A 115343-nucleotide genomic window follows, 5' to 3' on the forward strand; every position below is an offset into this window, starting at 1 on the left:
GGGGGGGGGGGGGGGGGGGGGGGGGGGGGGGGGGGGGGGGGGGGGGGGGTGAACAGCTGGGCGGTGCGCGCACTGCAAGGGTGCAGGGGCGGGGTTGCCGAGGCCCTGGTGCCGGGACCTCTGCCCCGGTGCCGGGACCTCTGCCCCGGTGCGGGGCGCCGAGCCCGTCAGCGGAACACGCTTGCCGCCAGCTGTGCCGCCCGGTGCGCGCGGGAGCCCTTCGCGGCTGACAGGCGGCGGGCCACCGGGCGGAGTACGTGAGCCGTCGCGCCCACCGGCGTCCAGGTGAGCTGGAGGCGGCCCGCGCCCCGCCCCTCCGGCTCCGCCGTCACCACGTGCGGGGTCGTGCCCGAGCGGTAGGGGACGCGGGCCGTCAGGCGGGGGAAGGCCAGCGGGGCCAGGAGCAGGCCGCTGTTGCGGAGGCGGCCGTCGGTGAGCTGGATCAGGGGGTGGCGCGTGCCGGAGAAGCCGCCCAGGGGGACGCGGGCCGCCGCCAGGTCGAGGACGACCTCGCCCTCGTACACGCCGGGCCGGACCGGGTCCAGACGGAACGGGACCGTCAGCCGCTTCCGCCCGGGGGCCACCACGAGCCGCGCCACCTGAGGGCCCACCGGCAGCCGCAGCCCCGGGTCGTACGTGCGGACGCTCAGGTGCAGGGCCGCGCCCCCGGCCCGTTCGATCCGCGTGATCTCGTGGCGGAACTGGGCGCCCGGGAACGGCCGCGAATCCAGGCCCAGTTCGGTGAGGTCGAGTTCGCGGCGGGCGCCGGGGGAGTCGGGGACGGTCCCGCCCCAGTACAGGCGCCCCTCCCCGTCCAGTGACGTCTCCCGCGGGCCGACCCCATGTCCGAGCCCCCGGGCCGCGACCTGCGCCTCCGCCAGCCTCCCGTCCCGTACGAGCTGGAGGACGACCCGCTCCGCACGCGGGAGGCGTGCGTACGCGCCCGGGGCGAGCCCCGCCAGGTAAGGGTTCACGATGTCCGCGAAGCCCCGCAGCCACTCCTCGTCCCGGAACGGCAGGTCGCCCGCGTACATCCGGAAGTCGTGCTTGAGGAACTTGTAGTCCTTGGCCTCGCGGACCCCCGCGTGCCCGCTCTCCTCCAGGAACGCGTCGATCAGGCCCTGCACGTACACCCGGTCCCGCACATTGCTCAGCTTGTGGCGCTGGTTGGAGATCGACGCCGCCTCCGCCGCGCCGTACGGCTCTATGTACCAGCGGTACACCGGCTCCGGGATCACCGTGAACGCCTTCGCCAGGCAGTACGCCTGCGCCGAGAAGAGCTGGTCCTCGTAGTGGATGCCCTCGGGGAAGCGGAGGCCGTTCCGGTCCAGGAAGGACTTGCGGTACATCTTGCTCGTCGACAAGTGCTCGAAGAACAGGGCGGGTTCGGCCTCGATGCCCGCCACCGTGCGGCGCTCCGCGACGAGGTGCGGCATCCACGTCGACGTACGGCCGGTGTCCACCCGGACCCGCTCCACGGCGCCCATCACGAAGTCGACCTCGGACTCGGCGTGCGCGGCGAGGAGCGACTCCACCGCCCGCTCGGGGAGTTCGTCGTCGCTGTCCAGGAACATCAGGAACGGGGCGCGCGCGATGTCGATCGCCCGATTGCGGGGCGCGCTGCAGCCGCCGCTGTTCTCGGGGAGGCGCAGGTACGTGACACGGGCGTCCCGGGCCGCCAACTCCCGTGCCACGCGCGGCGTCTCGTCCGTCGAGTGGTCGTCGCTGATGACGATCTCGATGTTCGGGTGCGTCTGGGCGAGGAGCGAGGCCACCGCGCGCGGGAGGCGTTCGGCGTCGTTGTAGACGATGACGGTGACGGTCACGTCGGGGGCATCAGGCGCATAGGTGGTCACTGGATCGCCTCCTCCGGGGTCGGTGCCGGGGTCCGTTCGTCCAGGGGTGCGATCGGCGGCAGTGACGTTTCGCTCTCGCCCAGGAACACCCTCCGTACGACCCGCTCCGCCGCCCGCCCGTCGTCGAACTCGCAGAACCTCCGCCGGAACGCGGCCCGTGCCTTCGCCGCCGTCTCGTCCCGCCAGGCGTCGGACGTGAGGATCCGCGTCAAGTCCTCCTGGGTGCGCGCCACCTGGCCCGGCGGCTCCGCGAGCAGGTCGAAGTACACGCCGCGCGTCTTGGCGTACGTCTCCCAGTCGTCGGCGTAGACGACGATCGGGCGGTCCAGATTGGCGTAGTCGAACATGATCGAGGAGTAGTCCGTGATCAGCGCGTCGGCGGCGAGCGCCAGGTCCTCGACGGGGTCGTACGCCGACACGTCGATGACCCGCCCGGCCCGGCGCAGACCGGCCAGCGGGGACGCCGTCCCGCCGTAGAAGTAGTGGCCGCGCACGAGGAGCACGGTGTCGTCGCCGAGGCGCTCGGAGAGGGCCGCGAGGTCGAGGCGCGGGGTCCAGGTGGCCTCGTAGTCGCGGTGCGTGGGGGCGTAGAGGAGGGCCCGCGCGCCGGGCGCGATGCCGAGGCGCTCGCGGACCGCCCGCACGTCGGCGGCCGTCGCCGAGTAGTACACGTCGTTGCGCGGATAGCCGTAGTCCAGCTCCACGTACCGCGACTGGTAGGCGCGCTGCCACATCTGCGTGGAGTGGCTGTTGGACGAGACGCTGTAGTCCCAGCGGTCCACGCGCGCGAGCAGGTCGTGGAAGTTCAGGCCCTTGGCCGCCGCCGGATAGTCGAGCTGGTCGAGGCCCATGCGCTTGAGGGGGGTGCCGTGGTGGGTCTGGACGTGCACGGCGTCGGGCCGCTTCACGACCGCGTTGGGGAAGTTGGCGTTGTTCACCAGGTACTTCGCCGTCGCCAGGACGCGGGAGTGGCGGCGGGTGCCGGGGACGACGTGGTCCGTGCCGGGCGGAAGCAGCGGTACGTTCTCGGCGGCGACCACCCACACCGCGTGGACGTGCGGGGCGAGTTCGGCGAGCTTCGCGGCGATCGCGGCCGGGTTGCAGGCGACGCCCCGGTCCCAGTACGCCGAGAACACGGCCAGGTCCGGGTCGACCGGCCGCCGCAGGTCCTGGTGGTAGCGCGCGTCCCGGACCTTCCTGCCGACCGCCGCGCGCCCCGCCCCGACGGCCGAACGCACCTTGCGGCGCTGCTGGTTGGCCGCCTGGAACGCCCGATACTTCGCGTACGCGTCCTCCTCCAGGAGACGGCGGCGCACCCCCTCCAGGCCGCCGGGCCGCCGGTACCCGGCCGGACGGTGGGCGACCGCCGCGCGCGAGGCCCGGCGGAAGAACTCCCGCGCGGCCGGTTCGGGCAGCCTGTCCCGGGCGACGATCCGCAGGCTCGCGGTGACCATCGCCGCGTACAGCACGGCACTCGGGCCGCCCCCCGCCTCCCGCTCGGCCGCCAGGTCGAGCAGCCGCTCGTACGTCTCCAGGAGCGCGAAGCGGTCGTCCGCCGTGACCGGCGGCAGGCTCTCCGCCCGCACCTGCCGGTCCTCCAGGGCGACTTGGTCGTACGTCGCCAGACGCCCGGCCGCCAGCGCCACCGCGTACGCCACGAACAGCTCGTCGTCCGTGCCGAACAGCTCCGCGTGCGCCCGCCAGAAGCCGGCCCGCACGACCCTCGTCCCAAGCAGCGGCGTGACCTTCAACAGGTCCGGGCAGTCCGCGAGCAGCACGTCCCGGCGCCCCGGCTTCGCCAGGAACCGGCCGTCGGGGCTCGGCATCCGGGCGTGCCGCCAGGTGGAGCGCACGTGGTCGGTGAGCAGGACGTCCACGGTGTCGTCCAGCGCCGCCGCCCGCTCGGCGACCGCGCGGGCCGCGAGCGCCGTCACGCCGTCCTTGCTGCGCACGAACTGCAGCCACCGGCCGCTCGCCCGCGCCGCCCCCGCCGCACGGGCCGCGCTGTCCGGCGTGCCTTCGGGCAGCGGGACGACCGTCACGGAGGGGTGGTGGACGGCGGCGTCCTGGGCGGAGGGTCCGACGGCGGCGACGACCACCTCGACGGCGGGGGGTCCGGGGGCCGGGTCGGCCGCGCCCACCGGGCCCGTCCCGTCGAGCCCCGTCCCGGTCAGCTCCGCCAGGGCGTCGGGCAGATGCCCCTGCGCGTTGCGGCCGTACACGACGACGCTCAGTTCCGGCACCACGCTTCCCGCCTCTCCTCTATGGCTAAACGCTCCCATAGTGTAAGGATCTGCGTATTGATGCGACAAAAGGGGCAGGTCGGGTCGACCTGTCGCCGAGGTCGCGGGCATCCCGGCAGGAGCAATCCGGCCGCGCCGTCGCTGCGAATCCCTGTTGTCCGACAACCTCACGGCAGCGGGGAGTTAGCAATGCAGCGCAAGACAACCACCACCATCACGCCGGGCCGCAGGTGGGCCCGGCGGCTCGCCGTCACTGTCGCCGCCACCGGCGCCCTGGCGGTCGGCGGGGTCCTCTCCGGGGGCTCGGCCAGCGCCGCGACATTCTGCGGGAACACACCGGCCGGCGGATACGCGTGCATCATCGGGCAGCCGGACGGGTCGTTCACCTACTACGGCAGCAACGGGGAGATCATCTACAACTGGTGAGCCGAGCCCCTGGTGAGCCGAACCCCTGGTGGGGCGGACTCTCGGGTCAGAGGGTTCGCCCCGTCGGGGGCTTCGCGCGGCCGGGGGCGTCAGGCCTTGCCGCCCGTGAAGCGCTCGTACTCCCGCATGACCTCCGCCGTCGGACCGTCCATCCGCAGCTCGCCGTGCTCCAGCCACAGGACGCGGTCGCAGGTGTCGCGGATCGACTTGTTGTTGTGGCTGACCAGGAAGACCGTGCCCGCGCGCTCGCGCAGTTCGCGGATGCGGGACTCCGAGCGCTTCTGGAAGGAGCGGTCGCCGGTGGCGAGGGCCTCGTCGATGAGGAGGACGTCGTGGTCCTTGGCGGAGCCGATGGAGAAGCGGAGGCGGGCCGCCATGCCGGAGGAGTAGGTGCGCATCGGCAGGGAGATGAAATCACCCTTGTCGTCGACCCCGGAGAAGTCGACGATCTGTTGGTAGCGCTCGCGGATCTGCGCGCGGGACATGCCCATCGCCAGGCCGCCGAGGTGGACGTTGCGCTCGCCGGTGAGGTCGTTCATCAGGGCCGCGTTGACGCCGAGCAGGGACGGCTGGCCGTCGGTGTAGAGGTGGCCGCGCTCGACGGGGAGGAGTCCGGCGACTGCCTTGAGGAGCGTGGACTTCCCCGAGCCGTTGGTGCCGATCAGGCCGATCGCTTCGCCCCGGCGGGCCGTGAAGGAGACGTTCCGTACGGCGTGGACCGTGCGCACGCCGCGCTCCTCGCCGCCCCTGCCGCGGCGGCGCACGATGCGGCCGAGGGCGGCGGTGGCGGCGCCTCGGCCGGAGGCGGCCGTGCCGTGGACGCGGTAGACGACGTCGACCGCGTCGGCGATCACGGTGGGGGCGGGCTGCTCGGGCGCGGCGGCCGTGCGGTCCTCGGTGGGGCGGGCTGCTGTGGTCGCGCGGGGGCCCGGCGCCTCCGGTGTCGTCTTCGTCAGGGTGTCAGCCACGTCCGTACGTCTCCTCTGCCTTCCAGAAGTAGATGAACCCGCCGACCCCGGCGAGCAGCGCCCAGCCCACCGCCCAGGCCCACACGTGGTCCGGGAGGCGGCCCGCGTGGAAGCTGTCGATGAGGGCGAAGCGCATCAGGTCGATGTAGACGGCGGCCGGGTTGGCCTCCAGGAGCACGGTCACCGCGTGCGGCAGATGGCGGTCCTTCAGGACGGTGTCGATGCTCCACATCACGCCGGACGCGTACATCCACGTCCGCAGCACGAACGGCATCAACTGCGCGATGTCCGGGGTCTTCGCGCCGAGCCGCGCCATCACGAGGGCGAGCCCGGCGTTGAACGTGAACTGGAGCGCGAGCGCGGGGATCGCGAGCAGCCAGGACGGGGCGGGCGGCACGCCGAAGGCGAGGAGGATCGCCACCAGGGCGCACAGCGAGAACAGCAGCTGCTGGAGCTGTTGCAGGCAGTACGACAGGGGGAGCGAGGCGCGCGGGAAGTGCAGGGCGCGCACCAGGCCGAGGCTGCCGGAGATCGCCCGCGTGCCCGCCATCACCGACTGCTGCGTGAACGTGAACACGAAGACGCCCGTGACCAGGAACGGGACGTAGTCCGGCACCCCGTGCCTGGTGTTCATCAGGACGCCGAAGATGAAGTAGTACACGGCCGCGTTCAGGAGCGGCGTCATGATCTGCCACAGCTGGCCCAGCTTCGCCTGGCTGTACTGCGCGGTCAGCTTGGCGGTGGCGAACGCCGTGATGAAGTGCCGCCGGTGCCACAACTGGCGTACGTAGGCGGGCAGGGACGGGCGGGCGCCGCTCACGGTCAGGCCGTGGCGGGCGGCCAGGTCGGCGGGGGACAGGGCGGGGGCCGCGTCGGAGGGCGGGTCGGCGGGGCCGGAGAGGCCGGAAGGGGCGGCCGTCGCGGTGGGCGGCTTGTCGAGGAGCTGGCTCACGTCCGCTGCTTTCGCTCGGGGGGGCGCGGAATGTCGCTCGGGGGCGCGGGGGATCCGGGGGGGCGAGGGCGACAGCGACCCGTACGTCGGGACGGGTCCGTATCGTCGTAACGCCGACAGTAGGACGCCATGACGTCGGGACGCAACCGTTTCGTCGTCACGCCCTATGCTGTCCGTATGACGACGAGCGACGGGGACACGGGCCGCAGCGCCCGCCAGCAGGGCAAAAGGGCGCCGGCCGGGGCCGCCGTGCTCCGTGAGGATGTGACCGAGGCCATCCGGGCCGCCGTCTTCGAGGAGCTCGCGGCCGTCGGCTACGCCCGCATGTCGATCGAGGGCATCGCGCGCCGCGCGGGCGTCGGCAAGACCGCCGTCTACCGGCGCTGGCGCTCCAAGCTGCACCTGGTCCTCGACCTGGTGTCGGCCCTCGCCGTCCAGGGCCTGCCCACCCCGGACACCGGCTCCCTGGAGGGCGACCTGCGGCTCCTGTACGAGGTGACGTCCCGGGCCCTGCGCCACCCCGTCGCCTCCCAGGTCATCCCCGACCTCCAGGCCGAGGCGGCCCGCAACCCCGAGATGGCGGCGGCCCTGCAGAAGGCGCTCCGCGAGGGCCAGCACGGCGTCGCGAGCGGCATCGTCGCGCAGGCGGTGGCGCGCGGCGAGCTGAGGCAGGGTCTTGCCGAGGGGGACGAGGAGCTGGCCCTCGACCTGATGTCGGGGCCGCTGTACTGGCGGGCGGTCGTGGTGCGGGGCGAGCTGCCCAAGGGCTACCTGGGCGCGCTGGCCACGGCGACGACGGCGGCGCTCAAGGCGCTGTGAGCGGGCGGGGAGTTACGGGGACTTACTGGGGCTTGCGGGGACTTGCGGGGCGGAGGTCAGGAGTGCTTCTCGCGGGTCAGCACCAGCGCTGTGATCGAGCCGATGACGGCGACACCCGTGGTGACGCTCACGGCGATCTCCGTCGCCCCGCTGAACGCGACACTGCTGAACGCGTTGACGATGACTCCGACGGCGAGCACGAGCCAGAGGACGGCCTTCATGGCGGGACCTTTCGGGGTGGTGGCGGAAGTCCGGTGCGAGATCGACTCTGCCGTGTCGTCCACCGTACGGCGAGGGTGTGTTCTCCCGAACCGGGGGTGCAGCCCGCTACACCCCCGGGCGGGGGTGCGCCCGCCTCTCGCCGGACGGCGGTTCGCCTAGCCTGAGGGGCATGGCTCGGACGGAACTGCGGGACGCGCTGGCGCGGGCCGACCGCGCGTCCATGCAGTTGCTCATGGGCGCGGGCATGGCCCTCCTCTCGTACGTCTTCGTCGCCGTCCTGCTCTTCACCGTCGTCGCGTCGCTCATCGTGATCGGCCTGGGCGTGCTGCCCGAGACGGTCCTGCTCCTTCGCCGGATGGCCGGGGCCAAGCGGCGGCAGGTCGGCCGGTGGTCGGGCGCGGAGATCCGCGAGGCGTACACGCCCCTGACCGGCACGCTCGTCGAGCGGGTGCGCAAGGCGGTCAAGGACCCCGGCACGTACCGCGATCTGCGGTGGCTGGTCGTCCACTTCGTCTACGGCCTGCTCCTGCTGTACGCCGCGCTGCTGCTGTGGGTGATCGGCGCGCTGGTCGACGGGGTGTGGTGTGCTCTGCTCGGCCGCAGGGCCGTCGTGCTCCCGCTGATCGTGCGCCTCGCCGACCTGGACACGCGCTGGTCGACGGCGTTGCTCAAGCCGTCGCCGGAGGCGGAGCGGAACGCCGAACTGGCCGAGCGCGTCGAGGAGCTGACCGTCACCCGGGCGGGCGCGGTGGCGGCGCACGGCGCCGAGCTGCGCCGGATCGAACGGGATCTGCACGACGGCACCCAGGCCCGCCTCGTCTCCCTCTCGATGCGGGTCGGCCTGGCCCGGCGGGCGTACGACAAGCAGATCGCCGCCGGTCCGGGCGAGGCCCCGCCGGACCCCGACGTCGTCCGCAAGCTCCTCGCCGACGCGCAGGACCAGGCCGAGGAGGCCCTGACCGAGCTGCGCCACGTCGTGCGCGGCATCCACCCGCCCATCCTCACCGACCGCGGGCTCGTCGGCGCCGTCCGGGCCCTCGCCGCCGGCAGCGGCCTGGACGTGACCGTGCGCGACGACGGCGTGGAGGACGGGCCGCGCGCCCCCGCCGCCGTGGAGGCCGCCGCGTACTTCGTGGTCGCGGAGGCCCTGACGAACGCCGCCAAGCACAGCGGGGCGCGGCGGGCGGCCGTGGAACTCGCGCGCGGGGCGGCGGGGTTGCGCCTCCACGTGAGCGACGAGGGGAGCGGCGGCGCCGACGAGTCCGGCGGCACCGGGCTGCTCGGCATGCGGCGCCGGGTCGCCGCGCTCGACGGGACCATGGAGGTGGTCAGCCCCGCCGGGGGGCCGACCCGGATCGGAGTGGAGCTGCCGTGCGTGTGGTGATCGCGGAGGACAACGCCCTGCTGCGGGAGGGGCTCGTGCTGCTCCTCACGTCCGTGGGCCACGAGGTGGCCGCCGTCGCGGCCACCGGGCCCGAGGTGCTGCCCGCGCTCCTCGAACACCGCCCCGACGTCGCCGTCCTCGACGTCCGGATGCCGCCCGGCTTCCGCGACGAGGGCCTGCGCGCCGCCCTCGCGGCCCGCGAGCGACTGCCGGAGCTGCCGGTCCTCGTCCTCTCCCAGTACGTCGAGGAGACGTACGCGGCCGAGCTCCTCGGCGCCGGAGCGAGCGGCGTCGGCTATCTCCTCAAGGACCGCGTCGGCCGCGTCGACGAGTTCCTCGACGCCCTCGAACGCGTCGCCGCGGGCGGCACCGCCCTCGACCCCGAGGTCGTCACGGAACTCCTCACCCGCCGCGGCACCGACCCGCTCGACTCCCTCACGCCCCGCGAACGCGAGGCCCTGCACCTCATGGCCGAGGGCCGCGACAACGCGACCATCGGCGCCCTCATGTCCATCTCCGACCGGGCGGTCAGCAAGCACATCGGCAACGTCTTCCTGAAGCTGGGGCTGCCGCCGAGCGACAGCGGGCACCGGCGGGTGCTCGCTGTGCTGGCGTACTTGAACAAGGCGTAGGGCGCGCCTGCTCGGGCGAGGCGCCCTCACCCCGTCGGATACCGCCCCCGCAGCACCCGCCGCACCGGCGGCAGCGTCCCCGCAAGGGCCGTCGCCCCCACCACGCCCACGATCAGGGCCAGTTGGACCGGTGGCAGGTAGGGCAGCGTGCCCGCGAAGGACAGGCTGAAGGCGAGGAGGGGGACCAGGGCCACCGCGAGGCCCACGGCCAGGCCGGTCAGGGCGATCGCCGCGGCCTCCGCGTGGAGCATGCGGCGCAGCTGGGCGCGGGCCGCGCCCGCCCGGCGCAGCAGGGTCAGTTCGGGGCGGCGGCCGATCGAGATCAGGGTGAGGGTGCTGAGGACGGCGACGACCGTGAAGGCCCCGATCGCCCCGACCGCCGTCACGCCGACCACCTCGCCCAGGGCCTGGTCCTCCGGCTCGACGCGGGCGGCGGCGCGGACGGCCTCGGCGCCCCGGTCCACCCGCGCCCCCGGCACGGCCCCGCCGACCGCGCGTACCGTGTCGGCCCCGCCGTCCGTCGCGACGAGCACCCGGGCCGCCCCGGCACCGGCGGTGTGCCGCAGCACCTCGTCCCGGGAGAGCAGGAAGTCCCCGACGCCGAGGCCCCGTTCGTACACCGCGACCACCCGCAGCCGCCCCGCGCCCCCGTCGTCGAAGCGGAGCGTCACCGTCGACCCCGGCTTCGCGTCGAGGGTGCGCGCCCGGTCCGAGGACACGGCGACCGTGCCGGGACGCAGGCCGCCCAGGCCGCCCTCGCGGACGCCGGGGTCCAGGGTGCGGGTCAGGCGCTCCGGCGTGACCCCGAGCACCGGTACGCGTTCGAGGAGCGGCGAACCCGCCTCCTTGCGGGCGATGACGACCGTGCTGTGGACCACCTCGGTCGCCGCGGCCACCCCGGGCGCGGAGCGGATCCGGTCGAGGGCGCCGGACGGCAGGCCGCCGTCCGCCCGCACCACCAGGTCCGCGCGGGCCGCCTCCCGCGCCTGCGCCCGCGCCTCGTGCGTGAGCGTCGCGCCCGCCGCGAGCTGGACCACGGAGAACGCGGTGACCAGCACGATCGGGGTGATCGCCGCGCCGATCCTGGTCGCCGCGGCCGTGCAGTCGGCGGCGGCGAGCCTGCCGCCGGGGCCGAGGCGGCGCATGGGGGCGCCGAGCACCCGCATCGCGCCCGTCGCGATCCACGGGCCGAGCACCGCGCACGCGATCACCAACGACACCGCCGCCGCGCTCGCCGCCGCTGCGGCGGCCTGGCCGTGCTGCGCCGCCGCCGTCCCCGCGGCGGTGACGCCGACGCCGAGCAGGACCAGGCCGGTGACGCGGCGGGGCGTGCCGGGCGGCGACTCGCGCAGCGCCTCCGCCGGACGCACCTTCGCCGCGCGCGACACGGCGAACAGGGCGGAGACGCGGGCGACGAGGACCGTCACGGCGGCGGTCACGAGGGGAACCGTCAACAGCCAGGGCGGCAGCGGCAGTCGCAGTCCTTCTGGCAGCGCGCCGCGCGCGTCCAGGAGCGCCCGCAGGCCGAGGTACGCCGGTACGGCGAGCACCGCGCCCAGCGCCGCAGCGGCCACCGCGACCCGGCCCACCTCGCGGCCCACCGCGCCCCGCAGCTGCCGGGGCGTCGCGCCCACCGCCCGCAACAGGCCCAGCTCGTGGCCGCGTTGCCGCAGCGCCTGCGCGATCGTCGACGACACCACGAGGACGGCGATCATGACCACGGTCCCGGCGATCGCGCCGAGCGCCCCCAGCAGGGTCGCGCGGGCGGGCGCCGCCGCCAGGTGTTCCGCGGCGCCCCTGCCGTCCCCGGTGAGCACCCGCAGCCTGGCCGAGTCCCCCTCCGCCCGTTCCCCGGCGGCGCGCAGCTTCGCCTTGTCCACCGCGTCCCGCACCCGCCCGTACAGCTCGCCCGCGCTCACGCCGGGCGCGGCCACGACACCGATCGCGTCGACCGTGCCCGCGCGCCCGGCCAGGTCACGGGCCCGTCCCGCGGTGAAGTACACGGCGGCGCGCGGCCCGTCCGCGACGCCCACCACGCGGTACGAGGCGTCCGCCCCGCCGACCCGGAGCGCCACCCGGTCCCCGGTGCGGGCCCGGCCCGCGCCCACGACGACCTCGCCCGCCCCCTGCGGCGCCCGGCCGTCCCGCAGCGCGAACGGCGCGAGCCGGGCCGCGTCCCAGGGCCGCCCGACGACCGACTCGCCCCCGAGCCCCACCGGGAAGATCCGGTCGGCGACGGCCCTCTCGACCCCGTCCACCGCGCGAACCACGCCGAGCGCCTCCTCGGGCACCCGCACCCGCTCGGTCAGCCCCGCGCTCACCGTCTCCGGCTCGGACCCCCACGGCTTCGCGGTGTACCGCGTGTTCTGATCCCCGGCGACCACGAGATCGGCCGCCGCATACCGCTCCACGGGCGCCCGCCCGAGCGCCGCCGACGTCACGGCCAACGCGAAGGCACCGAGCAGCACGGAGGTCAACACGAGCGCGGCGAACACGGCGGCCCAGGCCTTGCGGTGGGCACGGGCGGCGCGGGTGGCGAGGAGGGCGGTGACTTTGGGGGTGGGCTTGGGCTTCGCTGTCGGCGTCGGCCGTGACCCGGCCCAGTGCCTGGGCTTCCTCACGCCGCCACCGCCCCGCGCCCGAGGCGTCGCATCACCGCGTGCACCCGTTCCGCGTCCGGGCGGTGCAGGGTCGCCACCACGCGGCCCTCCGCGAGGAACACCGCCTCGTCGCACCACGCCGCCGCGGCCGGGTCGTGGGTGACCATGACGACCGTGTGGCCGTCGTGGTCCACGGCCTGGCGGAGCAGGGCGAGGACGTCGTGGGCGGTCGACGGGTCCAAAGCGCCGGTCGGCTCGTCGGCGAAGACCACGGCCGGGTCGGTCACCAGGGCGCGGGCGATCGCCACGCGCTGCTGCTGGCCGCCGGAGAGTTCGGTGGGGCGGTCGTCGGCCCGGTCGCCGAGGCCGACGGAGGCCAGGGCCACGGCCGCGCGCCGGGTCGTCGCCTCGTCGGCGCCGCCCAGCATCAGGGGCAGCGCCACGTTCTCCGCGACGCTCAGCGACGGCACGAGATTGTGCGCCTGGAAGACGAAGCCGATGCGCTCCCGGCGCAGCCGCGTCAGCGCGGCCTCCTTCAGCGAGCCGAGCTCGACGCCCTCCACCCGCACCCGCCCCGACGTCGGCCGGTCGAGCCCGGCCGCGCACTGGAGCAGCGTCGACTTGCCGGACCCCGATGGCCCCATGACGGCGACGAACCGGCCGCGCTCCACGGCCAGATCGGTCGGGTGCAGGGCGACCACGGCGCCGCCGCGATACGTACGACAGACCCCGTCGAGGGCGAGCGCGCCACCGCCGGGCGACAGCGCACCCCCGTTCCCGCTCCCCGCCCGCCCCGCCTTCGCCGACCGCATCGGACCGCGCCGCCTGAACATCCCGTACGCCCTCTCGGTGACTGTCGCGGCACCCGCCGCCCGCCATCGAGAACGCTAGGAATCCGGGGCACTTGGTCACGAGAGGGCGAGCCCCCGAGGTGGGGGTGCAGCAGGCTGCACCCCCACCGGCCCGCGAGCCCCGGGCACGGGCGTCACGCGGGCTTGCGCAGGACCTCCACGAGGGCCGCGATGCTCTGTTCGGCGCGGCCCTCGGCCACCGCCCGCTCCAGAAGTGCGTGCATCGGCTCCAGCCAGCGGCCGTCGAGCCCCGCCTCGGCCGCGACCTCGGCCTCGTCGGCGATGCCCGCGTGGAAGATGCCGATGGAGGACTGGGGGTCGTCGTAGGAGCCGCGGTCGATCTCGGCCGCGAGGTGCGGAAGGACGGAGCTGATCATCTCCAGCCACTTCGCGGTGTACGGCACCAGCGTGCTCGCCTCCAGGCCCCGCGCCGTGACCAGGGCGGCACCCTGGAAGAAGCCGAGCAGCGCGGGAAGGAGCGTGCCGCCGACCGCCGACTCGTACAGCGCCGCCAGGTCCGGCTCGGTGCCCAGGTGCACGGTGTCGCCGCCGATGACCCGCAGCGTGGCCTCGTGCTCGTCGAAGAGGGCGCGGTCGCCGCTGTAGTAGTGCAGGGTGTCGGCCCGGCCCACGGCCGCGGGGACGTTCTTGATCGCACCGTCCAGGAAGCGCGCGCCGTGCCCGGCGGCCCAGTCGGCCATCGCGCGGGCGCCGGAGGGGACACCCGAGTTGACGGTGACGAGGGTGCGTCCGGCGAGCGCGGCGGTGGCCGGTTCGAGGGCGGCGAAGGTGGCTTCGTAGGTCGTGAGGCAGGCGATCGTCAGAGGGCTCGCGGCGATCGCGGCGGCGATGTCGGGGGCGTGCGCGGCGCCCTGCTCGACGAGGGGCGCGGCCTTCTCGGGGCTGCGGTTCCAGACCGTCGTCGGGTGCCCGGCCGCGACGTACGCCGAGGCGAGCGCCGCTCCCATGGCACCGAGTCCGACGATCGTCACGGGCGTACGGGCATGCTCGGGCATGGATGCTCCAATGCTGGGGTGGGGTGGGTGAGTCGGCCTCGCACCCCAGCCTGGATTCCGCCGTACGGATCCTCAAGTACCTACTATTTGGTGCGGTACTTACCGTTCGGTGCGTGCCTCGGGGTGCAGCCGCACCCACCCCGCCCACGCCGACTCCACCATCTCGCGCACGTCCCGCTTGGCCGACCAGCCCAGCTCCGCGGTGACGCGGTCGGCGGCGGCGACCACCCGCGCCGGGTCGCCCGCGCGCCGCCCGGCGACCGTCGCCGGGATGTCGTACCCGGTGACGTCCGCGATCAGGTCGACCATCTCGCGCACCGAAACCCCCTCGCCCCGGCCGACGTTGAGCGTCAGGTCGGTGGACTCGGGCGCGCCCGCGAGGCGCCGCGCGGCGGCCACATGGGCCTCGGCGAGGTCCGAGACGTGGATGTAGTCGCGCACGCAGGTGCCGTCCGGCGTGGGGTAGTCGGCGCCGAAGATCCGCGGGGCCGCGCCCTCGGTGAGCTTCTCGAAGACCATCGGGACGAGGTTGAACACACCGGTGTCGGCGAGGTCCGGGCTCGCCGCGCCCGCCACGTTGAAGTACCGCAGGCAGGCCGTGCGCAGGCCCGTCGCACGGCCCGTCGCGCGGGTCAGCCACTCGCCCGCGAGCTTCGTCTCGCCGTACGGGCTCATCGGCACGCAGGGCGTGTCCTCGGTGACCAGGTTTACGTCGGGCATGCCGTACACGGCGGCCGACGAGGAGAAGACGAAGGACGGCACCCCGGCGTCCGCGACCGCCTCCAGGAGGACCCTGAGCCCTTCCACGTTCTCCCGGTAGTAGCGCAGCGGCTGTTCGACCGACTCGCCGACCTGCTTCTTCGCCGCCAGGTGTACGACACCCGTGACCGCGTGGTCCCGCAGGGCGCCCGCGACCCGGTCCGCGTCGAGGGTGGAGCCGACGACGAGCGGCACCCCCTCGGGCACGCGCTCGGCGAGGCCCGACGACAGGTCGTCGTAGACCACCGTCCGCTCGCCCGCCTCCGTCATGGCGCGCACGACGTGCCCACCGATGTATCCGGCGCCGCCGGTGATCAGCCAGGTCATGGTCAGCTCGTCCCGTCGTGTCGTACTGGTCCGGGATGTGCCCCGGACATCCCGGACGTGCAGTGTCGCAGAGCCCGGGTACGGCTCACGTCAGACCCCGTCCGCCCGGCGGCCCCGCCCCGTCTCAGGCCCCGTTCGCGCGCCCGCCCGGCATCCGCCGCACGAACCGCGCGAGCCGCCGCCGCGCCACCGCCACCACCCCGCGAAGACCCGGCGCCAGCCGCACCGACAGGTTCCCGGCCTGCGTGGCGTACGGCTGGACGAGGAGCACGCCGTGCCGCCCGCCCGGCACCGCCGTGCGGCGCAGCAGGCCGGGCCCGGCCACCGCCCGCGCCGTGGTCTCGCGCGCCGTGCCGTCGCCGAAAAGGAGCCGCACCCGCAGGTCCCACACGTCGCCGTCGAGCGCCGCGAGGTCCACCCGCACGTCGGCCACCCACGTCCGCCCCGGCTCCTCCGCCGTGAACGCCGCCGAACGGCGCACCCCGGGCCGCCCGTCGCCCCGGCGCGTCAGCTCCACGTCGACCACCCCCGGGCCCGCCGCCGCGACCCGCCCGTACAGCTCGTGCAGGCGCAGCCGCAGCACGCTCGCGCCCCGGCGCGGACGCAGCTCGGCGTCCACCGCGAGCGGCAGCAGGCGCAGCGGCCGGGCGAGCAGGTGCTCCAGGGTGACCTGGGGCAGGTCCGCCGACCAGACGGGCGTGTCGTCGGCGGCGCGGGCGTAGGGCGGGGCGAGCCGGGCCGGGCGGGCCGCGACCTGCTTGAGGCGGTCCAGGTCGCGCGGCTCGGCGGCGGCGAGGACGACCCGGGCGATGACGCGGCCGGGGGCGGGGGCGGCCGCGAGGTCGGCCTCGTCGAACTCGGTGAGGTAGGCGCGGGTGAGGGCCCACCACGCGCGCTGGTACTCGGGGCCGCGCTGGGGCAGCTCCTTGGTGTACATGCGCAGGCCGTGGTCGAGGAACTGGGCGCGGGCGGCCCGCGCGAGGACCTTGTCGCCGTCGGCGGCGCCGCGCAGGATGTCGACGGCCTGGCGGTGCGCCGTGATCCGGGCCCGCCAGTTCTCGATGCCCGCGCGGTCGAGGGAGATCGACAGCTTGGCGGCGGTGCGCCGCACGTGCCACACGTACACGGTGTCGGGGACGAGGGCGATGCGCGGAGCCCCGGCGAGGACCCTGGCGCCGAAGACGAAGTCCTCGTAGAGGAAGCGGCCTTCGGGGAAGCGGACGGCGTGCTCGCGCAGGAAGTCCGTGCGGTAGAGCTTGTTGACGCACAGCGTGTCGTGGACGAGGCGCGGGCGCAGCTCCGGGCGGGCCACGAGCGCGGCCTTGCGGTACAGCTCCGGCTGCCAGGGCACCTCGCGCCCCGACGGCAGCTCGCGCCGCACGCACAGGCCCGACGCGACATCGGCGCCGTGCCGCAGCGCCGCGGCGAGGAGCGCCCGCGCGCCGCCGGGGGCCAGCACGTCGTCGCTGTCCAGGAACATCAGGTACGGCAGGGTCGCCGCGTCGACGCCGTCGTTGCGCGGGGCGCCGCAGCCGCCGCTGTTGACGGCGCGCCGCACGACCCGCACCCGCCGGTCGGCGGCGGCCAGTTCCGCGAGGACGGCGGGGGTGTCGTCCGTCGAGCAGTCGTCGACCGCGATCACCTCGCCCACCACGGGGCCCTGGGCGAGCGCGGAACGCACCGCGTCGGCGATGTGGGGGGCGTCGTCGTAGCCGATCACGACGACGGTGATCTGGGGCTCTTGAGGCGAGATGGGGTCCACAGGGGGAATTTTAGGGGTTAGTGGAAATTATCCGATTAGGGGGCTTCGTCGCGGAGTGCCGGACGGGGGCCCGGACGGGGTCCTGGGCCGGGCCCGGTGCCGCTCACCCGCGCGCCGAACCGCCCCCCACCCGCGCCAGGATCTCCCCGGTCCGCGCGCTCCACGACACCACCACCGCCTCCGGCGGCAGCGGCTGCTGCGGGGCCACCAGGAGCCAGCGCACGTGGTACCGCCTGACGACGGCGGCGCGTTCGGTGGCCGGCGTGGCCGGGTCGAGGTACGCGCGCACCTCGCTCAGGCGCTTGTTGCGTGCGGACTCCGCGAGCGACGCGTCCGGCCAGGCGGGCGCGACCAGGTTGACGCCGAACGCGGGCATCGAGCGCATCGGGCGGTAGCCGTCGGTGAGGACCACGTCGCCGCGCTTCATGTGGGCCGCCGCCCAGGCGTAGCTCGGCCAGCGCGGGGGCTGGTCGAAGCCGATCGGGTCGAGGGTGCGGGGCACGACGGCGCCGGCCTGGATCTGGACGAAGCCGACGAGCGCGCCGAGCGCGGTGGCTCCCGCCAGGGCGGCGCGCCGGTTGCCCCAGGTGCGGGGGGCCGTCAGCTCGATGGCCAGGGCGAACTGGAGCGGCACGAGGGTGAGCCCGAGGATCCTGCCGTACGTGTAGTGGCCGCTGAGCCAGCCGTAGCCGACGACCGCGCAGTCCAGGGCGAACATCAGGACCAGGGGGTCCGCGCGGTTCCGCCGCCAGCGCAGGAACAGCGCGGGCAGGCCGAGGGCGGCCAGCCAGAAGCGCTGCGGCATGTCGGTGTAGAGCTGGCGATGGATCCAGTCGACGGACTGGTCTCCGACCAGGGTGAGGGGGTTGAAGTACGGCCAGGTGGTGGCTACCGCCAGGGCGGTGAGTGCGGTGAGCGCCCACATCACGAGTGCCCGGCGCCGGGGTGCCGCGCCCACCCGTGCCGCCCTGCGGCACGATGGCCCGCGGCGGTCGATGCAACCAGGCAGCGCGAAGGCCGCGACGCCGATCACCGCCGCCACCGAAGTGATCGGGTGGATCAGCAGGATCAGGCCGCACAGCGCGCCCAGGCCCGCGTACGGCCACCAGCTCCGCGGCGCCCCCGCCAGCGAACCCGCCCACGCCCAGGCCCAGAACATCAGCGCGATGCCGAACGTCGACGGATAGCCGAGGTTGCCCGTCATCGACATCAGGCCCAGATAGCCGCTCCACCACGCCATCCGTGTGCCCCACAGCAGGACCATCGCGAACAGGGCGAGGACGGGCGCCCAGGGCCGGGGCGTGAGGACGCGCACGAAGCGGGCGATGCCGGTGAGCAGGACCAGGAGGTTCAGCGGGCCGGAGAGTTTGACGACCTGCCAGCCCGCGAGCCCGGTGGCCTTGGCGAAAAGCGCCTGGGCGACGGCGTACGGCGAGTAGTAGGCGCTGCCGTCGCCCGGCAGGTCGGCCATCGGGTGCCGGGGGTGCAGCAGGTCGTCCTTGAGGCGTTCGACGACGGCCGCGTGCTGGCCGAAGTCGCAGCAGATCGGCACCCGCCAGTACGCGAGCGACATCACCAGCCAGAAGAGGCCGCCGAGGACGAGGTAGGGGCTCGGGCGCCAGCGGATGCCGAACCCGGTGGCGGTCGCGCCGAGCCGGGCGCGGTGCCGCTGCCACGTGGTGACGGGAGCGGCTTCGGTGGCCCCCGGCCCGGTCGCCGTCGTCGTACCCGAAGCGCTCGAAGCGGTCGTCGTCGTCCCCGACGTGCCCGCCGTCATCGCATCAGCCTGTCCGCGACGCGCTCCGCCGCCCTGCCGTCGTCGAGGTCGCAGTAGGCCTCGCGGAACGCCGCGTACGCCTTGCGGTGCCGTGCGGAGACGGAGGCGAGGTCGCGCAGGGCGTCGACGACCTCGCCGGTGGAGGCGAGCAGCGGGCCCGGCGCGCGGGACTCGAAGTCGAGGTAGAAGCCGCGCACGGTGTCGCGGTAGTGCTCCAGGTCGTAGGCGTGGAAGAGCATCGGGCGGCCGGTGTGCGCGAAGTCGAACATCAGGGACGAGTAGTCGGTGATCAACACGTCGGCGACCAGGAGGAGTTCGGCGGTGCGGGGGTGCCCGGTGACGTCGCGGACGAAGGGGGCGCGGGCGCCGGGGAGCCGCCCGGAGGTCAGCGGGTGCTTGCGCACGAGCAGCACGTGGTCCTCGCCGAGGACGTCCTCGGCGGCGCGCAGGTCGAGGGCGGGGTCGTAGCGGAAGCGGCCGGGGCCGAAGCCGAGGTGGTCGCGGTAGGTCGGGGCGTACAGGACGATCCGCTTGTCGGGCGTGAGGCCCAGTTCGCGGCGGACGCGTTCGGTGACCTTGTGGCGGTCGTCGGCGAACAGGACGTCGTTGCGCGGCGATCCGGCTTCCAGGACCTCGCCGTCGTAGGTGAGGGCGCGGCCCAGGTGCGGGGTGGCGAAGCCGCTGGGGGAGACCAGGACGTTCCACTGCGCGGCGAGGCGGGGCAGGCGGTCGAGGTGGCCGTGGTCGGCGTACAGGGTGTCCGTGAGGTCGGTGCCGATGCGCTTGAGGGGCGTGCCGTGCCAGGTCTGGACGACGGTCTGGCCCTCGCGGCGCTCGAAGAAGTCCGGCAGGTGGCCCGCGGCGACGATGCGGCGGCAGCGGGCGAGCGCCCCGTACCACTCGGCGCTGTGCTCCTCCACGCCGCGCGCGCCCGCCGGGACCCGCGTCTGCTGGTCCTGCGTCACCCACAGGTGCTCGACGTCGGCGCCGCGCCGCACCAGCTCCTCGTGGACGGCGCGCGGCGAGTCGCCGTCGAAGTACAGGACGGCGTCGCGCAGGCTCTTGACCCGCTCCCTCGGGTAGTGCTCGGTGCGCAGCCGGTGGCGCCGGTACGCGCCGCGCTCGGTGGGCGCGAGCACCGACCCGGCCTCGATCAGGAGCCGGTCGCCGAAGCGCCGGTCGGCCGTGAACTCCCGCCCCTGGACCACCCGGTGGTCCGGCATCCCCGCGCCCACCGACGTGAGCACCCGCACCGGCACGCCCGCCCCGCCGTGCCCCACCTCCCGCAGGAACGCGTACCACCGCCCCTCCCGCAGCACCCCGCCCCCGGGCGCGACGCGGGCCCGGAACCGCCCGTCGGCCAGCTCCACCGGCACGGTCACCTCGTCGTCGCGGCCGCTGTGCCGCAGCACGAGCTCGGCCGAGGGCCAGCTCGCCGCCGCGGCCGTGCCCTCGACGGTGAGGGTGCCGTCGTCGGACCATTCGACGCGGTCGGCGACGGGGCGCCGGGTGAGTTCGACGACGAGGCCGCCGCGGTCGTCGGCGGTGGCGCACAGCTCCCGTCCCGGGCGCGTGGCGTAGCGGCCCGGGGGCAGGTCGAGGGCGGCCGCGAGGGGGACCGTGGTGCCGTCGGCCCGTTCGAGGACGGCCCCCCAGCGGTCGCCGTGCGGCGGCTCGACCTGGGCGGGCGCGCGGTGCGGCGCGGGCGGCACGTCCTCCAGGTCGGCGAGGCGCACGCGGGCCTCGAAGCGGTCGTCGACGAGGGCGACGGGGCAGCTGACGGCGGCGCCCGTGTCCGGGCGGGTCAGGCGCAGCGCCGTGGGCCGGGCCCCGGTGCCCGCGGGAGTGGCGGTGAGGGTGCCGGTGAGGATCACGTCGTCGCCGTCCGCGCGATGGCCGTCCACCCGCGCCGCGTACTCCTGGACGCGCAGCACGAGCCGCCCCTTGCTGAAGCCGAGGACCAGGCGCAGGCCGTCGCCGAGGTCGCGGGTCAGGGACTGGGTGCGGGGGCCGTCCGCCGCGCGCACGGCGGCCCGGCGCACGGTGCCGTGGCCCGCGACGACCACGCCGAGCAGCCAGTTCCCGGGCCGCCACCGGCCGCCCGCCTTGAGCTGCTCGGGGTCGATCGTCATCTCGAAGCCGGACAGGTCGTAGCAGTGCAGCCGCTGCCCGGAGCGCTCGGTGGCCGCGGGCGCGGGCACGGTCCGCGTCGGCACGCGCTTGAACCGGCCCCTGCTGTGCGCCGACTTGAGCAGTCCCGCCTTCACCGACTGCCCGGGCCGCGCCGCCTCCAGGTTGCGCACATACGCGTGGCCGCGGATCCGCAGCCGCCCCTGCTCGTCCCAGGCGGCCTCGTCGAGCCGGGCCACGGCGGGCAGTTCGCTCTGGTCGAGCCGGGTGAGGTCGCGGGGGAGCCGGTCGACGCCCGGGTAGGCCGCGTACCGGCGCAGCGAGCCGCGCACCGCGAACGCCCCCTTGCCGCCCAGCCGTTCGCGGTCGAGCAGCTCGATCAGCTCACCCGTGCGCCGCTCCCGCACCAGGTGCCACTTCACCCGCAGGTCCACCGGGAGCCGCCGCAGGATCGCCGGGTCGGCGGTGCGCAGGAACTCGGCGGTGTCCGCGAGGAACGCCGCACGGTACTCGGGACCGCCCATCGGCAGGCCCTCCAGGAAGTACACGAAGTCGTCGCGCAGGCAGGAGGCGTCGTACGTGGACTTCAGCTCCGGCGCGTGCTCGCCGAGGAAGGCGCTGACGTGCGCGCAGGCCGCGACGCGGTCGCGCACGCCCTTGACGTCGGTGCGCCGCCGCGTGATCGAGCCCTCGCGCACCCGCCAGTAGTAGACGTGGTCCTTGAGCACGTCCACGGACTTGGCGAGGAAGTGCGCCGGGATCATCACCGGCGTGTCCTCGTACAGCCTGCCCTCGGGGAAGAGGAAGCCGTGCCGGTCCCAGAAGGAGCGCCGGAAGACCTTGTTCCAGGCGACCCGGTCGGCGAGCAGCGCCAGGTCGCGGGAGATGTGGGTGGCCGTGCGCGGCGCGGTGAGCCACTGGTACTGCCAGGCCTGGGAGCGGCCGCGCTCGGTCAGGCGCCACACGTTGCCGCTGGCGAAGTCGGAGCCGCTGGCGTCCAGGCTCGCGATCATGCGGGCGTACGCGTCGTGCGGCACGATGTCGTCGCTGTCCACGAACGTCAGGTACTCGGCGGCCGGACTCGCGTGCCGCACACCGGTGTTGCGGGCGGCGCTCAGGCCCGCGTTCGGCTGCCGCACGTACACGAAGCGCGGGTCGCGGACGGCGAAGTCGCGGGCGATGCGGGGGCTGGCGTCGGTGGAGCCGTCGTCGACGAGGACGACTTCGAGCCCGCCGGCACCGCCGCCGGTATCCCCTGTGCCTCCTCCGTCAAGCGTCTGCCGGGCGATCGACTCCAGGCACTCCTCAAGGAACTCCTCGACGTTGTAGATGGGCACGACGACGCTGAGTCGGGGCTGCACGGCGAGCGGCCTTTCGTTGGAGTCGGCTGGCGATACGACCCATTACGGGCGTATTCACACCTTTTGCCCGCCGCGATCAACTTCTTTGCCGCCGCTCACCCCAACGGGGATCGCGATCACCCCATCGAGTGAGGCGCGGTCTTCGACAGAGCGTGTGCGCGTGACTACCGTCGGTGTCCATGCCGCGCTTCTCAGTCGTCGTGCCCGCCCACCGAGTCCAGGGCTACCTGCGGGAATGCCTGGAGTCCGTCCTCGACCAGTCCTGCGAAGACCTCGAACTCCTCGTCGTCGACGACGCGTCGCCGGACGCCTGCGCCGCGATCGCGGCGGAGTATGCGCAGCGCGATCCGCGCGTGCAACTCGTCCGGCTCACCCGACGGCAGGGCACGGGCCCCGCCCGCGACGCCGGTGCGGCCCGCGCCACCGGCGACTGGCTGCTGTTCCTCGACGGGGACGACGTGCTGCTCCCCGGCGCCCTCGCGGCGATCGACCGCGAGATCACGCGGTCCGAAGAAGGGGGCGCGGAGGGGGCCGGGGGCCTGGACGTGCTGCTCTTCGGGCACGACCGCACCGACTGGTGGGAGACCGTGCGCAGACCGGCGGGCGAGGACGTCACGGGCGACCCCCTCGCCGTCACCGTCGCCGCCTGGAACCGCGTCTTCCGGCGGTCCTTCTGGTCCGCGCGAGGCCTCGCCTTCTCCCGGGGCGCCTACGAGGACGTGGTGCCCGTGCACCGGGCGACGCTGGCCGCGGGCGACCGCGTCGGCGCGCTCGACCGGGTGTGCGTGCGCTGGCGCGAGCGGCGCGGCGGCAGCTTCGCGAAGTCGCCGGGGCGGGAGCACTTCGCGGTGATCGGGCGGTACGAGGAGCTGTTCACGGACGGCGCCGGGGCCACCGACCGCCTCTACCTGCGCGCCGTCGACCACCTCCTGGCCGTCCTCGACGACCCGGGCCGGATCGCGCCGGGCGACCGCTCCGCGTACTTCCGGGCCGCCGCGGGCATGCTGCGCGCCCACCGCCCCGCCGTCCGCCCGGCCATGACGGAACGTCAGCAGGCGCTGGTCCTCGGCTCGTACGCGTCCTACCGCGCCCTGTCCCGCGCGGGCGGCCGCATGAAGTCCGTCCGTACGGCGCTCGCCCGCCGCAAGAAGTCCGTCCGCGCCCGCGCCATGCGCGTCAGCTACCACGCCGACCTGCGCCGCTCCCTCGACCCGAACCTGGCCGTCTACGGCGCCTACTGGAACCGCGGCGTCAGCTGCAACCCGGCCGCGATCCACGCCAAGGCCCGCGAACTCGCCCCCCACATCCGGGGCGTGTGGGTGGTGTCGAGCCGCCACAGGCACCGCGTGCCGCCCGGCGTCGAGTACGTCATCGAGGGCTCCCGGCGCTACTGGCGCGCGATGGCCCGCGCCACCTACCTGATCAACAACTCCTCCTTCCCCGGCGGCTTCACCAAACGCCCCGGCCAGGTCTACCTCCAGACCCACCACGGCACCCCCTTGAAGAAGATGGGCCTGGACCAGCGCCGCTACCCCGCGGGCACGCACGGCATCAGCTTCCAGAAGGTCCTCGACCACACCGACCAGTGGGACTACAGCCTGTCCGCCAACCCGCACTCCACGGAGGTGTGGGAGCGCGTCTACCCGGCCGCGTACGAGGCCCTGGAGGCGGGCTACCCGCGCAACGACGTGTACTTCACGACCGGCCCCGACGACATCGCCCGCATCCGCGCCGACCTGGGCGTGCGCCCCGGCCAGCGGGCCCTCCTCTACGCCCCCACGCACCGCGACTACCAGAAGGGCTTCCTGCCCCGCCTCGACCTGGAGCGGTTCGCGACCGCGCTCGGCGACTCCTGGGTCGTCCTCGTCCGCGCGCACTACTTCTACGGCGCCGACGCGGGCCTCGCCGACCACCCCGGCCTGCTCGACGTCACCGGCCACGCGCGCGTGGAGGACCTGTGCCTGGCCGCCGACGCCCTGGTCACGGACTACTCGTCGCTGATGTTCGACTACGCCTGCCTGGACCGCCCGATCGTCAGCTACGCCCCCGACTGGCAGGCCTACCGCCTCGCCCGCGGCACCTACTTCGACCTCCTTTCGGGCCGCCCGGGCGAGACCCCCGGCGCCCTCGCCACCACCGAGGACGAGCTGACCGCGCTGTTCCGGGACGGCGGCTGGGACACGGCCGCGACGACGGGACTGCGCAAGGCGTTCCGGGAGCGGTTCTGCCCCTACGACGACGGGGGCGCGGCCGAGCGGGTGGTGCGGCGGGTATTCCTCGCGGATCAGCCGGACACCGGCCGCTCGTAGGGCGAGCGCACCGGGAAGTACGCCGTCAGGAACGACCGCACGGCCAGCGCCGTCTCCTCGTCGGACATGCCGCTGTCGGGCGACTCGCCGATGCAGAACGCCGTCTTGTTCCGCGACTGCAGGAGCTGCCCGAGCCGGGCGTGGTCGGCGCGGCTGCCGATGTCCACGAAGTCGTACGACACGGAGCCCGGCACCGCGCGGCCCGTCAGGTACGCGTAGTGCTGGTGCAGGGACGAGACCAGGGAGTGGTCGGTGGCGCCGCGGAAGCGGGCGCGGGACGTGGCGGCCAGCTCGTCCGCGTACCGCTCGCCGAGCTCTTCGAGGATGCTGCGGCGCAGCGCGTACGGCACGTGCAGGAAGCAGTGCGTGGCCGTGCGGCCGAAGTCGCGGCGCAGCAGCTCGCGGTTGTTCTTCGCCGCCGCCAGGTAGCCCTCGTCCGCCGCGTCCACCGGCAGCGCGGGCACGGACGCCGACGACCAGAAGAACTTGGGCAGGCCGGAGCCGAGGAAGAAGGTGCCGGGGGTCGTCGGGCGGCCGAGGAACATGTCGTCGTTGAAGTAGAGGAAGTGCTCCGCGAGGCCCTTGATGCGGTGGAGCTGGGTCTCGATGGCATGGGAGTTGAAGGTCGGCAGGGCGGAGGGGTCGGCGAAGAGGTCGCGGTGGTCGACCACGGTGAGGCCCGGGTGGTCGCGGTCTAGCCAGTCGGGGACCTGGCCGGCGGTGACGAGGTACACGTGCCGCACCCACGGGGCGTACATCGCGAGCGAGCGCAGGGAGTAGCGCAGCTCGTCGCGGTTGCGGAAGCGGACCGTGCCGCTGTCCGCCGAGGAGTCGGCGTCGTCCGTGCTGCCGCCGAGCGCGGCGGCGCGGGCGGCGCGCCAGTCGGGGTCGGAGTCGTCGACCCAGGTGTAGACGGCGTCGACGGGGAAGTCGGCGTCGTTCATGAGGCGCTCGGTGAAGACCTCGAGGGTCGGGTAGTCGCGCTCGCCGACGCGCAGCCGTGCGGTGGGGGCGAGGGAGGGCAGCTCGGCCCCGGCGAGGGTGCTGCCGAAGGGGGCGCGACGCCAGGACGGGTCGGGCCCGGGGGCTGCGGCGGGGGGAGCGGGGTCGGCATCGGGGCCGGCCTCGGCGTCGGGGGAGTCCGGCGCGCCGGTGGCCCCGGGGTCCTCGACGCGCGGCCAGAACGCCACCGTGCAGGCCTGCTGCACCCCGTGGCGCAGTGACAGCGTCGTCGTGGTCACCGGCCTGAACACCTTCACGCCCGCCAACTCGCCGATCCCGTCGAGCCGTTCGGCGAGGACCGCGCCGGGCGCCGCGTCGCGCGGGTTGACCAACTCGGCGTAGACCGGCTCGCCGTGCAGCGCCTCCGCGAGGGCCTTCAGGGCGCGGTCGCGGTCGTCCTCGTCCACGGCGAGGGTGTGGGCCGTGCCGTCGGTGCGCACCAGGACGTAGGGGACCTGCCGCGATGCGAGCGCGGTCGCGGTGACGTCGAGGTTCCACTCGGCCATGCGCGGCGCGAGCACGTCGTCCCTGCACTCCGCGAGGCGGCCCACCGAACGGATCACGCGGCCCGCGGGGGCGGCCGCGATGATCTCGCCCTCGCGGGCCCGCTCGTCGGCGCCCGCGTCGGCGTTGAAGGTGTGCGGCGCCGTCGGCCGGAACCCGCAGCCGCCCGATGCCACGCCGAGCGCCACCCGGTCCGCGCGCCCCGAGAGCCGCTCGGGCCTCTCCCGCCCCGCCACGAGCCGCGTGTACAGCTCCTCCCACAGCGCCGTCACCCCGGCCGAGGAGAACCGCGCGTACACACCCTCCCTCGCCGCCCGCGCACAGCCGCGCCGCAGCTCGTCGTCGGACATCAACTCGTCCATCGCGGCAGCGAGTTCACCGATCTCGCCGGGCGGCACAAGGAGTCCGTCCACCCGATGCCGGACGATCTCCGCCGGTCCCGTGAGCACGTCGTACGTCACCACCGGCACCCCGGCCGCGAGCGCTTCGAGGAGCACCAGCGGGAACGCCTCGTTGTGGCCCGCCGTCATCAGGGACAGGCCCGCCTTCGCCCACTCGGACGCCATGTCCTGGCAGGGGCCGAGGAGTTCCACCCGGTCCTGGAGCCCGAAGGCGTCCACCAGACGGCGCAGGCTCTGCTCGCGGTGCCCGCCGCCGAAGATCCGCAAGGACCACTCCGGGTGCGCGTCCGCGACCCGTGCGAACGCCCGCACGGCGTGGTCGACGCGCTTCTCGCCGGTCAGCCGCGCCGCCATCACGATGACCTTGCTCTCGCCGTCGGCGCGCGGCCGGAAGCCGTCCGGCACGGCGTTGGGGATCACGGCGAGCTCCGGCGCGGTCGCGCCCAGGGACTCCGCGATCCAGTCCCGGGTCCGCCCGGTCAGCGTCACCAGGGCGTCCAGGCGCGGCGCGTGCAGGAGCAGCGGCTCGCCGGAGGGGCCCCGGCGCTGGGTGGGGCGGTGCTCCTGGTGGACGGTCACCACGCGCGGCGGTACGAGGCCGACGGCGGCGGCGAGCAGCGCGGGCGTCGTCGTCACCAGGACGTCCGTGTCGAGGGTGCTGAGGGCCGCCGTCAGCTCCACGTCCGACAGGCGGTCGAACGCCGACTCCCAGGCGGGCCTGATGAGTTCGCTCGGCAGCGCGGCGAGGGTCCGGCACGCCGCCTCGTCGAGCCGCGAGTCCCGCGCCGGCCGCTCCGGCGTCACCGTGCGGTCCACCAGATACCGCACGGGCAGCTGCCGCGCCTCGGGGAAGAACGGCTCGGCGCGGGTGCGGAAGACCGAGACGACCTCGACGTCGTGCCGCTCGGCGAGGTGCAGCGCCTGGGTGTACGTGGCCAGCTCGGTGCCGCCCATCTCGTCGCCCCAGCCGAGCAGATAGGTGATTTTCAAGGTGTCTCCTCAGCAGGTCTCACGCGGTTTCGGCGGTACGGGCGCCGCCCGGGGCCTGGGTGCCTCACGAGGTCGCCTCCGTGATGTCCAGGCAGGTCACGGCGAAGGCGCCGGACGCGGTCAGATGCGGGTGCGCGCGCACCAGGCGGCCACCGGGCAGCGCGACCAGACGGAACGGCGTGGGGAACGCCGACGGCAGATCGGTCACGTCGGTCAGGCGCCGCCCGAGGCCGAGCTCGCCGACCCGGAAGTCCCACACCCACTGGCCCGGGTCGGCGCCCGCCATCGCGCCGAGCGGCAGCGCGAAGCTGAACCGGTCCCCGTCCCAGGCGAGTTCGACGGGCGCGACCAGGCCGTCACGGCGCCGCACGGCCCGTGCCGCCCACCGCGTCAGGGCCCGCCCCCGGGGCCCGGCGACCACCCGCCCGTACACCGTGATGCCGTCCCCGCGCGGCACGAACCGCACCAGCTCCGCCCGCGGCCGCGACCGCGTGACCTGCACCGCGGCCCGCCCGCCGCGACAGCGCACGACCCGGATCAGGGTGCCCGTGCGGGGGTTGGGCGCGTGCGGCGCGGTGGGGCCCGGCGGCGGGGCGCCGACGTCGGCGAGGGCCAGCCCGCGACGGCGTACGCGGCCGTCGGCGCCGCTCGTCGCGACGGCGAGCCGCCAGACGCCCTCGCTCAGGAGGGGGGTGGCGGTGCCCTGGACGCGGGCCGCGCCAGTGACCTCGTCCAGCGCGTCGCGCAGGGTCACCGTCGCCGTCAGGAGCGGGCCGCCGTCGGTGTCCCGCTCGACGGCGAGCGGGACGCGGAAGCGACGGCGGCCGCGGCTGATCAGGAGCTCGGCGGCCCGCAGGCCGGGCTCGGGCGCGGCCAGCGCGAGGTTGAGGGTGCGGCTGTCCCGCAGCGACAGGTGCGCGGGCGGGGGCAGCAGCGCGTCCGGCCCGGTGCCCCGCCCGGCGGTGGCCCGCTCCAGGCGGAAGCGCGCGGTGCGGGTGAGGGCGGCGAGGCGGCGGGGACGGAGGGCGCGTGCGGGTCGGTGTTGCATTGCCCCACTTTGCCGCTATTCACCCAGAATTCATCGGTACGGCACGCGCCTGGTGCCTGACCGGGGCGCCGGGGTGAGCTCCGGGCGACCGGCACCCGTGGGGGTGAACGGCCGGTGCCGGGCGCTCACCCCGACGGGTGGGCTGGGGGCCAGTGGGGGCCAGGGGCCGGGGCTCAGGTCCGGAGGGCCGGGGCCGGTGGCCCAGGTATGGCGGCTGGGTCCGGTGGCCCAGCTATGGCGGTCGGCTCTGGTGGTCAGGTTCCGGTGGCCAGGTCTGGTGGGCCGGTCCGGTGGCCCAGGTATGGCGGCTGGGTCCGGTGGCCCAGGACTGGCGGTCGGCTCTGGCGGTCAGGTCCCGGTGGCCAGGAGCGGCGGGCAGGTCTGGCGGCTCAGGTCCGGCGTTTCAGGTCCGGTCGCTGGGCCCGGTGGACCGGGACCGGTGGTCATGGCCGGTGGCCCGGGACCGGCGGTCGGCTCCGGCGGCGACCCGAGGCTAGGAGCGGCGGCTCAGGAACGAGACGAGGCCCCGCCCCTTGGGGCGCCGGTTGTCGCCGGTCCGCCGGGCCGGCTTGCCCGGCGGCTGCTGGACGGCCGTGGCCTGCGCCGCGCCCTTGCCCCGCTCCGCACCGGCGGTCCCTGCCGTCCCCTCCGCGCCCGCCGCCTGCCCCGGCACCGCCGAGGCGTGCCGCGACACCGGATGCGCGGGCATCCGCGCCTTCCCGCCGCTGATGCGGATCATCGGCTGCCCCGCGACCTCCTCCGCCCCGTGCCACATGTCGTCCCGGCCCTCCAGGAACGCCTTCAGCTCCCCGTGCACCGCGTCGTACGCGCCCCACGTCCCGTAGAACTTGGTCGCCGTGATGCACAGCGGCTTCAGGCCGGTCGTGGCGACCGCGCCCCAGGTGGCGGCCGCGACGCCGGGGCAGTGCTCGGCGCGGAAGTCGTCCAGGACGACGATCCCGTCCCGGCGGAGCAGGCGCCGGGCGGCGGCGATGTCGGCGTGGACGTGCTCGTAGAGGTGCGAGGCGTCGATGTGGACGAAGCGGCAGCTGTCCGCGCGGACGTGCGCGGTGATGCCGGACGAGGGTGCCTGCACGACGGCGGGCAGCTCGTCGTGGAAGGAGCGGTAGTTGGCCTCGAAGGCGCGCCGGGTGAGGGTCGCGTACGAGCGGTTCATCTCCTTGGAGTTGGCGTCGTCGGGCGCGGGCGAGTCGAAGAGGTCGCAGACCGTGAAGGTCTCGCCGGGGCGCAGGAAATCGCCCATGAAGATCGCGCTCTTGCCGAGGTAGACGCCGAGTTCGAGCAGGTCGCCGGGTTCCTCCAGGTCCCGCTGGCGGTTCAGGAACCAGTCGAAGAGCACCTGGTCGGCGGGGTGGAACCAGCCCTTCACGGAGGAGAGGTCGGTCGGGAGCGGCAGGTCGTCCAATTCCTGGGCGGACGTCGGTACGGAAGCGGAGGCTTCGGGCATGTCAGGTCCTGGAGTCGGGGGCAGTGCGCCGCGATCGACCGTAGTGGCCATGATCCGGCGGACACCACAACCGGCACGACACGCCGCCGAAGCGGCACGACACGCCCCCGACTCCTTGGACCCCCTTTCCCCCGGACGTCACCCGCCCGTCACTTCACCGACCTCACGCGCCCGTCATGTGTCGCCCTCCCCGCCCGTCACTTGACGGCGCCCGCCATGACACCGGACACGAACTGGCGCTGGAAGGCGAAGAACACCGCCAGCGGGATGACCATGGAGATGAACGCGCCCGGCGCCAGGATCTGCACGTTGTCGCCGAAGAACCGCACCTGCTGCTGGAGCGCCACCGTGATCGGCGGGCTGCCCGCGTCGGCGAAGATCAACGCGATCAGCATGTCGTTCCACACCCACAGGAACTGGAAGATGCCGAGCGAGGCGATCGCGGGCGCGCCGAGCGGCATCACCACGCGCAGGAAGAGACGCAGCTCCCCGGCCCCGTCGAGCCGGGCCGCCTCCAGGAGCTCACGCGGGATCTCCGCGAAGAAGTTCCGCAGCAGGAAGATCGCGAACGGAAGGCCGAAGGCGGTGTGGAACAGCACCACGCCCGTCGTCGACTCGAAGATCCCGATCTCGCCGAACAGCTTCGCCACCGGAAGCAGCGCCACCTGCACCGGCACCACGAGCAGCCCGACCACACCGAGGAACCACCAGTCGCGGCCCGGGAACTCCATCCACGCGAAGGCGTACCCCGCGAGCGAGCCGATCACCACGACGAGCAGCGTCGCGGGCACGGTGATCGACACGCTCGTCAGGATCGAGTCGGTGATCGTCTCGTCCTTGAGGAGGTTCTCGTAGTTCTCGAAGGTCAGCTGCGAGGGCTTGCCGAAGACCTTCCACCAGCCGCTCTCACTCATGTCCTGCGTCGTGCGCAGCGAGCCGAGCATCAGGCCGAGCGTCGGCACCAGCCAGAACAGGCCGACCACGACCAGGAAGACCCGGAGCACGCTGCCGCTGACGACCGCGGCGATGCGGCTGCCGAGGGACTGCTTGGCCTTCACGACCGTGACCTGCCGCGCGGGCGGCTTCCTGGCCGTCTCACCCTGGGCGCTCATCGCCTGGCCTCCCGCCGCATACGCCGCATGTTGAACAGCATCACCGGAATCACCAGGAGGAAGAGGAGCACCGCGATGGCGCTCGCCACGCCCGCGTCCCGGTCGCCGAACGCCGAGTTGTACAGCTGCACCGCGAGCACGTTCGCCTCGTCCTTCGACGAGCCCGGCGGGATCACGAAGACCAGGTCGAAGATCTTCATCACGTTGATCATCAGCGTGACCACGACGACCGCGAGGACCGGCGCGAGCAGCGGCACCGTCACACGACGGAACACCTGCCACTCGTTGGCCCCGTCCACGCGCGCTGCCTCCAGGAGTTCACGCGGCACGCTCGCGAGCCCGGCCGCGATCAGGACCATCGCGAACCCGGCCCACATCCAGATGTAGCTGCCGATGATGGCGGGCGTGATGAGCGAGGGGCCGAGCCAGTCCACACCGTTGTACGGCTCGCGGAAGTTCGACGCGGGATAGCGCAGTTGGGCGCCGTCGGCCTCCTTCGGCAGGCTGAACGTCCCGTCGGCCGCGGCCTTCGTCGAGGCCACCACCTCGCCGCCCTTGACCGCCTCGATCTTGATGCCGGGGTAGCCGAACTCGACGGCGTCCGGCGCGTTCAGCTTCCCCCGGCCCTTGCCGCGCGTGAAGTCCTGCCAGGCCGTGCCGGTGACCTTGCCCGGGTCGGCCGCCGCGGGCTTCGCGGACTTGGCGTCGTCGGGCATCTGGTCCGGCGGCACGCCGGTGAGCGGCAGTACCACCGGTTCGCCCGCCCGCACCGGCTCCTTGGTGACGAAGGCGCCGCCGCCCGCCGACTCCAGGGGGGAGCGGGCGCCGGGGTGGCCCCGAGGGAAGTTCGAGGACTCGGCAAACGTGTCGTGCACGCCCACCCACAGGGCGTTGGCGACGCCGCGGTCGGGGTCGGACTCGTACACGAGCCGGAAGATGATGCCCGCCGCCAGCATCGAGATCACCATCGGCATGAAGATGATGAGCTTGAACGCCGTGCCCCAGCGGACCCGTTCGGTGAGGACCGCGAAGATCAGGCCGAGCGCCGTGGTCAGCGCCGGTGCGGCCACCAGCCAGATCGCGTTGTTCTTGACGGCGGTACGGATGCCGTCGTCGGAGAACATCGTCTCGTAGTTGTCGAGACCGGCGAAGTCGCCGGCCTTGTCGAAGAAGCTGCGGCCGACCGAGTAGCCGATCGGATAGAGCACGAGCGCGCCGAGCAGGACGAGGGCGGGCAGCAGGAACAGCACCGCGACCGCTCTGCGGGTCCCGGTGACGCTCCTGCGGGGACCGGCCCCGCGCGGGCCGGTCTTGGAGGTGTGCGGCGTCGACTCGGCCGGGGGCACCGCCGCGGTGCCCCCGGCATCCGGGGTCGTCATCGCCCCGTCAGCTCTTCTTGTACGCCTTGGCCGCCGCGTCCTCCAGCGTCTGCTGGGTGCCCGCGACGTTCTTCGGGTTCTTCAGGAAGTCCTGCAGCGCCTTCCACTCGCCCTTGCCCGGCGTGCCGCCGAAGGACTGCGGGGCTTGGTCCGACATGTCGAAGCGGATGTCGTCGCCCGCCTTGATCAGCGCATCGGCGATGCCGCGCTGCACGTCGTTCGGGTACGCCTTCAGGTCCAGGGCCTTGTTCGGCGACACGAAACCGCCCGCCTCCGCCCAGATCTTCGCGGCGTCCGGGGTGGCGAGGAACGTGAGCAGGGCCTGCGCGCCCTTGCTGTTCTTCAGCGCCACGGCCGCGTCACCGCCGACGACGGCCGGCGACTCGTCCCCGACCGCGGGGAACGGGAACACCTTCGCGTCCTTGCCCACCTCGGCCTTGGTCTCCGCGATCGACAGGGACACCATGTCGCCCTCGAAGACCATGCCCGCCTTCGGCTGGTCGCCGCCGGTGAACGTCTGCTTCACGGACGCGGGGAACTCCGTCTGCAGGGCGCCGTCGGCACCCCCGGCGATGAACCCCTTCTTCCCGAAGAGCTCCCCGAGCGTCGTCAGGGCGTCCTTGACGGACGGGTCCGTCCACTTGATCTTGTGCTGGGCGAGCTGGTCGTACTTCTCCGGACCCGCCTGCGAGAGGTAGATGTTCTCGAACCAGTCCGTGAGGGTCCACGCCTCCGCGCCGCCCACCGACATCGGCGTGACACCCGAGTCGTACACCGTCTGCGCGGTCTTCATGAACTCCTTCCAGGTCTTCGGCTCCTTGACGCCCGCGTTCGTGAAGACCTCGGTGTTGTACCAGATCAGCGACTTGTTGGCGGCCTTGAAGTAGACGCCGTACTGCTTGCCGTCCACCGCCCCGAGGTCCTGCCAGCCCTGCGCGTAGTTCTTTGTGAGCTGCTTCTGTGCCTCGGGCCCGACCGGCTTGGCCCACTTGTTCTGCACCGCCTGCTCGATCGCGCCGACCTGCGGCAGCATCGCCACGTCCGGCGGCTGGCCGCCCGCCGCCTTCGACTCCAGGAAGCTGATGATCGGGTCCTGGGCCGGTACGAACGACACCTCGGCGCCCGTACGCTTCTCGAACTCGTCCAGGACCTTCAGGAACACCTTCCGCTCGGCGCCGCCCCAGACGGCGGCCACCGACACCTTCTCGCCGTCCAGCTTGGGCAGTTGCACGGTGGCCGCGCTCTCCTTGCCGCCACCGCCTGCCTTGTCGTCATCCTTGTCCTTGTCGTCGCCCCCGCAGGCGCTGAGCCCCAGCGCGAGGGCGCCGACGGCGGCGGAGGCGACGATCTTGGCGGCCGCCCCGCGCGTGCGACGAGCGCGACGTGTGTTCGGTGTGCGTGTACGAAGAGTGCTGCGCATCACTGCCCCGTTCTCTTCCCCGACAGGTCCCGTTGCGTCTGTCTACGCCCGCGTGGTCAGGGGCGGCAAGATGGTCTACGGCGCCAAGTCGGTGATCGTGATGGCGTTGTGACGTGCCGTCATCTGGCGTGGGCGCCCTTTTGGACGAGGTCCGCCGGGGCTTGCGCCCGCCTTTGCCCCCAGCTGTTCCTGGCCGGGGGGCGCGCCTTCCGTCCCACCGCTTCGCGGTGGGTTTCCCCCACCCGCCCGCCCGTGACTGTGGGACGCGGCTTGCCGTCGCGGGGTGGCGGGGTGCCTGCGGCCGCATCGCTTGTGCGGCTTGCGTTCCGACGCCTTCCGTCCCGCCGCTGCGCGGCGGCTCTCCCACCCGCCCGCCCGTGATCGTGGGGCGCGGCTTGCCGTCGCGGGTGGCGGGGTGCTTGCGGTCGCGTGGCTGGTGCGGCTCGTGCTCCGGTGCCTTCCGTCCCGCCGCTTCGCGGTGGGTTTCTCCCCGGCCGCCCGTCCGTGGCTGTGGGGCGTGGCTTGTCCTGGTGGGGTGGCGGGGTGCCTGTGGCTGCATCGCTTGTGCGGCTTGTGTTCGGGCGCCTTCTGTCCTGCCGCTGTGCGGCGGCTCTCCCGCCCGCCCGTGGTCGTGGGGCGCGGCTTGTCCTGGCGGCGTGGCGGGGTGCTTGCGGTCGCGTGGCTGGTGCGGCTTGTGTTCCGGCGTCTTCCGTCCCGCCGCTTCGCGGTGGGTTTCCCCCACCCGCCCACCCGTCCGTGGCTGTGGGGCGTGGCTTGCCCTGGCGGGTGGTGGGGTGGTTGTGGTCGCATGGTTTGTGCGGCTTGTGTTCCGGCGTCTTCCGTCCTGCCGCTGCGCTGCGGCTCTCCTGCCCGTCTGGCCGGGATCGCGGGGCGCAGCCTGCCCCTGCGGGGCATCTGCTCCGTGGCGGGGGCTTTGGTGCCGTCCCGCCCTGTGGGGGCGCCGCCCGAGGAGGCCTCCGTCCGACGGCGTCGGTCCCGTGGGCGGCGGGTGTCCCGGGCGCGGGCCGGGGTCACAGCAGGGAAGGCACCCGTTCCGCCGACACCGACCGCGCCGCGCGCTCCAGTGCGCTGGCGAGGAGGGCCAGGTCCGTCGGGCCGTTTCCGAGTTCCCGGACGGGCCTTCGGGTCGGTGGGTCTCCCATCCGCTCCCACTCGAGGGGCACCACCGTGGGCCGGAGCGTCGCGGTGCGTGGGATCCGGCCGGTGACGCGCCCGGACTGGAAGGCGACCCCCCGGCCGTCCAGGCCGCGCAGCGCACCCCGCCCGGGAGCGGGATCGTCCGCCCCGGTGCCGACGGCGTCCAGCGTGACCAGGAGCCCGGCCCGCCGCCCCACCTCCGAGGCCCCGACCCGCTCACCCCGCGCCGCCGCGACCAGGTGCACGCCGAGCCGCTCCCCGTCCCGGGCCACCGCCTCCAGGGCCCGCACCACGGACCCGGCGGCGGGCCGCCCGGGCGACCCGAGCGCGGGCGCGAGCAACGCGTCGAAGTCGTCCACGAGCACGACGAGCCGCGCCAGCGGCGGCCCGGGCTCGGCCCGCCCCGCCGTGATGGGCCGCAGCCGCATGGTGGCGCGCGTCGGGGAGTCGAGGTCCCCGCTGTCGGGGGTGCTCGTGCCGTGGGGGTCGTCAGGGACGCCGGGTCCGTGGGGGGCGTTGGGGCCACCGGATCCGCCGGGGCCGCTGGACCCACGGGACCCGCCGGGGCCACTGGACCCGCCGGAGCCACCGCCGCCACGAGATCCGCCGGGCGCGGCAGCGCCACCCGCCCCGTCGGCTCCCTCGGCCCCACCCGTTCCACCCGCACGCCCGGCCCCGAGCGACCCCGCGGCCTCCGCCCCGGACGACCGCTGCGCGACCATCCGCCCCGACACTTCCTGCTGCGTGTGCCACTCGGCGAACCCCACCCGCCCCAGCAACTCCGCCCGCCGCTTCAGCTCGGCCGTCAGGGACTGCGCGAACTCCCGCATCCGGACGGGGTCGTTGGCGGCGAGGTGCGTGGTGACGTGGGGCAGCTCCGTACAGGCCCGCAGGCCGTCACCCGGCCGCTCCCCGCCCCCGACCCCGCTTCCGCCGCCCGTCCCGGACCCGCCGCCCGGTCCGCCGTCGCGGCCGTCGATGAGGACGATCCCGAGCCGGTCGGGCCGTTCGGCGGCCGCGAGGGACGCCGCCACGGACCGCAGCAGCTCCGTGCGTCCGCTGCCCGTGGGACCCTCGATCAGCAGATGCGGGCCGTCCGCGACGAGGTCCGCGACCACAGGGCCGCGCGCCCCCGCCCCGAGCACCGCCCAGGCCCGCCCGCCCAGCGCCCGCGCGTCGTCCGCGGCGGCCGCCCACCGCGCCATCAGCGAGGCGGGCGTGGCCCGGGCGAGCCCCAACTCGTCCAGGAGCCGCGCCGACTGGGGCAGCGGCACGGCCACCCGCGCCTGCCCGGCCCCCGTCCCCGCCCCGTCCGGCCGCAGCGGCGCCAGCGCCCGGGCGAACCGCTGCGCCCACGCCGCCGACACCGCGTCCACCACGGCGACCGTGCCGTTCCCCGCGGGCCGCCCCTCCGCCGTGCGCAGCACCCGCAGCGCCGTCGCCACGTCCCCGCTGAGCAACGCCGCCGCCCCGCACGCGCGGAACGCGGGCGATACCTCGCACGCCGCCTCGTACGTGTCCGTCACCGGCGACGTGGGCGACGCGGCCGTCGTCTCGGCCAGGCACACCACATGGATCCCGGCCCCGGCCCCTTCACGCGCGAGCCGCACGGCGGCCTCCCGCAGCCCGGCCGACCCCGGATCCCCGTCCACGACCACCACCGTGCGCGGCCCGGGCGGAAGCATGCTCTCGGCGTGCCCGCCCAACGAGCCCCCGGAGGGACCCGGTTGGCCGGACGCCGCCCCGAACCCCGCCTCCCCACCGGCCGGTTCAGCGGGTTCGTCGAGGCGCCGCAGCAGCTCGCCCGTCCGGGCCGCCGCCTGCTCCCTGTCGTACGCCAGCAGCAACCGGCAGTCCTGCCCGTGGCCGGGCCTCACATGCGGCAGCCAGCCGAGCCAAGCCCACTCGTCGGCCCGCTGCCTCGGTGTACGCGTACGGTCCGTGCTGATCAGGACGATCTCCAGCGCGCCCGGCGAGTGCAGCGCCGCCAACTGCGCGAGCACCGACCTCGCCAGGCCCGCGAGCCGTTCGCGCGGCCCCGCGAGCCCCAGCGCCCCCGCCTCCCGCAGGCTCACCGTCACCGGCACCGCGGGCACAAGCCCGTCCGCGCCCGGGGCGGCCCGATCGACCGTGCCGAGCCGCACGGTCAGCGCCTCCGGGTGCCCGGGGCCGCGCTCCCAGAGCCGCGCCCCCGGCCCGAGCGCCGTCAGGAGCAGCGCCGCCGCGTCGGGCCACGCCTCGGGCACCCGCGCGCCCGCGTCGGCCGTCCCTCCGGCGCCCACCTCCTCCGGCCCGCCCGGCCACCCGTCCTCGTACGCCGCCGCGTTCCGGGGCCCGTCATACGTCTCGTCGTACGCGGAGTGCTCCCGCTCCGCCTCCTCGCTCCGCCCACCGGCCAGCCGCCGCGCCCACGCGGACAGCCCCCCGCGCTTGCGCACCCCGCGCGGCACGGTCGTCCCGCGCGGCGGCGTACCGGCCCGGTGCCGCTCCATCTCCGGCACCCCGCCCTGCTGCGGCACCACGGGTGTCTCGGGAGGGGTGGGGGAGGCGGCGGTGCCAGGAGAGGTGGGGGAGGCCGGGGGCATCCCAGAAGCGGCCGGGGGCATCCCCGAGGCGACGGGGGGCGCGGGAGCCGCAGGGTGTCCGGGGTGCCCGGGCGCTGCCGGGTGAGCAGGGTGTGCGGGTGGCGCGGTGGACGCAGGAGTTCCTTGGGCCCCGGGCATCCCGGGGGCAGCAGGGCCCCCCGGGGCAGCAGGGTCCCCCGGGGCAGCAGGGTCCCCTGGGACAACAGGGCCCCCCGGGACAGCAGGAGCCCCCGGGGTTCCGGGCACGCCCGGCATCGCAGAGGTTCCGTGCGCTCCAGGCATCCCTGGTGTCACGGATGCTCTGCGGGATCCAGGCATGCCTCCGGTTGCAGAGGTCCCTTGAGTGCCCGGCGCACCCGGCGCCGCAGAGGTCCCCGAAGTGCCCGGCGCACCGTGCGTCGTGGAGGCCCCCGGAGCACCAGGCGCCCCCGACGCCGCAGAAGCCCCCCGAGCGTCAGACGCCCCGCGTGCTCCGGACCGCCCCGCGGACGCAGACGTCCCCCTGGGCCCAGGCACCCCGTGAGCCGCCGACGCCCCCGCGGCCCCAGGCATCCCGGGCGCCCCAGAAGCCCCAGCGGCCCCGGCCCCCTCCGACGTACCTAGACGTCCGCCCTCACTCCCGGGCCCACCCCCATGCCCGCCCGCACTGCCCTCGGCAGCCCCCCAGTCCGCCGACCCATACGCATGCTGCGTCGAGCCGCCACCCGGCCGTACATCCCCATGCCGGGCGCCTTCCGGCCGTACATCCCCATGCCGGGCGCCTTCCGGCCGTACATCCCCATGCCGGGCGCCTTCCGGCCGCACATCCCCATGCCGGGCGCCTTCCGGCCGCACATCCCCGCGCCGGGCGCCTTCCGGCCGTACATCCCCGCGCCGACCGCCCTCCGGCCGCACGTCCCCGCCCCCGGGCCCCGGCTGCCACCCGTCCCCGGCCGCTGCGGCCCCAGCCCCGCCCGGGACCCCGTGCCCAGGGCCCACCGGCGCGCTGACGCCGTGTCCCGGACCCACCGGCGCCCCATGTCCAAGACCCGCTGCTCCGCGCCCCGAAGGGACGCTCGCTCCCTGCACCGGGACCCCTGTCCCCTCCAGCCCCTCCAGGGCGGCGATCCGCACCCGCACATGCCCCTCGCCGTCCGAGGCCGTCGGCAGCGGGTCGTCCACGGCGTCGCCCGCGGTGAGGCGGAGCACGGACTCGCCGACGCGCAGGAGGGAGCCGGAGGGGAGGCGGACCGGGCGGTCGGAGATGGCGCGGCCGTCGACCGTCGTGCCGTTCGTCGAGCCGAGGTCGGTGACCGTGACGCGGCCGTCCGGGTCCAGGGTGACCGCGCAGTGCAGCCGGGAGACGTCCGGGTCGTCGAGGGGGACGTCGGCCTGCGCGGAGCGGCCGACGCGGATCTGGCCGCCGTGCAGCAGGTGCACGCCGCCCGCGTCGGGGCCCGCGACCACGTGCAGCCGGGCAGTGGCCTCGGCCAGGTCGGGGCCCGGCTCGGCGGGGGTGCCGACGGAGAGGACGGCGCCGTCGACCAGGGGCGGCTCGCCGAGCGTGCAGCGCTGGAGGTCGAGGCGGTCCGACTGGGCGTAGAGGACGGTGGGGCCCTCGCCCGAGGTCACGGCCGCGGCCAGGCCGGAGGCGACCGCGGCGAGGGCGGTCCCGGCGGGGGCGGTGACGAGCACGTCGCAGGCCGCCGCGGGGCGTCCCCCCGGCTCGGTCTGGCCGCCACGCGGCCCGAGGACGGTCAGCCGGATCTGCATCGCCGTCAGCGGTCCCTTCCTGCGCTGGGCGCCCGGCACGGGGACTCGCGCTGTGATTCCCCCCACCGCACACGGGCACGTCGGCCAGTACGGACAGCATCCTCGCACCTGCCACTGACAACACGCCCGCCCCCCACCCGCATTTGATCTTGATTGGTCGGCTCTGCTCGGAAACGTGCCCGCAAAGTGCCTGCTCGGACCGATGTGGGCGGTGATGGCCACCTGACCGCGGTGACCCCCGGGACCACAGCCGGACCACAGCCGGGGACCGCGGCCGGGACCAAAGTCCGTTTCCGCCGCTCTCGGCGGCTCACCGGGCCCCATCGGCAACCAACCGCGCTGGTGGAGCGTCTTCCCTCCGAACAAAGGTCCGCCGTGGGTCCGATTCCGGCCGCCGGGAGGCGCAAGATCGTCGGACGGTGCCCCGTTCGGCGGCACTACAGTGGGTCGGAACGCTGTACCGGACGACGGGCGGCGAGCAGCACACCAGCACCGCAAGGACAGCGGGACGGCGCCACCGCGCAGCGGGGCGGCGCGAACGCACCGCAGGACCACAGACCAGCCAGATCAGCAGGGAGCGCATGACGTGCGGCCGGTAGGCAGCAAGTACCTGCTCGAGGAGCCGCTCGGGCGCGGCGCCACGGGCACCGTCTGGCGAGCCCGCCAGCGGGAGACCGCGGGCGCCGAGGCGGCCGTTCCCGGCCAGCCCGGCGAGACCGTCGCGATCAAGGTCCTCAAGGAGGAGCTGGCCAACGACCCGGACGTGGTGATGCGCTTCCTGAGGGAGCGCTCCGTCCTGCTCAGGCTGACGCACCCGAACATCGTGCGCACCCGCGACCTGGTCGTCGAGGGCGACCTGCTCGCGCTGGTCATGGACCTCGTCGAGGGCCCCGACCTGCACAAGTACCTGCGCGAGAACGGCCCGTTCACGCCGGCCGCGGCGGCTCTGCTCACCGCCCAGATCGCCGACGCGCTGGCCGCGAGCCACGCCGACGGCGTCGTGCACCGCGACCTCAAGCCCGCGAACGTCCTGGTCAAGCAGGACGCGAGCGGAATGCACCCGATGCTCACGGACTTCGGCATCGCCCGCCTCGCCGACTCCCCGGGCCTGACCCGCACCCAGGAGTTCGTCGGCACGCCCGCGTACGTCGCGCCGGAGTCCGCCGAGGGCCGCCCGCAGACGAGCGCCGTCGACATCTACGGCGCGGGCATCCTGCTGTACGAGCTGGTCACGGGCCGGCCGCCGTTCGCGGGCGGCTCCGCACTCGAAGTGCTTCACCAGCACCTGAGCGCCGAGCCGCGCCGCCCCTCCACCGTGCCCGACCCGCTGTGGACGGTCATCGAGCGCTGCCTCAGCAAGGACCCCGACCGCCGCCCCAGCGCCGAGAACCTGGCGCGCGGCCTGCGCGCCGTCGCCGACGGCATCGGGGTGCACGCGAGCGCCGCACAGATCGCCGCCGCGGAGGGCGTGGCCGCGCTGCTCGCCCCGGACCCGGCGCCCGCCCCGGTGCCGGACACACCGGGCGCGGCCGACCCCACCCAGGTCCTTCCGAACACCAACGCGGGCGGGTACGACCCGGCCGCCGCCACCAGCGTGATGCCGCACACCGGCGGCCCCCAGGGCCCGAACGCGGACCCCACGGCCGTCATGCCGCCGGTGGGCCCCGGCCAGCCGGGCGGCAACCCCGACGACCCGCACCCCTGGCAGAACCAGATGCGTGCGGCCCGCGACCGCAACGACCAGACGCAGGTGCAGTACCTGGACCCGAGCCAGGACCCGCTGCGCCGCCGTCCGCAGCGCCAGGTGGCCCGCCCGCAGCAGCCCCAGCAGCCGCAGCCGTACGCCCCGCAGCACCAGCCGCAGCCGTACCAGCCGCCGCAGCAGCCCCGCCAGATGCAGCCGCAGCCTCAGCCGTACGCGCCGCAGCCGCAGCCGTACCAGCCGCCGCCCCAGCAGCCCGCCCCGCCGCAGCCCGCGCCCCCGGAGCCGCGCCGCCAGCGGCAGCCGAACCCGAACCGGACCCGGATCCCCGGCCTCGGCTGCCTCAAGGGCTGCCTGGTCGTGCTCGTGATCCTGTTCGTCGCGAGCTGGCTGGTCTGGGAGCTGAGCCCGCTCCAGGATTGGATCGGCACGACGAAGAGCTACTGGGACCAGATCAAGGACGTCTACAACACGGTGTCCGACTGGTCGAGCAAGATCAACGGGAACTGAGCGGGACCGAGCAGGGACTGAGCGGGACCGTGCGGGAACGGAGAGCAGGCCGGGTTCGGGAGCCGAACCCGGCCGACTCTGTTGATTTGTCGACTCCTGCGGGGTGATTTCCCGTGCGGATGTGATGGTTGGTGCCCTGGCCGCGTAGTTTTGGGGCCAACACACATCCGTAGGAGCAGTCTTGGGACGGAAGATCGGCAGCCGGTACACGGCCCACCAGATTCTGGGACGGGGCAGCGCCGGCACGGTGTGGCTCGGCGAAGGCCCCGAAGGCCCTGTCGCCATCAAGCTGCTGCGCGAGGACCTGGCGTCCGACCAGGAACTCGTCGGCCGCTTCGTCCAGGAGCGCACGGCGCTGCTCAGCCTCGACCACGCGCGCGTGGTGGGCGTCCACGACCTGGTGGTCGACGGCAACGACCTCGCCCTGGTGATGGACCTCGTACGGGGCACGGATCTGCGCACCCGCCTGGAGCGCGAGCGCAGGCTCGCCCCCGAGGCCGCCGTCGCGATCGTCGCGGACGTCGCCGACGCGCTCGCCGCGGCGCACGCGGCGGGGATCGTGCACCGGGACGTGAAGCCCGAGAACGTCCTCCTCGACATGCAGGGCCCCCTCGGCCCCGGCGGCTCGCACCCGGCCCTGCTCACCGACTTCGGCGTCGCCAAGCTCATCGACTCGCCGCGCCGCACCCGCGCCACGAAGATCATCGGCACGCCGGACTATCTGGCCCCCGAGATCATCGAGGGCCTGCCCCCGCGCGCGGCCGTCGACATCTACGCCCTCGCCACCGTCCTGTACGAGCTGCTCGCGGGCTTCACGCCGTTCGGCGGCGGCCACCCCGGGGCGGTCCTGCGCCGCCACGTCACCGAGACCGTGGTCCCGCTGCCCGGCATCCCCGACGAGCTCTGGCAACTCATGGTCCAGTGCCTGGCCAAGGCCCCGGCCTCCCGCCTGCGCGCCTCCGAGCTGGGCGACCGGCTGCGCGAGCAGCTGCCCCAGCTCGCGGGCATGCCGCCCCTGGACGTCGACGAGCCCGAGGCGGAGCCCGCCGACGAGCCGTACGAGGAGACGTCCCCGGAGCCGCACGAGAGGCCCCCACGGCGCGGAGCCGTGCCCCTCGTCCCCGGCGCGGCGCCCGCGGACGCCAACCGCGACACCCACACCTCCATGCGCGTCCCCGCCCCCGACGAGCTGGCGGGCGGCGCCCGCGGCACGGCCCGCGCCCCCCGCGCCACGGGCACGGTCCGCCCCGGCTCGGCCCGCCACCGCGCCTCGGCCAGACGCCGCAGGATCACACTCGGCGTGGCGGGCGTAGTCCTCGCCGCGGCGGTGGGCGCGGGAGCCTGGTACGCGACGTCCGGCGACGACGCCGACCCGAACAAGCCGGACACGGGCACGTCAGCCCCTCCGGTGCCGTAATCAGCCCGTCGTGGGGGTCCCCCCTGCTCTTTAAGAGCTTGGGGGAGTTTGAGGACGAGGCGCGAAGCGCCAAAAAAGGGGGAGAGGGGCGCAGCCCCATGGGCCCGGGGCGAGACGGACCCACGCCCACCGGGGGAATACCACTTGCCGCAGCCGTTAGGCTGGTGATGTGGCAGTCGTCGACGTATCCGAAGAGCTCAAGTCCCTCTCCTCGACCATGGAGTCGATCGAGGCCGTCCTGGACCTCGACAAGCTGAGGGCAGACATCGCCGTGCTCGAGGAGCAGGCGGCCGCGCCGTCCCTCTGGGACGACCCGGACGAGGCGCAGAAGATCACCAGCAAGCTGAGCCACCTCCAGGCGGAGGTGCGCAAGGCCGAGACGCTGCGCGGGCGTATCGACGATCTGGGCGTGCTCTTCGAGATGGCCGAGGAGGAGGACGACCCGGACACGCGCGCGGAGGCCGAGTCGGAGCTCACGGCGGTCAAGAAGGCGCTGGACGAGATGGAGGTCCGCACCCTCCTGTCCGGGGAGTACGACGCCCGTGAGGCGGTCGTCACCATCCGCGCGGAGGCCGGCGGCGTCGACGCCTCCGACTTCGCCGAGAAGCTCCAGCGGATGTACCTGCGCTGGGCGGAGCGCCACGGCTACAAGACCGAGCTGTACGAGACGTCGTACGCGGAAGAGGCCGGCATCAAGTCGACCACCTTCGCCGTGCAGGCTCCGTACGCCTACGGCACGCTCTCCGTCGAGCAGGGCACACACCGCCTGGTGCGCATCTCGCCGTTCGACAACCAGGGCCGTCGCCAGACGTCCTTCGCGGGTGTCGAGATCCTCCCCGTGGTCGAGCAGACGGACCACATCGAGATCGACGAGAGCGAGCTGCGCGTCGACGTGTACCGCTCCTCGGGCCCCGGCGGCCAGGGCGTCAACACGACCGACTCCGCGGTCCGCCTGACCCACCTGCCCACCGGCATCGTCGTCTCCTGCCAGAACGAGCGCTCGCAGATCCAGAACAAGGCGACCGCGATGAACGTCCTCCAGGCGAAGCTCCTCGAGCGCCGCCGCCAGGAGGAGCAGGCCAAGATGAACGCCCTCAAGGGCGACGGCGGCAACTCCTGGGGCAACCAGATGCGTTCGTACGTCCTGCACCCGTACCAAATGGTGAAGGACCTGCGCACGGAGTTCGAAGTCGGCAACCCCGAGGCCGTGTTCAACGGCGAGATCGACGGCTTCCTGGAGGCCGGAATTCGCTGGCGCAAGCAGCAGGAGAAGTAAACTCGGCGCTTTGTCGACAAAGCTGAACGAGGCAACTGTCGCCCCCCGGGCGGCAGTTGCCTTTGTTTATGGGCCTTCCGGAGCCGCCTGTGGGCTTCTTGCGCCTTTTGCGTCACAGTCACATGTCCGTACGCCGGTCAACTGTCCCCATAACGGGCATCGCGCCCGCAACGACCTTGACGGTGCTTCGAAAACTGGAAAGGCTAGCGAGCGGCATGCGTATCTCCGGTGCGCGTGTGATCCGGGGGGCCGAAGACGAGTCACCCCGTGACCGCGATCCGGGACGCTGCCTCACTGACGATTCAGCTACTGGGGGTAGCAGCCAGATGACGAAGAAGACGCGGATCCGTGTCGCGCGGATAGCCGCCGGCGCAGTGATCGCCGCGGGCGCCTCGCTGACCGCCGCCGGCGCCGCCTCGGCCCTGGATGTCGGCGTCGAGCTCGGCGGGACGGGCGCGAGCGCCTCCGCCGACGAGAACGGCATCGGCGTCGACGTCGACCTGCCGGGCGACGACGAGGACCCGGACGAGCCCACCAACCCGCCGGAGCCGACCGGCGAGCCGACCGAGCCGACGGACCCGCCCGAGCCCACGGACCCGCCCACGGAGCCCACGGACCCGCCGACCGAGCCGACGGACCCGCCGACGGAGCCGACGGACCCGCCCACCGAGCCCTCGGACCCGCCCACCCAGCCCACCGACCCGGGTGACAACGGCACGGGCGGCGGCACCGGTGGCAACGGCGGCAACGACACCGACCCCGACGGCGGCGGCTCCAACCCCGCCGAGCAGGGCGGCAAGGACAGCCTGACCGACACCGGCTCCAAGCCGGTCGAGCGAGTCTCCGACACCGGCAGCGGCAAGAACGACGGCGAGCTCGCCGAGACGGGCGCCACCGAGACCACCTTCCTGATCATCGGTGCCGCCACCATGATCGCCGGTGGCGTCGGCTTCCGCTTCCTGCCGCGCCTGGCCGGCAACCGCGGCGCCGCCGCCTGATCTGGCGGGACGCCTCGAGGGACGCGCGTGACGCGGTGCGTACGGAGTCGTACGCACCGTAGCGCGGCCTCAGGGGTCGCACGGACATGACGGAAGGGCCCGGAGCCACCTCGGCTCCGGGCCCTTCCGTGCATCTGCGTGTCCGTGTGCCCGCGCAGCGCTCCGTCGTGCTCCGCGGCGTGTCCCGTCGACTACGCGGTCTGGTGCGCCAGCAGGGCCATCGCCGTGATCAGCACCACGAGCAGCCCTATCAGGGCCGCTGGGCTGAGGCCGCCGAAGGGGCCCTCGTGCTGCATCCGCTCCCGGTTCGCCCGGCACACGGGGCAGCGGCCCTCGCTCACAGGCGCCGCGCAGTTCGCGCACACCAACCTGTCATAGGTCATGCGCTTCTCCTCCCGCACAGTCTCAGCCTGCCCAACGCTCGGGGAACCTCAACCGTTCCCCCTACCACTGTGCCAGCTTCCGCGGAATTCGGCGCGGCCCGCTGTCCGGCCCCGGTTGACGCCCGCCCCGCCCTGGCCGTCGAGAGCCGTCACCGCGCCCCCGGGCGCCCCATTTGTTCCAGGTCGGATCCGCAACAAACCGCGCAACTCAGGACGCCGACTGCGCGGCCCCTTCCGCTTCGCGTATGGTCACGCTCACCTACCCCCGGCTACCCGTGGTGCATCCGTGATCCGATTCGACAATGTGTCCAAGGCCTATCCGAAGCAGAACCGCCCGGCACTCCGCGATGTGTCGCTGGAGATCGAGAAGGGCGAGTTCGTCTTCCTGGTGGGGTCATCCGGCTCCGGAAAGTCGACCTTCCTGCGGCTGATCCTGCGCGAGGAGCGCACCAGCCACGGCCAGGTGCACGTCCTGGGCAAGGACCTGGCCCGGCTCTCCAACTGGAAGGTGCCGCACATGCGCCGCCAGCTGGGCACCGTCTTCCAGGACTTCCGGCTCCTGCCGAACAAGACCGTCGCCGAGAACGTGGCCTTCGCCCAGGAGGTCATCGGCAAGTCGCGCGGCGAGATCCGCAAGTCCGTGCCCCAGGTCCTCGACCTCGTCGGCCTCGGCGGCAAGGAGGACCGGATGCCCGGCGAGCTCTCCGGCGGTGAGCAGCAGCGCGTGGCCATCGCGCGGGCCTTCGTCAACCGGCCGAAGCTGCTGATCGCCGACGAGCCCACGGGCAACCTCGACCCGCAGACCTCGGTCGGCATCATGAAGCTCCTGGACCGCATCAACCGGACCGGCACCACCGTCGTGATGGCCACCCACGACCAGCAGATCGTGGACCAGATGCGCAAGCGCGTCATCGAGCTGGAGAAGGGCCGCCTGGTCCGCGACCAGTCCCGCGGCGTCTACGGCTACCAGCACTGACCCGGCCGATCCCCCTGATTCATTGAAAGGCCGCCATGCGCGCCCAGTTCGTCCTGTCGGAGATCGGCGTCGGTCTCCGCCGGAATCTCACGATGACCTTCGCGGTCGTCGTCTCCGTAGCGCTCTCGCTCGCCCTCTTCGGTGGCTCGCTGCTCATGCGCGACCAGGTGAGCACGATGAAGGGCTACTGGTACGACAAGGTCAACGTCTCGATCTTCCTGTGCAACAAGGCGGACGCCGAGCAGGACCCCAAGTGCGCCAAGGGCGCCGTCACGAACGAGCAGAAGGACCGGATCCTCACGGATCTGAAGAAGATGCCGGTCGTCGACACGGTCCAGCACGAGACGGCGGACCAGGCGTACAAGCACTACAAGGAGCAGTTCGGCGACTCCCCGCTGTCCAGCTCGCTGACGCCGGACCAGATGCAGGAGTCGTACCGCATCAAGCTGAAGGACCCGGAGAAGTACCAGGTGGTCGCGACCGCCTTCTCCGGAAGGGACGGCGTGCAGTCCGTGGAGGACCAGAAGGGCGTGCTCGACAACCTCTTCGAGCTGCTCAACGGCATGAACTGGGCGGCGCTCGCGGTGATGGCGCTGATGCTCGTCGTCGCGCTGATGCTGATCGTCAACACGGTGCGCGTATCGGCGTTCAGCCGTCGCCGTGAAACCGGGATCATGCGGCTCGTCGGCGCGTCCAGCTTCTACATCCAGATGCCGTTCATCCTGGAGGCGGCGGTCGCGGGCCTGATCGGTGGCGGGCTCGCGTGCGGATTCCTGCTCCTCGGCCGGTACTTCATCATCGACCACGGCCTGGAGCTGTCGGAGAAGCTCAACCTGATCAACTTCATCGGCTGGGACGCGGTGCTCGCCAAGCTGCCGCTGGTGCTCGCCATCGGTCTGCTGATGCCCGCACTGGCCGCGTTCTTCGCCCTGCGCAAGTACCTGAAGGTGTGAGACGGCAGGCATCTCCCGCTCCTTGGGGTGTGAGGAGTGCCTCGGGCGCCGTGCGGTCAACCGGCCGTGCGGCGCCCCCCGTTGTCCTAGACTCACCGACATGTCAGGCCCTGATTGGCACGCCGAGCCCCGCCGCATCCGCCGCGGGGCGGCCCTGACGTTGGTCTTCGCGAGCGTCCTCGCCACCGGCGCGGCCACCGGATCCTGGTCCGAGGACGCCGAGGAAGGCCGGAACAAGGCAGCCCCCTCGACCCGCTCGGTCTCCGCCACCCGCGACGCGCGAAGCCCCCGCGACACCCACCGGGACCCCGCGGACGAGGCCGCCGACGCCGCCGCCGAGGCGATGGCCGACGGCAAGTCGGGCAAGAAGGCCGCCGAGGACGTGGTCAGCCGCAGCGGCGACCGCTGGTCGTCGGTCTACTCCCAGGGGGAGTACCGCGAGTTCGAGCAGTCCCTCGACGGTGCCTACACCGGCGTCGGCCTGTGGGCCCGGCGGGAGGCCGACGGCAGGATCGAGGTGTCCCGGGTGCAGCGCGGCGGGCCCGCCGACCGGGCCGGCATCCACGAGGGCGACAAGCTCACCGCCATCGACGGCAAGGACGTCACCGGCCGCCCCGTCACCGACGTCGTGTCCCTGCTGCGCGGCACCCGCGCGAACACCCCGGTCACCCTCGGCCTGAAGCGCGGCACGCGCGCGTGGACGGAGACCCTGCGCCGCGCCCGCCTCTCGACGGACTCCGTGACCGTGACCCGGCTCCGCGGCGGCGCCGTGATGATCAAGGTCGCGGCGTTCACGAAGGGCTCCGGCGAGGCCGTGCGCAGGGCGGTGCGCCGGGCCCCCGCGGGCGCCGGGATCCTGCTCGACCTGCGCGGCAACTCCGGCGGCCTGGTCTCCGAGGCCACCACGGCCTCCTCCGCGGTCCTCGACGGCGGCCTCGTCGCCACGTACGACGTCCGGGGCAGGCAGCGCGCGCTGCACGCCAAGCAGGGCGGCGACACCGAGAGACCCGTGGTCGCGCTCGTCGACGGCGGCACGATGAGCGCGGCCGAGCTGCTCACCGGGGCCCTCCAGGACCGCGGCCGCGCGGTCGTCGTGGGCTCAAGGACGTTCGGCAAGGGCTCGGTGCAGATGCCGAGCAAGCTGCCCGACGGCTCCGTCGCGGAGCTGACGGTCGGGCACTACCGCACCCCTTCGGGGAAGGCGGTCGACGGCCGGGGCATCACCCCGGACCTGGAGGTCGAGGACGGTGCCCAGGAGCGGGCCGAGACAGTATTGAGTGGCCTCGGACCCCCCTCGTAGTGCGAAAATGGCCGCACTATGGCGAAGGAAAAGGTAAAGCGCAAGGCCGCCAAGGCCAACGAGAAGGCACCCGCCCGGAAGATGGTCGCGCAGAACAAGAAGGCGCGGCACGACTACCACATCCTGGACACCTACGAGTGCGGCCTGGTCCTGATGGGCACCGAGGTCAAGTCGCTGCGGATGGGCCGGGCGTCCCTGGTGGACGGCTTCGTGCACATCGACCACGGCGAGGCGTGGCTGCACAACATCCACGTCCCCGAGTACGTCCAGGGCACCTGGACCAACCACTCCGCCACGCGCAAGCGCAAGCTGCTGCTGCACCGGGCCGAGATCGACAAGCTGGAGTCGAAGTCCCAGGAGACGGGCCACACGATCGTGCCCCTCGCCCTGTACTTCAAGGACAGCCGCGTCAAGGTCGAGATCGCGCTCGCCAAGGGCAAGAAGGAGTACGACAAGCGGCAGACGCTGCGCGAGAAGCAGGACACCCGCGAGACGAACCGGGCGATCTCGGCGGCCAGGCGGCGGCAGGGGATCGGCTAGCCGCCGGTTCGGCGGGCCGCCGGGAATTCGCTGGCACCGTCGTGCGTTGGTCACGTACGATGGTTCATGCCCCGCAGGTGACGGGGCAGCCCCCTCCTCGGAGGGTTTGAAAAATCAACATGGGGATGATCGGTTTCGACAGCGGATGTCGAAGCAGGGGAAGCGTGTCGAGGAAGCGGCAATGATCTCGTTAACCATATGTCGCAACCAATAATCGCCAACACCAAGCGCGATTCCTTCGCCCTCGCTGCCTAAGTAGCGACTTGCGAAGTGTCAGCCCGGGGCTGTTCCCGACCCGGATCCTGGCATCAGCTAGGGAACTAAACTTCTAGACCCGGTCACGGGGTCTGGGAGGAAATCAAACAGTGACTGAGCCCGTCGGAGACTTGTCCACGAGATCTCCGGGGCTGAGAAAATCGCAGTGGACTGCACACGGAGAAGCCCTGGTTCCGCACCGTTGGACGCGGGTTCGATTCCCGCCATCTCCACGAAGTCGACAGGCGACGTGTGCCCGCGGACAGCGCGGGCCACGTCGCCTTCGTCGTTTCTGCGCGGCTGCGCCGCGCGTTGCGGGGGCTCCGCCACCCGCACCCCCCGACGTGGGCTCGGCTGGGCCAACGCGACATACGTGACCGGTGTGGGGTCTGTCGCCGCGCGGTGGCTTCCGGGATGCTCCAGGGTCATGAGAAGACCCGTGAGACGCGTCCATCACCGTATGCGCCACTGGATCTGGCCCGCCGTGCTCGGCCTCGCCGTGGCCTCGCTCTCGGTCAGTGCCCCGGCCGGGGCGGACTCCGACCGGAGCGGGCTGCCCGAAGCCATCGACACCATCCTCGGGGACCCCCGCATGGAGGGCGGCGCGGCCAGCGTCGTGGTCGCCGACGCCGAGACCGGCAAGACCCTCTACCAGCATCTGTCCAGCGGGCGCCTGATGCCCGCGTCCAACACCAAGATGCTGACCTCCGCCGCCGCCCTGGAACTGCTCGGCCCCGACCACCGCTTCCGCACCGACGTGCTCGCCGCCGGCGACCGGCACGGGCCCGTCCTCAAGGGCGACCTGTACCTGCGCGGCACCGGCGACCCGACGACGCTCGCCAAGGACTACGACAAGCTGGCCGCCGACATCGCGGCCAAGGGCATCAAACGCGTCTCGGGGCGGCTCGTCGCCGACGACACCCGCTTCGACGACCGCCGCCAGGGCGACACCTGGGGCGCCGACGACGAGTCCTCGTACTACGCCGCGCAGATCTCCGCGCTGAGCGTCGCCCCCGACACCGACTACGACACGGGCACCGTCATCGTCGAGGTGGCGCCGGGCGCCGCAGCCGGGGACAAGCCGCGCGTCACCGTGACCCCGAAGACCGACTACGTAGACATCGATCTGCGCGCGAAGACGGTCGCCGCGGGCGGCGGCGACACCGTCGCCGTCGAGCGGCAGCACGGCAAGAACACGATCACCGTCACCGGCGACGTGCCCGTCGGCGGCTCCACCACCAAGGAGTGGATCACCGTCTGGGAGCCGACCCGGTACGCCGCCGCGATCTTCCGGGACGCGCTCGCCGCCCACGGCGTGAAGGTCAGCGGACCGACCCGGGCCGGGATCGCGACCCCCAAGGGGGCGCGCGAGCTGGCCGCGCACGACTCCATGGAACTCAGGGACCTGCTGATCCCGTTCATGAAGCTGTCCAACAACATGCACGCCGAGTCCCTGACGAAGGCCATGGGGCACAAGGCGACCGGGCGGCCCGGCAACTGGAGTGACGGCATCGCGGCCATCAGCGGCTATCTGAAGACCGCCGGGGTCGACCCGGGCAAGCTGCGCCAGGTCGACGGCTCCGGACTCTCCCGCAAGAACAACGTCGCCGCCGACCAGTTCATCAAGCTGCTCCGCTCGGCCAAGGGCGAGCCGTGGTTCGCCGACTGGTACCGGTCGCTGCCGGTGGCGTGCGACCCGGACAAGTTCGACGGCGGTACGTTGCGCACGCGCATGTGCGGGACACCGGCGGCGCTCAACGTGCACGCGAAGACCGGATCGCTGACCGGCGCGTCCGCCCTCTCCGGGTACGTGACCGACGCGGGTGGCCGTGAGCTGGTCTTCAGCATCGTCCTCAACAACTACCTGCCCTCCTCGGTGAAGGCCCTGGAGGACGCCATCGTCGTCACCCTCGCCAAGTCCGACGAGGACAGGGCCGTCCTGGTCAGGCCTCGGACGGAGCGCGGGTCCGGGCAGAGCGGCGACGTCGAGTGCTCGTGGCGCAAGCCCGCACGCTGCTGAGCAGCAGCGCGCACAGCGCGGCGGCGACCGGCACGGCGTAGGCGGCGGCGGGGCTCACATGCTCCGCCGTCCAGCCGCCGCCCGCCGCGCCGCACGCGATGCCCCCGAGGAGGCCGGTCACGGCGAGGGTCATGGCCTCGTTCAACTGCCCCTCGGGGGCGTACCGCTGCACCAGTGTCATGCCCGTCACCATCGTCGGGGCGGTCGCCATCCCGGCCACCAGGAGCGCCCCCGCGAGCACGACGAGCGAGCCGGTCGCCGCCACGGCGAGGAGCGGCAGCGTCATCAGGACCGCCATCGCGAGGCCGCACAGGACGTGCCGCCGGTCCGGGGAACCGCTCGGCCGCAGCGCTCCGTAGACGAGCCCCGCCCCGCACGAGCCCGCGGCCTGTAGGGCGAGGACGACACCCGCGGCCGCCTTGTGGCCCCGCTCGTCCGCGTACGCGATGGTGGCGACCTCCATGGCGCCGAAGACGGCCCCGGTCGCGAGGAACACCACGAGCAGAGAGGGCATCCCGCGGGTGCGCAGCGGCGACTTCGGCCTCGGCGCCTTGTCCGTACGCTCCCGGACCGGGGGTTCCGTGGTGCGCTGCGCGGCGAAGAGCAGCACACCGGTCAGCAGCAGGACGGCACCCACGAGGGTGCCCGCCTGCGGGAAGAGCGCCCCGCACAGGAACGCCGCGAGCACCGGGCCGAGCATGAAGCACAGCTCGTCCGCCGCCTGCTCGAAGGAGTTGGCGGTGTGCAGCGCGTCCGGCTCGCCCTTGAGCAGATGCGACCAGCGCGCCCGCGACATGCCCCCGGTGTTCGGGGTCGTGGCCGTCGCCGCGTACGAGGCGAACAGCGTCCAGTCCGGCGCCCCGAAGCGCACGCACAGGAGCAGCGACAGCGAGCCCAGCACGGCGAGGACCGTGGCGGGCACGGCGACGCGCGCCTGCCCGTACCGGTCGACCATGCGGGCCGTCCAGGGCCCCACGACGGCGGTCGCGGCGAGCCCGGTGGCGGTGACGGCGCCCGCGAGGGCGTAGGAGTCACGGGCCCCCGCGATCATGATCACGGCGCTCACGCTGAACATGCCCATGGGCAGCCGGGCGATGAGGTTGCCGACCGTGAAGGCGGTGGCGCCGGGTATCGCGAAGAGGCGGGCGTAGGGGTTGCGGGGGCGGCGGGTACGGGTGCGGGGGGCCTGTTGCGGTGCGGGGGTGGGCGATGTGGTGGGCGAGGGGGGCTCCGGGGTGGTGGGTGCGGTGGGTGTGGCGGATGCGATGGGTGCTGGGGATGTGGTGGATGCGACAGACGTGGCGGACGCGACAGACGCGGTGGATGCGACAGACTTTGCGGACGCGGTGGGTGCGGTGTGGGAGTCGGCAGGGGCCTCGGGCATGGCTTCAGCCTCGCCGCCGCGCGCGGGCGGGGTCCAACACCTTCTGGAGGCCGATTCACGCGCCTGGGTTGTAAGTTCGCGGGATGACAGAACCGCCGCCCGGGGAGCCGTCCGTGCCCGCGACCAGGCCTACGTCCGCCTCCGACCCGCCGCCCGCCTCTCCCTCGTCCGGGGGGCCGCCGCCCGCTTCCCCGCCGCCCGCCGTCCCCCGTGACGTGGACCCCCGCCTCCTGCGTGCCTTCCTCGCCGTCGCCGAGGAGCTGCACTTCACCCGGGCCGCCGCCCGCCTGTACGTGGCCCAGCAGGCACTGAGCCGGGACGTTCGACGGCTCGAACGGGAGCTCGCGGTGGACCTGTTCGCGCGGTCGACGCGGCAGGTGACGCTGACCGCCGACGGCGAGCGGCTGCTGCCGTACGCGCGGCGGGTCCTCGCGGCGCACGACGAGCTGTCGGCCGCCTTCGCGCGCGGGAGCGCGGCCGCGGCGCTCCGGCCGCTGCTCGTCGACCTCAACAGCCCCGGTCTGGTCTTCGGCCGGATCCTGGACCGGGCCCGTGAATTGGCGCCGCAGTGCGAGCTGATGGCCCGCTTCGAGAGCGGTCTGACCGGCGCCGCCGCCGAGATCGTGGCGGGGCGTCTGGACGTGTCGTTCGGCCGGTTCGCCGGACTGCCCGAGTCCGTACGCGCGGGACTCGGCCACCAGCCCGTGCGGTACGAGCCGATGGCGGTGCTGCTCCCCGTCGACCACCCGCTCGCGGGGCTCGACACGGTGCCGCTCGACCGGCTCGCGGGCGAGCGCGTCTACGCGGGCGCGGGCAACGAACGCACCCTGGAGTGGACCGATTTGGCGCGCCGCCTCTTCGACGGCCGCGGCATCGAGGTCGCGCCGCCCGCCCCGCTCGCCGTCGGCCCCGAGGAGTTCGCGCGGATCATGGCGAAGCACCGCAACCCCGTGCTCGCCGTCGTCGGCTTCCCCGAGCTGCCCGGCTGTGTGCTGCGGCCGCTCGTCGACCCCGTACCGCTGTCGCCGGTGTCGCTCGTGTGGCGCCGCGGTCTGCGGCACCCCGGCCTCGACGCGCTGCGCCGCGCGGCGGCCGAACTCGCGGCGGAGGAAGACTGGCTGAACCGACCGGCGGACGGATGGATTCCGGCCACCGATGCACTCATCATGATGATTCAGGACTGACGTAAAACCACGGTTGTCACCGGCGTGCGCTACATTCGGCTTCCGGGTGCGGTGTGATAAGGGGGGCGCCTGGATCGGGTGGGGGCCCGATCCGGACGACGAGTGCCCGGTACGTCGTACGCGCCCGCATCACGAAACCCGTGGGGGGTGTGCGTACGCATGGAGAGCCGACGAGAAAACGGGTCATCGAGGCCCACAGAAGGTCATTTCGGGCCCGATGGCGACCGGCCGGAGTGGTCGGGCGGACTGCCCGCGCCGACGCACGACCCGAACGAGGTCACCGTCCAGATCGACGGCGTCGGCCGGTGCCTGGCGGGGGAGTCCGGCGGCTCGACGGCCGGTGGTACACGCGTCATGCAGGGGTTTTCGGACACCCGGAGCGTGGCTGATACACCGGTGTTCGTCGACGAGACCGGCCGCAGGAGCAGACGGTATCGCCGGATCGGCGCGGCCGTGGGCCTTCTCTGCGCGGGATACGCCGTCGTCATGGCCGCCACGCTCGTCTCGGGGAACTCCAGCGCGCCCTGGCTGCCGGTGCCCGACCCCAAGGACGAGCAGCCCGCGAGCCAGGTCGACACCCCTGAGCTGCCGACCGAGCCGGCCGCCGGGCCGACGGCACCCGCCACCGGCGGCGCCGCGCCCAAGTCGCCTTCCGCTTCTGCCTCCACGCCCCCGTCCACGTCCACGGACGCACGGTCCGGTGACGGCGGGGCGCCGGGGGCGGGCGGTGAGCCCGGGCGTTCCATACCGTCGGCGCGGGGCGGTGACGCGGCGGGTGGGTTCGAGGGCTCCTCGGGGTCGCGTCCCGCGCGCGAAGGCGCTGGGCCCGGCGGTAAGTCCGGCTCGCGTCCGGGTGGGGGCGGCAGCGCCACGGGGGCGCCCGCGCCCGGCGGTGACGCCACGGCTCCCGGGGCGGATCCGGACGGCCGGGGCCCCGCGCCCACGGAGGAGAGCGGTCCGCCTGTGGCTCCGCCCACGGGAACGCCGGACGGTGGTGGCGGTGGTGGCGGTGGTGCCGAGGGTGGCGGTGGTGCCGGGGCGGATGCGGGTGGTGAGGCGGGGGCCGGGGTGCGAGCCGTGGCCGACGGGCGGGTCCAGGGGGACGGGGTCGCGGAAGGCGTACGCGCATGAACTTCCGTTCCGGTGGGCGCGGGTCGGTCGAGGGGGCGTCCACTTCGGCTTCCGTTTTCGCGCAGGTGTCTGCTCCTGGTCCTGCTCCTGGTCCTGAGCCTGCACCTGGTCCTGCACCTGGTCCTGGTCCTGGTCCTGCGCCAGCTCCTGCCCCGGCCCCCGCTCCCGGCGAAGGCCGAAGCCCAGCGCGCCCCCACCGCAGGCGCGGACACAAGACCACGCGCCCCCGCCCTCGTCCCCGCTCCCGTGTGCGTTTCCGCCCCCGCCCCCGCCTCCCGATGCGCTACCTCCTGCCCGCACTCCTCCTCGTGGCCCTGATCGCCATGCTGATGCTGCGCGGCTACGTACACAGCGAGATCCAGGCCGACCACCGGGTGCGGCCGCCCGCGGCCACGGACCAGGTGCCGAAGAAGATCCTCCAGGGCGGCCCGGTCATCGACACGCGCGACGGCCGGACGCAGTCCCTGCGCGTCCCCGACCACCGCCTGGTGCTGACCTTCGACGACGGCCCCGACCCGGAGTGGACCCCCAAGGTCCTCGACGTGCTCGCCGAACACGACGCGCACGCCGTCTTCTTCGTCACCGGCACGATGGCCTCGCGCCACCCCGGCCTGGTGCGCCGCATGGTCGACGAGGGCCACGAGGTGGGCCTGCACACCTTCAACCACCCGGACCTGTCCTACCAGTCGAAGGACCGCGTCGACCGGGAGCTGTCCCAGAGCCAGCTGGCGCTCGCGGGCGCGGCGGGCATCCGTACGTCCCTGTTCCGGCCGCCGTACTCGTCGTTCGCCGACGCCCTGGACAACAAGTCCTGGCCGGTCACCCGGCACGTCGGCAGCCGCGGTTACCTCACGGTGGTCACCGACACCGACAGCGAGGACTGGAAGCGCCCCGGCGCCGACGAGATCGTCCGCCGCGCCACGCCCGCCGACGGCAAGGGCGCGGTCGTCCTGATGCACGACTCGGGCGGCGACCGCTCCCAGACCGTCGCCGCGCTCGACCGCCTCATCCCCCGACTCGCGGGGCAGGGCTACGAGTTCACCAACCTCACCGAGGCCCTGGGTGCGGGCACGACCGGCGCGCACGCGCGCGTGGAGGGCCTCGAGCTGTGGCGCGGCAAAGCCTGGGTGCTCCTGGTCGGCGCCGCGGAACACACCACGGACGCCCTGGTGATCGGCCTGGCCGTGGTCGGCGTGCTGGTCATCGCCCGTTTCGGCCTGATGCTGCTGCTGTCGGCGGCGCATGCCCGGCGGGTGCGGGGGCGGGACTTCAGCTGGGGCGGCTCCCGCAGGGGCGGCTCCCGCAGGGGCGGTTCCCGCCGGGGCGGCTCCGGCACGGACGGGGCGGCGGTGACGGAACCGGTGTCGGTCCTGGTGCCCGCCTACAACGAGGCGAAGTGCATAGAGAACACCGTCCGTTCCCTCACCACGAGCGACCACCCCATCGAGGTCATCGTCATCGACGACGGCTCCACGGACGGCACGGCCCGCACGGTCGAAGGCCTCGGCCTGCCGAACGTACGCGTCGTACGGCAGCACAACGCGGGCAAGCCCGCCGCCCTCAACCGGGGTCTGGCCAACGCCCGGCACGACCTGATCGTCATGATGGACGGCGACACGGTCTTCGAGGCGGCCACCGTGCGCGAACTGGTCCAGCCGTTCGCCGACCCGCGCGTGGGCGCCGTCGCGGGCAACGCGAAGGTGGGCAACAGAAACTCCCTCATCGGGGCCTGGCAGCACATCGAGTACGTGATGGGCTTCAACCTCGACCGCCGCATGTACGACGTACTGCGCTGCATGCCGACCATCCCCGGCGCGGTGGGCGCCTTCCGGCGCACGGCCCTGGAGCGCGTCGGCGGCATGAGCGACGACACGCTCGCCGAGGACACCGACGTCACGATGGCGCTGCACCGCGACGGCTGGCGGGTCGTGTACGCGGAGCGGGCGCGCGCGTGGACCGAGGCGCCGGAGACCGTGCGGCAGCTGTGGTCCCAGCGCTACCGCTGGTCGTACGGCACGATGCAGGCGATCTGGAAGCACCGCCGCGCGCTCGTCGATTCGGGTCCGTCCGGCCGCTTCGGCCGCGTCGGCCTGCCCCTCGTCTCCCTCTTCATGATCGTCGCGCCTCTCCTCGCCCCCCTGATCGACGTCTTCCTCCTCTACGGCCTGGTCTTCGGCCCCACCGGTCAGACCGTCCTCGCCTGGCTCGGCGTCCTCACCCTCCAGGCGGTCTGCGCGGCCTACGCCTTCCGTCTCGACCGCGAACCCCTGACCCACCTCATATCCCTCCCCCTCCAACAACTGCTCTACCGCCAACTCATGTACGTCGTCCTCCTCCAGTCCTGGATCACCGCCCTCACCGGCGGCCGCCTCCGCTGGCAGAAACTGCGCCGCACCGGGGCGGTCGGGGCGCCGCCCGGTACGCAGCCCCGTACGCACTGGGCGTGACTGGCAAGGCCCCCGACCGACACAGGCCGGTAATCATCGCTCGGCGTTGTGCGACTGTTAGGCAACAACGTCCCGCACAAGGCTTCGATATGCCCACATCTGTCCCTGTGCTGGGTAAACCTCACTCTCGCTTCGCGCAGTGCCCGTGGATAGCGTGGGGTTCACTCAAGTGAACCCATTGACCCCACTGAACCCACGTCCCACCGGGAGCTGACTGTGAACCGCCGACCTGCCTTGCTCGCGGTGGCCGCGCTGACGACTGCCGCGGCTCTGTCGCTCTCCGCCTGCGGTGGCGGAGACGGCGACTCCAAGAGCGACGACAAGATCGAGGGTGCCGGATCGACGGCGAGCGAGAAGCCGTCGCCGTCAGCGTCAGAGGCGGCCGATCGATCCGACCGGCCGAAGGTCGACATGCCCAAGGGCGTGAGCAATGTCTTCGAGGGTGGGTCGACCGGAGATGCGAAAAAGGACGCCGTCCTTGAGGACAACGCACGGAACCTTGACGCCATCGACGTCGCGATCACTGTGGGTGGGAAGTCTTCCCAGAAGGCGCTCAAGTTCTACAACAGCGGCAAGGCTCTCATCGCCACGGCCTCGTACATCCAGGGCTACTACGACGACGGAAAGAGCTACATCGGCGCCACGCGCTACTACGACCGGCAGGTCACGTTCCACGGTGCGAGTGAAGCGACCGTGACGTATTGCGCCGACGCGACGAAGACGTATCCCAAGGATCGCAAGACCGGCAAAGTCGACAGGTCCATCCCTGCCTCTGCCAACGACTACACCTTCTTCAACGAGCGCCTGAAGAAGAACGCCAAGGGCGTTTGGCAGTCGGTCGATGTCCTGTCCGAGACAGGAGCGAAGAAGTGCATGTGATGCGTCCGAGGGGGACCACCAAGCTGGCCGCGATTGCGTTGGCTGCGGTGGTTACGGCTGCGCCCGCCACTGCTTACGCGGCTGGTGGCGAGGGAGGCCCCAAGAATCAGCGTGACAGCTCCAGTTCACGGGGCGGTCTGCAGAACGGCAAGATCAACGTCGAGACGAGGGTCCAGACGAAGGTCAACGGCAGTTCTGGCCCTGCCAAGGCCGGGAAGCTTTCGTCTGTCGACGGCGACTGGACCCCGCCCGCATGCTGGTACGAGCCTGCCTTCTCACCCAAGGAGATCGAAGCCAGAGTCAAGGCGTGGCGGAAGGTGAAGTTCTTCGGCATCGGGGACTTTGTGGGCGACGTCTTCGACGCGTACTACAAGGACGGCGATCCCTACAAGGACTACAACCTGGACAAGCAGGGTGAAGGGATGTTCTGGGCTGCGGCCATCAACCCCAACCGCAAGGATGACCCTGAGGCCAACTCCTGCGACAAACTGCCGTTCTGGGTGCCCGAAACCGAAACCCCCAAGGAACCTCAAGCCGTAACTCCCAAGATCCTCGCCGAATACGCCTACGATGAACTCCCGCTTCCGGAAACCGAGATCACGATGGCGCCCGAGGGCGAGACGAAGGTCAACCTTCCTACCTGGATCTGGCTCGACAAGGCCAAGTTCAGGAAGGTGTCGGTGACGGCCAGCCTTCCTGACACCAACATCTCGGCCACGACAACCGCCGAGCCGGTCTCGCTGAAGATCAACCCAGGTACCAAGGACGCTACGACCTACCCGGCCTCTGGTGAATGTCCCATCGTGGACGGCCGGATCGGTGAGCCGTGGGCGAAGGGCAAGTCCAAGAAGACGCCGCCGTGCGGAGTGAAGTACCTGCGGTCGTCGGGCGACGGGTCCTACAAGCTCAACGCGACCGTCACTTGGAAGATCACCTGGACGAGCACGACGGAGCCCGGTGGCCGGCTGCCCGACGGCGAGTTCGGCGCTGACCAGAACGTCGTCGTCAAGGAGATCCAGTCCGTCAATCGCTGAGGCGTGAATTCCTAAGCGCACGGCCGCCCCGGCCACATGAGCCGGGGCGGCCGTCTTGTGTGGCTGAGATTTGCCGAAGTGTGCCAGTACTGAAGTCGCAATCGGGACTTCAAGCAGCCTGGAATGGGCTTCAACCGGGCTCGTGTGCATATGGCCTATGATCGAATTTCGGCCTTGTTCGGCTGGAAGTTCAAGCCTGTAGCGCATCAATTCAGGCTTGATCCACCACGGTAGAGACAGACGGCTACGGTGGTGCAGTCGGTGATGCGCGACGGAGAGGAGTGAGCGTGGCGTTCGGAAGGCGTGGGGCGCGGGAGGGCGGGGGCGGGGTTGGAGAGGAAGCGCCTGTACCCGCGGTCGACTGGGCTCACGTGCGAGAGTTCACCATCGGAACCGTCGAGCGTCCGGTCACGAAGAAGCGCGCTCGTCCTGTGCGCGGTCCGTGGGCCATCCGCGTCCCCAAGGGCGGGGGTGAATCCAGGGTGTTGGCGCCGTGCGCCTATGCCGCCAAGGTCGCGCCTCCCGCACCGCCTTCTGCCATGGAGACCTGTCTGTATGAGGATCCCGAATCGCAGCGGCTACTTTGCTATCTGGTGGAGGAGGAGCGCGAGGGTGGCGAGCGCTGCTACCGGGTGTACGACGCGGCTGGTGAGGCGATCGGTGCTGTTCGGCGCATTCCCCCGTTCCGCAAGCCTTTGAAGCACACTTGGCGCATCGAGCAGCCCGGACACCCGGAAATCGTGGGGCGCAACGAGTGGGCCAGCGGGGGCGCCAAGCAGATGGCCGATCGGGCAGCCGGCAAGGTCCTGACGGGGGCGCTGAACAGCCTGACCCACGTCGTGCCGTCCGGCGAGGGCGCCACTTCTGGCAGTGGTGGTTCACAGCGTCAGAGCCGAAAGCTGGAGTGGTGGTCCGGTGGTGAGCTGGTCATGGTCTCCCAAAGCATCAAATCACTCAAGGTGAAGGTGGATTGGCTCGACCGTCGCCTCGCTTTTTCATTTGCTGTTCTCGGCGACACATGAGAATGCGAGAAGTTTCAAGAAACGATGGGCGAGGGGCTCGCTCGCAAGCTCAGGGGGCTAGGTGCGTAATGTCAACCCAGACGATATGGAGCAGCTTTCCAAACTTATCGATGGCAGGAACGGCTTAGGAGACAAACTCAAGGAAGCGTTCACCCGGGCATCGAACCTCGGAGTGACCTCCAAATTGGCGACTCTCAGGTCTCTGGACACCTGGGTCACTGAGCAGGGGCCAGATCTCCGCAAGCGCGCGGCGCTCGTCCGACTTGACAGTGGTGATCCTGAGGCTGGCCTGCGCTGGGCCGGTTTCACCACTGAGGATCTGAAGAAGTACGAGGGACAGGGGCTCACCCCCGATGTCTTGCTTCTCGCCAACTCTGTCGCCGCCAGTGACGAGCCCGACTCGAAGGGGTTCGCACGCCAGGACGGTGAGGCGATCGTCGACTGGATCGACCGCGTTAAAGCTCATGCGTTGGCGAAGATGCCAGGCCTGCAGCCGCACGAACAGACCATTCAGACCTTGGTTGGGCTCTTTGGTGACTGGCAGAGCGTGACCCACACCGCCAGTGTCGTCACCTTCCAAGGTGCCGCGCTGACCAGGGTAGTGGCCATGAATTCGTTTATGCGGCGCGCGCAAGGCGTGGTGAATCGGAGCGCGCACCTGCGTTACTTGAAGGTCCGCGCAGGTGCGGCCTTTCGCGGCTCTCCTCACGATGGAGTTCGCAATTTTGGCAGCCAGCTCGTCAGATGGCGATGGCAGCCCGCGATGCAGTCGTTGGCCGCGCCGGGAAGCTGGTTGCCGAGCAAGATCGCAATATGGGCAGGAGCCCCACGCAATATTCCTCTCGTCAGTGGGCAGATCGACGATCTAGTCGGCACGCGCTATGACACGGCCCGCCGTCTGCGTTTCATGAACTCCCCCGTCTGGCGAGGGGTCACTGCGAACAACGTCATCAACGGCATCGTCGGCAATGACACGCTCGCTGCGCGCTTCGGGGGCACGACCCACGCAGGCGAGGCGGTCACCCGCGCCGGGCAGGCCAACCTCTTCAAAGTGGGCAAGGACATCTTCACCCGAGGCCGCGCAGTGGGCTGGGGACGAGGGATGGCGCTGGTCAAGGGATTGGCCGGAGCCGGAAAGGTCTCGGGTGCGCTGCGTGGCGCGGGCATCGTCGGCGGTGTCACGTCGACCTATCTCGCCGGTGACCAGCTCTACCACCGGGGCTTGCCGTGGAAGCACGGCAATTTCAGCACCCGCCAGAAGGGCGCGAGGTATGTCGCCAACGTCGCCGAGGTCGGCTTCCACGCCTCGCTCACCTCGGCGACCGTCGCGCCCAACCCCTATACGGTCGGTGCCACCGTCGTGTTCGGCGGTGTCTACGTGGGCGCCAAGGCCGTCGAACACTGGGACGGCATCAAGAAGGGGGCGGGGAAGGCGGTGGACGAGGTCGGCGACCGGGCCAGGGAGGCTGTGAGAGACCCCGTCGGGACAGGGAAGAAGATCGGCCGCAAGCTCAATCCGAAGAACTGGTGGTAGGGGAACGGGATTGGGCGTGACTCTGCCGTTTACAGTGGCGCCCGATCCCGTCAGCGTCTTCTGTCAGCGAGTCACGCGTCGATCATGTCTTCCTTGTCCGGGAGCAGGTCCGTGATCTTCTCCCAGATCTTGCCGTTCCTCGCGCGCACCAGGCACAGTTCGCTCTCCGGTCCGACCTGGCCCTCGACGATGGGTTCCTCTGGCTTCTCCCGGACCCAGTAGCCGCGCGTCCCGCAGTCCCAGACCGCCAATGCCCTCACCATCGCTGCCCGTTCGCCCTCGTGCGTGCCGTCCCAGGCGGTGGTGATGCGCCACATCGCGTTCATGGCCATGACGAGTTCGGTGAGTTCGGTCAGCTCCGGCTCCTTGGGGGTGCCGGCTTCGGTGAGCGCCTTTCGGATGAGGTCTCTGGTCGCGGCCTCGTCGCCCGCTCCCTCGTCGAGAGCCGAGAGGGCGGCGTCGAGGGCGCCCATCGTCGTCTCGATGCGGGAGACGTCCGACTTCGTCTCGTCGTCGGCCTGCAGGTTGACCATGCGGGCCAGCTCCCAGACGAGGCTGTGCGGGGCGATGGGTGTGTACTCGGACTCCTCTTCGCCGGGCCAGCCCTCGTGTGCGATCACGGCCTCCTGGCCGACGATGACGCCGTGGTTGATCGTGCCGTGTTCACCGGTGACTTCGACGGTCGCCAGGACCAGCGGGGAGGCCAGAGCGCTGAGGAGATCCCTGAGGATCGGCGCCAGTTCGCCCTCCTCGCCGACGAGGCCGATCTGCCCGAGTTCGCCGAGCGAGGGCCACAGCTCTTCGGGCGGATTCTCGCTGTCCAGGAGATGGGCGAGCACCGCTATGTGGCGATCGGCCAGCCGGAAACGGGCCCGGGAGCTGTCGTAGGAAGGCATGGAGGGTAGCTACCTCAAGTCTCTCGTGGCGAGGCCGCCGGAAATCCGTCGGCGACGCGGGGCAACCTCTTCTGAGCGCTCGTGGCGTCGGCCCAGCTGTCGACTTCCGTGGTCGGTACACGGCGCTTCGACCACCGTATGGCACTTCGCTTTCCGGGGCGTACGGGAGCCGTCAGGCCGGTGGAGTTCCACGGAGGCCGCCCCCGGCTGTGCGTGTGCCGGGGGCGGCCGGGTGAGGCCAGGCCGCCTAGGGACCCGATGGGGCGTACACGAGCACGGGAACGTCGGGGGCGAACGCGTTCACGGCTTGTTGCAGTCGTTCCGGGTCGAGGTGCCAGAGGTTGATGGGGCGGCTGGCGAGGAGGAGTTCGTATTCCACGTGTGGGGCGGTTCGTTCGGCTGATGTCTGCGTCATCTTGCTGTTCGGTCCGGGAAGCTGCGGAGCCCCAGGCCGACGGTTCAGGCCGATGTGGTCGATGCCCTGGCCGGCTGCCCGCTGATGCCACACGACCACGGACGTGATGTCCGCCCACGGCACGAAGGCCTTCTGTTTCTCGTACTTGGCCGGTGCGCCGCCGAGCAGTACGCCTTCACTGTCCACGCGGAGCGCTGTGAGCTGCTTCTTCCACCCCGCGCCGGAGAGCAGTTGGAGGGGAGTGCGGGTGAAGGTTGCCTCGTACACGCGGGAATCACTGTCGATCATGGGGACCTGTCCGTGCTGGGTGGGTGTGGCGTCGTTCGCGGGTGTGTGAGCAGTGGCAACCGGAGGGCTGAGGGCTCAAGCCTTGCGGCGGAGCCACTGGCTCGGGGTGCGGCGTGGTGGGCGGGCCACTATGTCGCCGCCGGTCGACCTGCCGGTCAGCACCACGCGTAGGCGGACCGGGACCTCCGGGCCGGTCACCGGGGCGATCTTGATCTCGCCGCGGGTGTAGGTGATGTCGTCGGCGTCGACCACGATTCCTGGGGCGGTCACCAGGGTCAGATTGCCGCCGATGCGCAGGTCGAGTGCGATGTGGAGGGTGTCGTAGCTGATCACGGCCTCGGTGAAGTCGAGCTTGAGGTCGGTGAACAGGAGTCGGATCTCCATCCGGTGGGGGACCAGCCAGCGGCCCGCGCGCTTGCTGTCGCCGAATCGCTGGTCGATCCGGACCACCTCGCGGGCCTGCGGCGGCATCCCTTCGAGCGGCAGGTCCGCGGTCAGCTCCGCCAGATCGGAAGCCGTGCGCGCCGCCAGCGCGGCCTCGACGCGCTCGTCCAACTCCTCGCTCGTCAGCCGTCCGTCACCCGCCGCGACCCGCAGGATCTCCACGGCGAAGTCCCGGTCCCGGTGAGACACCCGCTGCTCGGACACAGGGCGGCGGGGTGCGGAATCGTCTGTTCTGGAGAGATCGCCTGGCATGGATCCAGTGTGCTGTCGGGCTCCGGGGACCGGCAATGGCCGATCAGAAATATGGGTGATTACCCTGACGGACCTCAGGGGCGCTGTGTGGAGAGCTGGGTCAGTCGGTTCAGTGCCGCCTGGCTCTCCGCGTCCGCCGCGCGGTAGATCAGCAAGCGCTGGTCCGGGTCCTCCAGGGGCAGCAGCACCTCGAAGTGCACCGTGATCGCGCCGACCTCGGGGTGGCGCAGTGTTTTCTCGCCGCGGCCGTTGACCTTGATGTCCTGCTCCGGCCACAGGCGGGCGAAGTCCTCGTCCCGGGTGGCGAATTCGGTGATGAGGTCGGTCAGGGCCTGGTCGTCGGGGTGGGTGGCCCAGGCGGCGCGCAGGTGGGCCACGCCCTCGCGGAGGGTGTGTTCCCGGTCCTCGTAGAAGTCGCGCATCGGGGGGTGGAGCAGGCACAGCCACAGGGCGTTGCGGTGTGGGGGCGGGAGGGTGTCGAAGTCCGGGAGCAGGGCGGCCATTTCGGGGTTCCAGGCCAGGATGTCGTAGCGGTGGTTCATCAGCATGGCCGGGTGCGGGGACAGGTCGGTGACCAGGTGGGCCAGGGGTGCGGGCGCGGTGGTCGTGGGCTTGTCCGGGGCGCCGGGGTGCTGCTGGGCCAGGTTGAAGAGGTAGGCGCGTTCGGCGGGAGGCAGGCGCAGGGCGTGTGCCAGGGCCTGGACCACCTGTGCGGAGGGGCGCAGTCCGCGGGCCTGCTCCAGGCGTACGACGTAGTCGGTGCTGACCCCGGCCAGTTCGGCGACCTCTTCGCGGCGCAGGCCGGGGGTGCGCCGGGCCCGGCGGCGCCCGGGCAGGGCGAAGTCGTCCGGGTCCAGGCGCTCACGCCGGGTGCGCAGGAACGCGGCCAGCTCCTGGGCCGGGTCCAGAGGGTGGGGCGGGGCCGGGGCGCGGGGCGGGGTCAGAGTGTGGGGCGGATCCGGGGCGCGGGTCGGGTCCAGGGCGCGGGGCGTCACGGTCCGTCCAACGGCCGGAGCCGGGTCCGCATTCCCCGAAGCCTCCGGCGTTACGGCGTTACGGCGTTACGGTGCCACGGCGCCGTGGCGTCACGCCGTCACGCCGTCACGACGCCACCACACCGCCCCCCGCCATGTGACGCAGTCGTTCGGATTACGGATGTGGCGCCCGCCCCACGGCGATTAGGCTCACGCGCTATGACGCAGCCTCCCGGCCAGCCGCCCCAGGATGGATTCGGCGCCCCGCAGCATCAGCCGAACCAGCCCCAGCCGCCCTTCCCCGGCCAGCCGCCGGCCGCCCCGCCGCAGCCCCCGGGGCCGCAGCCCGGCTACGGCTATCCGCAGCAGCCCCCGCCCCCGCACGGAGCCCCGCCCCCGGGACCGTACGGCCAGCCGCAGGGCCAGGACCCGTACGGCCAGCCCCAGGGCCAAGGCCCCTACGGCCAGCCCCAGGACCCGTACGGGAACCCCCAGGGCCAGACCCAGGCCATGCCCCCGTACGGCCAGCAGCCCCCGTACGGCCAGCCCCAGTTCGGCGGCGCCTACCCGCCGCCGCCCCCGGGCGGCGGTGACGCGAAGAAGCGGAACATGATCATCGCGGTCACCGTGGCCGCGGTCCTCGTCATCGGTGGCGGCGTCTTCTTCCTCGTCAGCGGCAGTGACGACGACAAGGACGACAAGAAGAAGCCGCAGGCCGACAAGAGCGCGTCCGACAAGGTGACGCCGGGTGCGCCCGCCGAGCCCTCCGACGACCCCACCACGGACGCGCCCTCGCTGCCCTCCACCGAACCCACCACCGGGATACCCAGCACCCCGGGCGGCGGCGGCATCGGCGGCGATGACGACGACGGGCCCGCGCCAAGCACCGGGTACAAGGGGCAGTGGCAGAACGAGAAGCTCAAGACCCTCACCATCGCCGACAAGCAGACGACGGGACAGGCCGCGGGCAAGCACATCGTGTCCTACCTCGACCCCGGCGGTGACGGCATGTGCACCGGGCTCGGGCAGGACCGCGCCGGGGGGAAGTTCCGGCTCGCCCTGAAGTGCGGCAGCGGGACCAACGAGAAGTTCATCGGCGCCGACCTGTCCCGTTCCGGCGACTCCGTCGTCATGGACTGGGACAAGGGCGGCTCCGACACCCTCAAGTGGGCCGGGGGCCTCGACTGACCCAGGCCTTGGGGCAAGCCCTGCCCCAGGCCAAGGCCAAGGAGCAAGCCCTGCCCCAGGCCCAGGGGCAGCCCCTGCCCCAGGCCCAGCCCCAGGAGCAGGCCAAGGCCCATGGCCAGTGCCTCACCGCCCCACCCCACCCCACCGTGAGCCCGAAGTTCCCCACCGGTCACCCACCGGCACAGGGCTGAAACGCGCCATCCCTACCTTCGGGATCATCAGCCGCTTGCCGGGGAGGCGTGGGATGAGCACCGACAGTACAAAAGGGATGAAGGGGCGCAGGTCGTCGTGGATCGCGCGGTGGGATCCTGAGGACGGGGAGTTCTGGGAGCGGGAAGGGGCCCGTGTCGCCCGGCGCAATCTCGTCTTCTCGATCCTGTCCGAGCACATCGGGTTCTCCGTCTGGACCCTGTGGTCGGTCATGGTGCTCTTCATGGGGCCGGAGTACGGGATCGACCCGGCCGGGAAGTTCTTCCTGGTGTCGATGGCGACCCTGGTGGGAGCCGTCGTCCGGGTCCCGTACACCTTCGCCGTGGCCCGCTTCGGCGGGCGCAACTGGACGATCGTCGCGGCCTCGATGCTGCTGCTGCCCACCGTCGCGGCCTTCGTCGTCATGGAGCCGGGCACCTCGTACGCGACGTTCATGGTGTGCGCGCTGCTCACCGGCGTCGGCGGCGGCAACTTCGCCTCCTCCATGACCAACATCAACTCCTTCTTCCCGCTGCGGAAGAAGGGCTGGGCGCTCGGCCTGAACGCCGGGGGCGGCAACATCGGCGTTCCCGTCATGCAGCTCGTGGCCCTCGCCGTCATCGGCGCCAGTGGCGGGCCCCGCGTGCTCCTCGGGATCTACATCCCGCTGGTCGTCGTCTCCGCCGTCTGCGCCGCGCTCTTCATGGACAACATCGCGGCCGTGAAGAACGACACCGGGGCGGCCCGCGAGGCCCTGCGCGACCCGCACACCTGGATCATGTCGCTGCTGTACGTGGGGACGTTCGGGTCGTTCATCGGGTACAGCTTCGCCTTCGGGCTCGTACTCCAGACGCAGTTCGGGCGCACGCCCCTGGAGGCCGCCCAGATCACCTTCCTCGGGCCGCTGCTGGGCTCGCTGATCCGGCCCGTCGGCGGGCGGCTCGCCGACCGGTACGGCGGGGCCCGCATCACGCTGTGGAACTTCGTCGGGATGGCGGCGGCGACCGGGGTCGTCGTGCTCGCGTCCGTGCGGGAGTCGCTCGCCCTGTTCACGGGCGCGTTCGTGGTGCTCTTCGTGCTCAGCGGGCTCGGCAACGGGTCGACGTACAAGATGATCCCCGGGATCTTCCACGCCAAGGCGGTCCGCGCGGGGCTCACGGGGGAGGAGGCCGCGCGTTACGGACGGCGGCTCTCCGGGGCGTCCATGGGGCTCATCGGGGCCGTCGGCGCGCTCGGCGGCCTCGGCATCAACCTCGCCTTCCGGCAGTCCTTCCAGACGGCGGGCACGGGCACGGGCGCCTTCGTGGCCTTCCTCGTCTGTTACGCGGCCTGCTTCGCCGTCACCTGGGCCGTATACCTTCGCCGCCCGGCCGCACCGGCCGCCGCGTCCGCGCCGACGGCGGGGAGCGAGCCGCAGCGCGTGTACGCCGAGGTGTGAGACGTACACCCGATCCGGACGAGTCGCAGGTCACGTACGCCGAGGAGCGACGTAACACGGCGGACATCCGCGTGATCCGCGACCGTCACCCGGCGTTGGCAGGCTCGGGGATCCGGACAGACGACAGTGCAGGCTCGGGGATCCGGACAGACGACAGCGGACGACAGCGGACGACAGCGGAGGAGGGACGCGCGCCATGGACGACAAGCAGCGGCACGGGCCCCTCTCCGGGTTCACCGTCGGCGTCACCGCCGCCCGCCGCGCCGACGAACTGGGGGCCCTGCTCCAGCGGCGCGGCGCCACCGTCCTGCACGCCCCCGCCCTGCGCATCGTGCCGCTCGCGGACGACAGTGAACTCCTGACGGCGACCAAGGAGTTGATCGCCGAGGCCCCCGACGTGGTGGTCGCCACCACCGCCATCGGCTTCCGCGGCTGGGTCGAGGCCGCCGATGGGTGGGGGCACGGGGAGGCGCTGCTCGACCGGCTGCGGGGCGTCGAACTGCTCGCCCGGGGCCCCAAGGTGAAGGGGGCCGTGCGGGCCGCGGGGCTCACCGAGGACTGGTCGCCGACGTCGGAGTCCATGGCGGAGGTGCTCGACCGGCTCCTCGGGGAGGGCGTCGACGGTCGCCGCATCGCCCTGCAACTGCACGGGGAGCCGCTGCCCGGCTTCGTGGAGGCCCTGCGCGCGGGCGGCGCCGACGTCGTCCTCGTCCCCGTCTACCGCTGGCTGCCGCCCGCCGACCTCACCCCGGTCGACCGGCTCCTCGACGCCGCCGTCAGCCGCGGCCTCGACGCGCTGACCTTCACGTCGGCGCCCGCCGCCGCCTCGCTGTTCGCGCGGGCCGAGGAGCGCGGGATGGCGGCCGAGCTGACCGCCGCGCTCCGCCACGACGTGCTGCCCGCCTGCGTCGGCCCGGTCACCGCGCTGCCGCTGCAGGCCCGGGGCCTGGACACCGTGCAGCCCGAACGCTTCCGGCTCGGCCCCCTCGTCCAGCTGCTCTGCCAGGAACTGCCCGGGCGGGCCAGGTCGCTGCCGATCGCCGGGCACCTGGTGGAGATCCGGGGGCACGCGGTGCTCGTCGACGGGGAGCTGCGGGCCGTGCCGCCCGCCGGGATGGCGCTGCTCCGGGCCCTGGTGCGGCGGCCCGGGTGGGTCGTGGCGCGCGCCGAACTCCTGCGGGCGCTGCCGGGCGCGGGCCGCGACGAGCACGCCGTGGAGACGGCGATGGCCCGGCTTCGGACGGCACTCGGCGCGCCGAAGCTCATCCAGACCGTCGTCAAGCGCGGCTACCGGCTCGCGCTCGACCCGGCGGCCGGGTCCAAGTACGCCGACTGAGCCGCGCCCGCCCCGCGCCCCCGGCCGAACACCACGAGCGCCCGCACCAGGAGCCCCAGGGCCAGGGTGCTCAGGAGCGCCCGCACCACGTTCCACGCCACCCACGTGTCCTCGAAGTCCGCGCGCACCGCGGCCGGATCGGCGATCTTCGCGGGGTCGCCCGCGTCCGCGAGCTCGTCGTTCAGGGGCACGTTCACCGTGACCGTGAGCACGAACGTGAGGAAGTACGCGAGCAGCGCCGCGAGCACCCACCAGCGGGCCGGGTCGCGCCGCAGCATCCAGGCCGCGACCGCCGTGATCAGCAGCGCGCCCATGAAGCTCGCGAAGAACACCGCGTTCTCGAACGCCGCGTTGATGTCCTGCATGACCTCGATGTACGCGCGGTCCGAGCTGCGCGCGAGGCCCGGCATCACACCGCACGCGAAGATGTAGAAGGTCCCGGCGATCAGGCCCATGGCCACGGTCGCCGCGCCCAGGACGAGACCGGTGCCGCGGCGCCCGCCCGCCGCCGTCGTGTTGCGTGCTGTCGCCACATTTTCGTTCATGTCCCGAGTCAAGCGGGCGGCGCGGACCCGGACCATCGTTGAGAAGCGCGGCCGCATACGCGTGCGTCTGCACCACCCCCGGTGGCAGGGGTTCCGGTGGCGCCCGTGGGCGGGCACTGTAGGGGGTACGGCACTCACCGGCACACCCCAAGGGCGGTGAAAGGCGCATGGTGTTGGGTGCGACCCCCAAGTCTGCCAACTCAGGGTCCCCTGCTGCGTACCACTCCGCGTTCCACGAACTCCGCTTCGACGCCGGCCGGCCCTGCCTCGACCTCGTCGCCACCGCGCACCCGGTGGAGCGCATCGGCGACGTCCGGCGGCTGCGGGCCTGGCTGGCCGGGGCGGGCCTGGTCCCGCAGGGCACGCCGCTGCCCGGGGCCGACGTGACCTGGCTCGCGGCCTTCCGGGAGCTGCGCGGCCAGATCGCCCAGCTGGTCCGCGCCGAGCTGGCCGGACGCCCCGCCGACGCCGCCCTGGCCCGCGTCAACGCCCTCGCCGCCGCGGCCCCGCCCGCCCCCCGCGCCGTCCGGCACCCCGACGGCACCCTGACCCGGGCCCTGCACGGCACCCCCGGCCGCACGGCCCTGCTCGCCGCCGTCGCCAGGGACGCCGTCGAGCTGCTCACCGACCCGGTGGCCCGGTCGCTCCTGCGCCAGTGCGCGGGCGACAACTGCGCCATCGTCTACCTGGACACCTCGCGCGGACGGCGCCGCCGCTGGTGCTCGAGCGAGGTGTGCGGCAACCGGGAGCGGGTGGCGAGGCACCGGCGGCGCGCGGCACTGGCCCGGGCCTGACCGCTACGGCGCCCTCCGGCCCGTGGGGAGCCTGCCCCGGCCTGACCCGTGGAGAGCCCGCCCGGCCGGGAACTTTCCCGCCCACACCGGGACATCCCGCACCCCCGCCCGGAATTCCGCGCCCCCCGTTGAACGGACCCCGGCCCCGGTCCGTACGTCCAGGGTGACCAGCCGACAGGGCCGACCACGCGGAGAGCACGGCCGACATGGGCAGCCGAGACGAACAGCGGACAGCGGAGGCAGACGTGCGCAAGGATTCCGCCGTGGCCGATGAACGCCCGCACCGACGACATCGACTGACGCCGACTTCCCGGCCGGGGCCGGACGAGGAACTCATGCGCGCGCTCTACCGTGAGCACGCGGGACCACTTCTCGCCTATGTGCTCCGTCTTGTGGCGGGAGACCGGCAGCGCGCCGAAGATGTCGTACAGGAAACGCTCATCCGTGCCTGGAAGAACGCCGGTCAGCTCAACCGAGCTACCGGTTCGGTACGCCCCTGGCTGGTGACGGTCGCGCGCCGCATCGTCATCGACGGCCACCGCAGCCGGCAGGCCCGGCCGCAGGAGGTCGACCCGTCGCCGCTGGAGGTCATCCCCGCGGAGGACGAGATCGATAAGGCGCTGTGGCTGATGACGCTGTCGGACGCCCTTGAGGACCTGACTCCCGCGCACCGGGAGGTACTTGTCGAGACCTACTTCAAAGGGCGTACGGTCAATGAGGCGGCCGAGACGCTGGGCATACCCAGTGGGACAGTGCGCTCGCGGGTCTTCTACGCGTTGCGCTCGATGAAGCTTGCGCTCGAGGAGCGGGGGGTGACGGCATGAGCACGCCGTACGACGCATACGGCTTCGACGGCGGCGGCTCCGGCTCCGGCCCCGGCGACGTGCACGAGACCGTCGGCGCCTACGCGCTCGGGATCCTCGACGACGCCGAGGCCACCGCGTTCGAGGCGCACCTCGCGGGCTGCGACTTCTGCGCGCACCAGCTGGAGGAGTTCTCCGGCATGGCGCCGATGCTCGCGGCCCTCGCGGACTTCCCCGGCGCCGACGTCGGCGGCGCGGCGGCGGCCCCGGCGCCCGCGGCCCACGGCCCGCTGCGGGGTGTCCCGCAGATCGGCGAACAGCTCGCCGCCCGGCCGAGTCCGCGGCTCGCGGACCGCCTGGTGGACGAGGTCGCGGTCAAGCGCGCCCAGCGGCGCAGGCGCGGCATGTACCTGGTCGCGGCGGCGGCCGCGCTGATCATCGGCGGCCCGCTCGCGGTCTTCGCGGTCAGCGACGACGACGGCGGCGGCACGAAGGAGGTGGCGGGCGCCGACCCGCACCCCACCTCGCCCGCCGAGGACGCCTTCTTCCACCACATGGACGACAAGATCGCCGCCACCGACCCCAGGACCAAGGTCACCGCGACGGTCGGCACCGAGAAGAAGGCCTGGGGCACGCACACGGTCCTGGAGCTGAAGAACGTCAAGGGCCCGCTGAAGTGCTCGCTGATCGCGGTCGGTAAGGACGGCAAGAAGGAGACCGTGACGACCTGGTCGGTGCCCAAGTGGGGCTACGGCATCAAGGACAGCACGAACAAATGGGCCCGCTCCCCGCTGTACGTGCACGGCGGCGCCGCGTTCGACCGTGACGACATCGACCACTTCGAGGTGCGCACGTTCGACGGCGAGCGGCTGGTCGAGGTGGACGTCTGACCGATGCCGTGACGGCGGCGCACGGCCCGACGACTGCACAACCGGGGTCCCTTTCGCGTACGGTGGACGGCTGCTCAATACGGGCAGCAGCACGTCAGGAAAGGGGCCCCGGTGGCCGACGTACGCGAGCGCGAGATCAGCGTCGAACAGGAACACCTCGACCAGGTCTACCGCCGCCTCGAAGAGAAGATCCACGAGGCCGAGTTCCTGATGAACGACGCGGCCAAGCGGTCCCAGGTGGGCACGCCGGGAGCGCTGGCCGAGCGGGACGCGCAGGTCTTCCGCGCGGGTGTCCATCTCAACCGGCTGAACAACGAGTTCGAGGACTTCCTCTTCGGCCGTATCGACCTGTTGCTCGGCAAGGACGGCAAGAAGGGCCCGGACGGCGCGTACACCGCCGTGGAACCGGCTGAGGGCGCCGTGCGCACCGAGGAGTCCGGTACGTTCGCCGACATCGCCGAGACCCTCCACATCGGCCGCATCGGCGTCCTGGACGCGGACTACTCGCCGCTGGTCATCGACTGGCGCGCGCCCGCCGCCGCGCCGTTCTACCGCTCGACCCCCGTCGACCCGGGCCGGGTGGTGCGCCGCCGCGTCATCCGCTCCAAGGGCCGCAAGGTCCTCGGCGTCGAGGACGACCTGATGCGCCCGGAGCTGACGGCGTTCCTGAACGGCGAGGAGCTGCCCGTCATCGGCGACGGCGCCCTCATGGCCGCGCTCGGGCAGGCCCGCAGCCACTCCATGCGGGACATCGTGGCGTCCATCCAGGCCGAGCAGGACCTGGTGATCCGGGCGCCCGCCGCGTCGGTGACGTACGTGGAGGGCGGCCCCGGCACCGGCAAGACGGCCGTCGCCCTGCACCGCGCCGCGTACCTGCTCTACCAGGACCGCCGCCGCTACGCGGGCGGCATCCTCATCGTCTCCCCGACCCCCCTCCTCGTCGCCTACACCGAGGGTGTCCTGCCCTCCCTCGGCGAAGAGGGCCAGGTCGCCATCCGCGCGGTCGGCTCCCTCGTCGACGGCACCGAGGCCACGGTCTACGACAGCCCGGCAGTGGCTCGTGTCAAGGGCTCGTCGAGGATGCTGAAGGTCCTGAGACGGGCGGCGCGGGGCGCCCTCGAATCCCCGCCCGCCGCCGCGGACCCGCACCCGCCGAAGGCGAGCGACCACCAACTCGCCTTCGGCGAGGACGAGGCCGAAGCCGCAGGCACGGCGAACCGGGGCACCCCCACCCGCCTCAGAGTGGTCGCCTTCGGCCGCCGCCTGGAGCTGGAGGCCGACCAGCTGAACCGAATCCGCCAGACGGCCCTGAGCGGCACCGCCCCCGTCAACCTCCTCCGCCCCCGAGCGAGGAAACTCCTCCTGGACGCCCTCTGGGCCCAGTCCGGCGCGGCCGGAAGACACGACGACCCCGAACTCGCCGCCGAACTCCGCTCGTCCTTCGACGACGACATCACCTCCGAGGACGACTTCATCGCGTTCCTGGAAGCCTGGTGGCCCGAACTCACCCCGCGCGCCGTCCTGACGGCGATGAGCGACGAACGCGCCCTGAACCGCTGGGCCCGCCGCGTCCTGAACCCCGGCGAGGTCCGCAAGGTGGCCCGCTCCCTGCGACGCGACGCCCTGTCCGTGCACGACGTGGCGCTCCTCGACGAGTTGCAGGCGATCCTCGGCACCCCGCAGCGGCCCCGCAAGAGGAAGGACCTGGACCCGCTCGACCTGCTCACCGGCCTGGACGAGCTGATGCCGCAGCGCGAGGAGTCCCAGCGCGAGCGCGCCGAACGCCTCGCGGCGGAACGCGTCGAGTACGCCCACGTCATCGTCGACGAGGCCCAGGACCTCACCCCCATGCAGTGGCGCATGGTGGGCCGCAGGGGCCGGCACGCCACGTGGACGGTCGTGGGCGACCCGGCGCAGTCCTCCTGGTCCGACCCGGACGAGGCGGCGGCGGCCCGCGACGAGGCCCTGGGCACCCGCCCGCGCCGCCGCTTCACGCTCACCGTCAACTACCGCAACCCGGCCGAGATCGCCGACCTCGCCGCGAAGGTCCTCGCCCTCGCCATGCCCGGCTCGACGGCCCCGGCAGCGGTCCGCTCCACCGGCATCGAGCCTCGCTTCGCGGTCGTGCGGGACAAGGACCTCGGCGCCTCTGTGCGCGAGGAGGCGGGGCGCCTGCTCGACCGGGTCGAGGGCACGGTCGGCGTCGTGGTGGCCATGAGCCGCCGCGAGCAGGCCGCCCGCTGGCTCGCGGGGCTCGGCGAGAGGGTGGTGGCGCTCGGCAGCCTGGAGGCCAAGGGACTGGAGTACGACGCGACGCTGGTCGTGTCGCCCGCCGAGATCGCCGACGAGTCCCCGGCGGGCCTGCGCGTCCTGTACGTGGCGCTGACCCGCGCCACGCAGCAGCTCACGGTCCTTTCGGGGGAGCGCGACGAGCCGGACGGGGAGGGCGTGCCGGACCTGTTGCGGGAGTGAGCGTCACGGCGGCGCGCCGTGGGCCGACAGGGTTTGTGCGGGACGGGAATTGCCTTACGGGGATCGTTTGTTACCGTTGATGTGGCACCGGCTCGATCCAAGCCCCCGGGCCCAACCTTCGTCGCTACGAGCGACCACTTGCCGCGAGGCGAGCATGGCGGGTCGGTGTCATGAACGTACGAGAGGTCCACGTCATCCGTGACGTGGACCTCTCCTCGTTTCTCCGGCACCCCTTCCCGCGACCCGTTGCTTCTCGTATGGTGGAAGTCGTTTTCCGAAATCACGGCACCGGGTCCGTGAACAAAACGTCCGCAATCCGGGGCGGCTACCACGTACTCAGGGGTAGGTGCGACGATCGGACGGCAACAGCTACAAGGTGAAAGCAGAGGAAGTCCGCCATGGCAACGGCGCCCAGCGTCTCCTACTCGATGACGGTCAGGCTGGAGGTGCCCGCGAGCGGAACCGCGGTCTCCCAGCTCACCACGGCCGTGGAGTCCTCCGGCGGCTCGGTCACCGGCCTCGACGTCACGGCGTCCGGCCACGAGAAGCTCCGTATCGACGTCACCATCGCCGCGACCTCCACCGCGCACGCCGACGAGATCGTCGAGGAACTGCGCGGCATCGAGGGCGTCACCCTCGGCAAGGTCTCCGACCGTACGTTCCTGATGCACCTCGGCGGCAAGATCGAGATGCAGTCGAAGCACCCCATCCGCAACCGCGACGACCTGTCCATGGTCTACACCCCGGGCGTCGCCCGCGTGTGCATGGCGATCGCCGAGAACCCCGAGGACGCGCGCCGCCTCACCATCAAGCGCAACTCCGTTGCGGTCGTGACGGACGGCTCCGCGGTGCTCGGCCTCGGCAACATCGGCCCGAAGGCCGCGCTGCCCGTGATGGAGGGCAAGGCGGCCCTCTTCAAGCGCTTCGCGGGCATCGACGCCTGGCCGCTGTGCCTGGACACCCAGGACACCGACGCGATCGTCGAGATCGTCAAGGCCATCGCCCCCGGCTTCGCGGGCATCAACCTGGAGGACATCTCCGCGCCGCGCTGCTTCGAGATCGAGGCCCGGCTGCGCGAGGCCCTCGACATCCCCGTCTTCCACGACGACCAGCACGGCACCGCGATCGTCGTGCTCGCCGCCCTGACCAACGCCCTGCGCGTGGTGGGCAAGGGCATCGGCGACGTGCGCGTGGTCATGTCCGGCGCCGGCGCCGCCGGTACGGCCATCCTCAAGCTGCTGCTCGCCGCGGGCGTCAAGCACGCCGTCGTCGCCGACATCCACGGCGTCGTGCACGCGGGCCGCGAGGACCTGGTGGCCGCCGCGGCCGACTCGCCGCTGCGCTGGATCGCCGACAACACCAACCCCGAGGGCGTCACCGGCACCCTCAAGGAGGCCGTCGTCGGCGCCGATGTGTTCATCGGCGTATCGGCCCCGAACGTGCTCGGCGGCGACGACGTGGCAGCCATGGCGGACGACGCGATCGTGTTCGCGCTCGCGAATCCGGACCCCGAGGTCGACCCCGCAATCGCCCGCCAGACGGCGGCAGTTGTGGCCACAGGACGGTCCGACTTCCCCAACCAGATCAACAACGTCCTGGTGTTCCCCGGCGTCTTCCGCGGCCTGCTCGACGCCCAGTCGCGCACGGTCAACACGGAGATGATGCTGGCCGCGGCCGCCGCCCTGGCCGACGTGGTCACCGAGGACGAGCTGAACCCGAACTACATCATCCCGAGCGTCTTCAACGACAAGGTCGCGGGCGCGGTCGCCGGAGCGGTGCGCAGCGCCGCCAAGGCCGCCGGGGTGGCTGTGACGGGTACCACGGCCTGACAGCACGGCGCGTCGCGGAACGCGGCGCCGACAACGGCCCTCTAGGGTGGCGGGACGCGGGCCGCAGGGCCCGCGCGGCCCGACCACCCCCTTCAGGGGCCCTGCGCCGGCCCACGCCGGTCCGTCAGGGCATGCGGTCCGGCACCGGGAGCGGGAAGCGGACGGAGCGTCACCATTTCGAGGCAACCGCCGAGAAACGGCGCTTTTCGTGTGACTCCCACGGGTGCCGGATTGGCTTTCCCGCCGCAGGTGGGGGCAGGATGCGTCTCTGGGCGCGAGGGTCTGACGTCGGACCCGGGTCCGGGGCCCGCCTGAGGACCCTGGCAGCATCGGCTTCGCTGTGCCCGATATGCGGCTCCGCCGCGAGGCACGCCTCAACAGCAAGAAGAACACGGGAGTACAAACATGAACCGCAGTGAGCTGGTGGCCGCGCTGGCCGACCGCGCCGAGGTGACCCGCAAGGACGCCGACGCCGTGCTGGCCGCGTTCGCCGAGACCGTCGGCGAGATCGTTGCCAAGGGCGACGAGAAGGTCACCATCCCCGGCTTCCTGACCTTCGAGCGCACCCACCGTGCCGCTCGCACCGCCCGCAACCCGCAGACCGGCGAGCCGATCAACATCCCGGCCGGCTACAGCGTCAAGGTTTCGGCGGGCTCCAAGCTCAAGGAAGCGGCCAAGGGGAAGTAACCCCTAGGCAGCACGAAGGGGCGGCCACCCGGTTCGGGTGGCCGCCCCTTTCGCTGTTCTGCCGCGCTGTGCCGTCGTGTGGCTGCGGCTTCGTTGTGGCTGGTCGCGCCCACGCGGCGGAGCCGCACATCTACACAGCCCCGCGCCCCTTTGGGGCGCTTAGGCGAGCGCAGCCTTTCCGGGGAGTTCGACCTTCGCGCCCAGTTCCACGAGCTTGTCCATGAAGTTCTCGTAGCCGCGGTTGATCAGGTCGATGCCGTGGACGCGGGACGTGCCCTGGGCCGCGAGGGCGGCGATCAGGTACGAGAAGCCGCCGCGCAGGTCCGGGATGACCAGGTCGGCGCCCTGGAGCTTGGTGGGGCCGCTCACGACCGCGGAGTGCAGGAAGTTGCGCTGGCCGAAGCGGCAGTCGGAGCCGCCCAGGCACTCGCGGTAGAGCTGGATGTGGGCGCCCATCTGGTTCAGCGCGGAGGTGAAGCCGAGGCGGGACTCATAGACCGTCTCGTGGACGATGGACAGGCCCGTGGCCTGCGTCAGGGCGACGACCAGGGGCTGCTGCCAGTCGGTCTGGAAACCGGGGTGGACGTCCGTCTCCAGGGCGATGGACTTCAGCTGGCCGCCCGGGTGCCAGAAGCGGATGCCCTCGTCGTCGATCTCGAAGGCACCGCCCACCTTCCGGTAGGTGTTCAGGAACGTCATCATCGAGCGCTGCTGGGCGCCGCGGATGTAGATGTTGCCTTCGGTCGCCAGCGCCGCGGACGCCCACGAGGCGGCCTCCAGGCGGTCCGGCAGGGCGGCGTGGTTGTAGCCGCCGAGCTTGTCGACACCGGTGATCCGGATCGTCCGGTCGGTGTCCATGGCGATGATCGCGCCCATTTTCTGCAGGACGCAGATCAGGTCCTCGATCTCCGGCTCCACCGCGGCGTTCGAGAGCTCGGTCACACCCTCGGCGAGCACGGCGGTGAGCAGGACCTGCTCGGTGGCGCCCACCGACGGGTACGGCAGCTTGATCTTGGTGCCGCGCAGCCGCTGCGGGGCCTCCAGGTACTGGCCGCCCTCGCGCTTCTCGATGGTCGCGCCGAACTGCCGGAGCACCTCGAAGTGGAAGTCGATCGGCCGGCCGCCGATGTCGCAGCCGCCGAGGCCCGGGATGAAGGCGTGCCCGAGGCGGTGCAGGAGCGGCCCGCAGAACAGGATCGGAATGCGGGACGAGCCCGCGTGCGCGTCGATGTCGGAGACGTTCGCGCTTTCCACGTGCGAGGGGTCGAGCAGCAGCTCGCCCGGCTCCTCACCGGGGCGGACCGTCACACCGTGCAGTTGCAGCAGGCCGCGTACGACGCGTACGTCGCGGATGTCCGGGACATTGCGCAGTCGGCTCGGTGCGCTTCCGAGCAGGGCGGCGACCATGGCCTTGGGCACGAGGTTCTTCGCGCCGCGGACGCGGATCTCACCCTCCAGCGGGGTTCCGCCATGGACAAGCAGTACGTCTTGGGTGCCGGTGACGGTCATGAATCTCGCGTTCCGATGAGGTGGACGGGGGGATCAAAGGGCCAAGCGTAATGGCCGCGTACCCCCCTTAAGTAAGCCCGAGGGGGCCGCAGACACGTCATGACTCCGCAACAACACGAACCGTGCGGAACCGGACGCTCACGGTCACGGGGGCGATCGGCCGTCCCACCGGGCCCGGCAGCCGCTGAGCTGCGTTCCCGTCCGTCGGCCGATTGGCTCCCCGCGGGGGCCCGGGATGCGGGATCATGTCTGGCATGACCGAGGTGTCCTCGCTCACAGGGCGGCTGCTCGTGGCCACGCCGGCCCTGTCGGACCCCAATTTCGACCGCGCGGTGGTGCTGCTCCTCGACCACGACGAGGAGGGCTCCCTCGGCGTCGTCCTCAACCGCCCGACGCCCGTGGACGTGGCGGACATCCTCGACGGCTGGGGCGACCTCGCGGGCACCCCCGGCGTCGTCTTCCAGGGCGGCCCGGTCTCCCTCGACTCGGCCCTCGGCGTCGCCGTCATCCCCGGCGAGGACGGGCCTCTCGGCTGGCGCCGCGTGCACGGGGCGATCGGCCTCGTCGACCTGGAGGCGCCGCCGGAACTCCTCGCCTCCGCCCTCGGCAGCCTGCGCATCTTCGCCGGTTACGCCGGGTGGGGGCCCGGTCAGCTCGAGGACGAGCTCGTCGAGGGCGCCTGGTACGTCGTCGAGTCCGAGCCGGGTGACGTGTCGTCGCCTGATCCGGAGCGGCTCTGGCGTGCGGTGCTGCGGCGTCAGCGCAGTGAGCTGGCCATGGTGGCGACGTATCCGGACGACCCGTCGCTGAACTGAGCCCGGCTGGGAGCTCCCCAACCCCGCCCCTTCCCGAAACTGGGGCTGCCGCCCCAGACCCCGCTGATCGGCGCTCCGCGCCTCGTCCTCAAACGCCGGACGGGCTAGAAATTTCCCCGGGGCGGGCTGGAACCGTGCCGCACCGGCGAGATATCCAGCCCCTCCGGCGACATATGTAGCCCCTCCGGCGTTTGAGGAGCGGGGGTCTGGGGGCGGAGCCCCCAGTTACGGGAAGGGGTGGGATTGGGGAGCCCCCGGCAAGGCCCCCACCCCCACCCCCACATACCGCTCAGCCAACGGATGCGGATCCCGCCCCGGCACGGCCAGGTGGACGGCGACCGGCGGGGCGTTCTTGAGGCGTACGTAGCGCAGGCCCGGATGCGAATGCCGCCGGGCGACCGGCTCGGGGGCGACCCCGACCCCGTGCCCCGCCACGACCGCCTCCAACCACTCGTCGAAGTTGTCCGCGGTACAGGCGAGCCGGGGCCGCCGCCCGGCGGGCCACAGATCGGGCCGGGTGGTCCCGGTGACGGTGTTCACGACCAGCGGCACAGCCGCCAGCTCGGCCCAGTCGACGACCCGCCGGTGGGCGAGGTCGGCCGAGCCACGGGCCACGACGGCGACGCGCGGCTCGTGCAGGAGCACCCGGCTGCGGACGGCCGCGCCGGGCGGGATGTCACCGCGTACGACCGCGACGTCGCAGGCCCCCGACGCGAGCCCCGCCAGCGGCTCGTCCCGCCGCACCAGCCGCACGGCCGCGCCGGTCGCGGCCTTGAACGCGGTGGTGAGCTGGACGCAGGCCTCCGGGAGGAGGGAGGTGAAGCCGAGCCGCAGGACCGGGGGCTCGCCGCGGGCGGCGCCGAGGGTCGCGTCGAGGCGGGAGAGGAGCGGCCCCAGTTCGTCGCGCAGGCGGCGCCCCGCGTCGGTGAGGTCGACGCTGCGGGTCGTCCGGTCCAGGAGTCGCGCGCCGAGGGCCTCCTCCAGGGCGCGCACCGTGCGCGTCAGTGCGGGCTGGCCGATCCGCAGGACGGCGGCGGCGTGCGTGAAGCTCAGCTCGTCGGCGACGGCGACGAAGGCGCGCAAGTGGCGCAGCTCGACCCCGTCGGGGGCGGTCCCGGAGTCCGTTGCATTCATGCCTCCGGAGCATAAACGCACCTCCGTAGGCATTTCCCCGGCGAACCGGAGACTGCCTACGTTTCTGGCGTTGCTTCTCGGCGGCACGCACCCGTGCCGCGGCACGGACGAAGGGAGTGGGGTGCGGTGCGCCGGATCTGGCTGCTGATGCTGGGGGCCTTCACCTTGGGGCTCGACGCCTATGTGATGGCGGGGCTGCTGCCCGTGGTCGCGGACGACCTGGGGACGACCGTGTCCCTCGCCGGACAGATGGTCACGGTCTTCACACTCGCGTACGCGGTGAGCGCGCCGCTCGTCACGGGCCTCCTGGCGGGCGTGCGCCCGCGCGTGCTGATCGTCGCCGCGCTCGCCGTCTTCACCCTCGGCAACGCCGCGACCGCCCTCGCGCCGGGCCTCGGCGTGCTGCTCGTCTCGCGCGTCGTGGCCGGGGCGGGCGCCGGGGTCTACTCGGCCCTCTCCACGGCCGCCGCCGCGTCCCTCGCCGGTCCCGAGCGGCGCGGCCGTGCCCTCGCCCTGATCATGGGCGGCATGAGCTCGGGCACGGTCCTCGGCGTGCCGCTCGGGGTGCTGCTCGCCGACCACACCTCGTGGCGCTCGACCATGTGGCTGGTCACCGGGCTCGGCGCGGTGGCGCTGGTGGGGCTCGCCGTCGGCCTTCCTCAGGTGCCGTCCGCGCCGCCGGTGCCGGTGCGGGCGCGGCTCGGGGCGCTCGCCGACCGGGCCGTCCTGCCGGTCGTCGGCGTCTCCTTCCTGGGCGCGGTGTCGAGCCTCGGCCTCTACACGTACCTCGCGCCCGTCCTGGACGCCGCAGGCGGTGTCGGCGAGGGCGACGTGGCGCCGTACCTCTGGGCGTGGGGGATCGGCGGGGTGCTCGGCAGTGTGCTCGCGGGGCCGCTCGTGGACCGGTGGGGGAGGCAGTACGCGCTGGTCGCGGGCCTGATGGCGGCCCTGGTGGTGGCCGAGCTCGCGCTGCCGGTGCTCGGGGCGGCGGCCTTCCCGGCCCTGGTGCTCTGGGGCGCGGTCGGCTGGGCCCTGCAAGTGCCCCAGCAGCACCGTCTTTTGGCGCTGTCCGCCGAGCGCGGCACGGTGGCGCTCGCCCTGAACAACTCCGCGCTCTACCTCGGCAGCGCCGTCGGCTCCGGCGCCGCGGGGCTCGCCCTGTCGGCCGGCCTGGGCGCGGACGCGCTGCCGTGGGTGGCGGCCGGGGTGGCCGCCCTTGGGCTCGTGCTGCACCTTCTGGCGGCGCGTGCGCGGCGCACGGGGCCGCAGCCGCAGGGCTCGGACGGCAGCCGCTGCCAGGACGCGCCCGGCGTGAGTACCCTTGGCACCTATGAGCACTCTTGAGCCCGAGCCCGAGCGCGGGGCAGGTACGGGGACCCTCGTAGAGCCGACGCCACAGGTGTCGCACGGTGACGGCGACCACGAGCGCTACGCGCACTACGTCCAGAAGGACAAGATCATGGCGAGCGCGCTCGACGGTACGCCCGTCGTGGCGCTGTGCGGCAAGGTGTGGGTCCCCGGCCGCGACCCGAAGAAGTATCCCGTCTGTCCCATGTGCAAGGAGATCTACGAGTCCATGGGGGCGGGCGGAGACAAGGACAAGGGCGGCAAGGACGGCAAGAAGTAGCTGGCGGGGGCGCCCTTGGTGGCGTTCGTCTGGGGCTTCGCCCCTTTCCCCCTCATTGGCGCTTCGCGCCTCGTCCTCAAGCGCCGGACGGGCTGATACGTCGGCGCGCGCCTCGTCCTCTAGCGCCGGACGGGCTGGCACGTCAGCTCGCGCGCCTCGTCCTCAAGCGCCGGAGGGGCTAGATATAGCCCCTCCGGCGTTTGTCGTCTGTGTCGTGTTGCATGTGCCGCAACGGGCCTTTTGTCGTCTGCAATCGCATGGCAGCCTCACCGCATGACCTTTGAGCAACTGATCCCGGCGCCCGCACGCGTCGAGGGCCCCAGTGGCGGCAGCTTCAGGTTCGACGCGTCGACCACGCTCTGGGCGGCACCCGGTGCGGAGTCCGTCGAACGCTGGCTGCGGACCTCACTCGGCGGTGCGTTCCGGCTCCCGTTCGCGCCCGGCACGGAGGGCGCGCCGGGCGGTGTCTCGCTGCGCCTGGACGACAGCCTCGAACCGGAGGCGTACCGACTGACCATCACCGGCGACGGCGTCGAGATCCGCGGCGGCACGGCCGCCGGGGTCTTCTGGGGCGCGCAGACGCTGCGTCAACTCCTCGGCCCCGAGGCCTTCCGCAGGGCTCCCGTCAACCCCGAAGCGGAGCGCACCGTTCCCGCGGGCGTCATCGAGGACGCCCCGCGGTTCGGCTGGCGCGGCATGATGCTGGACGTGGCCCGGCACTTCATGCCGAAGGAAGGCGTGCTGCGGTATCTGGACCTGCTCGCCGCGCACAAGCTGAACGTCTTCCACTTCCATCTGACGGACGACCAGGGCTGGCGCGTCGAGATCAAGCGGTATCCGAAGCTCACCGAGGTCGCGTCCTGGCGGTCGCGCACCAAGTGGGGGCACCGGGCGTCGGAGTTGTGGGACGAGAAGCCGCACGGCGGGTTCTACACGCAGGACGACATCCGCGAGATCGTCGCGTACGCCGACTCCTTGCACATCACCGTCGTGCCGGAGATCGACGTACCGGGTCACTCGCAGGCGGCCATCGCCGCCTACCCGGAGCTGGGCAACACCGACGTCATCGACACGGCCGCCCTCGGGGTGTGGGACTCGTGGGGCGTCACGCCCAACGTGCTCGCGCCCTCCGACACCACCCTGCGGTTCTACGAGGGCGTGTTCGAGGAAGTGCTCGACATGTTCCCGTCGACCTTCATCCACGTCGGCGGCGACGAGTGCCCCAAGGAGCAGTGGAAGGACTCGGCGGCCGTCCAGGAGCGCATCGAGCAGCTCGGGCTCAGCAACGAGGACGAGTTGCAGAGCTGGTTCATCCGGCACTTCGACAAGTGGCTGTCCGTGCGCGGGCGTCGGCTCATCGGCTGGGACGAGATCCTGGAGGGCGGGCTCGCGGAGGGCGCGGCGGTGTCGTCCTGGCGCGGCTACGGCGGCGGCATCGCGGCGGCCCAGGCGGGCCACGACGTGGTGATGTGCCCCGAGCAGCACGTCTATCTGGACCACCGGCAGCACGGCGGCCCCGACGAGCCGGTGCCGATCGGGTTCGTGCGCACCCTGGAGGACGTCTACCGCTTCGAGCCGGTGCCGGGCGACCTGACCGCGGACGAGGCCAAGCACGTGCTCGGGACGCAGGCCAACGTGTGGACCGAGGTGATGGAGTACCACGGCCGCGTGGACTATCAGGTCTTCCCGAGGCTCGCGGCGCTCGCGGAGGTCGCCTGGCGCACGCTCCCCGCGCCCGCCGAGCGTGACTTCGCCGATTTCGAACGGCGAATGACCGCCCACTACGGCCGACTTGACGCCCTCGGTGTCGACTACCGCCCGCCGGGCGGCCCGTTGCCGTGGCAGAAGCGTCCCGGGGTGCTCGGACGCCCGATCGAGGGGGCGCCCCCAAACGTGTGAGGTGACGCCCCGAGCGCGTGCTCCCGGTGGTCCGCGGTGCGACCGTGGGCCACCAGGAGGAAGCCGTACAAGGATCACCGAAGGGTGGCAATTCCCGCTGACCGGTGAGGGAGTGCGAAAACGGCATATCCCCCAGGTCTGCGGACGAACGTCTCCTAGCGGACCCCCGCGCCGGGGCCCGGTGAAGATGTGCCAGAGTTGCCACGTCCGGGTTGTGAGCACGTACCGTACGGCGGAACAGGCGTAACGGTGAGAACGGCGCGCAAGCTGCCGGGCCATCGGGAAGGGGCAGCCGGTTTTGACCACGCACGCACCGCGGGCGGCGCAGGGGGCGCAGTCTGTGACGCTGCCTGTCACGCTCGACGAGGCCGTCGCGGCGCTCGCCGCCGTGCCCGCCGCCGTGCCCGTCGCGGGCGGCACGGACCTGATGTCGTCGGTCAACGCAGGCCAGCTCCGCCCCGCGGCCCTCGTCGGCCTCGGCCGCATCAGCGAGATCCGCGGCTGGCAGTACCAGGACGGGCACGCGCTCCTCGGCGCCGGACTGACGCACGCCCGCATGGGCCGCCCCGACTTCGCGGCGCTCATCCCGGCGCTCGCCGCCGCCGCGCGCGCCGCCGGACCGCCGCAGATCCGCAACGCGGGCACCCTCGGCGGCAACATCGCCTCGGCCGCGCCCGCCGGTGACTCGCTGCCCGTACTCGCCGCGCTGGAAGCCGTGTTGATCATCGCGGGCCCGGGCGGCACCCGCCGTGAGATCCCGGTGTCGCACCTGCTCGCGGGCATGGAGATGCTGGCGCCCGGCGAATTGATCGGATTTGTCCGGGTGCCGCTGCTGCACGCCCCGCAGGTCTTCCTGAAGGCGACCGGGCGCACCGGACCCGGCCGCGCGACCGCGTCGGTCGCCCTGGTGCTCGACCCGGCGCGCAGGGGCGTGCGATGCGCCGTCGGCGCCATCGCGCCCATGCCGCTCAGGCCCCTGGAGGCCGAGCAGTGGGTGGCCGGACTCATCGACTGGGACGGCGAGCGCGGTCTGGTGCCGGAGGCCCTGACGGCCTTCGGCGAGTACGTCGCCGCGGCGTGCATCCCCGACCACCCGCCCGCCGAGGACGGCACCGCGCAGCCGCTGCCGCCCGCCGTACTGCACTTGCGGCGCACGGTCGCCGCGCTGGCCCGACGAGCACTGGGGAGGGCGCTGTCGTGACCGACGGTCAGAGGAATGGCGCGGGCGGCTGGCAGCCGCACCCGCAGGGCGAGTACGACGCGGACGCCACCGCGTTCGTGCAGCTCCCCGAGGGCGCGGCCGACGCCGTGAGCACACCGCTCGCCGCCCCCGGACACGGCTACGTACCGCCGCAGATAACGGTCACGCCGACGGCCCCCGACGCCACCGACCCGGCCGCCACGGGCGCGTGGGTGCTGCCGCCCGAGGTGACCGGTGTCGCGCACACCGGCGGGGCGACGCAGGCCGTGAGCTGGCCCGACCCCGGCACGCAGCTGGGCACCCACCAGGAGCAGCAGTTCCCGGCCGAGCCGCAGGCCCCGGACGCGTACGACCCGCGCGCCACCGGCCAGTGGACGTTCCCGGACGCCGTCACGCCCCCGGAGCAGAACGGCGGCCAGGGCGGTGTCCAGAACGGTCACGCGCCCGCCGCGCACGACGTGACCGGGCAGTGGTCCATCCCCGTCGCCGACGGTGACCTGCCGGAGGAGTCCGGCGAGTACTCGGCGTCGTCGCTCGCGGCACAGTGGGGCGGAGCGCCGCCGCCCGCGACGCTGCCCGGCGGCGCGCCCGCGCCCTGGGCCACGTCGTGGCCGACGCAGGCCCCGGAGGCGCCCCAGGTCCCGCAGGCCCCTCAAGCCCCCGAGGCCCCGGAGCTTCCGCACGCCCCGCAGGCCCCGGAGGCGCCCCAGGCGTCCCCGTACCCGGCCGCGCAGGCGTTCGTGGAGCAGGCGCCCGTCGGGCCGCCCGCCCCGGCCCCGGAGTCCGCCCCCGTGCCGCCCGCGCGCGCCGCCGAGGAGACCCCCTTCGAGCGGACCGCGAAGCTGTTCGTCGTCAAGCAGCGCCCGGACGGGTCCCTCGCGCCCGCGGGGAGCCAGGGCGACGTGACGGACGCGCCGGACGCGCCGGGCGCACCAGATGTACCAGGCATGCCGGACGCGTCGGGCGAAACGGTCAACCCGGTCGATCCGGTCGCCCTGGAAGGCGACTTCGGCCCGCAGCCCGCAGCGTCCACGCACCTCGCACCCGCCGCCGACCCCCACTACGGGGCGGACCCCGCGTACGACGAGAACGCGTACGACGAGAGCGCGCCGTACGACGAGAACACGCCGTACGAAGAGAACACGCCGTACGACATGCCTCCCGTGCAGTCGGCCGACCTCGCGCAGTCCGTGGGCCTCGCCCCCGCTCCCGGCTTCCCGCACACCGTGGACACCGTGGACGCTGTGTACCCGGCGGACCCGGTGGACCCGGCGCACGCCACGGACCCCTCGTACGACCCCGACCCGGCCCTCGCGCCGCACCCGGCCCACCCGGCGGAGCCCGCCGCCGACCCCGCCCACCCGGCGGCCGTCGCACCGGCGGTCCCGCCCCACGAGGCCGACCCCGCGCACGTACCGGCTCCCGCGCAGGCGGCGGACCCGGCACCGGCGCCCGAACAGGCCCACGCGGCCGAGGCGATCCCCGCCGCGGACCCGGCCCCCGCCCCGGAGCCGGACCCCGCCCCCGATGCGGACCACACCCCGGACCCCGAGGAGCCCGCAGCCGCGGACGAGGCGCCGGAGGCGGACGACCCCGCCGAGGCGGACCAGGACCCCGAGGTGGAGCACGCGCCCGAGGCCGACCACGCCGCTGAGGCCGACGATGCCTCTGAGGCCGCCGAGGCCGACCTCGCCGCCGACTCGGCCCCCGTCGAGGCCGACGACCCGGTCGCCGACGCCCCGGCCCACGACGAACACCCCCTCGTCTCCTACGTCCTGCGCGTCAACGGCGCCGACCGGCCCGTCACCGACGCCTGGATCGGGGAGTCCCTGCTGTACGTGCTGCGGGAGCGGCTCGGGCTCGCCGGGGCCAAGGACGGCTGCTCGCAGGGCGAGTGCGGGGCGTGCAACGTGCAGGTGGACGGGCGGCTCGTGGCCTCCTGCCTGGTGCCCGCGGCCACCGCTGCGGGCAGCGAGGTGCGCACCGTCGAGGGCCTCGCCGCCGACGGACGCCCCTCCGACGTGCAGCGCGCGCTCGCCAACTGCGGGGCCGTGCAGTGCGGCTTCTGCGTGCCCGGCATGGCGATGACCCTGCACGACCTCCTCGAAGGCAACCCGGCCCCCAGCGACCTGGAGACGCGCCGCGCGCTCTGCGGCAACCTGTGCCGCTGCTCCGGCTACCGGGGCGTGCTCGACGCGGTCCGCGACGTCGTCGCCGAGCGCGAGGCGAAGGGCGCCGCGGCCGAGCAGCGGGACGACGCCGACACCGGCACACCCCGCGTACCGCACCAGTCGGGACCCTACGGCCAGGACGGAGCCCAGGCGTGAGCAACGAGACAACCGCCGCGCCGGGCGCCGAGCAACTGCCGCACGGCATCGGCTCGTCGCTGCCGTCGGCCGAGATCAGGGCCAAGACGGAGGGCACGTTCCCCTACGCCTCCGACCTGTGGGCCGAGGGGCTGCTGTGGGCGGCCGTCCTGCGCTCCCCGCACGCGCACGCGCGCATCGTGTCCATCGACGTCACGCACGCCGAGGACATGCCGGGCGTCCGCGCCGTCGTCACCCACGAGGACGTGCCGGGCACGCCGCAGCACGGCCGGAAGACCGCCGACCGGCCGCTGTTCGCGTCCGACGTGGTGCGCCACCACGGCGAGGCCATCGCCGCCGTCGCCGCCGACCACCCGGACACGGCCCGGATGGCCGCCGCCGCGATCATCGTCGAGTACGAGGTCCTCGACCCGGTCACCGACCCCGAGCAGGCCTTCGAGGCCGCGCCGCTGCACCCCGACGGCAACCTGATCCGGCACATCCCGCTGCGCCACGGCGACCCCGAGGCGGCCGGCGAGGTCGTCGTCGAGGGCCTGTACCGCATCGGGCGCCAGGACCCGGCGCCCATCGGCGCGGAGGCCGGGCTCGCGGTGCCGCGCCCGGACGGCGGCGTCGAGCTGTACATCGCCTCCACCGACCCGCACGGCGACCGCGACATGGCCGCCGCCTGCTACGGCCTCACCCCCGAGCAGGTCAAGGTCGTCGTCACCGGTGTGCCCGGGGCCAGCGCCGACCGCGAGGACGCCAGCTTCCAGCTGCCGCTCGGCCTGCTCGCCCTGCGCACCAGCCGCCCCGTGAAGCTCACCGCGACCCGCGAGGAGTCCTTCCTCGGCCACGCCCACCGCCACCCGACCCTCCTGCGCTACCGCCACCACGCGGACGCCGAGGGCCAGTTGGTGAAGGTGGAGGCGCAGATCCTGCTCGACGCGGGCGCCTACGCGGACACCTCCGCCGACGCCCTCGCCGCGGCCGTCTCCTTCGCCTGCGGCCCCTACGTCGTGCCCAACGCCTTCATCGAGGGCTGGGCCGTCCGCACCAACAACCCGCCGTCCGGCCACGTGCGCGGCGAGGGCGCCCTCCAGGTCTGCGCCGCCTACGAGGCGCAGATGGACAAGCTCGCCAAGAAGCTCGGCGTCGACCCGGCCGAGCTGCGGCTGCGCAACGCCCTCGCCACCGGCGACATCCTGCCCACGGGCCAGACGGTGACCTGCCCGGCCCCGGTCGCCGAACTCCTCGGCGCCGTCCGGGACTTCCCGCTCCCCGGGCTGCCCAAGGACACCCCGGAGGAGGACTGGCTGCTGCCCGGCGGACCCGAGGGCGCGGGCGAGCCCGCCGCCGTCCGGCGCGGCGTCGGCTACGGCCTCGGCATGGTCCAGCTCCTCGGCGCCGAGGGCACCGACGAGGTGTCCACGGCCACCGTGAAGGTCCACGACGGCATCGCCACGGTCATCTGCGCCGCCGTCGAGACCGGGCAGGGCTTCACCACCCTCGCCCGGCAGATCGTCCAGGAGACCCTGGGCATCGACGACGTCCGCGTCGCCCCCGTCGACACCGACCAGCCGCCCGCGGGCCCGAGCTGCCACGGCCGCCACACCTGGGTCTCCGGCGGCGCGGTCGAGCGCGCCGCGAAGATGGTCCGCACCCAGCTGCTCCAGCCCCTCGCCCACAAGTTCGGCATGTCGACCGAGCTGCTCCAGATCGCCGACGGCAAGATCACCTCGTACGACGGAGTCCTCTCCACCACCGTCGAGGAGGCCATGGACGGCAAGGAGCTGTGGGCCACCGCGCAGTGCCGCCCGCACCCCACCGAGCCGCTCGACGCCGACGGCCAGGGCGACGCCTTCGTCGGCATGGCCTTCTGCGCGATCCGCGCCGTCGTCGACGTCGACATCGAGATCGGTTCCGTACGGGTCGTGGAACTCGCCGTAGCCCAGGACGTCGGCCGCATCCTCAACCCCGCGCAACTCCGCGTCCGCATCGAGGCAGGCGTCACCCAGGGCGTCGGCGCGGCCCTCACCGAGAACCTCCGCACCCCCCGCGGCCTGGTCCGCCACCCCGACCTCACCGGCTACGCCCTCCCCACCGCCCTCGACGCCCCCGACATCCGCATCGTGAAGCTCGTCGAGGAGCGCGACGTCGTCGCCCCCTTCGGCGCGAAGGCCGCGAGCGCGGTGCCGGTGGTGACGTCCCCGGCGGCGGTCGCGGCGGCGGTACGAGCGGCGACGGGCCGCCCGGTGAACCGCCTGCCGATCAGGCCGCAGGCGGCGGTGGGGGCGGAGTTGGCGTGAGGGAGTTCCTGTAAGGGGCGCGCCCGCTCTTCCCGGCCCCGTCCGGGGTGTGGGTGTATTCAGCCCGTCCGGCGCGTGAGGGATTTCAGCCCGTCCGGCGTTCGAGTCTGAGGCGCGGAGGGGCTAATTCCAGCCTGTCCGGCATTGAGGACGAGGCGCGGAGGGGCTAATTCAGCCCGTCCGGCGTTTGAGGACGAGGCGCGGAGCGCCGATACGGGGGTCCAGGGGGCGGAGCCCCCGGTTACGGGAAGGGGCGGGACTGGGGCGTCCCACGCGGGCCCTACCCCCCCCGGGAAACCGGGAGGAACCCCGACCCCGGCTCGGGTAACTTCGCCCAGATGAACGCCCCCACCACCCCCGAAGGGGTCATCGTCATCACCGGCATCATGGCCGCCGGAAAGTCCACGGTCGCCCAGGCCCTCGCCGAGCGCCTGCCCCGCGCCGCCCACGTACGGGGCGACATCTTCCGACGCATGATCGTCTCCGGCAGACAGGAGTACGAACCGGGCGCGGGCCCCGAGGCCGAGGCCCAACTCCGCCTCCGCTACGGCCTGTCGGCGTCGACGGCCGACTCCTACGCCGCCGCGGGCTTCACAGCGGTAGTCCAGGACGTGATCCTCGGCGAGGAGCTGAAGCGGTACGTCGAGCAGGTCAGGACGCGCCCGCTGCACGTGGTCGTACTGGCCCCGCGCCCCGCCGCGGTCGCCGAACGCGAGGCGACCCGAGGTAAGACGGGCTACGGCGAGTGGACGGTCGAGGCCCTGGACGAGGGGATGCGTGCCACCACGCCACGTATCGGACTGTGGCTGGACAGCTCGGAGTTGACGGTGGATCAGACGGTGGACGCGATCCTCGCGCGGCTGCGCGAGGCGGTCGTGACCTGAGAGTGGAATGTCTCCGACCGGTGCCGGTCGGGTCGCGATGACGCTTCAGGCATGCGATCCCCCCATAAATCCCTTTTAGGCAGGGCCAGTTGCAGGGCACCATCGAAGAGTCCCGAACAACTCGGTCACTACGGGGGAGATGTGTCATGGGGGATGACAACGACACGGGCTGGGGCTGATCCCGGCGATTCGGAGGGGCGGTTCCGCGCGGAACCGCCCCTCTTCACGTGCCCGTATGCAGTGCTCGTCCGCGTCAGCCCGAAGTCCCTGGCGCCGCACCCTCGATGGTGATCACCGACCCCGGACTGAGCTTGCCGTAGAGCCACTTGGCGTCCGCCAGGCGCAGCCCGAGCCAGCCGTGGGTGACGTCGCGTTTGCCGACGGACTTCTCGTCGTAGGTGAGGGCGACGACGTAGTTGGTGCGGCCTTCGGCGTCGCGGAGTTCGAGGACCCAGTGGAAGTACGCGTCGTACGTCTCGCCGAGGCCGACGTCGTTGCCGGACAGCTTCGTCGAGCGGTGCTTGGCGACGACCGTCATACGCCCCGGCTTCGTCGGGTACTTCGCGCGGCCCGACGACAGAGGCAGCTTCCGTCCCGCCACGGACAGCTCGCGCCGCGCGAGGTCGGCGGTGGCGGCGGGCGCGGTGGGCCCGGCCGTCGTGCTGGGGGCGGCGGGCGGCGCGGGCCGGGAGCCGGAGTCGTCGCCGAGGCCCACGACGAGCCCGGCCACGAGGGCGGCGGCCGCGACGGCACCACCGCCGACGAGGGCCGCGTGCCTGCGCCGCCGCCGGGTCCCGGCGCGTCGGCGCACGTCGGCGCCGGTGCCGGGGGCGGGGGAGCGGGCGTCGAGGGCGAGGGCGTGGAGGGCGGAGGAGAGGTCGGGGGCCGGGCCGGACTTCGACTCGGGGTTCGACCTGGGCGTCGAGGGTTCATCGGACACGATCCCGATCCCCTCCCTTCCCGCTGCTCTTCCCACCGAGTACGCCGTGCGCACCGCCGGCGCCGCCGCTGTCGTCCCCGTCGCCCCCGTACTCCCCGGACAAATGCTTGGCCAACGCCGCGCGTCCACGCGAGAGCCGCGCCTTGACCGTGCCGGTCGGGGCGCCGGTCTCGGAGGCTACCTGCTCCACGCTGAGGTCACACAGGTGGTGCAGCACGATCGCGAGCCGCTGTGCCTCGGGCAGCTTCCGCAGCGCCGCGACGAGCGTCACGTGCTCCGGCCCCGGCCCGGCCGCGTGCTCGGGCGGCGGCTCCTTGCGCACCAGCTCCAGCCAGCGCCGGGCCCGCCGCCAGTGGCTCACCGCGAGCCGCATGGCCACCGTGCGGACCCAGGCCTCCGGCGCGTGCACGGCGGCGAAGTCGCGCCGCCGGTCCCAGGCGCGTACGAACGCCTCCTGGACGACGTCCTGGGCCTGACCGTGGTCGCCGGTGAAGGCGTAGACCTGGCCGACGACGCGCGGGAACGCGGACGCGTAGAACGCGTCGAACTCGTCCTCGGTCATGCCCCCGCCGTTCCTGTCCACGACCGCGACCGTTCGCCGCCCGCGCCGCGCCCCGTCACAACCAGCCCCGAATTTCTTCCCGCACGCCTCATGCAACCCGGCGGTCTCCGCCGTGCGTATGGGTGGCGTACATGGAAACACACCGGCCCAGGCCGGAACACCACACAGGGGGACCCGATGGCCAGGCGCACCAGAATCCGTCATGTCGTACGCGGGGCGGCGGCCGCCGTGCTCTGCGCGGGCGTCCTCGCGGGCTGCTCGCTGGGCGGGCAGGACGGTGCTTCGGCGCCGTCGGAGCGGCGGGACGACCGGAAGGCCGCCGGGGCCGGTACGCCCACGCCGCGCGCGAAGCCGGTGGTGGAGCCGGCGGCGCTGCGCGGGGACGGGGTGGGGGTGAACGTGGCGGACGGGCAGCGGGTGGGCGTCGGCATGCCGGTGTCGGTGACCTTCGACCGCCCGGTGCCGGAGGCCGAGCGGGCGGCGGTGGAGCGGCGCCTGAAGGTGCGCACGAGCACCCCTGTCACCGGTTCCTGGAGCTGGGTCAAGGACCGCAACCTGCACGAGGGCCAGCGGGTCGACTACCGCCCCAAGACGTACTGGAAGCCCGGCACGAAGGTCACCGTCCGGGTGGGCTCCGGCATCGACCGCAGCTTCACGGTGGCCCGCTCCCTGGTCGCCACCGTCGACGTCCGCAGCCACACGATGACCGTCGTCAAGGACGGCGTGACGCGCCGTGTACCGATCACGGCGGGCGCGCCCGGCATGGACACCTGGAACGGCACGATGGTGGTCTCCGACAAGCAGCGCCGCGTCTTCATGGACTCCCGCACGGTCGGCTACGCGGACGCGTACGCCGACTACTACAGCTACGCGGTCCACCTCACGACGTCCGGCACGTACCTCCACGAGAACCCGAAGGCCAACACCTACGCGGGCAACTCCAACGTCACCCACGGCTGCATAGGCCTCGCCACGGACGGCACGGCCCGCCGCTTCTACGAAGAGGTCATCCCCGGCGACGTCGTCCGCGTCACCGGCTCCAAGGAGACGGTGGCCCCCGGCAACGGCTACGGCGACTGGAACGTCTCGTGGGCCGACTGGCGAGCGGGCAGCGCCCTCAACTCCTGACCCGTGACGGGGACTTGGAGGCCGTGACCGGAATCGAACCGGTGTGCTTCGCTTTGCAGGCGAATCCCTCAACCACTCGGGCACACGGCCACGTCGTACGCTCTCGCCGTACGTGACGTATCGACCGTAGGCGGCACGGCTCGCGCCGATCAAGCGCCGGGCCGTCGCCGCAACGCGACTGCCATGCGGCGTTCACGAAACAGGGAACGCCGCGGCAGTGAACCCGTGGACCGTGGAACTGGAGACCCCCATGACAACCCTGCCCGACCGCCCCCGTACCGCCGTGCTGGTCATCGACATGCAGAACGGTGTGGTGGCCGAGGCGCACGAGCGGGACGCCGTGATCGCGAACATAGTCACCGTCGTGGACAAGGCGCGTGCGGCCGACGTGCCCGTCATCTGGATCCAGCACTCCGACGACGAACTCCCGCGCGGCAGCGAGAGTTGGGCGTACGTCCCGGAGTTGGCCCGCCGTGACGGTGAGCCCGTCATCCACAAGCTCTACGGCGACTCCTTCGAGGCCACCGACCTGGAGTCCGTCCTCGCCGCACACGCCGTCGGCCACCTCGTCGTCACCGGCGCCCAGACCGACGCCTGCATCCGCTCCACCCTCCACGGCGCCTTCACCCGCGGCTACGACGCGACCCTCGTGGCCGACGCCCACACCACCGAGGACCTGAGCGGCTACGGCGCCCCCACCCCGGACCTCGTGATCGCGCACACCAACCTCTACTGGCACCGGCAGGAAGCCCCCGGGCGGCGCGGCGGCACCGTGCGGGCGCGGGAGGTCTCCTTCTCCTGAGCCACGCGGCGCACGTACGGTGACTTTCCCGTCGCTGTCCGGTGCTGTCCCGGCTGTCCGGCGTGCCTTACGGGTACGGCTGCGCGTTGGAGCGGGGCGGTGCTTTTCGGAGGTGGGCGTGATGAGTACGGACGGCGAAGGCGTGGACGAGTCGGGCTGGGACGTCGAGCCCGGGGACGAAATCGCCTCGGTGGTCGAGGCGTTGGGCCATCAGCAGAAGCGGTGGCGTGTGGCCGCGGGCTTGAGCGCGGGGGAGTTCGGCGAGGCCATCGGGTACGGGGAGGACCTGGTCCGCAAGGTCGAGCGCGGAGCGCGTATCCCGCGCCCGGAGTACTTGGACGCCGCCGACCGGGTCCTCAAGGCCAACGGGTTCATCTCGGCGATGAAGGAGGAGATGGCCAAGGCGCGGTATCCGAAGAGGGTTCGGGAGCTGGCGAAGCTGGAGGAGCGGGCGGTGGAGATGTGCCTCTACGGCGTCCAGAGCATTCATGGCCTGTTGCAGACCAAGGAGCACGCACAGGTGCTGTTTGAGATGCGGCGACCTGCCTACTCGCGCGATGAGGTGGAGCGCGTGGTGGCGGCGCGCATGGCGCGGCAATCTGTCTTCGAGCGGACTCCCCCGCCCGAGCTGAGCTTCGTCCAGGAGGAGCAGACGCTGAGGCGCCCTCTAGGAGGGACAATGGTGAGGCGTCGGCAACTCGAACGCCTGCTTGAGGTGGGCCAGTTGCGAAACGTCGAGATCCAGGTCATGCCCATGGACTGTATGGAGCATGCTGGGATCGACGGCGGGATCGAACTGCTGAAGTTTGGGGACGGTACGGCGGTGGGCCGCTCCGAGGGAGCGTTCAACGGCCGACCGGTCTTCGACCCGAAGCAGATCCGAATCCTCGAACTGCGGTATGGCATCATCCGGGCGCAGGCTCTGACGCCACGACATTCGCTCGCCTTCATCGAGCAACTGCTGGGAGAGACATGACTCGTAGGCCCTGGGCTGAAGGCAAGGCCGAGTTGGACTGGTTCAAGAGCAGCTACAGCAGTGGCAGTGAGGGCGATAGCTGCGTCGAGGTCGCGCTGGAGTGGACCAAGAGCAGCTACAGCAGCAGTAGCAACGGCGAGGACTGCGTCGAGGTCGCCGCAACCCCCACCACCATCCACGTACGCGACTCCAAGAACCGCCAAGGCCCCCACCTCGGGTTCGCCGCGGGGGCCTGGCGTCACTTCGTTCAGGCGGCCACGTCGTAGGTGTAGTACCGCGTGTGATCCAGCATGTCGGCCGGAGTGACGTCGCCCCACGGGCGCATCGTGTCGTTCAGGTCGACGACGTCGCGCGTGCCGGAGGCGGGCAGGTAGGGCGAGCCCGGGTGGCGCGACTGCCACTGGGTCCACAGCTTGTCGACGTACGCGTGGTGGAGCCAGAAGACCGGGTCGTTGGGGGACGCGCCAGTCGCCATGTGGCCGCCGACCCAGACGTGGACGCGGTTGTGGAGGTTGACGCCGCGCCAGCCTTCGAGGTGGTTGCGGAAGCCGTCGGAGGCGCTGTTCCAGGGCGGCATGTCGTACGTGGACATGGCGAGGACGGAGTCGACCTCGGCCTTGGTGGGGAGTTGGCGGACGCCCGCGCCGAGGGAGCGGCGCAGGAAGTCGCGGCCGTCGACGCGTACGTTGATGCGCCAGCCGTTGCCGGCGGAGGCGAAGGGGCCGTCGGTGACCTGGCTGTCGCGGCTGCGTCCGGTGCCGCCGAGGAAGTCGGGGGCCCAGAGGGAGGCGGCCGGGGTGCGGTCGACGGTCCAGTCCCAGTAGGGGAGGGCGACGGAGGCGTCCACGGACTGCAGCGCCTGCTCGAACTGGATGAGGAAGCGGCGGTGCCAGGGCAGGAAGGACGGCGAACGGTGGCCGACACGTTCGCCGTTGTCGGTGTCGCTCATGATGAAGTCGTTGTGTGTGCTGACGAAGGAGTCGTAGCGGCCGTCGCGCTTGAGGGCGAGGAGCGCGTCCACGAAGCGCCGCTTCTCGTCGGCGGTGAGCTGGGACTGGTTCTTGCGTACGGTCATGGCGGTGCTGCTCCGGGTCGGGCGAGGGGTGGGGACGGGGACGAGGGCGCGGGCTACGGCGCGGGCGGGGCGAGCGGGACGAGGGTGGCGCCCTGGAGCTCGACCACGGCCGCGCGGGCGAGTGCGCGCGGGGTCGCCTGCGGCTCGTAGTGGTTGATGACGCTGATCCACGTGCCGTCGGCGTTGCGCATGATGTGCAGTTCGTCGCCGTCGATGCGGACGGAGTAACCGGCGCCGTGGCCCCCATGGGCGCCGTGGTGGCCGCCGTCGTGGGACGGCGCGCCCTGGATGCGGCGGCCGAGGTACACCTCGTCGAAGGCGTCGGGCGCGGCGCCCGGGTGGGCCTCGGCGCCCGGCTCGGCGACTGTCGCCGCCGCGCGGGCGGCACCGACGACGGCGATACCGGCGGCGGCGCTCGCGGCGGCGCTGATGGCCCGGCGGCGGGTGATTCCGGACATGCGTAAAACCCCCAAGTGAGCGTGGTGAAGGGGCGGTTCCGGTGGTCGGCCGGACTGCCCAGGCCATGCGTACAGGGGGAAAGGTGCGGCGCCGCAATCGGCGGGAAGAGTTGCCCCTTATTAAGGACAACTGCGGGTAAGTAGTGCAGAGTTGGACGAGCGTGATTATGCTGTCTATTTGTCCTGGCGGGGAGCAGACCGCAAATCCTGCGCCGCGAGTGAGGATAACGTGAAAGATCTTCACTCATGCTTCACGGCGGGTGCCCCTGGTCACAGCGGAAAGCTGGCCTGAAGACCTGCTGCCCGAGGGCTGCGCGGGGCTGGTGCGTGCGGCGGATGTGGGGGAGTGAGTAGGGCGCTGAGTAGGCGTACTCAGGGCCCGGCGGGGCCGGGCGGCGAGGCTTGGCGCATGACTTCGACGCCCCCGATACCGCAGACGCCCCCGCAGCCGTACGCGCAGCACCCGCAGCCGCCGCAGCCCGCGGGCGGTCGCCGGGGCGGTTCCGGCCCGGTCGTCGTGATCGTCGTCGTCCTCGCGGTGCTCGCCGCGGGCCTCGGCACCTGGTGGTGGACGCGGGACGGCGACGAGGGGCCGCTCGCGGGCAGGCCACGGGTGACGGACGCGCGGGCGGGGATGTCGTACGGGATCCCCGAAGGGTGGGAACGCAACGACAAGAAGGGGGACTTGATCGGCGCGTTCACGTCGTCGATCGCCTCCAAGGGCAAGGGCCTCGCGGACTCGGCGGAGGAGGGGAACGAGGAGGAGGGCGGCGGTGTCGCGCTCGCGGGGCGGTCGGGCGCGGTGCCCGAGTCCTCGCTGCAGCACGAGACGGAGCGGGCCGCGCGCTCCAACGCGGAGTTCTTCTACCCGGACGGATCGTCGGAGCTCAAGGAGTCCGAGGCGGTCACCGTCGACGGCCGCCCCGCCCACACGGTCGCCCTCGCCGTGCGCGACGGCGAGGGAGGCACGGCCCATCTGCGCCTGACACTCGTCTCGGTGGACGACACCCGGTCCGCGTTCCTGCTGGGGCTCGCGACGCCGGGGACGGGGGTCGGCCCGTACGCGGACAAGGGGCCGGTGGACGAGAAGGTGGTGGACGAGGTGGTGGCGAGCGTGCGGCTGAACTGAGCCGCGCCTCGGCTCAACTTCCGCCCACCTGGCTCGAATTGCACTTGCAATGAGCATGCGTCGGCCACTTGGCTGGACAGTCTGTTGTCTGAGTGACGGGGGAGGAAGCACAGATGACGCAGCCGCCGGGACAGCAGCCCGGCCAGCCGCAGTCGCAGTCGTGGCAGGGCGGAGGGTTCGGCCCGCCTCCGGCGGCGCAGGGGCCGTACGCGCTGCCACCTCAGGGGTCGTACGGCGCACAGCAGCCGTCGGCCGACAACCCGTACGCGCAGCCAGGCGCCCAGCCTTACACCCACCCCAACGCCCAGCCTCCCTACGGCGGTTACCCGCCCCAGTTCCCCACCCCCGACGGCGGCGGCCCGAAGTCCAGGCGATGGCTGGCCGTCACTGCCGCCGTGGCCGCCTTGGCCGTCATCGGCGGCGGGGTCTGGTTCGCGGTTGGCAAGGGCGACGACGACGGGCAGTCGAAGAAGCCCGCCGCCGAGGCCGGCCGGACCGCGAGCGCCGAGCCCCGTCCGAGCGAGACGCCGAGTGCGGAGGAGTCGGACGGCGCGGGGGAGTCCGGCGACCCTTACGCCGACCCCGACGACGGGGAGAGCGAGGACGAGCCCGGCGGCGGCCCCACCGGGACCACCCTCGTCGGCTTCTGGCGCTCGGAGAAGCCGGGCGGCGGCATCCTCGGGCTCCGCGACATCCCAGACACCACGCAGCCGAAGAAGGCCTCGGTGTCCCTGCTCGACGGCGGCCGCTGTTCCGGCCTGCGCCGTGTCATCGAACCGGGCCGCAGCTACCGCATCGGCCTGCTCTGCGAGCGCGACAGCAAGGAGATCTTCGGTGACCTGATCTTCGCGGGCGGCGACACCCTGACGGTCACCTGGGACAAGGGCAGGTCAGGCAAGGAGACGTACAAGCGCTTCCTGGACTGGTCGGAGGACGGGGCGGGATCCGGGGGTGCGGACGGGGGCGATGGTGACGCGGGTTCGGAAGGGATCTGAGGTTCACGCGTCGGCCACGCCATCAGGGTGCGCCTACTGATGCAGCCGGCATGGACTGGGGCCGGCCTCAGGGCAGTTGCCTCAGGCCATGTGCGATGTCCGGCGGGTGTTTCGCAAGGAATGTACGGGGAGGGTTCGACCCATGGTGTGGCACGAGTGGGAGCAGTTGAAGGCCGAGGCCGCCGAGCGGCACTCCCAGGCGATGCAGATCGACAGCACGTCAAAAGGCGATGACGGCGGTGGCGGAGGGCCCTGGGGCGGCCTCAGGTCCAGCAAGGCGGCCTGGGCCAAGGCAGGAGACGGGGTCGAGGGCCTGAAAGAGGGCGTGGGAAGGGCGCTGGCGAAGCTGAGGGAGGGGCAGACGGGGCTCGGGGGACTCGACGGGTGCCAGAGCGCGGCCGCACAGCGGGAGGTGAGCCGTTCCTGGGAGCGGTACATGAAGGACGTGAGCAGACGCTGCGGGAGCCTCGGGGAGTTGCTGACCAAAACTGGTGGCGACCAGCAGAAGACCGATGAATCGGTCAGGGCTGAAATTGAGAAGTTGAAGGACCTGTACGCGGATACACCAGCCATCGGCGGCCAGCCGAAGGGCCGGTGAAACGGGGTCCGTGGACTACAAGACGCTCAAGTCCTTGAAGCCGTCGGAATTCGAGGACGCTGCGGACGGGTACCGCGCCGCCAGTGATATGGCCAGTGCCGCCAAGGACCGCATCGAGAACCAGCTCGCGCCCGGCATGCGCTCGTCGCTGGAGGGGAAGAGCCTGGAGGCCGCGCTCAAGCAACTCAAGTCGCTGGCCCAGAACTTCCACTACACCCAGACGGAATGTGGCCTGGTCGCCACGGCGCTCAACGCGCTCGCCCACGACTTGGGATCGGCCAAGCGGAAGCTCGACTCGGCGGTCTCCGGCGCACAGGCTGAGAAGTTCACGGTGAACCCAGACGGTTCCGTGACGTACCCGGCGGGCGGCGAGAAGGCTGACGGCAAGCTCCCCGAGGGCGGCACGGCGCAGGGCACGACAAGCGAGGCGGCCGCCGATGTCTACCGCCAGTCGGCCAACTTCAACCCCAACCCGAACTTCGGCCGTGCCCAGGAGTACGCCAACCGCATCGCCGGCGCCCTCCAGGAGGCCACGGAGGCGGACGAGAAGTGGGCGCCGAAGCTGAGGAAGTTGAAGGCGGACGACGATCTGACGGTGTCCCACCGGGACTGGAGTGACGTCCAGTCTGATACACGTGCGGTCGGCAAGGGAGCCAAGGAGTACCTGGAAACCATGGGGGGGCCGCCGAAGGACGGCACTCCCCAGGACAATGCGAAGTGGTGGAAGGGGCTGAGCGATCAAGAGCGCGCCGACTACGCTGCGCTCCGCCCTGCGTCTGTTGGCGCATTGGACGGGCTGCCTGCAGATGTGCGTGACGAGGCCAACCGTACGGTGCTGGCAGAGAAGAGGGCTCAGTTCCAGCTGGAGCTGAATTCATTTCCGCCGATGCCGATGAAGTACCAGCCGCCGACGTCCGGTCTGACGAGGGCGTACATGGAATGGACGGAAAAGACCGGCGGCGAGGACAGGATCGAGTTCCTGCGAAACTCCCTAAAGGGAATGGACGCTATTCAGAGCCGCTTTGACCGGACGGGCGTCGAGGAAAGCGGGCCTCCTGGTCGGGGCGGCGCGGCGGGAAACAAGTCGCTCCCGCCAGCCTATCTACTCGGGTTTGATCCTGAGGGTGCCGGTGATGGTCGCGTCATTATCGCCAGTGGTAATCCAGATACGGCGGATCACACGGCTGTCTATGTGCCGGGGACGAAGGCCAGCCTGGGTAACATCGATGGGGATCTAGGGCGCGGTGAGACTCTGTGGGATGCGGCCAGTCGTAAAGTGCCTGGCCGTGATGTTTCCACCATCACCTGGCTCGATTATGACACTCCCCGTTCAGCGATTCCGATCATGGACGGCGATATCGATCCGGAAGCCGCGTATCCAGGGCGTGCGGAGAAGGCGGGGCCGACGCTCAGCCAGTTCATGCATGGTGTCCAGGAGGCCCAGGGTGGTCCCGAGGCCAGCCACACCACCCTCGTCGGGCACAGCTACGGCAGCACCGTCATCGGTGAGGCGTCCAAGCACGGCGGCCTGGCCGCTGATGACGTTGTGGTCGCCGGGAGTCCGGGCATGCAGGTCAAGCACGCGGACGACTTGGATGTGCCAAAGGGGCACGTCTGGGCCATGGGGGCTCCCCTCCTCGACGATCCGGTGCCCATGGGAGGGAAACTCGTCGGACTCGGCGCCGATGGGAATGTGCCCACAGACGATGATTTTGGCGCAAACATAATGAAGACCGACTCTTCCAGTCACAGCGGGTACTGGGACACGAGTGATCGGGGGCCGTCTTTGAGCCTGATGAACCAAGCCGCAGTAATTGCTGGGCAGCATGACGAGGTGAAGCTTGATTAGTCGTGTGACGTCAGCCCTCATCGCCGTCTCGGCGATTACCGTACTCGCAGGATGTTCGGATATGGATAAATCGGAACCGGAAACGCGGCCGGTAAAAAAAGCGATCGAAAGTGCGGCGGGTCTTTCCAGTCAAATCCTGGATATCATCGCCTTGCGCGGGAAGGTGAGTGAGCCGAGCCCTGGGCCTGATCCTTGCGGCGGAAGGGATTTCAAGAAGTACTACAGGGTGTACCACGCCTGGAGTCTCTACGATGCCCCTGTTCCAGATATGGAGAGGGCGATGAAGCGACTCAAGGGTGAATTGCCGAAGCGCGGGTGGAAGATTGTCAGCTATGGTCCAGATTCGAGTAAAGCGAGGAGTCTGGAACTAACCGCCGACCATCCGGAGAAGAAGTTTTCAGTCGTCATCACTCTTCAGGACCGTCGAGGCCGCAGTGAGGATCCGTCCATGATCGAGGTGGACGTCAACTCCTCTTGCTTCCAGGTTCCTGACGGCCAGAGCGTCCGCGATGGGTAGCGGCCGGGGTGGTTCAGGCCCTGCCGAAGACGGGGACGCATCTGGCCCGGGTTGAGCAGAGGCCGGAGTCGTACGACCAAGGGACCAGCGGGTGACCTTCTCCGGACAGGGGTCAATGTCCGTTGTGGACCTTACGGTTGCTGGCATGACCGCCCCCGACCCGCGCGACACGGATGTCGCCCCCGCCCCGTCCGTCGACGTGGACCCGTCCGAGCCGCAAGGCGGCCTCCTCGGCCGAGCGCATCGCGCGCTGAGCATCGGCATCGTCTCCGTCGTCCTGCTCATCGCCTTCGAGGCGACCGCCGTCGGGACGGCGATGCCCGTGGCCGCGCGAGAGCTCGACGGGATCTCGCTGTACGCGTTCGCGTTCTCCGGGTACTTCACGACGAGCCTGTTCGGGATGGTGCTCTCCGGGCAGTGGGCCGACCGGCGCGGACCGCTCGGGCCGCTCGCGGTGGGGATCAGCGCGTTCGCTGCCGGACTCGTGCTGTCCGGCACGGCCGCCGTGATGTGGATGTTCATCCTGGGGCGTGCCGTGCAGGGCCTCGGCGGCGGCCTCGTGATCGTGTCGCTGTACGTCATCGTGAGCCGGGCCTACCCGGAGCGGCTGCGGGCGCCCATCCTCGCGGCGTTCGCGGCGTGCTGGGTGGTGCCCTCGATCGTCGGGCCGCTCATCGCCGGGACCGTCACCGAGCACCTGGGCTGGCGCTGGGTGTTCGTCGGCATCCCCGTCCTCGTCGTGGCGCCGCTCATGCTCGCGCTGCCCGCGATACGGCGCACCGCGTCCGGGCCCCTCGACCCCGACGCGCCCGTCGAGGCCTTCGACCGGCGCCGCATCCGGCTCGCCCTCGGCATCTCGCTCGGCGCGGGGCTCCTCCAGTACGCGGGGCAGGACCTGCGCTGGCTGTCGCTGCTCCCGGCCGTGGCGGGCGCCGCGCTCCTCGTGCCCGCCGTCCTCGGGCTGCTGCCGCGCGGCACCTACCGGGCCGCTCGCGGGCTGCCCTCCGTCGTGCTGCTGCGTGGCATCGCCGCCGGGTCCTTCGTCGCCGCCGAGTCCTTCGTGCCGCTGATGCTCGTCACCGAGCGGGGGCTCTCGCCCACGCTCGCCGGGTTCTCGCTCGCCGCGGGCGGTGCCACCTGGGCGCTCGGGTCGTACGTGCAGTCGCGGCCGGGGATGGAGGCGTACCGGGGGCGGCTCGTTCCGCTGGGGATGGCGCTCGTCGCCCTGGCCATCGCGGTTGCGCCCAGCGTGCTGATCGATGCCGTGCCGGTGTGGATCGTCGCTGTCGCCTGGGGGGTCGGGTGCCTCGGGATGGGGCTTGTCATCGCGTCCACGAGCGTGTTGTTGCTGCGGTTGTCGGCGCCTGAGGACGCCGGGGCCAACTCCGCTTCGCTTCAGATATCCGACGGGCTCTCGAACGTGATCCTGCTGGCTGCGGGTGGGGCTGCGTTTGCCGCGCTCGGCGGGGGGATGGTCGGCGCGGGGCATGGGGCCGGGGAGGTCGGGGGGTCGCATCCGGGGGCGTTCGTCGTGGTGTTCCTGCCCATGGCTGTGGTGGCTCTGGTGGGGGTCTGGGTGGGGACGCGGCTGCGCAGCCCCCAGGCCCGCCCCTTCCCGTAACCGGGGGCTGCGCCCCCGGACCCCCGCTGATCGGCGCTCCGCGCCTCGTCCTCAAACGCCGGACGGGCTGAAACCTTGCCGGGGCGGGCTGGGAGGGTGCGGGTGGACTGGAGGAATGCGGCGGCCCACCCGCGCTCCGGTGTGAGACGTGTCCCACCCGCCCGTCCTCCGGGGTCGTCAACCCGGTGCCCCGGGGGCGCACCGGTAAGGTGGCCCGGTTGTCATACGTAGCCGTGCCGCCGAACCCGAACGAACCGGAGACCGTGACTACCACCGCCGCCTCCTCGTCACACCACCTTTCCCCCGCCTTCCCCGGCCGCGCCCCCTGGGGCACCGCCAGCAAGCTGCGTGCCTGGCAGCAGGGTGCGATGGAGAAGTACCTCCAGGAGCAGCCGCGCGACTTCCTCGCGGTCGCCACGCCCGGCGCCGGCAAGACGACGTTCGCGTTGACGCTCGCGTCGTGGCTGCTGCACCACCACGTGGTCCAGCAGGTGACCGTGGTCGCGCCCACCGAGCACCTGAAGAAGCAGTGGGCCGAGGCGGCCGCTCGGATAGGGATCAAGCTGGATCCCGAGTACAGCGCGGGACCGCTCAGCAAGGAGTACCAGGGCGTCGCCGTCACCTACGCCGGTGTCGGCGTGCGCCCCATGCTGCACCGCAACCGCGTGGAGCAGCGCAAGACGCTGGTGATTCTCGATGAGATTCACCACGCGGGGGACAGCAAGTCCTGGGGCGAGGCCTGCCTGGAGGCCTTCGAGCCCGCCACCCGGCGCCTCGCCCTCACCGGCACGCCCTTCCGGTCCGACACCAACCCCATCCCCTTCGTCGTGTACGAGGAGGGCAACGACGGCATCCGGCGCTCGGCCGCCGACTACACGTACGGCTACGGCAGCGCCCTCGGTGACGGCGTCGTGCGGCCCGTGATCTTCCTGTCGTACAGCGGCAACATGCGCTGGCGCACGAAGGCCGGTGACGAGATCGCCGCCCGCCTCGGCGAGCCCATGACCAAGGACGCCGTCTCGCAGGCCTGGCGCACCGCCCTGGACCCGCGCGGCGACTGGATGCCGAACGTCCTGAAGGCCGCCGACCGGCGCCTCGGCGAGGTGCGCAAGGCCATCCCGGACGCCGGTGGCCTCGTCATCGCCTCCGACCAGGACTCCGCCCGCGCCTACGCCAAGCTGATCCGCGAGATCACCGGCACCAAGGCCACCCTGGTCCTGTCTGACGACGCCGGTGCCTCCAAGCGCATCGACGACTTCAGCGGCAGCGACGAGCGGTGGATGGTCGCGGTGCGGATGGTGTCGGAGGGCGTCGACGTGCCGCGCCTCGCGGTGGGCGTGTACGCGACGACCATCTCCACGCCGCTGTTCTTCGCCCAGGCCGTCGGGCGCTTCGTGCGGTCCCGGCGCCGCGGCGAGACCGCCTCCGTCTTCCTGCCCACCGTCCCCGACCTGCTCGGCTTCGCCAACGAGATGGAGGTCGAGCGCGACCACGTCCTCGACCGGCCGAAGAAGCACGGCGAGGAGGACCCCTACGCCGAGTCCGAGCAGGAGATGGACGAGGCCAACAAGCAGCAGGACGAGGACACCGGCGAACAGGAGCAGTTCTCCTTCGAGGCCCTGGAGTCCGAGGCCGTCTTCGACCGCGTCCTCTACGACGGCGCCGAATTCGGCATGCAGGCCCACCCGGGCAGCGAGGAGGAGCAGGACTACCTGGGCATCCCCGGGCTCCTCGAACCCGACCAGGTGCAGCTGCTGCTCCAGAAGCGGCAGGCCCGGCAGATCGCCCACAGCAAGAAGAAGCCCGCCGAGGAGGCCGACCTCCTCGAACTGCCCGCCGAGCGGCGGCCCGTGGTCTCCCACAAGGAGATGCTCGAACTGCGCAAGCAGCTCAACACCATGGTCGGCGCGTACTCCCACCAGAGCGGCAAGCCCCACGGCGTGATCCACACCGAGCTGCGGCGCACCTGCGGGGGCCCGCCGAGCGCGGAGGCCACGGCCGGGCAGCTGCGGCAGCGGGTCGCCAAGGTGCAGGAGTGGGCGACCCGGATGAGGTAGGTCCCGTTCTCCCTGCTGTTCTCCGTCGCGTTCTCCCTGCCGTTCTCCCTCCTGTTCTCCTTGCCGTAGGGAATCGTGTGCTCCGCGTGTAGACGTTGTGCACGCAGCGTCCATCTGCGGCGGGATCTTTCGGGATATTCCGGTCTCTCTTTCCCTCCCCTTGACCGGATTCTGGACGGAGTCTTCCGCTGAGCGGGACGCCCTCGCTACTGTCCCCGCTACACAACGCCCCGTGGCAGCGTCGCCCCGGAGCGCGTCCGGTGCCCGCCGCCAGAGGGGGCCGTCGACCCTCACCACTAAAGGAGTGGGCGTCGTGACAGCGGAGACATCTCAGACGCTCGACCGAGGACTGCGCGTCCTCAAGCTGCTCGCCGACACCGACCACGGCCTGACCGTCACCGAGCTGTCCAACAAGCTCGGCGTGAACCGCACCGTGGTGTACCGCCTGCTCGCCACGCTCGAACAACACGCCCTCGTACGCCGCGACTTGGGCGGCCGCGCCCGCGTCGGGCTCGGGGTGCTGCGGCTCGGCCGGCAGGTCCACCCGCTCGTCCGCGAGGCCGCCCTGCCCGCCCTGCGCGCCCTGGCCGAGGACATCGGCGCCACCGCGCACCTCACCCTCGTCGACGGCACCGAGGCGCTCGCCGTCGCGGTCGTCGAGCCGACCTGGACCGACTACCACGTGGCGTACCGCACCGGCTTCCGGCACCCCCTTGACCGGGGCGCCGCGGGCAAGGCGATCCTCGCGGCCCGCCAGGCCCAGGTCACGGACCCCGGCTACGCCCTCACCCACGGCGAGCTGGAGGCCGGGGCGAGCGGCGCCGCGGCCCCCTTGGTCGGGGTGACCGGGATAGAGGGGAGCGTCGGGGTCGTGATGCTGGCGGACTCGGTGCCCGAGCGGGTGGGCCCGCGCGTGGTGGACGCCGCCCGCGAGGTCGCAGACGCCCTGCGCTGAGGCGATTGAAGCCCGTCCGGCGTTTGAGGACGAGTAAGGCCGCAGCCCGCGATCAACGGTGACGGTGCGTGCGGGTTAGATTGAGTGGGTGTTCTCTCGCCTCGCTCGCCTGAGCCGTCCCAAGGCCATCGCCGTCTCGGCGGTACCCCTCGCCACGCTCGTGGCCGTCGTCGCGCTGGCGCCACTCCCCTTCGCGGTCGCCCAGCCCGGCGGCACCGCCGACGTGCTCGGGAAGTACGAGGGCAAGCCCGTCCTCACGATCAGCGGAGCGCCCACCCGGGAGACCAAGGGCGAGCTGCGGATGACGACCATCGTGGCGACCGGGCCGCAGATGGACGTGCGGCTCGGTGACGTCATCGACGGCTGGTTCCGTACGGACCGGGCCGTGATGCCGAAGGACTCCGTCTACCCCGACGGCGACGACGTCAAGGAAGTCGAGAAGCACAACCTCGGCGACATGCGCGAGTCCCAGGACAGCGCCACCAAGGCGGCGCTCGGCTATCTGCGGGCGAACGGCGTGGACGGCACCGACAAGGTCGAGGTCAAGGCCGACCTCGGCAAGATCGGCGGGCCGAGCGCGGGCCTGTTCCTGGCGCTCGGCATCGTCGACAAGCTGGACGGCGACGGCAGCGGGGGCGACCTGACCGGCGGCCGCACCATCGCGGGCACCGGCACGATCTCCGCGAAGGGCAAGATCGGCCCGGTCGGCGGCGTCGCCATGAAGACCCAGGCCGCGGCCCGCGACGGCGCCACGGTCTTCCTCGTGCCCGAGGCGGAGTGCTCGGACGCCGAGGCCGAGAAGCCGAAGGACCTTCAGCTCGTACCGGTCACTACGCTGGCGAGTACGGTCGACTCGCTGCGAGCCCTGGAGAAGGGCGGGAAGGTCCCGAGCTGCTGACCAGGCGCAGGCCCAACTCGACCAGGGTCCAGCCCAGTTGGGCCCGCAGCCACGGGGTGTGCGGCGCCTCATCGGCGACGTCGGGGGCGGCGTCGGAGAGCCGCAGCTCCGCCGCGCGGGCATGGTGCAGCATCAGATGTACGTCGGGGTGCATCGCGGATGCCTCTCAGTCCGTGGGCCTGGTCGGGATCAGGTGGGTGTGCAGGCGGACCTTGGCGGTGTTCGGCGCGCCGTCCTCCGGCGCCAACGGGCGGTAGCTCTCCATCAGTTCGTGCATCTTCGCCTTGAGCTCGGCCGCCAGCGCGGGCGTCAGGTTCAGGGTGAAGTCGCTGATGTCCGAGGCCTCGACCCACTCCGGTGACCAGTCCTGCGAGGTGGCGATCCAGGTCGCGACCTCCGCGGCGTGGTTCCCCGCGTGCTCGTGCATGAACGTGGAGTAGGCGCCGCGCACTTCGGGGTCGGCGTTCAACGCGAGGTCGTTGTCGACGTATGTGCCCTGGGCGACGGCGCGCCACCACCGCTCCCGGCCCTTGCCGCGCTCCGGGTCGTCCTCGGCGAAGCCGTACTCCGCGAGCTGGCGCAGGTGGTAGCTCGTCGCGCCGCTCGACTCGTCCAGGCGCTCGGCCAGTTGGGAGGCCGTCGCGGGGCCGTCCAGGCGCAGCGAGCCGAGGATCCGCATGCGCAGGGGGTGGGCGATGCCGCGCAGGGAGCGCGGGTCGAGATGGCGGACCTTGCGGGCCGGGGCCGCCTGCTCGGGCGGCTGTGACTTCTCGGTCGGCTTCTCCGTCATGCTCCGCAGCCTACGCGTGCAAAGACTCCGTTGCAACGCTTTCTTTGCAACGGAGTCTTTGCAGTGGAGTCTTTGTAAGTGGTCGGGGGCCGTGCGGGCCATGGCTCCGGGCGTCGCCGCCCCGCGCCGTCGGCGGCTACTCCTTGACGAACCCCTCCTCCACCATCCAGTCCTTCGCCACCTCGTGCGGGTCCTGCCCGTCCACGTCCACCTTCGCGTTCAGCTCCTGCGCGACCGTGTTGTCGAGCTTCTTCGTCACGGGGGCCAGCACGTCGGCGATGCCCGGGTACTTCTTCAGGGTCTTGCTGTTGATCTCGGGGGCGGCGTTGTAGTTGGGGAAGAAGCGCTTGTCGTCGGCCATCGGCGTCAGGTTCATCGCCTTGATGCGGCCGTCGGTGGTGAACACCTCGCCGTAGGTGCAACTGCCCTTCTCCGCCTGCGTGTAGATGATCCCGGTGTCCATCTGCGTGATGTTCCCGGCCGGCAGGCTCATGCCGTACTTCTTCTGCATGCCGGGCAGGCCGTCGGCGCGGTTGGCGAACTCGCCCTCCACGCACAGCGTGACCGCCTTCGGGTCGGACTTGGACAGGGCGGCGACGTCGGAGAGGGTCTTCGTGCCGTACTTCTTCAGGTTGGACTCGTTCAGGGCCAGGGCGTAGGTGTTGTTCAGGGCCGCGGGCGGCAGCCACGTCACGCCGTTCTTCGCGTCCGCCTTGCGCACGGCGTCCCACTGCTGCTGCGGGTCCGGGATGGGGTCGGAGTTGCCCAGATAGGTGATCCACGCGGTGCCCGTGTACTCGTACATGGCGTCCGCGTCCCCGCCCTTGACCGCCTCGCGCGCCCCGATGGAACCCTGGATGCCGGTCCGGTCCAGGACGTCCGCCCCGGCCGCCTGGAAGGCGATGCCCATGATGGCGCCGAGGATCAGCTGCTCCGTGAACTCCTTGGAGGTGACCGTGAGGTTCGCGCCCTCCAGCGGCTTGCCCTTGCCGACGATCCCCGGCTTCACGTCGTCCACCATCGGCGAACCGCTGGTGAGACCGCACCCGGCGGCCACGAGCAGCACCCCGCCCACGGCCACGAGCGCCTTCGTGCGCGCACTGGTCCTGCGCCGCTGCGTCCGCCGTCGCGTCGTACGCCTCATGACCGCACCTCCAGGCCGCGCGGGCTGAGCACCAGCTCGGCCAGAGAGGCCAGCCAGTCCACCAGCAGGGCGAGGACCACCGTCAGGATCGAGCCGAGCATCAGGACCGGCATGCGCTGATTGGTGATGCCCGTCGTGATCAGGACGCCGAGCCCGCCCCCGCCGCCGAAGGTCGCGAGCGTCGCCGTGCCCACGTTCAGGACCAGGGCCGTGCGCACCCCCGCGAGGATCAGCGGTACCGCCAGCGGGAGTTCCACCCGCGCGAGCACGCCGAGCGGGGACATGCCGATGCCGCGCGCCGCCTCCAGGAGGGTGGGGTCGTTGGCGCGCAGGCCCGCGATCGTGTTGGAGAGGACCGGCAGGACGGCGTAGATGATGATGCCCGTCAGGGCCGCCTTCTCGCCGATGCCCATCCAGATGACAAGCAGCGCGAGCAGGCCGATCGCCGGGGTCGCCTGGCCCATGTTGGCCAGCGCCATCGCCACCGGGGCGCCCTTGCGGAAGGCGCGCCGGGTCAGCAGGATCCCCAGCGGGATCGCGATGATCAGCACGAAGAACGTGGAGATCGCCGTCAGCTCTACGTGCTGGCGCAGCGCCTTGCCGACCTGCCCGTTGGACAGCGCGTTCTCGGAGATCGAGTCCAGGTCCGCCTGCTCGAACCAGAGCCAGGTGGCGAGCAGCACGGCCGCCAGGAGCGCGGGCAGGACCGTCAGTTTCTGCCAGGTGATCCGGCGCGGCGGCTTCGCGGCGGCGGGCGTGGGCGCCTCCTGCTCGGCCTCGCCCTCGTCGCGGAACGCCAGGCCCTTGACCTCGTGCTCGCCCCGCGGGCGCGCGGGTGCCTTGGCCGCCGCCTTGCGTTCGGGGATCCGGGGCTCGCCCCCGGGCGGCGCGCTCACGCCTTCGCCTCCCCGGCGGTGCCCTCCTGCGCCGCGTGCGTCAACTCGGCGCGCTGCTCCTCCAGTTCGTGCTGGTGCTCCATCGCTTCGAGGCGGTCGGCCTCCAGCATCTCGTGCACGGAGTTCATCAGGGTCTCCATGTCGACGACGCCCGTGTACTCGCCGCGCCGCCCGGTCACGGCGACCCGGCCCGCGTTGTCGGTGAGGACGGCTTCCAGGGCGTCGCGCAGCGTCGCGTCCCGGGTCACCGTGTCGTGCACGAGGGTGCCCGCGCGGGCCAGGGAGCCCTTGGCGCGCATCAGGTCGCCGCGGCGCAGCCACTTGTAGGGGCGGCCGCGCTTGTCGAGCAGGAGCAGTTCGTTGGTGCCGCTCGCACGCAGCTTGTCGAAGATCGTCTGGAGCGGGTCGTCGACGGTCACCGTCGGTACGTCCGCCATCTCCACATCGCGTACGCGGGTGAGGTTCAGCCGCTTCAGGGCCGCGCCCGCGCCCACGAAGCCCGACACGAAGTCGTCGGCCGGGTTGGTGAGGATCGCCTCGGGGGTGTCGAACTGTGCGATGTGCGAGCGCTCGCGCAGGACGGCGATGCGGTCGCCCAGCTTGATGGCCTCGTCGAAGTCGTGCGTGACGAAGACGATCGTCTTGTGCAGCTCGTGCTGGAGGCGGATCAGCTCGTCCTGGAGGTGGTCGCGGGTGATGGGGTCGACCGCGCCGAACGGCTCGTCCATCAGGAGCACGGGCGGGTCGGCCGCCAACGCCCGTGCCACGCCGACGCGTTGCTGCTGGCCGCCGGAGAGCTGGCGCGGATAGCGGCCGTGGAACTCCGCCGGGTCCAGGCCCACCAGGTCCAGCATCTCCTCGACCCGCGCCTTGATCCTCGACTTCCCCCAGCCGACCATCTTCGGTACGAGGGCGATGTTCTGAGCGACCGTCATGTGCGGGAAGAGCCCGGAGGACTGGATGGCGTAGCCGACCTTGCGGCGCAGCTTCACCGGGTCGATGTCGGTGACGTCCTCGCCATTGATGCGGATGCGGCCGCTGGTCGGCTCGATCAGGCGGTTGATCATCTTCAGCGTGGTGGACTTCCCGCAGCCCGAAGGGCCCACGAAGATGACGATCTCACCCGCCTTGATCTCCATGTTCACGCTGTCCACGGCCGGTTCGCCGCTGCCCGGATAGCGCTTGGTGAGATTCTCGAGCTCGATCGTCGCGCCGGTGGTCGCCGCGGGCGCCGCTTCCTCGGGCGGGGCGGTGGCGGTGGTCGTCTCGGACGTCTCAGACACGGATACCCCTCGGAATCGTCAGCCGGCCGATCAGGACGTACACGGCGTCGAAGAGCAGCGCGAGGACGATGATCCCCAGCGTGCCCGCGAGCACTTGGTTGAGCGCGTTCTTGCTGCCCAGCGAGGCGATGCCGCGGAAGATCTCGTTGCCGAGGCCGGGTCCCGACGCGTACGCGGCGATCGCGGCGATGCCCATCAGCATCTGCGTGGAGACCCGGATGCCGGTCAGGATCGGCGGCCACGCCAGCGGCAGCTCGATCCGCACCAGCCGGTGCAGCCGCGACATCCCGATGCCCTTCGCCGCGTCCACCAGCGTCGGGTCGACCCCGCGCAGGCCCACGATGGAGTTGCGCACGATCGGAAGCAGGCCGTACAGGATCAGGGCCGTCACCGTCGGCGCCACCCCCAGGCCCACGATCGGGATGAGCAGACCGATCATGGCGAGCGAGGGGATGGTGAGGATCGTGGACGTCAGAGTGGTGGCGAGATTCCCCGCCCACTCGCTGCGGTACGTCAGGACGCCGATCAGTACGCCGATGGCCGTGGCCACGACCATGCACTGGAAGACGGCGCTGGCGTGCTGGTACGCGTCCATCAGCAACTGCTGGTGTCGGTTGCCGAGGTAGTCCCAGAAGTTCATCTGTGCCGTTCACCTCGCCGAGAGCGCTCGGACGGCGCCGGGAGGCTCCCGGCGCCCGCGTGCCGTACCCGTCGTCTCTACCCAGGTCCGGTGTCGTCGGACGCCTGTTCCACCAGGGGGATGATCCGCAGCGGGACCGGGTTCTCCATGACGATCGCCGTGGAGGCCCGGACGATGCCATCAAAACCCACCACCCGGTCGATCACACGTTGGAGATCGGCGTTCGAGCGGGCCACCAGACGGCAGAGCATGTCGCCGTGACCGGTGATGGTGTGCAGTTCCAGGACCTCGGCCACGGTCGCCAAATGGGCCCGTACGTCCGCGCCCTGGCCCTGTTTGATCTCCAGCGTCGCGAACGCCGTCACCGGGTAGCCGAGCGCCGCCGGATCGACGTCCGGGCCGAATCCCCGGATGACTCCGTTCGACTGAAGCCGGTCCATCCGCGCCTGCACCGTGCCCCGCGCGACGCCCAGGCGCCGGGACGCCTCCAGGACCCCGATGCGCGGCTCCCGCGCGAGCAGCACGATGAGCCTGCCGTCCAAATGATCGATCGCCATGCCGCCTCCCTGATGAGCATCCTGTACAGAACGCCCGCTGGTTCGCGTGGAATGCTGGGCAGATTGCCCAGTGAATACGCGAACTATTGCGCATCTTGTGGTTCGGCGGGAGTCTCGGCCTATGACTCAGACCACACACACCACCCCCGAAACCGCGCGCGAGGCCGACCCCTTCCCGGTGAAGGGAATGGACGCGGTCGTCTTCGCCGTGGGCAACGCCAAGCAGGCCGCGCACTACTACTCCACGGCGTTCGGCATGAAGCTCGTGGCCTACTCCGGACCGGAGAACGGCAGCCGCGAGACCGCGAGCTACGTGCTGGAGAGCGGTGCCGCACGCTTCGTCCTCACCTCCGTCATCAAGGCCTCCACCGACTGGGGCCGCTTCCTCGAGGGCCACGTCGCGGAGCACGGTGACGGTGTCGTCGACCTCGCCATCGAGGTCCCGGACGCGCGCGCCGCGTACGCCTACGCCGTCGAGCACGGCGCCACCGGCCTCGAAGAGCCCTACGAGACGAAGGACGAGCACGGCACCGTCGTGCGCGCCGCCATCGCCACGTACGGCCAGACCCGCCACACCCTCGTCGAGCGCAGCGGCTACGACGGCCCCTACCTGCCCGGCTTCGTCCCCGCGCAGCCGATCGTGGAGCCCCCCGCCAAGCGGACCTTCCAGGCCATCGACCACTGCGTCGGCAACGTCGAACTCGGCAAGATGAACGAGTGGTGCGCCTTCTACAACAAGGTCATGGGCTTCACGAACATGAAGGAGTTCGTGGGCGACGACATCGCCACCGAGTACAGCGCCCTGATGTCGAAGGTCGTCGCGGACGGCACCAAGAAGGTCAAGTTCCCGATCAACGAGCCCGCGATCGCGAAGAAGAAGTCGCAGATCGACGAGTACCTCGAGTTCTACGGCGGCCCCGGCGTCCAGCACATGGCGCTCGCCACCAACGACATCGTGGCCACCGTGAAGGCCATGCGGGCCGCGGGTGTCGAGTTCCTCGACGTGCCGGGCAGCTACTACGACACCCTCGGCGAGTGGGCCGGTGAGACCCGGGTGCCCGTGGAGATCCTGCGCGAGCAGAAGATCCTCGTCGACCGGGACGAGGACGGGTACCTGCTGCAGATCTTCACCAAGCCGGTCCAGGACCGGCCCACCGTCTTCTTCGAGATGATCGAGCGGCACGGGTCGATGGGGTTCGGCAAGGGGAACTTCAAGGCGCTGTTCGAGGCGATCGAGCGGGAGCAGGAGAAGCGGGGCAACCTCTAGGACGGGGTTCGCTTCTGTCTGCGGCGGGGTGGGGGTGCCTCCTGTCCCGCCGCTACCGCGGCGGATATCTCCCACCCGCCCGGCCCGTTTCCAGCCGGCCTCAGGTTTCTGGCCGCCTGTGCCACGGCAGGTGCTTCGGCGTCTGCGGCCCGGCGGTTGCCCCAACCCTGTGGGCAGCTGGGCCGCCCAGAGGGCGGAACGGGTGGGCACAGCCCCGGTCGGCGGTGCCCTTGACGTGAGGGTTCAGTCGGACTGCCTCGCAGGCCTGGCCGGGCGGGGCAGCTTGGGGACGGGCGCCCCACGCGGCGCGTACACCTGGGCCGGGCCTCCCTCCGGGGGATCCCCCAGGGACTTCAGGGCCGCGTGGGCCGCCGGGACCGCCAGGGGCGAGAAGTGGGGGTTGATGCGGAGGGCCTCCGCGAGGTGGCGGCGGGCCGCGCCATAGCGGCCGAGCTCCCGCTCGATCGCCCCGCGGTGGTAGGCGAACAACGCGCTCCGCGGCCCCTTCTTCACGGCGGACTCGACGTGTTTCAGGCCCGCCTTGGACTTGCCGGAGAGATGCAACGCCCACCCCAACGCGTCCGCGTTCTCCGGCGAAGCGTGCCGCTTGAACTCCGCGGTCAGCCGCCGCACCGCCGCCCCCACATCCCCGTGCTCCGCCTCGAACACCCCGAGCACCCGCTCGTCGTTCACCCCGCCGAGCCCCCCTTGCCGCACCCGCGCCCGCAGCAGGTCGTACTGCGCGGAAGCGGCGGGCCGCAGCTTCAGGGACTCGTACAACTCGCCGAGTTCCAGGGCGTATTCGGGGGCGGGCCGCCGGGCGAGCGCGGCCCGGTACGCGTGCAGGGCGTCCGACGTCCGGCCGACCGCCGCCAGCGCGCGCCCCTTCGCCGCGAGCGAGGGGTGATGGTCGGGGTCGGCCGC

At 72.3% G+C, this 115343-nt stretch carries 92 protein-coding genes, 1 tRNA gene, 1 other RNA gene and 1 pseudogene (1 of these 95 running past the window's edge); 54 read left to right on the top strand and 41 right to left on the bottom strand.

Annotation, left to right across the window (positions count from 1 at the left end; all coding sequences use genetic code 11):
* Window positions 1-167: 167 nt before the first annotated feature.
* Complete coding sequence (locus tag OO63_RS05945) at window positions 168-1856, bottom strand: glycosyltransferase family 2 protein (RefSeq protein ID WP_030358446.1); 1689 nt, start codon at window positions 1854-1856, stop codon at window positions 168-170.
* Window positions 1853-4099 carry a CDP-glycerol glycerophosphotransferase family protein gene (locus OO63_RS05950; protein WP_030358445.1) on the bottom strand — a complete coding sequence of 749 codons (2247 nt, stop codon included), beginning with the start codon at window positions 4097-4099 and terminating at the stop codon, window positions 1853-1855. The genes OO63_RS05945 and OO63_RS05950 overlap by 4 nt, the downstream gene beginning before the upstream one ends.
* A gap of 189 nt (window positions 4100-4288) precedes the next feature.
* On the opposite strand from OO63_RS05950, the gene OO63_RS05955 reads away from it, so the two are divergent.
* Window positions 4289-4525 carry a hypothetical protein gene (locus tag OO63_RS05955; RefSeq protein ID WP_030358444.1) on the top strand — a complete coding sequence of 79 codons (237 nt, stop codon included), beginning with the start codon at window positions 4289-4291 and terminating at the stop codon, window positions 4523-4525.
* Between the two features lie 89 nt (window positions 4526-4614).
* Here the strand turns inward: OO63_RS05955 and OO63_RS05960 are convergent, their stop codons facing one another.
* On the bottom strand, window positions 4615-5493 hold the full coding sequence (locus OO63_RS05960; protein WP_030358443.1) for an ABC transporter ATP-binding protein: 879 nt from the start codon (window positions 5491-5493) through the stop codon (window positions 4615-4617).
* Complete coding sequence (locus tag OO63_RS05965; RefSeq protein WP_030358442.1) at window positions 5486-6445, bottom strand: ABC transporter permease; 960 nt, start codon at window positions 6443-6445, stop codon at window positions 5486-5488. The genes OO63_RS05960 and OO63_RS05965 overlap by 8 nt, the downstream gene beginning before the upstream one ends.
* 177 nt (window positions 6446-6622) lie before the next feature.
* Here OO63_RS05965 and OO63_RS05970 point away from each other — a divergent pair, with 177 nt between their 5' ends.
* Complete coding sequence (locus OO63_RS05970; protein ID WP_030358441.1) at window positions 6623-7264, top strand: TetR/AcrR family transcriptional regulator; 642 nt, start codon at window positions 6623-6625, stop codon at window positions 7262-7264.
* 56 nt (window positions 7265-7320) lie between these two features.
* Here the strand turns inward: OO63_RS05970 and OO63_RS45935 are convergent, their stop codons facing one another.
* Window positions 7321-7485, bottom strand: a complete 165-nt coding sequence (locus OO63_RS45935; protein WP_169786603.1) for a hypothetical protein — start codon at window positions 7483-7485, stop codon at window positions 7321-7323.
* Window positions 7486-7670: 185 nt separating this feature from the next.
* On the opposite strand from OO63_RS45935, the gene OO63_RS05975 reads away from it, so the two are divergent.
* Both OO63_RS05975 and OO63_RS05980 read left to right on the top strand, forming a co-directional pair.
* Entirely contained in the window at window positions 7671-8870 is a 1200-nt protein-coding gene (locus OO63_RS05975) for a sensor histidine kinase (protein ID WP_030358440.1), read from the top strand.
* Window positions 8858-9502 carry a response regulator gene (locus tag OO63_RS05980; protein WP_030358439.1) on the top strand — a complete coding sequence of 215 codons (645 nt, stop codon included), beginning with the start codon at window positions 8858-8860 and terminating at the stop codon, window positions 9500-9502. The genes OO63_RS05975 and OO63_RS05980 overlap by 13 nt, the downstream gene beginning before the upstream one ends.
* Before the next feature lie 26 nt (window positions 9503-9528).
* On the opposite strand, the gene OO63_RS05985 is transcribed toward OO63_RS05980, so the two are convergent.
* The 7 genes from OO63_RS05985 to OO63_RS06015 form a co-directional block, all read right to left on the bottom strand.
* A complete protein-coding gene (locus tag OO63_RS05985; RefSeq protein WP_051810591.1) occupies window positions 9529-12123 on the bottom strand; it encodes an ABC transporter permease in 2595 nt (864 codons plus the stop codon).
* Window positions 12120-12914 carry an ABC transporter ATP-binding protein gene (locus tag OO63_RS05990; protein WP_051810614.1) on the bottom strand — a complete coding sequence of 265 codons (795 nt, stop codon included), beginning with the start codon at window positions 12912-12914 and terminating at the stop codon, window positions 12120-12122. The genes OO63_RS05985 and OO63_RS05990 overlap by 4 nt, the downstream gene beginning before the upstream one ends.
* 173 nt (window positions 12915-13087) lie before the next feature.
* Window positions 13088-13969, bottom strand: a complete 882-nt coding sequence (locus OO63_RS05995; RefSeq protein WP_030358436.1) for an NAD(P)-dependent oxidoreductase — start codon at window positions 13967-13969, stop codon at window positions 13088-13090.
* 99 nt (window positions 13970-14068) lie between these two features.
* Window positions 14069-15055 (bottom strand): UDP-glucose 4-epimerase GalE, encoded by a 987-nt coding sequence (galE, locus tag OO63_RS06000; protein ID WP_030358435.1) that lies wholly within the window; start codon window positions 15053-15055, stop codon window positions 14069-14071.
* Window positions 15056-15179: 124 nt separating this feature from the next.
* Window positions 15180-16808: a glycosyltransferase family 2 protein gene (locus tag OO63_RS06005; protein ID WP_033263879.1), complete on the bottom strand. Its 1629-nt coding sequence runs from the start codon at window positions 16806-16808 to the stop codon at window positions 15180-15182.
* Window positions 16809-16920: 112 nt separating this feature from the next.
* Window positions 16921-18594 carry a hypothetical protein gene (locus OO63_RS06010; RefSeq protein WP_030358433.1) on the bottom strand — a complete coding sequence of 558 codons (1674 nt, stop codon included), beginning with the start codon at window positions 18592-18594 and terminating at the stop codon, window positions 16921-16923.
* Window positions 18591-22085 (bottom strand): bifunctional glycosyltransferase/CDP-glycerol:glycerophosphate glycerophosphotransferase, encoded by a 3495-nt coding sequence (locus OO63_RS06015; RefSeq protein ID WP_030358432.1) that lies wholly within the window; start codon window positions 22083-22085, stop codon window positions 18591-18593. The genes OO63_RS06010 and OO63_RS06015 overlap by 4 nt, the downstream gene beginning before the upstream one ends.
* A gap of 179 nt (window positions 22086-22264) precedes the next feature.
* On the opposite strand from OO63_RS06015, the gene OO63_RS06020 reads away from it, so the two are divergent.
* Window positions 22265-24394, top strand: coding sequence for a bifunctional glycosyltransferase/CDP-glycerol:glycerophosphate glycerophosphotransferase (locus tag OO63_RS06020; protein ID WP_030358431.1), 2130 nt, complete (start codon window positions 22265-22267; stop codon window positions 24392-24394).
* Here the strand turns inward: OO63_RS06020 and OO63_RS06025 are convergent.
* The 8 genes and pseudogenes from OO63_RS06025 to OO63_RS47730 all read right to left on the bottom strand — a co-directional run.
* A complete protein-coding gene (locus OO63_RS06025; RefSeq protein ID WP_030358430.1) occupies window positions 24370-27291 on the bottom strand; it encodes a stealth conserved region 3 domain-containing protein in 2922 nt (973 codons plus the stop codon). The two genes, OO63_RS06020 and OO63_RS06025, sit on opposite strands and share 25 nt — an antisense overlap.
* 64 nt (window positions 27292-27355) lie before the next feature.
* Window positions 27356-28339 carry a hypothetical protein gene (locus OO63_RS06030; RefSeq protein WP_051810592.1) on the bottom strand — a complete coding sequence of 328 codons (984 nt, stop codon included), beginning with the start codon at window positions 28337-28339 and terminating at the stop codon, window positions 27356-27358.
* Between the two features lie 493 nt (window positions 28340-28832).
* The gene (locus tag OO63_RS06035; protein WP_030358428.1) at window positions 28833-29807 is read right to left on the bottom strand and encodes a class I SAM-dependent methyltransferase; all 975 of its coding nucleotides are present in this window, start codon (window positions 29805-29807) and stop codon (window positions 28833-28835) included.
* Between the two features lie 197 nt (window positions 29808-30004).
* Window positions 30005-30919 carry a carbohydrate ABC transporter permease gene (locus tag OO63_RS06040; protein WP_030358427.1) on the bottom strand — a complete coding sequence of 305 codons (915 nt, stop codon included), beginning with the start codon at window positions 30917-30919 and terminating at the stop codon, window positions 30005-30007.
* A complete protein-coding gene (locus tag OO63_RS06045) occupies window positions 30916-32298 on the bottom strand; it encodes a carbohydrate ABC transporter permease (RefSeq protein WP_030358426.1) in 1383 nt (460 codons plus the stop codon). The genes OO63_RS06040 and OO63_RS06045 overlap by 4 nt, the downstream gene beginning before the upstream one ends.
* A 7-nt stretch (window positions 32299-32305) precedes the next feature.
* A complete protein-coding gene (locus OO63_RS06050; protein WP_234311157.1) occupies window positions 32306-33718 on the bottom strand; it encodes an ABC transporter substrate-binding protein in 1413 nt (470 codons plus the stop codon).
* A gap of 1031 nt (window positions 33719-34749) precedes the next feature.
* Window positions 34750-37395: an FtsK/SpoIIIE domain-containing protein gene (locus OO63_RS47725; RefSeq protein WP_428835925.1), complete on the bottom strand. Its 2646-nt coding sequence runs from the start codon at window positions 37393-37395 to the stop codon at window positions 34750-34752.
* 1299 nt (window positions 37396-38694) lie between these two features.
* A pseudogene (locus tag OO63_RS47730) lies at window positions 38695-39537 on the bottom strand (FHA domain-containing protein); the annotation flags it as partial.
* A gap of 262 nt (window positions 39538-39799) precedes the next feature.
* Here OO63_RS47730 and OO63_RS06060 point away from each other — a divergent pair.
* From OO63_RS06060 to OO63_RS06075, 4 genes are all read left to right on the top strand, one after another.
* Entirely contained in the window at window positions 39800-41425 is a 1626-nt protein-coding gene (locus OO63_RS06060; RefSeq protein WP_030358422.1) for a serine/threonine-protein kinase, read from the top strand.
* A 181-nt stretch (window positions 41426-41606) separates the two neighbouring features.
* Window positions 41607-42842, top strand: coding sequence for a serine/threonine-protein kinase (locus OO63_RS06065; protein ID WP_030358421.1), 1236 nt, complete (start codon window positions 41607-41609; stop codon window positions 42840-42842).
* A 169-nt stretch (window positions 42843-43011) separates the two neighbouring features.
* Window positions 43012-44118, top strand: a complete 1107-nt coding sequence (prfB, locus tag OO63_RS06070) for a peptide chain release factor 2 (protein ID WP_030358420.1) — start codon at window positions 43012-43014, stop codon at window positions 44116-44118.
* A gap of 326 nt (window positions 44119-44444) precedes the next feature.
* Window positions 44445-45116: a hypothetical protein gene (locus OO63_RS06075; RefSeq protein ID WP_030358419.1), complete on the top strand. Its 672-nt coding sequence runs from the start codon at window positions 44445-44447 to the stop codon at window positions 45114-45116.
* 191 nt (window positions 45117-45307) lie between these two features.
* On the opposite strand, the gene OO63_RS06080 is transcribed toward OO63_RS06075, so the two are convergent.
* Window positions 45308-45499 (bottom strand): hypothetical protein, encoded by a 192-nt coding sequence (locus OO63_RS06080; RefSeq protein WP_030358418.1) that lies wholly within the window; start codon window positions 45497-45499, stop codon window positions 45308-45310.
* Between the two features lie 286 nt (window positions 45500-45785).
* Here OO63_RS06080 and ftsE point away from each other — a divergent pair, with 286 nt between their 5' ends.
* From ftsE to dacB, 6 genes are all read left to right on the top strand, one after another.
* The gene (gene ftsE / locus OO63_RS06085; RefSeq protein ID WP_016644946.1) at window positions 45786-46475 is read left to right on the top strand and encodes a cell division ATP-binding protein FtsE; all 690 of its coding nucleotides are present in this window, start codon (window positions 45786-45788) and stop codon (window positions 46473-46475) included.
* A 35-nt stretch (window positions 46476-46510) separates the two neighbouring features.
* Complete coding sequence (gene ftsX / locus OO63_RS06090) at window positions 46511-47428, top strand: permease-like cell division protein FtsX (RefSeq protein WP_030358417.1); 918 nt, start codon at window positions 46511-46513, stop codon at window positions 47426-47428.
* A 100-nt stretch (window positions 47429-47528) separates the two neighbouring features.
* Window positions 47529-48728: a S41 family peptidase gene (locus OO63_RS06095; protein ID WP_030358416.1), complete on the top strand. Its 1200-nt coding sequence runs from the start codon at window positions 47529-47531 to the stop codon at window positions 48726-48728.
* Between the two features lie 18 nt (window positions 48729-48746).
* Window positions 48747-49268, top strand: a complete 522-nt coding sequence (gene smpB, locus OO63_RS06100; protein ID WP_051810593.1) for an SsrA-binding protein SmpB — start codon at window positions 48747-48749, stop codon at window positions 49266-49268.
* A gap of 121 nt (window positions 49269-49389) precedes the next feature.
* Window positions 49390-49759: a transfer-messenger RNA gene (ssrA, locus tag OO63_RS42835) on the top strand.
* 224 nt (window positions 49760-49983) lie between these two features.
* Window positions 49984-51543: a D-alanyl-D-alanine carboxypeptidase/D-alanyl-D-alanine endopeptidase gene (dacB, locus tag OO63_RS06105; RefSeq protein ID WP_078618964.1), complete on the top strand. Its 1560-nt coding sequence runs from the start codon at window positions 49984-49986 to the stop codon at window positions 51541-51543.
* On the opposite strand, the gene OO63_RS06110 is transcribed toward dacB, so the two are convergent.
* A complete protein-coding gene (locus tag OO63_RS06110; RefSeq protein WP_078618965.1) occupies window positions 51467-52927 on the bottom strand; it encodes an MFS transporter in 1461 nt (486 codons plus the stop codon). The genes dacB and OO63_RS06110 overlap by 77 nt on opposite strands.
* 83 nt (window positions 52928-53010) lie before the next feature.
* Between OO63_RS06110 and OO63_RS06120 the strand changes: the two genes are divergently transcribed.
* The 7 genes from OO63_RS06120 to OO63_RS42840 all read left to right on the top strand — a co-directional run bounded on the left by OO63_RS06120 (window position 53011) and on the right by OO63_RS42840 (window position 62158).
* Complete coding sequence (locus tag OO63_RS06120; RefSeq protein ID WP_234311156.1) at window positions 53011-54111, top strand: LysR family transcriptional regulator; 1101 nt, start codon at window positions 53011-53013, stop codon at window positions 54109-54111.
* A gap of 381 nt (window positions 54112-54492) precedes the next feature.
* The gene (locus tag OO63_RS44525; RefSeq protein WP_157853950.1) at window positions 54493-55242 is read left to right on the top strand and encodes a hypothetical protein; all 750 of its coding nucleotides are present in this window, start codon (window positions 54493-54495) and stop codon (window positions 55240-55242) included.
* A 278-nt stretch (window positions 55243-55520) separates the two neighbouring features.
* Window positions 55521-57689: a bifunctional polysaccharide deacetylase/glycosyltransferase family 2 protein gene (locus OO63_RS06130; protein WP_051810595.1), complete on the top strand. Its 2169-nt coding sequence runs from the start codon at window positions 55521-55523 to the stop codon at window positions 57687-57689.
* A 243-nt stretch (window positions 57690-57932) separates the two neighbouring features.
* On the top strand, window positions 57933-58568 hold the full coding sequence (locus OO63_RS06135) for a hypothetical protein (RefSeq protein ID WP_234311155.1): 636 nt from the start codon (window positions 57933-57935) through the stop codon (window positions 58566-58568).
* Window positions 58568-59602: a hypothetical protein gene (locus OO63_RS06140; protein WP_030358407.1), complete on the top strand. Its 1035-nt coding sequence runs from the start codon at window positions 58568-58570 to the stop codon at window positions 59600-59602. The genes OO63_RS06135 and OO63_RS06140 overlap by 1 nt, the downstream gene beginning before the upstream one ends.
* Before the next feature lie 371 nt (window positions 59603-59973).
* The gene (locus tag OO63_RS06145) at window positions 59974-60624 is read left to right on the top strand and encodes a hypothetical protein (RefSeq protein WP_030358406.1); all 651 of its coding nucleotides are present in this window, start codon (window positions 59974-59976) and stop codon (window positions 60622-60624) included.
* Between the two features lie 85 nt (window positions 60625-60709).
* On the top strand, window positions 60710-62158 hold the full coding sequence (locus tag OO63_RS42840; RefSeq protein ID WP_234311154.1) for a PE-PGRS family protein: 1449 nt from the start codon (window positions 60710-60712) through the stop codon (window positions 62156-62158).
* Window positions 62159-62229: 71 nt separating this feature from the next.
* Here the strand turns inward: OO63_RS42840 and OO63_RS06155 are convergent, their stop codons facing one another.
* The 4 genes from OO63_RS06155 to OO63_RS06170 all read right to left on the bottom strand — a co-directional run bounded on the left by OO63_RS06155 (window position 62230) and on the right by OO63_RS06170 (window position 65448).
* Window positions 62230-63054 (bottom strand): hypothetical protein, encoded by an 825-nt coding sequence (locus OO63_RS06155; protein WP_030358404.1) that lies wholly within the window; start codon window positions 63052-63054, stop codon window positions 62230-62232.
* Window positions 63055-63301: 247 nt separating this feature from the next.
* On the bottom strand, window positions 63302-63757 hold the full coding sequence (locus tag OO63_RS06160) for a hypothetical protein (protein WP_030358403.1): 456 nt from the start codon (window positions 63755-63757) through the stop codon (window positions 63302-63304).
* Window positions 63758-63832: 75 nt separating this feature from the next.
* On the bottom strand, window positions 63833-64453 hold the full coding sequence (locus OO63_RS06165) for a DUF1707 SHOCT-like domain-containing protein (protein ID WP_030358402.1): 621 nt from the start codon (window positions 64451-64453) through the stop codon (window positions 63833-63835).
* Between the two features lie 74 nt (window positions 64454-64527).
* On the bottom strand, window positions 64528-65448 hold the full coding sequence (locus OO63_RS06170) for a helix-turn-helix transcriptional regulator (protein WP_234311152.1): 921 nt from the start codon (window positions 65446-65448) through the stop codon (window positions 64528-64530).
* A gap of 198 nt (window positions 65449-65646) precedes the next feature.
* On the opposite strand from OO63_RS06170, the gene OO63_RS47735 reads away from it, so the two are divergent.
* The 4 genes from OO63_RS47735 to OO63_RS06190 all read left to right on the top strand — a co-directional run bounded on the left by OO63_RS47735 (window position 65647) and on the right by OO63_RS06190 (window position 69578).
* On the top strand, window positions 65647-66615 hold the full coding sequence (locus OO63_RS47735; protein ID WP_033263866.1) for a hypothetical protein: 969 nt from the start codon (window positions 65647-65649) through the stop codon (window positions 66613-66615).
* Window positions 66616-66623: 8 nt separating this feature from the next.
* A complete protein-coding gene (locus OO63_RS45295; protein WP_157853951.1) occupies window positions 66624-66806 on the top strand; it encodes a hypothetical protein in 183 nt (60 codons plus the stop codon).
* A 77-nt stretch (window positions 66807-66883) separates the two neighbouring features.
* On the top strand, window positions 66884-68242 hold the full coding sequence (locus OO63_RS06185; RefSeq protein ID WP_106983335.1) for a nitrate/nitrite transporter: 1359 nt from the start codon (window positions 66884-66886) through the stop codon (window positions 68240-68242).
* Window positions 68243-68438: 196 nt separating this feature from the next.
* Window positions 68439-69578, top strand: a complete 1140-nt coding sequence (locus tag OO63_RS06190) for a uroporphyrinogen-III synthase (RefSeq protein WP_030358397.1) — start codon at window positions 68439-68441, stop codon at window positions 69576-69578.
* Here the strand turns inward: OO63_RS06190 and OO63_RS06195 are convergent.
* On the bottom strand, window positions 69530-70033 hold the full coding sequence (locus tag OO63_RS06195) for an anthrone oxygenase family protein (protein WP_106983343.1): 504 nt from the start codon (window positions 70031-70033) through the stop codon (window positions 69530-69532). The genes OO63_RS06190 and OO63_RS06195 overlap by 49 nt on opposite strands.
* Window positions 70034-70290: 257 nt before the next feature.
* Between OO63_RS06195 and OO63_RS06200 the strand changes: the two genes are divergently transcribed.
* From OO63_RS06200 to OO63_RS06225, 6 genes are all read left to right on the top strand, one after another.
* Complete coding sequence (locus tag OO63_RS06200) at window positions 70291-70917, top strand: CGNR zinc finger domain-containing protein (protein ID WP_051810598.1); 627 nt, start codon at window positions 70291-70293, stop codon at window positions 70915-70917.
* 206 nt (window positions 70918-71123) lie between these two features.
* On the top strand, window positions 71124-71741 hold the full coding sequence (locus tag OO63_RS06205) for a sigma-70 family RNA polymerase sigma factor (RefSeq protein WP_078618966.1): 618 nt from the start codon (window positions 71124-71126) through the stop codon (window positions 71739-71741).
* A complete protein-coding gene (locus tag OO63_RS06210; protein WP_030358393.1) occupies window positions 71738-72610 on the top strand; it encodes an anti-sigma factor family protein in 873 nt (290 codons plus the stop codon). The genes OO63_RS06205 and OO63_RS06210 overlap by 4 nt, the downstream gene beginning before the upstream one ends.
* Window positions 72611-72721: 111 nt before the next feature.
* A complete protein-coding gene (locus OO63_RS06215) occupies window positions 72722-75082 on the top strand; it encodes a HelD family protein (protein ID WP_030358392.1) in 2361 nt (786 codons plus the stop codon).
* A gap of 398 nt (window positions 75083-75480) precedes the next feature.
* The gene (locus OO63_RS06220) at window positions 75481-76911 is read left to right on the top strand and encodes an NAD-dependent malic enzyme (RefSeq protein WP_030358391.1); all 1431 of its coding nucleotides are present in this window, start codon (window positions 75481-75483) and stop codon (window positions 76909-76911) included.
* 405 nt (window positions 76912-77316) lie between these two features.
* Entirely contained in the window at window positions 77317-77598 is a 282-nt protein-coding gene (locus tag OO63_RS06225) for an HU family DNA-binding protein (RefSeq protein ID WP_016645140.1), read from the top strand.
* Between the two features lie 159 nt (window positions 77599-77757).
* Here the strand turns inward: OO63_RS06225 and murA are convergent, their stop codons facing one another.
* On the bottom strand, window positions 77758-79107 hold the full coding sequence (murA, locus tag OO63_RS06230) for a UDP-N-acetylglucosamine 1-carboxyvinyltransferase (protein WP_030358390.1): 1350 nt from the start codon (window positions 79105-79107) through the stop codon (window positions 77758-77760).
* 254 nt (window positions 79108-79361) lie between these two features.
* Between murA and OO63_RS06235 the strand changes: the two genes are divergently transcribed.
* Window positions 79362-79922 (top strand): YqgE/AlgH family protein, encoded by a 561-nt coding sequence (locus OO63_RS06235; RefSeq protein ID WP_030358389.1) that lies wholly within the window; start codon window positions 79362-79364, stop codon window positions 79920-79922.
* 225 nt (window positions 79923-80147) lie between these two features.
* On the opposite strand, the gene OO63_RS06240 is transcribed toward OO63_RS06235, so the two are convergent.
* Entirely contained in the window at window positions 80148-81056 is a 909-nt protein-coding gene (locus OO63_RS06240; protein WP_033263867.1) for a LysR family transcriptional regulator, read from the bottom strand.
* Between the two features lie 126 nt (window positions 81057-81182).
* Between OO63_RS06240 and OO63_RS06245 the strand changes: the two genes are divergently transcribed.
* The 7 genes from OO63_RS06245 (at window position 81183) to OO63_RS06275 (ending at window position 91282) form a co-directional block, all read left to right on the top strand.
* On the top strand, window positions 81183-82400 hold the full coding sequence (locus tag OO63_RS06245) for an MFS transporter (protein ID WP_033263868.1): 1218 nt from the start codon (window positions 81183-81185) through the stop codon (window positions 82398-82400).
* Window positions 82387-82683 (top strand): DUF3039 domain-containing protein, encoded by a 297-nt coding sequence (locus tag OO63_RS06250; RefSeq protein WP_033263869.1) that lies wholly within the window; start codon window positions 82387-82389, stop codon window positions 82681-82683. The genes OO63_RS06245 and OO63_RS06250 overlap by 14 nt, the downstream gene beginning before the upstream one ends.
* Window positions 82684-82956: 273 nt before the next feature.
* Window positions 82957-84582: a beta-N-acetylhexosaminidase gene (locus OO63_RS06255; protein WP_030358385.1), complete on the top strand. Its 1626-nt coding sequence runs from the start codon at window positions 82957-82959 to the stop codon at window positions 84580-84582.
* Between the two features lie 298 nt (window positions 84583-84880).
* Window positions 84881-85783, top strand: a complete 903-nt coding sequence (locus OO63_RS06260) for an FAD binding domain-containing protein (protein ID WP_030358384.1) — start codon at window positions 84881-84883, stop codon at window positions 85781-85783.
* A complete protein-coding gene (locus OO63_RS46645; protein ID WP_030358383.1) occupies window positions 85780-88110 on the top strand; it encodes a 2Fe-2S iron-sulfur cluster-binding protein in 2331 nt (776 codons plus the stop codon). Before OO63_RS06260 ends, OO63_RS46645 begins: the two co-directional genes overlap by 4 nt.
* Window positions 88107-90398, top strand: a complete 2292-nt coding sequence (locus OO63_RS06270) for a xanthine dehydrogenase family protein molybdopterin-binding subunit (RefSeq protein WP_030358382.1) — start codon at window positions 88107-88109, stop codon at window positions 90396-90398. The genes OO63_RS46645 and OO63_RS06270 overlap by 4 nt, the downstream gene beginning before the upstream one ends.
* A gap of 338 nt (window positions 90399-90736) precedes the next feature.
* The gene (locus tag OO63_RS06275; protein WP_030358381.1) at window positions 90737-91282 is read left to right on the top strand and encodes an AAA family ATPase; all 546 of its coding nucleotides are present in this window, start codon (window positions 90737-90739) and stop codon (window positions 91280-91282) included.
* A 253-nt stretch (window positions 91283-91535) separates the two neighbouring features.
* Here OO63_RS06275 and OO63_RS06280 read toward each other — a convergent pair whose 3' ends face one another.
* Window positions 91536-92222 (bottom strand): L,D-transpeptidase, encoded by a 687-nt coding sequence (locus OO63_RS06280; RefSeq protein WP_030358380.1) that lies wholly within the window; start codon window positions 92220-92222, stop codon window positions 91536-91538.
* A complete protein-coding gene (locus OO63_RS06285) occupies window positions 92212-92784 on the bottom strand; it encodes a SigE family RNA polymerase sigma factor (protein ID WP_078618967.1) in 573 nt (190 codons plus the stop codon). The genes OO63_RS06280 and OO63_RS06285 overlap by 11 nt, the downstream gene beginning before the upstream one ends.
* 177 nt (window positions 92785-92961) lie before the next feature.
* Here OO63_RS06285 and OO63_RS06290 point away from each other — a divergent pair, with 177 nt between their 5' ends.
* Window positions 92962-93912, top strand: coding sequence for a L,D-transpeptidase (locus OO63_RS06290; RefSeq protein WP_033263870.1), 951 nt, complete (start codon window positions 92962-92964; stop codon window positions 93910-93912).
* 15 nt (window positions 93913-93927) lie between these two features.
* On the opposite strand, the gene OO63_RS06295 is transcribed toward OO63_RS06290, so the two are convergent.
* Window positions 93928-94002: transfer RNA gene (locus OO63_RS06295), tRNA-Cys, on the bottom strand.
* A gap of 160 nt (window positions 94003-94162) precedes the next feature.
* On the opposite strand from OO63_RS06295, the gene OO63_RS06300 reads away from it, so the two are divergent.
* The 3 genes from OO63_RS06300 (at window position 94163) to OO63_RS06310 (ending at window position 95956) form a co-directional block, all read left to right on the top strand.
* Window positions 94163-94714, top strand: a complete 552-nt coding sequence (locus OO63_RS06300) for an isochorismatase family protein (RefSeq protein WP_030358377.1) — start codon at window positions 94163-94165, stop codon at window positions 94712-94714.
* Window positions 94715-94835: 121 nt separating this feature from the next.
* Window positions 94836-95690, top strand: coding sequence for a helix-turn-helix domain-containing protein (locus tag OO63_RS06305; protein ID WP_030358376.1), 855 nt, complete (start codon window positions 94836-94838; stop codon window positions 95688-95690).
* On the top strand, window positions 95687-95956 hold the full coding sequence (locus OO63_RS06310) for a DUF397 domain-containing protein (RefSeq protein ID WP_030358375.1): 270 nt from the start codon (window positions 95687-95689) through the stop codon (window positions 95954-95956). Before OO63_RS06305 ends, OO63_RS06310 begins: the two co-directional genes overlap by 4 nt.
* On the opposite strand, the gene melC2 is transcribed toward OO63_RS06310, so the two are convergent.
* Both melC2 and melC1 read right to left on the bottom strand, forming a co-directional pair.
* Window positions 95938-96765, bottom strand: a complete 828-nt coding sequence (melC2, locus tag OO63_RS06315; RefSeq protein ID WP_030358374.1) for a tyrosinase MelC2 — start codon at window positions 96763-96765, stop codon at window positions 95938-95940. The two genes, OO63_RS06310 and melC2, sit on opposite strands and share 19 nt — an antisense overlap.
* Window positions 96766-96818: 53 nt before the next feature.
* Window positions 96819-97223 carry an apotyrosinase chaperone MelC1 gene (melC1, locus tag OO63_RS06320; RefSeq protein WP_030358373.1) on the bottom strand — a complete coding sequence of 135 codons (405 nt, stop codon included), beginning with the start codon at window positions 97221-97223 and terminating at the stop codon, window positions 96819-96821.
* Between the two features lie 409 nt (window positions 97224-97632).
* On the opposite strand from melC1, the gene OO63_RS45300 reads away from it, so the two are divergent.
* From OO63_RS45300 to OO63_RS06360, 9 genes are all read left to right on the top strand, one after another.
* Window positions 97633-98352, top strand: a complete 720-nt coding sequence (locus OO63_RS45300) for a DUF8017 domain-containing protein (protein WP_030358372.1) — start codon at window positions 97633-97635, stop codon at window positions 98350-98352.
* Window positions 98353-98465: 113 nt separating this feature from the next.
* A complete protein-coding gene (locus OO63_RS06330; protein ID WP_030358371.1) occupies window positions 98466-99347 on the top strand; it encodes a hypothetical protein in 882 nt (293 codons plus the stop codon).
* Between the two features lie 142 nt (window positions 99348-99489).
* Complete coding sequence (locus OO63_RS06335; RefSeq protein ID WP_030358370.1) at window positions 99490-99945, top strand: hypothetical protein; 456 nt, start codon at window positions 99490-99492, stop codon at window positions 99943-99945.
* Window positions 99946-99955: 10 nt separating this feature from the next.
* Window positions 99956-101794 (top strand): alpha/beta hydrolase, encoded by a 1839-nt coding sequence (locus tag OO63_RS06340; RefSeq protein ID WP_030358369.1) that lies wholly within the window; start codon window positions 99956-99958, stop codon window positions 101792-101794.
* Window positions 101795-101798: 4 nt separating this feature from the next.
* Window positions 101799-102311, top strand: coding sequence for a hypothetical protein (locus OO63_RS45305; RefSeq protein ID WP_157853952.1), 513 nt, complete (start codon window positions 101799-101801; stop codon window positions 102309-102311).
* A gap of 145 nt (window positions 102312-102456) precedes the next feature.
* The gene (locus tag OO63_RS06345) at window positions 102457-103932 is read left to right on the top strand and encodes an MFS transporter (RefSeq protein WP_030358368.1); all 1476 of its coding nucleotides are present in this window, start codon (window positions 102457-102459) and stop codon (window positions 103930-103932) included.
* Between the two features lie 263 nt (window positions 103933-104195).
* Entirely contained in the window at window positions 104196-105989 is a 1794-nt protein-coding gene (locus OO63_RS06350; RefSeq protein ID WP_030358367.1) for a DEAD/DEAH box helicase, read from the top strand.
* Window positions 105990-106302: 313 nt separating this feature from the next.
* Window positions 106303-106944: an IclR family transcriptional regulator gene (locus tag OO63_RS06355; RefSeq protein ID WP_030358366.1), complete on the top strand. Its 642-nt coding sequence runs from the start codon at window positions 106303-106305 to the stop codon at window positions 106942-106944.
* An 88-nt stretch (window positions 106945-107032) separates the two neighbouring features.
* Complete coding sequence (locus tag OO63_RS06360) at window positions 107033-107842, top strand: S16 family serine protease (protein ID WP_030358365.1); 810 nt, start codon at window positions 107033-107035, stop codon at window positions 107840-107842.
* A gap of 166 nt (window positions 107843-108008) precedes the next feature.
* On the opposite strand, the gene OO63_RS06365 is transcribed toward OO63_RS06360, so the two are convergent.
* The 6 genes from OO63_RS06365 to OO63_RS06390 all read right to left on the bottom strand — a co-directional run bounded on the left by OO63_RS06365 (window position 108009) and on the right by OO63_RS06390 (window position 113152).
* Window positions 108009-108632, bottom strand: coding sequence for an ArsR/SmtB family transcription factor (locus tag OO63_RS06365; protein WP_033263871.1), 624 nt, complete (start codon window positions 108630-108632; stop codon window positions 108009-108011).
* Window positions 108633-108768: 136 nt separating this feature from the next.
* Window positions 108769-109776: a glycine betaine ABC transporter substrate-binding protein gene (locus OO63_RS06370; protein WP_051810599.1), complete on the bottom strand. Its 1008-nt coding sequence runs from the start codon at window positions 109774-109776 to the stop codon at window positions 108769-108771.
* A complete protein-coding gene (locus OO63_RS06375; protein ID WP_234311162.1) occupies window positions 109773-110576 on the bottom strand; it encodes an ABC transporter permease in 804 nt (267 codons plus the stop codon). Before OO63_RS06375 ends, OO63_RS06370 begins: the two co-directional genes overlap by 4 nt.
* A 92-nt stretch (window positions 110577-110668) precedes the next feature.
* The gene (locus OO63_RS06380) at window positions 110669-111955 is read right to left on the bottom strand and encodes a betaine/proline/choline family ABC transporter ATP-binding protein (RefSeq protein ID WP_051810600.1); all 1287 of its coding nucleotides are present in this window, start codon (window positions 111953-111955) and stop codon (window positions 110669-110671) included.
* Entirely contained in the window at window positions 111948-112595 is a 648-nt protein-coding gene (locus tag OO63_RS06385; RefSeq protein WP_030358360.1) for an ABC transporter permease, read from the bottom strand. The genes OO63_RS06380 and OO63_RS06385 overlap by 8 nt, the downstream gene beginning before the upstream one ends.
* Window positions 112596-112672: 77 nt before the next feature.
* Window positions 112673-113152, bottom strand: coding sequence for an Lrp/AsnC family transcriptional regulator (locus OO63_RS06390; RefSeq protein ID WP_030358359.1), 480 nt, complete (start codon window positions 113150-113152; stop codon window positions 112673-112675).
* 121 nt (window positions 113153-113273) lie between these two features.
* On the opposite strand from OO63_RS06390, the gene hppD reads away from it, so the two are divergent.
* A complete protein-coding gene (hppD, locus tag OO63_RS06395) occupies window positions 113274-114419 on the top strand; it encodes a 4-hydroxyphenylpyruvate dioxygenase (protein WP_030358358.1) in 1146 nt (381 codons plus the stop codon).
* A 243-nt stretch (window positions 114420-114662) separates the two neighbouring features.
* Here hppD and OO63_RS06400 read toward each other — a convergent pair whose 3' ends face one another.
* Window positions 114663-115343 carry the end of a tetratricopeptide repeat protein gene (locus tag OO63_RS06400; RefSeq protein WP_234311150.1) on the bottom strand. 936 nt of this gene lie beyond the right edge of the window, so 681 of the gene's 1617 nt are visible here — the last part of the coding sequence; the start codon falls outside the window, past its right edge — the gene reads right to left on this strand; its stop codon occupies window positions 114663-114665.

Source organism: Streptomyces alboflavus (assembly GCF_000716675.1).
Lineage (GTDB): Bacteria > Actinomycetota > Actinomycetes > Streptomycetales > Streptomycetaceae > Streptomyces > Streptomyces alboflavus.

What these genes read in the sequence shown, in the direction of transcription:
- OO63_RS05955 (WP_030358444.1), top strand. Translation starts at nt 4,289, where the DNA reads ATGCAGCGCAAGACAACCACCACCATCACGCCGGGCCGCAGGTGGGCC.
- OO63_RS05970 (WP_030358441.1), top strand. Translation starts at nt 6,623, where the DNA reads ATGACGACGAGCGACGGGGACACGGGCCGCAGCGCCCGCCAGCAGGGC.
- OO63_RS45935 (WP_169786603.1), bottom strand. Translation starts at nt 7,485, where the DNA reads ATGAAGGCCGTCCTCTGGCTCGTGCTCGCCGTCGGAGTCATCGTCAAC.
- OO63_RS05990 (WP_051810614.1), bottom strand. Translation starts at nt 12,914, where the DNA reads ATGCGGTCGGCGAAGGCGGGGCGGGCGGGGAGCGGGAACGGGGGTGCG.
- OO63_RS05995 (WP_030358436.1), bottom strand. Translation starts at nt 13,969, where the DNA reads ATGCCCGAGCATGCCCGTACGCCCGTGACGATCGTCGGACTCGGTGCC.
- galE (WP_030358435.1), bottom strand. Translation starts at nt 15,055, where the DNA reads ATGACCTGGCTGATCACCGGCGGCGCCGGATACATCGGTGGGCACGTC.
- OO63_RS06010 (WP_030358433.1), bottom strand. Translation starts at nt 18,594, where the DNA reads ATGACGGCGGGCACGTCGGGGACGACGACGACCGCTTCGAGCGCTTCG.
- OO63_RS06020 (WP_030358431.1), top strand. Translation starts at nt 22,265, where the DNA reads ATGCCGCGCTTCTCAGTCGTCGTGCCCGCCCACCGAGTCCAGGGCTAC.
- OO63_RS06030 (WP_051810592.1), bottom strand. Translation starts at nt 28,339, where the DNA reads ATGCAACACCGACCCGCACGCGCCCTCCGTCCCCGCCGCCTCGCCGCC.
- OO63_RS06035 (WP_030358428.1), bottom strand. Translation starts at nt 29,807, where the DNA reads ATGCCCGAAGCCTCCGCTTCCGTACCGACGTCCGCCCAGGAATTGGAC.
- OO63_RS06040 (WP_030358427.1), bottom strand. Translation starts at nt 30,919, where the DNA reads ATGAGCGCCCAGGGTGAGACGGCCAGGAAGCCGCCCGCGCGGCAGGTC.
- OO63_RS06045 (WP_030358426.1), bottom strand. Translation starts at nt 32,298, where the DNA reads ATGACGACCCCGGATGCCGGGGGCACCGCGGCGGTGCCCCCGGCCGAG.
- OO63_RS06050 (WP_234311157.1), bottom strand. Translation starts at nt 33,718, where the DNA reads ATGCGCAGCACTCTTCGTACACGCACACCGAACACACGTCGCGCTCGT.
- OO63_RS06075 (WP_030358419.1), top strand. Translation starts at nt 44,445, where the DNA reads ATGACGAAGAAGACGCGGATCCGTGTCGCGCGGATAGCCGCCGGCGCA.
- OO63_RS06080 (WP_030358418.1), bottom strand. Translation starts at nt 45,499, where the DNA reads ATGACCTATGACAGGTTGGTGTGCGCGAACTGCGCGGCGCCTGTGAGC.
- ftsX (WP_030358417.1), top strand. Translation starts at nt 46,511, where the DNA reads ATGCGCGCCCAGTTCGTCCTGTCGGAGATCGGCGTCGGTCTCCGCCGG.
- OO63_RS06095 (WP_030358416.1), top strand. Translation starts at nt 47,529, where the DNA reads ATGTCAGGCCCTGATTGGCACGCCGAGCCCCGCCGCATCCGCCGCGGG.
- smpB (WP_051810593.1), top strand. Translation starts at nt 48,747, where the DNA reads ATGGCGAAGGAAAAGGTAAAGCGCAAGGCCGCCAAGGCCAACGAGAAG.
- dacB (WP_078618964.1), top strand. Translation starts at nt 49,984, where the DNA reads ATGCGCCACTGGATCTGGCCCGCCGTGCTCGGCCTCGCCGTGGCCTCG.
- OO63_RS06110 (WP_078618965.1), bottom strand. Translation starts at nt 52,927, where the DNA reads ATGCCCGAGGCCCCTGCCGACTCCCACACCGCACCCACCGCGTCCGCA.
- OO63_RS06120 (WP_234311156.1), top strand. Translation starts at nt 53,011, where the DNA reads ATGACAGAACCGCCGCCCGGGGAGCCGTCCGTGCCCGCGACCAGGCCT.
- OO63_RS06130 (WP_051810595.1), top strand. Translation starts at nt 55,521, where the DNA reads ATGCGCTACCTCCTGCCCGCACTCCTCCTCGTGGCCCTGATCGCCATG.
- OO63_RS06140 (WP_030358407.1), top strand. Translation starts at nt 58,568, where the DNA reads ATGCGTCCGAGGGGGACCACCAAGCTGGCCGCGATTGCGTTGGCTGCG.
- OO63_RS42840 (WP_234311154.1), top strand. Translation starts at nt 60,710, where the DNA reads ATGGAGCAGCTTTCCAAACTTATCGATGGCAGGAACGGCTTAGGAGAC.
- OO63_RS06155 (WP_030358404.1), bottom strand. Translation starts at nt 63,054, where the DNA reads ATGCCTTCCTACGACAGCTCCCGGGCCCGTTTCCGGCTGGCCGATCGC.
- OO63_RS06160 (WP_030358403.1), bottom strand. Translation starts at nt 63,757, where the DNA reads ATGATCGACAGTGATTCCCGCGTGTACGAGGCAACCTTCACCCGCACT.
- OO63_RS06165 (WP_030358402.1), bottom strand. Translation starts at nt 64,453, where the DNA reads ATGCCAGGCGATCTCTCCAGAACAGACGATTCCGCACCCCGCCGCCCT.
- OO63_RS47735 (WP_033263866.1), top strand. Translation starts at nt 65,647, where the DNA reads ATGACGCAGCCTCCCGGCCAGCCGCCCCAGGATGGATTCGGCGCCCCG.
- OO63_RS06185 (WP_106983335.1), top strand. Translation starts at nt 66,884, where the DNA reads ATGAAGGGGCGCAGGTCGTCGTGGATCGCGCGGTGGGATCCTGAGGAC.
- OO63_RS06190 (WP_030358397.1), top strand. Translation starts at nt 68,439, where the DNA reads ATGGACGACAAGCAGCGGCACGGGCCCCTCTCCGGGTTCACCGTCGGC.
- OO63_RS06195 (WP_106983343.1), bottom strand. Translation starts at nt 70,033, where the DNA reads ATGGGCCTGATCGCCGGGACCTTCTACATCTTCGCGTGCGGTGTGATG.
- OO63_RS06200 (WP_051810598.1), top strand. Translation starts at nt 70,291, where the DNA reads ATGGTGTTGGGTGCGACCCCCAAGTCTGCCAACTCAGGGTCCCCTGCT.
- OO63_RS06205 (WP_078618966.1), top strand. Translation starts at nt 71,124, where the DNA reads ATGGGCAGCCGAGACGAACAGCGGACAGCGGAGGCAGACGTGCGCAAG.
- OO63_RS06210 (WP_030358393.1), top strand. Translation starts at nt 71,738, where the DNA reads ATGAGCACGCCGTACGACGCATACGGCTTCGACGGCGGCGGCTCCGGC.
- OO63_RS06220 (WP_030358391.1), top strand. Translation starts at nt 75,481, where the DNA reads ATGGCAACGGCGCCCAGCGTCTCCTACTCGATGACGGTCAGGCTGGAG.
- OO63_RS06225 (WP_016645140.1), top strand. Translation starts at nt 77,317, where the DNA reads ATGAACCGCAGTGAGCTGGTGGCCGCGCTGGCCGACCGCGCCGAGGTG.
- murA (WP_030358390.1), bottom strand. Translation starts at nt 79,107, where the DNA reads ATGACCGTCACCGGCACCCAAGACGTACTGCTTGTCCATGGCGGAACC.
- OO63_RS06235 (WP_030358389.1), top strand. Translation starts at nt 79,362, where the DNA reads ATGACCGAGGTGTCCTCGCTCACAGGGCGGCTGCTCGTGGCCACGCCG.
- OO63_RS06240 (WP_033263867.1), bottom strand. Translation starts at nt 81,056, where the DNA reads ATGAATGCAACGGACTCCGGGACCGCCCCCGACGGGGTCGAGCTGCGC.
- OO63_RS06250 (WP_033263869.1), top strand. Translation starts at nt 82,387, where the DNA reads ATGAGCACTCTTGAGCCCGAGCCCGAGCGCGGGGCAGGTACGGGGACC.
- OO63_RS06255 (WP_030358385.1), top strand. Translation starts at nt 82,957, where the DNA reads ATGACCTTTGAGCAACTGATCCCGGCGCCCGCACGCGTCGAGGGCCCC.
- OO63_RS06275 (WP_030358381.1), top strand. Translation starts at nt 90,737, where the DNA reads ATGAACGCCCCCACCACCCCCGAAGGGGTCATCGTCATCACCGGCATC.
- OO63_RS06285 (WP_078618967.1), bottom strand. Translation starts at nt 92,784, where the DNA reads ATGACCGAGGACGAGTTCGACGCGTTCTACGCGTCCGCGTTCCCGCGC.
- OO63_RS06290 (WP_033263870.1), top strand. Translation starts at nt 92,962, where the DNA reads ATGGCCAGGCGCACCAGAATCCGTCATGTCGTACGCGGGGCGGCGGCC.
- OO63_RS06300 (WP_030358377.1), top strand. Translation starts at nt 94,163, where the DNA reads ATGACAACCCTGCCCGACCGCCCCCGTACCGCCGTGCTGGTCATCGAC.
- OO63_RS06305 (WP_030358376.1), top strand. Translation starts at nt 94,836, where the DNA reads ATGAGTACGGACGGCGAAGGCGTGGACGAGTCGGGCTGGGACGTCGAG.
- OO63_RS06310 (WP_030358375.1), top strand. Translation starts at nt 95,687, where the DNA reads ATGACTCGTAGGCCCTGGGCTGAAGGCAAGGCCGAGTTGGACTGGTTC.
- melC2 (WP_030358374.1), bottom strand. Translation starts at nt 96,765, where the DNA reads ATGACCGTACGCAAGAACCAGTCCCAGCTCACCGCCGACGAGAAGCGG.
- melC1 (WP_030358373.1), bottom strand. Translation starts at nt 97,223, where the DNA reads ATGTCCGGAATCACCCGCCGCCGGGCCATCAGCGCCGCCGCGAGCGCC.
- OO63_RS45300 (WP_030358372.1), top strand. Translation starts at nt 97,633, where the DNA reads ATGACTTCGACGCCCCCGATACCGCAGACGCCCCCGCAGCCGTACGCG.
- OO63_RS06330 (WP_030358371.1), top strand. Translation starts at nt 98,466, where the DNA reads ATGACGCAGCCGCCGGGACAGCAGCCCGGCCAGCCGCAGTCGCAGTCG.
- OO63_RS06335 (WP_030358370.1), top strand. Translation starts at nt 99,490, where the DNA reads ATGGTGTGGCACGAGTGGGAGCAGTTGAAGGCCGAGGCCGCCGAGCGG.
- OO63_RS06345 (WP_030358368.1), top strand. Translation starts at nt 102,457, where the DNA reads ATGACCGCCCCCGACCCGCGCGACACGGATGTCGCCCCCGCCCCGTCC.
- OO63_RS06365 (WP_033263871.1), bottom strand. Translation starts at nt 108,632, where the DNA reads ATGACGGAGAAGCCGACCGAGAAGTCACAGCCGCCCGAGCAGGCGGCC.
- OO63_RS06370 (WP_051810599.1), bottom strand. Translation starts at nt 109,776, where the DNA reads ATGAGGCGTACGACGCGACGGCGGACGCAGCGGCGCAGGACCAGTGCG.
- OO63_RS06385 (WP_030358360.1), bottom strand. Translation starts at nt 112,595, where the DNA reads ATGAACTTCTGGGACTACCTCGGCAACCGACACCAGCAGTTGCTGATG.
- OO63_RS06390 (WP_030358359.1), bottom strand. Translation starts at nt 113,152, where the DNA reads ATGGCGATCGATCATTTGGACGGCAGGCTCATCGTGCTGCTCGCGCGG.
- hppD (WP_030358358.1), top strand. Translation starts at nt 113,274, where the DNA reads ATGACTCAGACCACACACACCACCCCCGAAACCGCGCGCGAGGCCGAC.